Genomic DNA, 114097 nt, shown 5'->3' on the forward strand with positions numbered 1-114097 from the left:
TTCACACTGAACCGACGCTTTCCACAGGTTCGTCCACAGAACCGTGGGTAGTCGTGCCGGGTCACCGCGCCACTCGCTCGACGAGTGGTCCACTATCGTCCACAGTTGTCCACAGGTGTGGATAATCGTGTGGATATGTCGGCGACCATTGGACGCAGTCGTTGCGCGCCCCCGTGCGGAACCTGCGTTGTTGCAGGTCAACGCCGCGCAATGACCGCTGAAGGACATTCTGGACGTCAGGGGAGGACGAGGTTCTGTGGAGGAAGACCCGAACGCTCTGTCACGAGTGTGGCCGATCGTCGTCTCCGAGCTCACCTCCGCGGACCGTGAGGAGGGCGCGCCGGCCATGCCGGGGCTGCCGCTGAGCCGGCAGCAACGCGCCTGGCTGCTGCTCGCCAAGCCGATCACCCTCGCCGGGGGCTTCGCCCTGCTGTCCGCGCCGTCGAGCTTCGCGCGCGACGCGATCGAGCGCGTCCTGCGCCAGCCCATCTCTGACGCCCTCGAACGCCACCTGGGCGACCCGGTAGAGATCGCCGTCCGCATCGACACCGCGCTCGACGACGACCCGGCCGACCGGCCGCGCGAGGATCCGCCGCGCCCCGCCCCGGACGTCCCCGCACCATCGGACGGTGCAGGGATGTGGGCCGCCAATCCCGCCGAACCCCATTACGCCGACACCGCCACGCTGCTGCAGGGGCGCCGCGACGAGCTCTCCGCCGAGGCGGAAGAAGACCTGATCGCGGAGGAGCAGGAAGCGCGCGAAAGCCTGGACCGCACCTGGCCGTCACACTTCAACACGCCGGCCCCGGAGGCCGCCGGCAGCGCGAGCGAGGCGGGACTCAACCCCAAGTACACCTTCGACACGTTCGTCACCGGGCCGTCGAATCGCTTCTCCCACGCGGCCGCCGTCGCCATCGCGGAGGCGCCGGCCCGCGCGTATAACCCGCTGTTCATCTGGGGCGAGTCCGGCCTGGGCAAGACGCATCTGCTGCACGCGGCCGGTCACTACGCCAAACGTCTCTTCCCCGGCCTGCGCGTGCGTTACGTGTCCACCGAGGAGTTCACGAACGACTTCATCAACAGCATCCGCGACGATCGCAAGGTGGCCTTCAAACGGCGCTACCGCGAGACGGACGTGCTGCTGGTGGACGACATCCAGTTCATCGAGAACAAAGAGGGCATCCAGGAGGAGTTCTTCTACACCTTCGAGGCCCTGCACAACGCCAACAAGCAGATCGTCATCACCTCGGATCGGCCGCCCAAGCAGATGGCGACCCTCGAAGACCGGCTCCGCACCCGCTTCGAGTGGGGCCTGATCGCCGACGTGCAGCCGCCGGACCTCGAGACGCGCATCGCCATCCTGTCCAAGAAGGCGCAGATGGACTCCATCGAGGTGCCCGACGACGTCCTCGACCTGATCGCCGGCCGCATCGAGCGCAACATCCGCGAACTCGAGGGCGCCCTGATCCGGGTGACCGCGTTCGCGTCGCTCAACAAGCAGCCGCTCGATCTGCGCCTGGCCGAGGTGGTGCTGCGCGACCTCGCCCCGGAGACCGCCACGGTGGAGATCACCGCAGCCACGATCATGGCGGTGACGGCCGAGTACTTCGACACCACGATCGACGAGCTGTGCGGGCCGCGCAGGGCCCGTCAGATCGCCTCCGCCCGCCAGATCGCGCTGTACCTGTGCCGGGAGCTCACGGACCTGTCGCTGCCGAAGATCGGACAGGCCTTCGGCCGCGACCACACCACCGTCATGTACGCGGAGAAGAAGATCCGCGGGGAGATGGCCGAGCGACGCAAGGTCTACGACCAGGTCCAGGAGCTCACGGCGCGCATCAAGCAGCGGTCCAAGCTCTGAGCGCCGTCGCGGGCTCCTCCCTGGCCGACGTGGCGGCCCCGCCGGTGATCCGCGCCCTCCGCGGGCATCGTCGCGCCGCCGTCCGCAGTGAATCGGGGTGCGCGTGTGACTCCGGTGACGAGTTTGCACACCTGTGGACAACTATGGGGATAACCCGTCGCATCTGGGGACAACATGGGGACGAAGGTGGAACAACTTTCCGCCGTCCACAGCCGACCCCACCGGTCCACAACCCCGTCCACCGCCCGGTGCACATCCGCAAACCCGCCGCCACCAGCAGATCCATATGGTTGTGCACAGGATCCACAGGACCTACTACTACTGCTGAAATCTCTTCTCAAGGGGAAACTACAAAACAGCCTGTGTGGAAAGCCGCTCCTGTGGACCCCTCGACGCTGCGTCGGCGGAACCGGATCCCGCGCTTTACGGCGCGCCCCCGACGACCTACGGTGGAGATCCCGGACCGGCTCTCGGCCTCAGCGCCGTCGGCTAATCTGGGGTCCGAGACCAGGTGTGCCTGGCGCACGTCCGGGGGGCCGAGCCTCTCGCACGCGGCCTCCGCCGCCGGGGCTCACCGTCGGCGTTATCGCGGCACCGAACGCACCATTGAGCTCGACCACAGAACGATCACTGCACGTCACCGGCGGTGGCCGAAATACACACCGCGCTCGACGCGCGGGTACCGTCGGCCACGGCCGCCACACTGGAAGGATTCCCGGGTCTGATGGAGCTAGCCGGCATGAAATTCCGGGTCACCCGAGATGACTTCCAGGACGCGGTCACCTGGGTCGCACGCAGCCTCCCCGCACGGCCCACCGTGCCGGTCCTACGTGGCATCCTGATCGAGGCCACCGAGCAGGGCGTGACCGTCTCCGGGTACGACTACGAGACTTCCGCGCGCATGCAGGTGCCGGCCGAGGTGCCCGAGCCCGGCACGGTTCTCGTGTCCGGCCGACTGTTGGCGGACATCACCAAAGCCTTGCCGAACAAGCCGGTGGACGTGGCGTTCGACGGTACGCACCTCACCATCGTGGCAGGTCGCGCCACGTTCTCCCTGCCGATCATCCCCGTCGAGGACTACCCGCAGCTGCCCACGCCGCCGGCCCCGACCGGCGCCGTCCCGGCCGAGGAGTTCGCGCTGGCGGTCGGCCAGGTCGCGGTCGCGGCGGGTAAAGACGACACCCTGCCGATGCTCACGGGCATCCGCGTGGAGATCGAGGGTGGCAAGGTCGTCATGGCCGCCACCGACCGCTTCCGGCTCGCGGTGCGCGAGTTCGAGTGGAAGCCAGCCACCGCCGACCTGGAGGCCTCCGTTCTGGTGCCGGCCCGCACCCTGGCCGAGGCGGCGAAGACGATGACCTCGTCGGCCTCCGCCGACATCGAGATCGAGATGGGCGACGGCAGCGCGGTGGGCGCGGAGGGCATGCTCGGGGTCACCTCGGGCGCCCGCCAGACGACGGCGCGGCTGCTCGACGCGGAGTTCCCGAAGTTCCGCCAGTTGCTTCCCGCGACGCACACCGCGGTGGCGTCGGTGGAGGTCGCGCCGCTGACCGAGGCGATCAAGCGCGTCGCCCTGGTGGCCGAGCGCGGCGCGCAGGTGCGCCTGCAATTCTCGGAGGACGGGCTCGTGCTCGCGGCCGGCGGAGACGACTCCAGCAGTGCCGAAGAGTCCCTGCCCGCCGAGTTCGCCGGCGAGCCGCTCACCATCGCATTCAATCCCGGGTACCTGCAGGAGGGGCTCGGGGCGCTGGGCACCGAACACGTGCACATGGGATTCACGAGCCCCAGCCGGCCCGCGGTGCTGTGCCCCGCCGCCGAGGAGCTGCCCCAGGCCGACGACTCCGGCGCATTCCCCGCATCGACCGGCAGCTACACCTACCTGCTGATGCCTGTGCGCCTGCCAGGCTGACCGCGGCGGTGTTCCTCCGTCACCTGCGGCTGCAGGACTTCCGATCGTGGGAGTCGCTCGACCTCGACCTCGAACCCGGCGTCACCGTCTTCGTCGGCGCCAACGGCCGGGGAAAGACGAACATCCTCGAGGCCGTCGGTTACCTGGCAACGCTGTCGTCGCACCGCGTGTCGTCGGACCAGCCGCTCATCCGGTCCGGTGCCGAATCCGCACTGATCGCGGCTACCGCCATCAACGACGGGCGCGAGCTCACATTGGATCTCACCATCCACGCGGGCCGCGCCAACAAGGCGCGGCTGCGGCAGAGTCCGATGCGCCGCACCCGCGAGATACTCGGCGTGGTCCAGTCGGTGCTCTTCGCGCCCGAGGACCTGGCGCTCGTACGGGGCGACCCCGGCGAGCGGCGTCGGTTCCTGGACGAGCTGATGACAGTGCGCCGACCCAGGCTGGCCGGCGTGCGGTCCGACTATGACAAGGTGCTGCGCCAACGGTCGGCGCTGCTGAAGTCCGCGGGCCCCGCCATGCGCGACGGCGGGCGCGGATCCGACGGTGCGAGCGCGCTGGCGACACTCGAGGTGTGGGACGGCCACCTGGCCGCCTACGGAGCGGAGATCATCGCCGCCCGAATGGCATTGGTGGGTGAGCTGGCGCCGCATCTCGCCGGGTCGTACGCGTCGATCGCCCCCGAATCGCAGGCGGCATCGCTGGCCTACCGTTGCAGTCTCGCGGAGGACTTGCCGCCCGATCCGCCGTCGTCCGCGTCGCCGTCCGATACGGTGGCGGGCCTGGAGAAGGCCATGCATGCGGCGTTGTCGCGGGTGCGCTCCCGCGAGATCGCGCGGGGCGTGTGCCTGGTGGGTCCGCACCGCGACGACCTCGCGCTCCGATTGGGCGAGCACCCCGTGAAAGGCTATGCGAGCCACGGAGAATCGTGGTCCTTCGCGCTGGCGATGCGCCTGGCGGCGTTCGAGCTTCTGCGACACGACGGCACCGAGCCGATCCTCGTCCTCGACGACGTGTTCGCCGAGCTCGATCGGCGGCGGCGAAGCGCCCTCGCCCACGTGGCGGGGCAGACCGAGCAGGTGCTGGTGACGGCGGCGGTGCCCGAGGACGTGCCCCAGGAGCTGCGGGGGCGGCAGTACGTCGTCTCGATCCGGGACCGCGGCGACCTCGGACGGGTGTCGACCATTGCGGCGGCGCCGTGCGCGAGCAGTGACGGCGACGTCGGTGCAGACGGATCGCCAAGACCGGGCGACGCGGAGGTGACCGGCGATGGCGGCTGAACCCGGAGAGGGCGGGGACGCTCCCGCCGGCGGCGGCGACGGGGCTCCGCGTGGCGCGGACCTTGCGCGGCGCGCGCTGGAAGAGGCGCGCGCGCGGGCTGCGGCGCAGGGCAAGTCGGTGGGTAAGGGCATGGCCTCGCCGCAACGGCGACAACAGCGACGTCCGTCGCGTCGCCGCTGGTCGGGCCCCGCCGACGACCCCCGTGACCCGCAAACCCTGGGGACGCTCGCCGCTTCGCTGGCCCGGCGCCGGGGATGGAACCGCCACGTGGCCGAGGGACGGGTGCTCGGGTGCTGGGACGAGGTCGTCGGGGAGGAGATCGCCGACCACGCTGCCCCGTCGTCGCTCCACGACGGGGTCCTGCACGTGACGGCGGAGTCGACGGCGTGGGCGACGCAGCTCAGGATGGTGCAGAGCCAGATCCTCGCGAAGATCGCCCGCGCGGTGGGCGACGGCGTGGTGACCAAGCTCGAGATCCGCGGCCCCAGCGCGCCGAGCTGGCGCCACGGCCCCCGGCACGTGAGCGGGCGCGGACCACGGGACACCTACGGCTGACCGGATGGACGGCATCGCTGTGAGCCGTCGTGCGGGCCGGCCGCGTACGGTGCCTGGCGTTGTCACGATGAGTCAGGCGGTGTCCGGCCTCGTCGTCCGTCGAGTTCGTGCCGCAGTGGCGCCTCCAGGCGTGTGTGAGTGGCCTCCCAGGGCGTCCGAGGAAGTAGACTGGTGTGGAAATGGTGCCGCCATGTCCACCACCCTCAGCCGGGCGCCCCGCGCGGGTGGTGGACACGCGTGTGCGGCTCGACCAGAAGGAGTGCTAGCGACCAGTGGCTGCCAACGACTCAGACCAGGCGTCATCCAACGGTTCGGTGGGCGATTACAACGCCTCCTCCATCACCATCCTCGAGGGGCTCGAGGCGGTCCGGAAGCGTCCGGGCATGTACATCGGCTCCACGGGTGAGCGCGGGCTGCACCACCTGGTGTGGGAGGTGGTCGACAACTCCGTCGACGAGGCGATGGCCGGCTATGCGTCCACGGTCGGCGTGACGCTCCTCGCCGACGGCGGCGTCGAGGTGACGGACGACGGTCGCGGCATCCCGGTGGACATGCACGCCAGCGGCGAACCGACCGTGCAGGTCGTGCTCACCCAGCTGCACGCGGGCGGCAAGTTCGATTCGGACTCGTACGCGGTCTCCGGCGGCCTGCACGGCGTGGGCGTGTCCGTGGTCAACGCGCTGTCCACCGTGCTCGAGGTGGAGATCGATTACGACGGCTTCCACTGGGATCAGCGGTACATCAAGTCGGTCCCCGGCCAGCTCAACAAGGGCGAGGCCACTTCGCGCACCGGCACCACCGTGCGGTACTGGGCGGACCCGGACATCTTCGAGACGACGGTCTACGACTTCGAGACGGTCTCGCGGCGGCTGCAGGAGATGGCGTTCCTGAACAAGGGGCTCACCATTGTCCTCGTCGACGAGCGGGTGGCCGATGAGGAGATCACCGACGAGGTGGTCGGCGACGTCGCCGAGGCGCCCAAGAACGCCGCCGAGGAGGCGGAGGAGGCCGAGGAGAAGGCGGCCGCGCCCAAGGTCAAGCGCCGCGTCTTCCACTACCCGGGCGGGCTGGTCGACTACGTCAAGCACATCAACCGCACCAAGCAGTCCATCCACCAGTCGGTGCTGGACTTCACCGCCGCCGGTGACGGGCACGAGCTCGAGGTGGCCATGCAGTGGAACTCCGGCTACTCGGAGTCGGTGCACACGTTCGCCAACACCATCAACACGGCCGAGGGCGGCACGCACGAGGAGGGGTTCCGCTCGGCGCTGACCTCCACGGTCAACCGCTACGCCAAGGACCACAAGCTGCTCAAGGACAAGGACCCCAAGCTCTCCGGCGACGACATCCGCGAGGGCTTGGCCGCGGTGATCTCGGTGAAGGTGACCGAGCCGCAGTTCGAGGGGCAGACCAAGACCAAACTGGGCAACACCGAGGTGCGCTCGTTCGTGCAGAAGGCATGCAACGAGCACCTGGAGTACTGGTTCGAGTCCAACCCTGCCGAGGCGAAGGTCATCGTCAACAAGGCCGTGTCGTCGGCGCAGGCCCGCATGGCCGCGCGCAAGGCCCGTGAGCTGGTGCGGCGCAAGACGGCGACGGACATCGGCGGGCTTCCCGGAAAGCTGGCGGACTGCCGTTCCAAGGACCCCAGCAAGTGCGAGGTCTACATCGTGGAGGGCGACTCGGCCGGCGGTTCGGCCAAGTCGGGGCGCGACTCGATGTACCAGGCGATCCTCCCGCTGCGCGGCAAGATCATCAACGTGGAGAAGGCGCGGATCGACCGCGTGCTCAAGAACGCCGAGGTGCAGACCATCATCACGGCGCTGGGCACCGGCATCCACGACGAGTTCGACATCGCCAAGCTCCGCTACCACAAGATCGTGCTCATGGCGGACGCCGATGTGGACGGCCAGCACATCTCCACGCTGCTGATGACGCTGCTGTTCCGGTTCATGCGGCCACTCATCGAGCACGGGCACGTGTACCTGGCGCAGCCGCCGTTGTACAAGCTCAAGTGGCAGCGCGGCGCCGAGCCGGACTTCGCCTACTCGGACCGCGAGCGCGACGGTCTGCTGGAGGCGGGCCTGGCGGCCGGCAAGAAGATCAACAAGGACGACGGCATCCAGCGCTACAAGGGCCTCGGCGAGATGGATGCCAAGGAACTGTGGGAGACGACGATGGACCCGGAGGTGCGGGTGCTCCGTCAGGTCACCCTCGACGACGCGGCCGCCGCCGACGAGCTGTTCAGCATCCTCATGGGGGAGGACGTGGAGGCGCGGCGCAGCTTCATCACCCGCAACGCCAAGGACGTCCGGTTCCTGGACGTGTAGCGGGCGGATCCCACACCGCGGCCCCGGTGCGCCAGCAGGACGCGTGCCGGGGCTGTGGTGTCTCCCGGACTTTGAGTCGTCACGTGACGATCAGGCCCCGGGTCCCTGAGGCACCCGGGGCCCGATCCTGGGGAAGTGCTCGGTCAGCTGGCGGACAGCGATCCGAGCGAGCCGAACAGGTCCAGCGAGCCCAGCAGTCCGCCGCCGGCCTGCTCGAAGGTCAGAGTGCCGTCGTTGTCGGAGACGGTGAAGGTCTGCGCCGGGCCGACCTTGCCGTTGGCACCGTTGAAGCAGGCGGAGACGATCGAGTAGTCGCCTTCGTCGAGATCCGCGGCGGTGAGGGTGCCAGAGTCCTCGGTCGTGGTCGCATTCGTGTCCAGCTGGAGGACGTCGGCATCGTCGACGACGTTGTCCGTCTTCTCGACCGTGTTGCTACCGGGGTATCCCGAACCCATCGCGATCATGAGCTTGAGATCATGCTCGCTGACGCCGTCGAGCACAATGGATTCCACGACGTATGCGCGGCACGTCACGTCGGTGCCGTCCTCGCCGCCGCTCTGGGTCAGCGTGATCGTGTTCGTCGCGCCGTCGTCGCTCACGTCGGTGGTGACCGCGCCGGTGACTCCCTCGTAGGCGCCGCCCCCGAGGCTGCCGAGCACGTCGAGGCTGCCGAGCACGTCGAGGCTGCCGAGCGAGCCGCCTCCCAGTGAGCCGAGGTCGATCGCGGATGCGGCACCCGCGGCGGGGATGGCGAGGGCGACGGCGGCGGCGAGTGCGGCGCCGGAGCCGGCGATGCGGCGGATCTTCTGGGACATGGGTGATCTCCGTTCAGTAGAGCTGACCGGCTGGGGCCCCGTGGCATCGTCGTGCACTTTGACACTACGGACGGGCCATTGTGACCGGTCACACTTCGTAGTTTCCATCCGAACGTAAACTAAAGATCATGATCTTTCGCAATCCGATGACGGAAGTGCATCCGATTGGATCACATCAGTTTGTCGGGTGTCACAGGCCCCGAGGGTGGGTCGGCAAGGCGAGAGTCCGGGGCGGCCACCCCGTCCATCGGTAGCCACGATCACGCGAAACGACGTCTCGCGCATAGGGTGGCAGCCATGACAGTGTGGAAAACCTCGTCCATCGGTGCCCATGACTTCGCGAGCCCCGTCACCGACCGTTGGCTGGAGGACTACGTGGCGGGCGAGGTGTTCGAGTACGGCTCGATCACCGTGACCGAGGCTGACATTCTGGAGTTCGCGCAACGCTACGATCCGCAATCCATCCACATCGACGAGGACGTGGCGCGCGAGGGGCCGTTCGGCGGGCTCATCGCCAGCGGGTGGCAGACGGCGTCGGTGTTCATGCGGATGTTCGCGGACAACTTCCTCACCGCGGTGGGCAGCCTGTCGTCGCCGGGTATCGACGAGCTGCGCTGGACCGCGCCGGTGCGCCCGGGTGACGCACTGCGGATCCGAGTCACGGTGGACGAATCGCGCCGTTCCCGGTCGAAGCCGGACCGGGGGATCATCCGCACCACCGGTGAGATGTTCAACCAGGACGGCACGGTGGTGCTCACGCTCCGAGCGATGAACCTCATCGCCGCGCGCTCGTCGTGAGGGGCCGGCGGTGTTTCACGTGAAACCGTTTCACGTGAAACACCGCCCGGTTCCGTGCGGGGCGGCGCCTGGCTAGTGAGACTCGCGTCACTGCGCCGCGGTGCGCGACGCACAATGTGGCGAAGCGTGGCCGCAGGGGCCGCGTCGTCATCATGCAAGGGGGTTCCCCGATGGAACGCACGCACGTGGTCTCCGCCGTCGACGGCCTGCAGCTGCAGGTCTATCACTGGTCGGCGGAGAACCCGAGGGCCACCGTCCAGCTGGCGCACGGGCTTGCCGAGCACGCCCAGCGCTACGACCGGCTCGCCCGCGCCCTCGTCGCCGCCGGCTACGACGTGTGGGCGCACGATCACCGCGGACACGGGGCGTCGGTCAACGCCGCGGTGCCGCACGGCGGCTTCGGCGACGCCGGATGGGCCGGCCTTGTGGCAGACCTGGTTCAGGTCAGCGGCGTTGTCGCCGAGGCGGTCCCCGGGGCGCCCCACTTCCTCGTCGGGCACTCGATGGGTTCGTTCGCGTCGCAGTTCGTGCTGCTGGACCGTTCCGCCGACTACACGGGCGTCGCGCTGAGCGGAACGACGGCTCTCGACATCGCCGCGGCCGCGATGCCGGAACCGGGTTCGGAGGCCGCGGAGAACGCGAACCTCGACGCCTACAACGAGGGATTCGAAGGCGACACGGGCTACGAGTGGCTTAGCCGCGACGCCGAGGAGGTGGCGAAGTACGTCGCCGATCCGCTGTGCGGGTTCGACGTGCAGCCCGACCTGCTGCCGAGCATCTTCGGGGCCAGCGCACCGACAGGGGACCCGGAGGCGCTGTCGACGATCAGTCCTGACGTCGCAATCCTCGTCTTCAGCGGCGAAGACGATCCGCTTGCCGGCCAGGGCTACATGCCGACGACGGTGGCGGACCGTTACCGCGCCGCCGGGGTGAAGGACGTGGAGCTGGAGATCTATCCGGGTGCGCGGCACGAGATCTTCAACGAGACCAACCGCGACGAGGTGACCGAACGCCTGATCAGCTGGCTTGACGCACGGGTGTGAGGGATCCGGAGGTGTGAGGGCCGCGGTGGGCGGTGGATGTCCGCCGCGGCGCGGTCGCGGTCGACGCGGCCTCGTGCATCAGGTGCACGATGATCCGGGCCAGTGCAGGATCCGGTCCGATGGGCTGTGCGATGACGTCGGCCCCGGATGCGGCGATCTGCGACCAGAAGTGCCCTTCGGCGAGGACATACGGCGCGACGGCGATGCGCCGCGCACCTTCCGATCGCATCCGGTTCACGGTCGGCACGATACCGGAAGGTCCGTCGACGCATGATGTGGTGCGGACCGGGGCGCCCAACGCATCGGACAACAAGCGGCCGGCGTGGAGGACGTCAGCGCGGGCCCGGGGATCGGACGATCCGACCGCGGTCATCAGCACGGAGTCCATCGAGCGCAATCCGGCTGCACGAAGCCGCGCTGCCTGCACCGCGGCGATGGCCGGGTGGGGCCCGATCCCACGGGTGAGTCGGCAGCGACGCTCCGGTGACCGGGTAGCGAAGACTTGCGCAGGTAGGTCGACGTGCACGTGGTATCCGGAGGCCAGGAACGCGGGAACCACCACGACGTCCCCGGCGGGCGTCGTGGAGAGGCTCTCCGCGACGGTCGGTGCGGCGACGTCCGCGAACGCGAGCCGCACCGGTACCTCGACTTCGTGCGATACAAGACGGGCGAGACGTCTGAGGGCTGCGGTGCCACGTGCATCCCGGGTGCCGTGCGCCGCGATGACGAGCCCGGCGACGCTCATATGCCCGGGGAGTCGGCCCCGGCCGGGCCGACGTGGATCACTCCGTCCTCGACCCGGACCGGGTGCACGGGGAGGGTGAGCCCGGGAACGTTCAGGCACCGGCCGTCTGTCAGCGAGTACACCTCTTTGAGCAGAGGGGACGCCACGGTCGCTTCGCCGCCGCGGTCGCCGACGATCCCGCGTGACATGACGGCGGCTCCCGCGGACGGATCGATGTTGCCGACGGCGTGCAGGCTGCCATCGGTCAGGAGGAACAGAGCGGCCTGCCGGCCTCCGCGCAACAGCACGGCGACCCCGCGTCCGGGCAACAGCCGGTGCATCGCGCACGCCGGGGTCCAGCCGCCGGCGTCGCGGTGCGTGCTGGGGTGGCACGCGGGACGACGGGCCGGCGCGGCCGCGTCCGGGACCGGCGCGGGCGAGACCGAAACGGGGCTTCGGTCCGGCGAGTCCAGCACCGCAGTTGTGGAAGGGGACGTCGTTCGGGTGTTCATCGTCTGCTCCCTATGTCCATGGAGGTGTGCCTGCTACGCGTTGTGCCGTGGCACCCACGCTATGGATCCGCCGTTTCGGCCCGGTTACGTGCGCGTTGGATCGTGGTAAGCAATCCGGTCGTCCACGCCGGATGATTCACGCGTTCGCAGCGGGGAACTCCGGCATCCCCACGAGCACCGGCACTTTGCGCGGTCCCGAATCGTCGAACGCGACGGTGGGATCCGGCTCCGCGGGAGCGTTGACGAAGGACACGAACCGCTCCAGGGTCTCCGGGTCGTCGAGCACGGCGGCCCACTCGTCGCGGTACCCCGCCACATGCGACTCCATGGCGTCATCGAGTTCGGCGGCGATCCCGAAGGAGTCCTCGCACACGACCTGCCGCACGTGGTCGAGGCCGCCGTCGATCTCCTCGAGCCACCGTGCGGTGCGCTGGAGTCGGTCGGCGGTGCGGATATAGAACATGAGGAACCGGTCGATGCAGCGGACCAGCGCGTCGTCGTCGAGTCGGCCCGCGAGTTGTCGCGCATGCGTCGGGGTCTGCCCGCCATTGCCGCCCACGTACAGGTTCCAACCGGTCTCGGTGGCGATGACGCCCACGTCCTTCGACCGTGCCTCCGCGCATTCGCGGGCGCACCCGGACACGCCCAGCTTGAGCTTGTGCGGCGACCGCAGCCCCCGGTAGCGCAGCTCCAGGCGCACGGCCATCGACAGGGAATCCTGCACGCCGTACCGGCACCACGAAGACCCCACACAGCTTTTGGCGGTGCGCAGCGACTTGCCGTACGCGTGCCCCGACTCCATGCCGGCGTCCACCAGTCGACGCCAGATCTGCGGCAGCTGCTCCACCCGGGCGCCGAAAAGGTCGATGCGCTGGCCGCCCGTGACCTTGGTGTACAGGCCGAAATCGCGGGCGACCTCACCGATGATGATCAGCTGGTCGGGTGTGCACTCGCCGCCGGGCATGCGGGGGACGACGGAGTACGTGCCGTTCTTCTGCAAGTTCGCGAGGAAGTGGTCGTTGGTGTCCTGCAGTGCCGCCTGCTCGGCGTCGAGGATGTGGTCGGACGACGTGGAGGCGAGGATCGATGCGACGACGGGCTTGCAGATCTCACATCCGATACCGCGTCCGTGCTGTGCGATGAGGGCGGAGAATGTGCGCGTGCGGGTGGCGCGGACTATCTCGAAGAGCTCGGCGCGCGACTGGTCGAAGTGTTCGCACAGGGCCTTCGACAGTGTCACCCCGGACGAGGCCAACAGCTGCTTGACCGCCGGCAGGCAGCCGCCGCAGGTGGACCCGGCCCGGGTGCGATCGGTAACGGTGGACAGGTCGCAGGCGCCGTCCGCGATGGCCGAGCAGATGCTCGCCTTGGTCACCGCGTTGCAGGAACAGATCTCGGCGTCGTCCGGCAGCGATCCGGCACCGACGGTGGCTCCGGCAGGCGAGATCAGCGCGGCCGGATCACCGGGGATCGGTGACCCGACGAGCGGGCGCAGCGTCGTGTACGCCGTCGCGTCACCCACGAGGATGCCGCCGAGCAGCGTTGATGCGTCGTCGGAGACGACGAGCTTGGCGTAGGTGCGCTTCGCCGCGTCCGAGAGCACCACCTCCAGCGCTCCGTCGTCGGCGGCGTGGATGTCGCCGAAGCTCGCCACGTCTACCCCCAACAGCTTGAGCTTGGTCGACGTGTCCGCGCCCGGGAACTCGCCGTCGCCGCCGAGCAGGCGGTCCGCGACCGCGTCGGCCATCGCGTAGCCGGGTGCGACGAGCCCGTAGCAGGTTCCCTCGACAGCGGCGCATTCGCCGACGGCGTAGACGTCGGGGACGCTGGTCCGCATGGCGCGGTCGGTCGCGATGCCACCGCGCGGCGCGAGCGCGAGCCCGGCGTCGCCCGCCACGGCGTCCCGGGGCCGGATCCCCGTCGCGAACACCACCACGGCTGCGTCGAGAACAGTTTCGCCGGTCAGGTGCACCGCGAGCCCGTCGCCGGCGGGTGCGATGGCGTCGGTGCGGCTGCCGGGATGCACGTGCAGGCCGAGATCGGTGACGAGGCGGCCGAGCAGCGCGCCGCCGCCCGCGTCCACTTGCGCGGACAGCAGCCTGTCGTTGTGCTCGACGATGTGCGGGATGAGCCCGAGCGAGCGTAGGGCATCGGCGGCCTCGAGTCCGAGCAGGCCCCCGCCCACGACCACCGCGCGCTCACCGTCGCGGCCCTCGACGGCGGCACGGATGGCGTCGAGGTCTCCGATGGTGCGGTAGACGAAGCAGCCGGGAAGGTCGGCGCCGGGGACCGGTGGGCGGAAGGCGTACGACCCGGTGGCGAACACCAGCGCGTCGTACGGGTGGGTCGCCCCGGAGGCGGAGACCACCGTGTGCGCCGCCACGTCCACGGCGGTGGCGCCGTCACCGACGCGCAGCTCGACGAGGGGGTCGCCGGCGAAGTCGTTGCCGTCGAGGGCCAACGCGTTCGGTTCCCATCCGCCGACGTAGGCGGACAGGCCGACGCGGTCGTAGGCGGCCCAGGGCTCCTCGCAAAGCACCGTCACCGACCAGCGGTCCGCCTCATCGCGCTGCCGCAGGTTCTGCACCAGGCGGTGTCCCACCATCCCGTGACCGATGACGACCAATGACTGCGCGCTCATGCCGCGTCTCCCTTCGCTCCAGTGCGGTCGTCTCGGTCCGCACCGCTGTCGTGGATTCCACTCTGTCCATGCATGTTCCAGCCCTCGCATAGCGTTCCGACGACACCGCGGCAGCCGCCGCAACCGGTGCCGGCCCGGGTGGCGCGTGCGACCGCCTCGTCGGACCGGGCGCCGTTCCGCCACGCCTCGGCGATCCGGCCGCGGGTCACCGAGTTGCAGCGGCACACCACCGACTCGGGACCTGCGTCCGTCCCGGCCGTCTCGACGCCCGGGGGTGCGTGGCCGATCAGCAGCGACATCCGGTCCTGTGGCACCGGTCCGTTCGAGTCGAATAGTTGCGTGAAAGCGCCGGCCACGCCGGGATTGCCGAGCGAGAGCGCTCCGACGAGCCGACCCGCGCGGACGACCGCCTTGGCGTAGCGTCCGCGCGCCGGGTCGGCGAGGGTGAGCACCTCGTGCCCCTGGTCATGGCCGCCGACGTCGACGCGGCCCATGGCGACGAGGTCGATGTCATGCGCCTTGAGCCGCGTGACCTGCGTGCTGCCGGAGTAGACGGTGTCCCGTGCACCGCAGAGCCGTGCGGCGAGCACCGCGGTCTGTTCCCATGCGGGCTGCACCAGCCCGTAGACCACGCCGTCGTGCTCGCAGCAGTCGCCCGCGGCCCACACGTGCGGGGCGCTGGTGCGCAGGGTGTCGTCGACGACGATCCCGTCCGCCGCGGTGATACCCGCGGAGCGTGCGAGCTCCGTGCGGGGGACGGTCCCTGCGGCGAGGATCAGCAGGTCGGTGGCGACGCGCGTGCCGTCGTCGAGCAGCAGTGCGTGGCCGGCACGATCGTCGCCGCGAACGAACTCGGCCGCGCGCCGGCCGACCACCAGCTCGGCACCGAGCCCGCGCACGATGCGGGCGAGTACGGCGCCGCCGTCCCTGTCGAGCTGGCGGTCCATCGGATAGTCCTGCGGGTGCACCAGTGTCACCGCGGCACCGCGCATCAGCACGCCGCGGGCCGCCTCGAGTCCCAGCAGTCCCGCCCCGACGATGACGACCCGCGCGCCGGGGTGCGCTGCGGCCGCGATGGCCGCGCAGTCGTCCAAGGTCCGGAACGTCGTCACGCCGCGCGCCGGCGTGCCGTCGTCGCGATAGGCGCCGTCGATACGTGGGAGGTTCGGTGCGCTTCCCGTCGTCAGGACCAACTCGTCGTACTCCACCGGCGGGTGCCCGCCGTCCAGCGTGAGTGATCGCGCCGCGACATCGATGCCCGTGGCCCGCACGCCGGTGCGGACGGTGACGCCGTCGCCGGGCCGCCACCCGCCCGAACGCATGCGTGTCTGTGCGGGACCGATGCCTCCGGAGAGGACGTTCGAGAGCAGGACGCGATTGTAGGCGGGATGCGGCTCGTCGCCGATGACGGTGATCCTGACCCGCGCGCCGGAAGGGTCGAGCGCCCGAAGCTGCTCGACAAGCCGGGTACCGGCCATCCCGTTGCCCACGACGACCACCCGCCGTGGATCCGGACCGCTTCGGGGGGAGGATTCTGGGCGGATCACAGGGCCTCCAATCGCACGGCGCACACCTTGAACTCCGGCATCCGGCTGGTCGGATCGAGCAGCGGGTTGGTCAGCAGGTTCGCGCGGGCGCGCCCGGGGAAGTGGAAGGGGACGAACACCGTGTCGGGGCGCATCGCCTCGTCCACCCGGACACGGGCCGTCATCGTGCCGCGGCGACCCACCACCCGTGCCAACGCGCCGTCGTGGACGCTGCTGCGTTCCGCGGTGTCGGGGTGCACCTGCACGAATGCCTCGGGGGCGACGTCCACGAGTTCCGCGATGCGGCGGGTCTGGGCGCCGGATTGGTACTGCGTGAGGATGCGGCCGGTGGTCGCGAACAGCGGGTGGTCGTCGTCGGTGGCCTCCCCGGGGCCGCGGTGGTCCACGCCGGCGAAGCGGGCCCGCCCGTCAGGCGTGGCGAACCGGTCGAGGAACAGTCGGGGCGTGCCCGGGTGGTTCTCGGCGGGGCACGGCCAGTGCAACGCTTCGCCGCGGTCGAGGCGCTCGTAGCTGATGCCCGCGTAGTCGGCCGCGCCCCCGGCCGACGCGCGGCGGAGCTCTTCGAACACCGCCCGCGGTGTGGCGGGAAACCTGCTTGGCGGGTGGCCGAGCCGCTGCGCGAGGTCCGACAACACCTGCAGTTCGCTGCGCGCGCCCGGAGGCGGGGATACCGCCCGGCGGCGGAACAACACCCGGCCCTCGAGGCTCGTCGTGGTGCCGTCCTCCTCCGCCCACTGCAGCACCGGCAGCACCACGTCGGCCATCGCCGCGGTCTCCGAGAGCACGAAGTCGCTCACCACGAGCAGATCCAGCGAGCGCAGGCGCTCGACGACGTGCGCGGAGTGCGGAGCCGACACTGCCGGGTTGGCGCCGTGCACCAGTAGCGCCCGAACTCCGCCGTCCGGTCCGGTGCCGTCCATACCGGCCCGGTCGAACAACTCGTAGGCCGACGCGCCCCCGTCCGGCAGAGACGCCTCCGGCACGTCCCACACGCGTGCAATGTGTTCGCGGTCGAGGGCGTCGGACAGGTTCCGGTACCCGGGGAGCTGATCGGCCTTCTGGCCGTGCTCACGGCCGCCCTGCCCGTTGCCCTGTCCGGTGACGGTGCCGTAGCCGCAGCCACGTCTGCCGGGCAGCCCCATCGCCAGCGCGAGGTCGATGACGGCGGAGACCGTGTCGGTGCCGTGCGCGTGCTGTTCGGCCCCGCGCCCGGTGAGGATGTAGGCGCCGGTGCCGGCGTCGCGGGAGCCGGCGAGGGTCCGTACCGCCCGGCGCAGCGCGTCGGCGGACACGCCGGTCACCGACTCGACGCGGTGCGGCCACCACCTGCCGGCAGCGGCCCAGGCGGCGTCGAAACCACGGGTGCGCCCGTCGATGAACTCCTGGTCGGCGTATCCCTCGGTGACGGCGATGTGGAGCATGCCCAACGCCACGGCCGTGTCGGTGCCGGGTGCGACGGGGAGGTGCACGCCCCCGGATTGCTCTGCCAGCTCGGCGGTGGGGGTCCGGCGCGGGTCGACGACGATGAGGCCGCCGTCCTCGGCCGCGCAGCGCAAGTGCCCCAGCAGCGGTGGCATGGTCTCGGCGATGTTGGCGCCGGCGAGCATGATCGCCCGCGCGCCCGTGAGGTCCGACACAGGGAACGGCAGTCCCCGGTCGACGCCGAATGCGCGCCTGGCCGCTGCCGCCGCCGACGACATGCAGAAACGGCCGTTGTAGTCGATGTTCGCGGTTCCCACGGCGACGCGGGCGAACTTTCCCAGCATGTAGGCCTTCTCGTTGGTCAGCCCGCCGCTGCCGTAGACGGCGACCGCGTTCCGGCCGTGGCGCCGCCGGGTGCGCCTGATCCCGTCGGCGACGGCGTCGAGCGCGCGGTTCCACGTGGCCGGTCGCAACGCTCCGGCGCCGTCGCGCACCAGCGGCGTGATGAGCCTGTCGGGGTGCGTCAGCAGCTCTGCACTCGTCCAGCCCTTCTGGCAGAGCCCGCCGCGGTTGGTGGGGAAGTCGCGGGCCGTGACAGTGGCGCGGTTCCGTGCGTCGCCCGAGACCGTCATCGCGCACTGGAGTCCGCAGTACGGACAGTGCGTGGCGGTCATGCCCCGGCCTCCAAACGTTCCGGGAAGTTGTGGAACATGTTGGGCGAGAACGGATTCGAAGTGGACATCGTGGGTCCTCCCGGCTGGTGGCAGGACCTCAAACTAACGGTCGGGTGTTGCGGGACCGCTGCTCCGATGTGAACGCGCCGTTACGGTCATCGCCTGCGTGTTACGTCCGATCGACGGCGGCCGCGACGCCGGCGCGGTGACCGTGACCGGGGGAGTCGCCGATCCGTCGGCCGTTCGGCCCGCACGCCCGCCGCAGGGGACGTGCCGGATCGCCCACTACCAGCGTGGACGGGCACGCGCCTATAGACTTGAACGGTTGCGCCGGGTTCACGCGTGCCGCGGGACGGCACGGCACGACACGACACGGACCGGGCTGGACAGAAGAGGAGCCAATGACCGACACCACGCTGCCGCCGGAGGGTTCGCACGACCGGGTCGAGCCGGTGGACATTCAGCAGGAGATGCAGCGCAGCTACATCGACTACGCCATGAGTGTCATCGTCGGGCGCGCGCTGCCCGAGGTGCGCGACGGTCTGAAACCAGTCCACCGCCGTGTGCTCTACGCGATGTACGAGTCCGGATTCCGGCCGGACCGCAGCTACGTGAAGTCGGCACGCTCGGTCGCCGAGACGATGGGGCATTACCACCCGCACGGCGACTCTGCCATCTACGACACGCTGGTGCGGATGGCCCAGCCGTGGTCGCTGCGGTATCCGCTGGTGGACGGGCAGGGCAACTTCGGCTCCCCGGGCAACGACCCGGCAGCCGCCATGAGGTATTGCGTCACCGCGGACGCGCGCGTGCGGGTCGCAACGGGTGCGACGGTGCGGATCGGCGACATCGTCCCCGGGGCACGCCCGCACAGCGACACGCCATTGCGGGATCTCAAGGTCCTCGACCGCCACGGTGATCCGGTGGCCGCGGACATGCTTTTCCATTCCGGCGATCACGAAACGCTGACCGTCACCACGGCCGAGGGGTACACGCTCTCGGGCACGACGAATCACCCGGTGCTGTGTCTGGTCGATGTCGCCGGGGTGCCGACGCTGCTGTGGAAGCTCTTCTCCGAGATTCGCCGCGGCGACCACGTCGTCATCCAGCGCACGCCGGCGCAGGAATTCGGGCCGGGCGACTGGCGCGAAACCGCCGCGGCGCTGCGGGCAGCCCAAGCGGCGGACATCAACATCGTCCCAGAGTTCGTGTGGCGCGCCGGACCCTCCACCAAGCGGACGTTCCTCGAAGCGCTGTTCACCGGTGACGGCTCCTGCTCGGAGCTCCCGCGCAACACGGTGCAGATCTCCTACTCGACGTACAGCGACCGGCTGGCCCGTGAGGTGCAGCAACTGCTCCTCGAGTTCGGCGTGATCAGCAAGCGCTACCGGCATGCCACCGGCGAGTACAAGGTGGCCGTCACCAACCGCCGTGATGCGGAGCTTTTCGCGCGGCACATCGGCTTCGGCGGCGACAAGCAGACCAAGCTGCGGGCGATCCTCGATGCGGCGGAGCAGGACAGCCCCGCCGCCACGTCCCGGTCGCTGAGCCACGATCACGTCCCGGGGCTTGGTCGGTTCCTCCGTGAGCACGGCGCCGTCGACCGGCGCAATAGTGACTGGTTGCGCCGGCACAACGTCGACCGCATCGCGCGGTGGGAACACCGGCGTGACGAGATCGAATCGCACATCACGGAGCCGGACGCCCTGGCCATCGCGCGTGACCTCACCGACGGCCGCTTCTACTTCGCCGAGGTCACGGATGTCGCGGACAACGGCGTGCAGCCCGTGTACAGCCTCCGCGTGGATTCCGACGATCACGCGTTCCTCACCAACGGTTTCGTCAGCCACAACACCGAAGCCCGGTTGACCCCGCTGGCGATGGAGATGCTCCGCGAGATCGACGAGGAGACCGTCGACCTCATCCCCAACTACGACGGCAAGACCATGGAGCCCACGGTCCTGCCCAGCCGGTTCCCCAATCTGCTGGCCAACGGCTCCGGCGGCATCGCGGTGGGCATGGCCACCAACATCCCGCCGCACAACCTGCGCGAGCTGGCCGAGGCGGTGTTCTGGTGCCTCGACAACCCGGACGCGGACGAGGAGACCACGCTCGCCGCGATGATGGAACGGGTCAAGGGGCCCGACTTCCCGACGTCGGGACTCATCACCGGCACGCAGGGCATCGAGGACGCCTACCGAACGGGCCGCGGATCGATCAAGATGCGCGGCGTGGTGGAGATCGAAGAGGAGCCCAAGGGCCCCACGATGATCGTCATCACCGAGCTGCCCTACCAGGTGAACCCGGACAACCTCATCGGCTCCATCGCCGAGCAGGTGCGGGACGGCAAGATCGCCGGCATCTCCAAGATCGAAGACCACACCAACGACCGCATCGGCATGCGCATCGTGGTGACCCTCAAGCGTGACGCCGTCGCCCGCGTGGTGCTCAACAACCTGTACAAGCACAGTCAGCTGCAGACGAGCTTCGGCGCCAACATGCTCTCGATCGTCGACGGCGTGCCGCGCACCCTGCGCCTGGACCAGATGATCCGGCTGTACGTCGCGCACCAGCTCGAGGTCATCGTTCGGCGCACCCGGTACCGCCTGCGCAAGGCGGAGGAGCGGGCCCACATCCTGCGCGGACTGGTCAAGGCGCTCGACGCGCTGGACGAGGTCATCGCGCTGATCCGCGCATCCCAGACGGTCGACATCGCGCGTGCCGGCCTGATCGAACTCCTCGACATCGACGAGATCCAGGCCGACGCGATCCTCGCGATGCAGCTGCGCCGCCTGGCCGCGCTGGAACGGCAGAAGATCGTCGACGACCTGGCGGAGATCGAACGCGAGATCGCCGACCTCAAGGACATCCTCGAGCGGCCGGACCGTCAGCGGCAGATCGTCAAGGACGAGCTGGGCGAGATCGTCGACAAGCACGGCGACGACCGCCGCACACGGATCGTGCCCGCCGACGGCGACGTGAGCGCGGAGGACTTGATCGCCCGCGAGGACGTGGTGGTCACCATCACCGAGACCGGCTACGCCAAGCGCACCAAGACCGACCTCTACCGCTCGCAGAAGCGCGGCGGCAAGGGCGTACGCGGCGCCGACCTCAAGCAGGACGACATCGTCGCCCACTTTTTCGTGTGCTCCACGCACGACTGGATCCTGTTCTTCACGACGAAGGGCCGCGTCTACCGGCTCAAGGCGTACGAACTGCCGGAGACTTCGCGTACCGCGCGCGGCCAGCACGTGGCCAACCTGCTGTCGTTCCAGCCGGAGGAGCGGATCGCCCAGGTCATCCAGATCAAGACCTACGAGGACCAGCCCTACCTGGTGCTGGCCACGAGCGGCGGGCTGGTGAAGAAGTCGCGCCTGAGCGACTTCGACTCCAACCGGAGCGGCGGGCTGGTGGCGATCAACCTGCGCGGCGAGGACGAGGTGGTGGGCGCACGCCTCGTCTCCTCGGAGGACGAGCTGCTGCTGGTGTCCAAGAAGGGCCAGTCCATCCGGTTCTCTGCGGCCGACGACGTGCTGCGCCCGATGGGCCGGGCCACCTCCGGCGTCCAGGGCATGCGGTTCAACGACGACGATGCGCTGCTGTCGATGACCGCCGTCAGCCGCGGGACGTTCCTGCTGGTGGCCACCTCCGGCGGCTACGCGAAGCGCACCGCCATCGAGGACTACACGGCGCAGGGCCGCGGCGGCAAGGGCGTGCTCACCATCCAGCACGACCCCAAACGCGGCGACCTGGTGGGCGCGCTGATGGTGGATCTCGACGACGAGGTGTACGCGATCACCTCGAGCGGCGGCGTCATCCGCACCCTCGCCAAGCAGGTCCGCAAGGCCGGTCGGCAGACCAAGGGCGTACGCCTGATGAACCTGGGCGACGGCGACACGCTCCTGGCGATTGCACGCAACGCCGATGAGCCCGAAGATGTTGTGCAGGACGCCACCGGAAACGACGCACCCGAGGAGTCGTAAGTGAGCCCTGACAAGACGCCGGCCTCCCGCACCGGCTCGGGCGGCAAGCCCGAGCAGCCCCGGACTGCCACGACGGACCCCGGGCAGGGGCAGGATCCGGCGCAGCGGGTGCGGGCCGAGGAGGCCCAGCGCATGCGGGAGCGCGTGCACCAGCGTGAGGTGTCCGAGGAGCAGCAGAATCCGGAGCCGGGCACGGGCTCAGCCGATGCATCGTCGTCCGCCGGGCGGTCGTCGGGCACGCCGGCGGAGCCGCGGCCGGACGCGCGGGGCACCGATTCCGCAGCCCCGCGCAAAGGTCGGACGATCGCGTCGGCCAGCGCGAGCGTGCCACGGCGCACGGAACAGCAGGCGGCCAAGCGCCCCATCATCTCCGGCACCGCCGCGGCGAAGCTGCTCGGCACGGAGACCGGGACGGGTTCGGGGGCCGAGGGCGCAGGCCCGAAGAAGGCCACCGCTGCGGCCGCCGCGGGTACGACGAGCGGTGGGGCGGGGTCCGCGACCAAGCCCGGGGGCGGGATCGACGGGCCCACGAGCCACATCGACCGGTCGAGCCTGGCGGCGACGGAGATGCCCGACCTGGGGAAGGTGCGGCACCCCGCGCCGGCGGAGACGAAGCTCGAGCCGGAGCCGCATCAGCGCACCGCCGTCACAGTCGGCAAACGGCGGGGGCGCGGCCCCCTGCGCGCGTCCATGCAGCTGCGGTCCATCGACCCCTGGTCGGCCCTCAAGGTGTCCCTGGTGGTCTCGGTGGCGCTGTTCCTGGTGTGGATGGTGGCGGTGGCCATCATCTACGTCGTGCTCGACGGCATGGGCGTGTGGGACCGGCTCAACTCCGGTGTGTCCGACATCATCTCCACCGAAGAGTCGAGCTCGGCGCTTGTCGGGCCAGGACAGGTCTTCGGCGTGGCGGCGATCCTCGGGATCATCAACATCGTGCTGATGACCGCGCTGAGCACGCTGGGTGCCTTCATCTACAACATGTCGTCCGAGATGGTCGGCGGTGTCGAAGTGACGCTCGCCGACCGGGACTGAATGAATGGACGACCTGCACGATCACCGGTCTCGGGCGCCCGATTTTGGATCGGGCGGAGGCGTACGGTAGTGTCTGGATTCGTTCGAGGGCCTATAGCTCAGGCGGTTAGAGCGCTTCGCTGATAACGAAGAGGTCGGAGGTTCAAGTCCTCCTAGGCCCACCCTCGGCGCCGACGAAGGGACACCGGTCGTGCGGTTTCTCCTCCCCGCCGGTGCTGTGGTCGCAGCCGTCGTCGGCTACCTCGTCTTCCTCCGCGATCGACAGGAAACCTGGCACCGGCTGTAGACTGTGCCGGACCGCATCGCGGCACACCCTCGGGGACTTAGCTCAGTTGGTAGAGCGGTAGCTTTGCAAGCTTCAGGTCAGGGGTTCGATTCCCCTAGTCTCCACCAGAAGGTCATTGTTCACACCGTCGTCGGGGCCTGATCGACGGCGGCGGCCAGGCGCTCCACACGCCGTTGCAGCGGAAACCGGCTGCGGGAGGCAGCCGGCGGCGAAGCCGAGCGGCAACAGGCCCAGCACGGACCGGGAGCTTCCGACGACCGGCTGGGCCGCCGCGCGCATCGCGTCGTCATCGATTCCGCCGAGGAAGACCGTGCCGAGACCGAGCGCGGCCGCGCACAGGTGGACATTCTGGACGACCGCGCCGGCCTCGATCCAGCAATACCGCGCGCCGCGTCCGCGTCCCTGGGCTTGAAAGGCGCGGCCCGCCGCATCGAGGTCCGCCGCCAGCAGGAGCAGCGCCGGGGACTCTGCGGCCCACGCGGCGTCGAGCGTGGCCCGCGCCAGCGCATGTCGATGGTCCCTCTGCGTGACGGGGATCATCGAGGATTCGGCGGCGTGGAACAGGTACGCGCCGCTCTGCAGCCCGTCGATGCCTCCCACTGCGACGAAGACGTCCACCGGGTAGTGCGCGTGCGCGGAGGGGTACCGGCGACTCCCGTCCGGGCGCTCGCCGACGGCACCGTCGAGGAGGCGGATGAGCTGTGCCGCGGGTAGTGGCTCGGCGGACAACGGCTTGGTCGAGGTTCGTGCGGCGAGCACCGCTTCCCACTTTCGCCCGTCAGGATGTTCGTCGTCGTGCAGATGGGCCGTGGTGGTTCCGTCCATCGACGGCTGTTCCCGGGCGCGGCCCCGTTTCACGTGAAACCGCCTCGCGCCGCCGTATTGTCGGGAACTGCGAAGAACAGTGCCGACGTGTGGGGGATTGCGGTGATCATCCCGTGGGACCGGGGGAGTCCGTGCCGTGCGTAGTGCGGCGGATGCTCGCGCGCACGGCGTCCGGGTCCGCGGACGACACCAGCAGGCGGGACCATGCCGAGTCCTCGAGGGTGATGACCACGCCGGTGGTCCTGTAGACGGCGACGAAGTCCTTCTCGCCCCCGTATCGCCAGGTGCCGAGCGCGATCACCCGCGGCAGTCCGGTCCCGGGGGCGCGGAGTCCGCGCAGTTCCCCCCACATGAGATCGGACGGCTCTACCGATGTCACGCAGCGCAGCGGAACCCGCGGGGAGCGGTGGAAGGCCCCGGCGACTTCGATCGGGGAGAGTCGCACCACCAGGTCCTCGCCGTCCACCGTCAGATGCGCCATACCGCAGTTCTACCACCGGAGACGGGCGGCGAGCAGGTCTCACGATTCCGGAGCCCGGACCGGCACGCCGTGGTGTCCGGTCCGATACTGTCGTGCGAAGTGGGCAAGGGAGTCCCCGATGTAGCCCCACAGCGCCGGGGGCGGCGCCGGCGGAACGGAGAGACGCGGATGGGTAGCGTGAGCGGCAAGGTCGCGGTGGTCACCGGTGCGGCGTCGGGTATCGGGCGCGAGCTGGCGCTGGAACTGGCGCGCCGGGGCGCGAAACTCGCATTGGCCGACGTGGACGATCGGGGGCTCGCGCAGACGGAGGGGCGGGTGCGGGCGCTCGGCGCCGAGGCGTCCGGCTCGCACCTGGACGTGAGCAGCCGCGACGACGTCGCCACCTTCGCCGGCGACGTGGTCGACCGGTTCGGCGTGGTGCACCAGATCTACAACAACGCCGGCATCTCCGGAGGCAGCCACTCGATCCTCGACTCCGACTATGCCGTGTTCGACCGCGTCCTCGGCATCAACCTGTGGGGGGTCATCCACGGCACCAAGGCGTTCCTGCCGCACCTCATCGCATCGGGCGACGGCCACGTCATCAACATCTCGAGCCTCAACGGGATCATGGCGCAGCCGGAGCTGGGTCCGTACTGCACGGCGAAGTTCGGTGTTCGTGGCTTCACCGAGACGTTGCGCGCGGAGATGCTCGCCGATCACCGGCCCGTCGCCGTCACCGTGGTGCACCCGGGCGGTGTGAAGACGAACATCGCGTCCGCGGCCCTCGCGCAGGCCGAGGCGCGCGGCGAGGAGCCGACGGACCGCGACCGGGTCCGTGTGCGCACCTACAACGACAAGCTGCTGAAGCTGCCGGCCGACAAGGCCGCGCGCACCATCATCGACGGCGTGGAGGCTGGCCGCGCGCGCGTTCTGGTCGGCAACGACGCCAAGGCGCTCGACCTGCTCGTGCGCGCGGCGCCCCGGTTCTACACCGGCCTCATCGCCAAGTACACGGAGAAGATCTTCGGCTGAGGCGACCCGTGCGGGCGGGATCAGGACGTCGGGTCGATCCGCACGCAGCAGTAGCCGTCGTGCGGCTCGAGTCGCGCATGGCACCCCTCGCAGCGTGCGCCCTCGATCGCGCCGCCGATGAGATCCAGGTTCATTCCGCAGACCATCGCGGTGTGGTCCCGGACCAGGGAGTGGAACGGGCAGTTGGCCAGCACGATCGTCCCGTCCTCGAGCCGCGGCTCGTAGCCGTGCTTGCGGAGCACCGCCATGAGGTCGGCGACGGTCGCGCCCGAACCGGCGCCGATCTCGCGGCCCAACGCGGCCGCGCCGCGTGACAGGCAGGTCAGCGCGGAGTCGCCGGTGCGCTCCGACTCCGCCACCGCGTCGGCGAGGAGTTTCCCGGCCATTTCGTAGGCGCGCGCCGGAATCTGCACGGCGATCTGACGTTGTGCACGGTGATAGAACTTCGACGGCCGGCCCGCCCCCGGCCCTCTGCGTCCGCCCCGCCGGGCGAAGCTGATCTCCAACAGCCCGACCTCGGCGAGTTTGTCCAGGTGGAATGCCGCCGTCTTCCGTGGAATCCCGAGCGCGTTCGCGGCCTCGTCACGGCCGATCGGAACCGCGGAATCGCAGATCAGGTTGTACAGACGCCCGCGGGTGGGTTCGTCGAGCGCCGAGACCGCCGCGACATCTGCAGTCCCGTCGCCGGGCCCGCCACGCTTGTGCATGGATTCCATATCCCCAGTGTAAAACCAAGGCGGCTTGGTACAACCTTCACATCTATCACCAATGAGTGTAGGTTTTAGAACGTAGGCGGTGACGCGAAGCACCCTTCCGAGCGAGGTCCCATGACGGTTTCATCTCTTGTCGACGTCGGCGTACAGCCGGACGACCCCCGATACGGGCGGCGACTGCGCGCGGCGCGTGCACGCCCCGCGATCGACGGCGACGCGGCCGGTCGCGCCGTGGCCGACCTGCTGCGCGCCCTGGGCCGCGACCCCGAGGACGAGCATCTGTGCGACACGCCCCGCCGGGTGGCGGACGCCTACCGGGAACTGCTGACTCCGCGGGAGTTCGACCTCACCACCTTCCCCAACGACTCGGGCTACGACGAGCTGGTTCTGGCGCGCGACATCCCCATGACCTCCCTGTGTGAGCACCACATGCTGCCGTTCAGCGGGGTGGCGCACGTCGGCTACCTGCCCGGCGTGCGCATCCTCGGGCTGTCCAAGCTGGCCCGCGTCGTCGAGCTGTTCGCCCGCGACCTGCAGGTGCAGGAGCGGTTGACCATGCAGGTGGCCGACTGGCTGGGCGAGAACCTGGCGCCGCGGGGGATCGGCGTCGTCATCGAGGCCGAGCACATGTGCATGTCCATCCGTGGCGTCCACGCCGCCGGCACCCGTACCACCACGTCGGCGATGCGCGGACTGTTGCGTGAGGACGGCGCGGCCCGCCGTGAGTTCCTCGGCCTCATCCGCCATTGAATCCTCGACCGCACATCGACACTGGAGTCCGCCATGAGTGAGCAGATCATCCCCACCGAGAACGCGCTGCAGGCGAAGCAGCCGGTGAGCGCGGCACTCACGGGACCGTACGGGCACCCGTTCCACCCGATCCTGGTGACGATCCCCATCGGCGCCTGGGTGGCGTCGCTGGTGTTCGACATCGGATCGTTCATCGTCGGCGACCCGGACTTCCTCAACAAGGGCGCCGCCTGGCTCATCGCGGTGGGGGTGCTCGGCGCGCTCGCCGCGGCCACGGTCGGCTTCCTCGACCTGCTCGCCATCCCCACGGGGACGAAGGCGTTCCGCACCGGGCTCACGCACATGTCGCTGATGCTCGCGGTCACCGTCGGGTTCGCCCTGGACTTCTGGTGGCGCACGGCCTCCGGGCTCGACGGCACCGTCGGCACGGGCCCGCTGGTGCTCACCATCGTCTGCCTGATCGTGCTCGTGGCCGCCGGCGCGCTGGGCGGAAAGCTCGCCTACCGCTACGGCGTCCGCGTGGTCGACGAGCGCACGCAGGCCGACGGCTTCCGCCGCTGACCCACGGGCGCCCGAATGTTGGGCGCCGCGCACACACGACTTCCCCGCGGCGGCAGCGCCGCCCGCCGAATCCCTACCGAAGGAGCATTGTCATGGAGATCGCCGCACTCGTCCTCTGGGTCATCACGGCCATCGGCGGGTTCATCCTGCTGGCCAAATGGATCGCCGGCGGCGGCGCGAAGCCCGATGGCGGCAGCCGCCTGCCCGCACCGGTCGTGTTCGCCCACTTCCTGCTGGCCGCGGCGGGGCTGGTCCTGTGGATCATCTACGTCGTCATCGACGCCGACGCGCTGGCGTGGGTGTCGTTCGCGCTGTTGGTCGTCATCGCGCTCGCCGGCTTCGCCATGGTGGCGCGCTGGCTCCCCGTCTACCAGGGCACCGCGTCCGGCGCCGACGCAGCGCCGGAGAAGAGCTTCCCCGTCGCCGTCGTGGGCCTGCACGGCGTGCTCGCGGTCGCGACGGTGGTGACGGTGCTGCTCTCCGCCCTCGAGATCGGCTGACCGGCGCGCGGGCTGAGCCGACCCCTGAGCGGTCCATCTTGGCATCTCATGCCAATGGAGGTGATCCACGTGGCGACGAGGAACGTGGTCCTGACTCAGCGCCAGCACGAGTGGGTCGACTCGCTCGTGAAGCCCGGGCGTTACCAGAATGCGAGTGAGGTTCTGCGCGAAGGCTTTCGACTCGTGGAGCGGGAGGAAGGCGAAGAGGCCGCCAGAGTGGCCGTCCTGCGTCGCGCCGCGGAGGAGGGCTGGTCCGACCTGGCATCGGGACGATACGACGACGTCGATGACCGGTCTCTCGACCACTTCGTCGGGCAACTCGGCGTCCGTGCGGCCGGGGCGTCATCGCCGGACTGATGCCCGGGTATCGACTCACCCACGCCGCCCAGGACGACATCATCTCGATCCTCGCCTGGTCGCATGAGCGATTCGGCGAGGAGGCGCGCAAACGCTACGAGGCCGTCATCGCCACGGCCTTCCGAGACGCTGCCGCCCCCGGTGCCGGAATCGGGCGGAGGGACCGGCCCGAGCTGGGAGAGGGCGTTTCCTCCTGGCACCTGATGCAGAGTCGCACCCGGCCTCCGGGTGGAACCGTCCACCGTCCGCGTCACTTCCTGATCTGCCGGGAGGACCGCGGGGTGCTCGTCGTCGGTCGGGTTCTGCACGACGCCATGGAGTTGCGTCGGCGCCTCGATTCCCGGCGGCCGTGGGGGGAGACGTCCACGGCCGAACCTCCGGCAAGAGCCCCGGCGTACGCGCGAAACGTCGGATGCGTGCGCCGACGACTCCGACCGGTGCCCGTATCGTCGGAGACGCACCCTGCGCGTCACCCCGGAAAACGGCCGGTGACCTTCCATGCGGTGCGCCCATCGACCGTGCGGACGTGATGAAGGAGCGGGTATGACCAGGTGGCTGATGCTCGTCGGCGCCATCGCGGCCGAGGTGCTCGGCACCATGTCGCTGCGCGCGGCCACCGACCACGCCGCGTGGTACGCAGTGGTCGTCGCCGGGTATGTCACCGCCTTCGCGCTGTTGTCGTGGCTGCTGCGTTCGGGGCTGCCGATCGGCGTCGTCTACGGCATCTGGGGCGCCAGCGGCGTCGCCCTCACGGCCGTGCTCGCCACCGTGATCTTCGGCGAGACGCTCAGCGCCGTGGCGATCGCCGGCATCGCGTTGATCATCGTCGGGGTGGTGCTGGTCGAGACCGGGTCTCCCGGCTCCGACCGCGACGCGACCGAGGGGGTGCGGTGATGGCCGGGATGTGGCTGGCCGCCGCGATCGCCGCCGAACTATTCGCCACTTTGTCGCTGCGCGCCTCCCGCGGATTGGAGAAGAAGGCGTGGCTGCTGCCGGTGGTGCTCGGCTACGTGCTCGCGTTCGGGTTCCTCGGCGGCGCGCTCGAGGCCGGCATGCCGATCGGCGTGGCCTACGGCATCTGGACGGCCGCCGGCATCGCGATGGTGGCTCTGCTGGCCCGGGCGATCTGGGGCGACCCGCTCACCAGACGCATGCTCGTCGGCATCGGGGTGATCGTCGCGGGCGTCGTGCTCGTCGAGATCGGCTGACGAGGCCGGCGCCCTCCGCCGAAAAGTGCGTGACAGCACTGTCCGCGCAGGTCGTGACATGTACCACGAAGTAGGCCGGATCGGTGGGGACGCGGGACACCCGCCGCGGAGAACGCCGCGCACACCGTTATCGTGATACCGACAGGTACAGCAACCTTCGCGCCTGCAGCACCCGCCGGGCCGCGGGCGTGCAGACCGCAGAGGGACGACGCGCAGGGGTCAGATGGTGAGTTCGGAATCCTTCACCCTGCTCGAGACGTCCGTACCACGCCGCCGCATCCTGGGCGTCGTTCTCATCGCGTTGGTCATCGGGTTCGTGGCGGTGACGGTGTTGCAGTACAACAAGGCGTTCTCGACGTATACGAGTATTTATCTGGTCACCGATAGTGCGGGCAATGCGTTGCCTGAGCGTGCGGATGTGAAGGCGCGGGGGGTGATCATGGGCACGGTCGGGTCGACGCAGGCGCACGGGGACAAGGTGGTGCTGCGGCTGGATCTGGATCCGGCGTTGGCGGAGCAGGTGCCGCCGTCGGCGACGGCGCGGTTGTTGCCGAAGACGTTGTTCGGTGAGCGGTATGTGGCGTTGCAGATTCCGAAGGGCGCCGAGGGGCATGTGTCGGAGGGGGACACGATCTATCAGGATGCGTCGGGCAATGCGGTGGAGATCGGGCACATGCTCGATACGGTGTTGCCGATTCTGCGGGCGGTGCCGCCGCAGGATCTGTCGGTGACGTTGACGGCGATCAATCACATGCTCGAGGGGCAGGGGGAGGCGATCGGGCGGGGGATCGAGCAGCTCGATGAGATCACCGATCAGGTCGTGGACCGGTTGCCGGATGTGAAGGCGGATATCCGGGGGATCGCGGAGTTCGCGCGGACGTATCAGTCGGCGGCGCCGGATCTGGTGAATGCGCTCGATAATCTGCGGACGACGAACACGACCGTGGTGCAGATGCAGGATCGGATCCATGATCTTCTTCTGGCGGGGGCGGATACGGCGCGGGCGTCGTCGGATCTGATCGATCGGACGCGGGGGGATTTCGTGGCGGTGTCGGCGCAGTCGGTGCGGCCGTTGGAGGTTTTCGCGGACGCGTCGCCGGCGTTCGGCTGCACCTTCGACGAGATGGCCAAGCTGCACGACCGGGCGAAGGGGGTCGTCGGCGCCGGCACCGAGAACCCGGGCATCCGCGTGACGCTCGAGCTGGTGAACCCGCGCGGCCGCTACCTGCCCGAGCAGGACGAACCGCGCTGGTTGGATGACCGCACGCCCCGCTGCTACCCGGTGGTGCCCGGGCAGAACTTCCCGGTGCCCGTCGACGGACAACTCAACGACGGGTCGTATCAGCCGCCGGTGATCAATACGGGCGGGGCGCCGACGCTGTATCCGCCGGATCCGATGTATGCGGCCGAGCCGGAGTCGCAGTACCGGGGTTCGCAGTCGGAGCAGGAGGCGCTGGCGCAGGTGTATGCGGCGGCGTCGGGTGCGGACGCGGCGTCGATTCCGGGGTGGACGACGGTGATCGGGGCGCCGTCGCTGCGCGGCAACGAGGTGGTGTTCCGGTAGCGGCCGCGCGTCACGGTGGGGAGTCGGCGCCCACGGCCTCTTCCATGGAGCCGATCCCGCTGTATCCGGGCGCACCGTCGTCGTGCAGGCGGATGCTCCCGTCCTGCACGGCCTCTTCGATGCTCGCGCACAACGCGTAGCAGCTGAGGGTGCCCGCCGCGGAGCGTTCGCCGGCCGCACGGGCCACCTGGAACCACTTGCACCGTTCGACGGCATCGCCGTGCCACTGGACGGCGGTGTGCTGGCTGTTGCGCTTGTGCACGCCCACCCGCGCTCCACACTCTGCGCAGGTGACCGGCTGCATCGACGTCACGCGTAGCCTCCCTGGTCCTGCGCTCAGTGTGCGGATTCTGCCTCGCGCCGGGCGAGGTTCTCGGCGATCTGGGCACGCCAGGCTTCGTTGGCCTTGGTCGGGTCCATCTCGAATTCGAAGCGGTCTGTCATGTCGTCGGTGATGTCCGCCCGGTCCACGTAGAACTGCTCGTACCAGCGGCGCAGCTGGTAGATGGGACCGTCCTCCTCGCACAGCAGCGGGTTGTTGATGCGGGCCTTGCTGCGCCAGATGGCGACGTCCTGCTCGAAGCCGCGGGTGATGAAGCCGACGTTCGATGCCGTGATCGCCTCCGCCTGGCCTTCCGGGATGTCGGGGGTCTTGCGGACGGTGGCCCCGTACTGCAGGACGAACTTCCCTGGCGTGACGGGGTAGTGGCAGTTGATGAGCTTGGTCTCCACGTCGTAGCCCGTGTAGTGATAGCACAACTCGTCGATCATGAACGAGGGCCCGTAGTAGGACGCCACCGACGAATTGCCCTGGGACACCTTGGCGCGGTCCACCCCCGGCGGGAGCATGTCTTCGCGGCCCTCGCCGTTCATGTACTGCGTGGCGGTGACGCCCTCGAAGACGTTCTTGAAGTACGTGGGGAGCGAGAAGTGGATGTAGAAGAAGTGGGCGAAGTCGACGACGTTATCGACGATCTCGCGGCAGTTGGTGTCGATGGTGATCGTCTTCCACTGCCACTCGGTCCACTCGTCGTCGCCGGTGCGGATGACGGGGATGTACTCCTCCGGCGTGCCGCCCTCCGGGTCGTTCCACACGAACAGCAGGTCGTCCTGTTCCATGGTGGGCCAGGCCTGGGTGCGGGCGCGCATGGGCACGCGCTTGGCATAGGGGATCTCCTTGCACTTGCCGTCGCCGCCCCAGCGCCAGTCGTGGAAAGGACACGCGATCTCGTCGCCCTTGATCGTGCCCTGCGACAGGTCGCCCCCCATGTGCCGACAGTACGAGTCCAGCACGTTGAGCTCGCCCTGGGTGTCCTGCCAGACGACGAGCTTGCCGCCGAAGGCCTCGATCGAATGGGGCTTGCCGTCGCGGAAGTCCTTGGCCAGGCCCAGGCAGTGCCAGCCGCGGGCGAACCGCTCGGGCGGCGCGCCCTTGTCGATCATGCGAGCTCCTGCCGCACCGTCCGTCGAGGGCGTCATTGCACGTGTCCTTCCCGCCGTCACCGAGACCGCACTGTGTTCTACACCACAGTAGGCCCAGAAACGCGACGAAGGCACGGAACCCGCCGCGCGGTCCCGCCGTGCGGGACGGGAGTGGCCTCCGGATCACCCGCCGGCGATCGCGGCGACGATGAGGAACGGCTCGGCGCCGCCGGCGACGGCGTCCGGCAGGCGGGTCTCGGGCGGGTCGAAGGAGAAGTCCTGTTCGCAGGCGAAGTAGCGCACGTAGGGGCGGCGCGCGCCTTCGCCGTGGTCGCGGATTGCGCCGCGCAGCACCGGATAGGCCTCCTCGACCGCGTCGAGCACGGATCCGATCGTCACCGGCTCCGCCGCGGGCAGCGTCAGTTCGCCGTCCACGTCGGCGAGCACGCACAGGTGCCCGGGCAGCACCACCCGCACCCGGGCGTCGCGGGCGGGACGGGCGTCTGCGGCGTGCGGGTTCACGGCAGCGTCTGCACCTCCACGGACAGCACCGCGGGCAGGTCGCGGACCACCGCCTCCCACGTGTCGCCGGAGTCGCGTGAGGCGTACACCTGGCCGCCGGTGGTGCCGAAGTAGACGCCGCACGAGTCGAGGGAGTCCACGGCCATCGCGTCACGCAGCACGTTGACGTAGCAGTCCCGCTGCGGCAGACCGGCGGTGAGCGGTTCCCATTCGGTGCCGCCGGTGCGTGAACGGTACACGCGCAGCCGACCTTCGGGCGGCACGTGGAACTCGTCGCTGGTGATCGGCACGACGTACACCGTCTCCGGCTCGTGCGCGTGCACCTGCACGGGGAAGCCGAAGTCCGTCGGCAGGTCGCCGCTGATCTCGTACCAGTTCTCGCCCGCGTCGTCGGTGCGCATGACATCCCAGTGCTTCTGCATGAACAGCGTGGACGGGCGGGACGGGTGCATGGCGATCCGGTGCACGCAGTGCCCGATCTCGGCGTCCTGATCAGGAAGGTGCCCGGAGTGCAGCCCCCGATTGACCGGCCTCCACGTCGTGCCGCCGTCGTCGGTGCGGAACACGCCCGCCGCCGAGATCGCCACGAACATGCGCTGCGGGTCCGCCGGGTCGAGGACGATGGTGTGCAGCCCCAGGCCGCCGGCGCCCGGCATCCAGTCCTCGCCGCGGCAGTCGCGCAAGCCGCGGGATTCCCGCCAGGTGGCGCCGCCGTCGGCCGAGCTGAACAGCGCCGCATCCTCCACCCCGGCCCACACGAAGTCCGGGTCGGTGGGAGACGGTTCGAAGTGCCACACGCGGGTGAAATCCCACGGCCGCGGCGTTCCGTCGTACCACTGGTGGTCGCCGACCGCTCCCGCGTAGGCGAATTCGTTGCCCACCGGTGCCCACGTGGCGCCGCCGTCGTCGGAGCGCTGGACCTGCTGCCCGAACCATCCGGTGGACTGGGAGGCCCAGAGCCGGTCCGGATGCGCGGGCGAGCCGGTCACATGGTAGATCTCCCAGCCGGAGAACAGCGGTCCGTCGACCCGCCAGTCTGTGCGCGCGCCATCGGCGGAGAGGATGAACGCGCCCTTGCGCGTGCCTACGAGAACTCGGACGCTGCTCATGGAGGGCCTCCGCCCCATCGGGACCGTCGTCGAGGATGCGAACCATGGTACCGCCTCGGCTCCGTGCGGGAATGCTAGTTCCCGCACGCCACGTCGCAGCGCCCACTCGGATTGGTGGTAACCCGTCGTCGGTAACTGATAACGGCCCCATATGTCAGGTAGATCCACTGCGGGCGCCGCAGGCGCGTGCCTCTGTCCGCGGCGCCCGATCCGGAGAACTGCTTATACGAGCATCTTGTCGCGTAGCTGTGTCAGAGTTTGCGAGTCGAGTCCGAGCACATCGTGGGCGAACTTGTCCCAGCCGCCGTAGGTGTTGTGCACCGCATCGAGGACGGGCTTGATCTGGCTGGGGCGTTGTTCCATCAGCGGCTTGACCAGCGAGATGTCCACGCCCTTGCCCTCGAGGTACTTGTAGGTCTTCTCGTTGTGCTCACGGTTGTACGTGTTCGACGCGACGAAGTCGTCGATGATCGCCTCGTCGGACACGCCAAGAATGCCGAGAAGCAGCGCGCTCATCATGCCGGTGCGATCCTTACCGGACGTGCAGTGGTACATCAGTGCACCGTCAGAGTTCGCGATCAACTCCAGCGTCTTGCCGTAGGCGGCCATGGCCTTGGGCGAGTTGAGCTGGTCGACAAAGCCTTCATCCCCGATCTGACGGGCCTTGCCGTCGCCGAGCATGTCCTGCATCACCTGCTGGTTTCCGGTCTTCAGGGCTTTCTGGATTGCGTTCGAGAGCGCCTCGGTGTTCTTGTCGAGCACCGGAAGATTCACGTACTTCGTCGACGCGGGCAGTTGGTCCTGGCCGTTCTTGGCGATCTCCGATTTTCCGCGGTAGTCGACGACTGTGGCCACATCAGCGGCCGCGAGGGCCGCGTCGTCCTCGTCGGTGAGTTCGGTCAGCGAGTCCGCCCGGAACACCTTTCCCCACGCCGTGGTGTGTCCGTCCTTCGTCGTGAAGCCCCCCATGTCCCGCACGTTGTGCGCCCCTTGCAGGAAGAACTGGCGTGTCGAGGCGATGTCACCAGTGCCGTCGCCGGTGCTGGCCTCGAAGTACCAGCGGTCGATCGGGTCGAGCCCATCTACCGTCGCCGCCCCGTCGCCGGTAGCGACTTCACGGCCGTTCTCCGACGGGTCGGTCACCGACGTCGAAGCGAACACTGTCGCCTCGCCTGCCCCGTCCCAGGACAGCGTGTAGGCACCGGCATCGCCCCTATCAACGCTCAGGTGCGACACCTGCCCGGAGCTGGAGGCGTCGTCTGTGTCGGTGCTGGAGGATCCGCACGCTGTCAGGGCCAGCATCGACGCCAGGCCCACCGCCGCTACGCTTGTCCACCCTCGGTCACGCATATGGTCGGCCCCTCTCCATCGGTTATGCGCAGAGCATCACCTACATCGCCACTGGTGATCTATCCCACTCTCGGTGGGTGGAAGGCGGCGGCACGGTGTGGATGCCGCCGTACCTACCGGGGGTAGCTGCGATGATGATGCCGCCCACCTTTCCGTGGCGGGATGGTGCTGGCGTAGTCCGAAGTCGTCGATAGATGAGGTGGGCGCTGTGGCGTCGGTGCATGAGGTGATCGAGGCGTTCCGGCAGGCGCCGTCGAACTCGGAGCGCGGCACCCTGTTCGAGCAGCTCATGATTCGCTACCTCCAACTCGACCCCACCTTGTCGCAGCAGTATGACCAGGTGTGGCGGTGGGCCGACTGGCCGGGCCGGGACGGCAAGCCCGACACCGGCATCGACCTCGTGGCCCGCGAACGCGACACCGGCGAATACACCGCGATCCAGTGCAAGTTCTACGAACCCACCCACACCCTCGCCAAGGCCGATATCGACAGCTTCTTCACCGCGTCGGGCAAGAAGCCGTTTACGAACCGGGTCATCATCTCGACCACCGACAAGTGGGGCCCGCACGCCGAGGAAGCCCTCGACGATCAGATGATCCCCGTGCAGCGCATCGGGCTCGCCGAGATCGCCGAGGCGCCCATCGACTGGGACATCGCCTGGCCGGCCGGCAACCTCGAAATCGACCTCGCCCCCGCCGTCAAACACAGCCCCCGCAAGCACCAGCAAGAGGCGATCGGCGCCGTCTTCCGCGGCTTTGATGCGGGCAACGACCGGGGCAAGCTGATCATGGCCTGCGGCACCGGCAAAACCTTCACGGCACTCAAGATCGCCGAACGTACCGCCGCCGAGGCGGGCGGGTCGGCGCGGATCCTGTTCGCCGTCCCCTCGATCTCGCTTCTCTCGCAGACACTGCGCGAGTGGACCGCCCAGACCACTCTCGACATGCGGGCGTTCGCCGTCTGCTCGGACACCAAGGTCTCCCGTGCCGCCGAGGATATTGCCGCCCACGACGTCGCCGTGCCGGTCACCACCGACCCGGCCCGCCTGGCCGCCGAGATGGGCCACCGGAAACGCGCCAAGGGCCTGACGGTGGTGTTCACCACCTACCAGTCCCTGCCCGTCATCGCGGGCGCCCAGCAGGCCGGGGTGGATCCGTTCGACCTGGTCATCTGCGACGAGGCGCACCGCACCACCGGCGTCACCCTCGCCGGCGCGGACGAGTCGCATTTCGTGCGTATCCACGACGACGATTACATCCGCGCCGCTCGGCGGCTGTATATGACGGCGACGCCGCGTATCTACGACGAATCGGTGCGGGCGAAGGCCGATGAGCATGCCGCCGAGATCACCTCCATGGACGACGACGCCGTCTACGGGCCCGAGTTGCACCGCCTGTCGTTCGGTGACGCGGTCGAACGGGGCCTGCTCACCGACTACAAGGTTCTCGTGCTCACCGTCGACGAGGACATGGTCGCCGCCCCCTTGCAGGCGCAGATGTCCGCCGGGTTCGGCGAGCTGCGCCTCGACGACGCCTCCAAGATCGTGGGCTGCTGGAACGGCCTGGCGAAACGGGCCGGCACCGCCCCCGGCGGCGAGGGTTTCGCCCCGGGGGAGCCGCCGATGCGGCGGGCGGTCGCGTTCGCCGAGAACATCAAAGCCTCCAAGCTCCTCGCGAGTGTCTTCCCCGCGGTGGTGGACGGCTACCGCGACATGCTCGAAGCCTCCCGAGATGATGGCAACCCCGTCGACACCACCAATCTGGATTTGGCGTGCGAGGTGCGGCACGTCGACGGCACGTTCAACGCCCTCGAGCGCGGCCGCGAGCTCGCGTGGCTCAAAGCACCGGTGCCGGCGGGGGAGTGCCGGATCTTGTCGAACGCCCGCTGCCTTTCGGAGGGCGTGGATGTGCCGGCCTTGGATGCGGTGTTGTTCCTGCACCCGCGTAACTCGGTGGTCGACGTTGTGCAGTCCGTGGGTCGGGTGATGCGCAAGGCCGAGGGCAAGGACTACGGCTACATCATCTTGCCGGTCGCCGTGCCCGCGGGCGTGGCGCCGGAGAAGGCCCTGGCCGATAACCAGCGGTTCAAGGTGGTCTGGCAGGTGCTCAACGCGCTGCGTGCCCACGACGACCGGTTCAACGCGATCGTCAACTCCATCGCCCTCAACACCACCACCGATGCCGGCGCGGATACAGGGCGGGGGACGGAGGCGATCCTCGGCGGGCACATCGGCCCCACCGCCAATGTGAATCCGGCGTCGACCGGCGGGGAGACCGAATCCGTCGAGCCCGGCGAGGGTGTGGACCCGTACGCCACCGATCCGGCCGCCGCGGACCGGGAGCTCGCGAAGCAGATGGCCCTGTTTTCACTGTCGCAGTGGCAGGAGGCGATCTACGCGAGGATCGTCACCAAGGTCGGCACCCGCACCTACTGGGAGGACTGGGCCGGCGATGTCGCCGACATCGCCAATGCGCTGATCAGCCGTATCCGGGCGGTCGTCGCCGACGCCGATCAGACGATCGCCGACGGGTTCGACCGGTTCGTCACGGGCCTGCGGGACAACCTCAACGATTCGATCAGCGACGACGATGCGGTCTCGATGCTTGCGCAGCATCTGATCACCAAGCCGGTGTTCGACGCACTGTTCGCCGGGCACGAGTTCGCCGACCACAACCCCGTCTCGATCACCATGCAGGCCATGGTCGACCTGCTCGGCGCCGCCGGGCTGGAAGCCGAGACCGCCCGCCTCGAGGGGTTCTACGCATCCGTGCGCACCCGAGCGAGCGAGGTGACTACGGCAGAGGGCAAGCAGGCCGTGATCGCCGAGCTGTACGAGAAGTTCTTCAAACTCGGCTTCGCCAAACAAGCTGACGCGCTGGGCATCGTGTACACGCCGGTGCAGATCGTGGACTTCATCCTGCGGGCCGCGGACCAGGCATCCCGTGACGCGTTCGGCCGGGGCATCACCGACGCCGGTGTGCATGTGCTCGACCCGTTCACCGGCACCGGCACGTTCCTGACCCGCCTGCTGCAATCCGGGCTAATCAACCCGAAGGATCTGGCCCGCAAGTACGCCTCAGAGTTGCATGCGAACGAGATCATGCTGCTCGCCTACTACATCGCCGCGGTGAACATCGAGACCACCTTCCACGCCCTCCCCGACGCAGATGCCGGTGGGTATCGGCCGTTCGAGGGGATCGTGCTGGCCGATACGTTCCAGATCACCGAGGACGGCGACAGCCTCGACGATGTGATGTTCCCGCAGAACAACGAACGCATCGTCCGTCAGTTGGGGGTGCCGATCAACATCATCGTCGGCAACCCACCGTGGTCCAATGGCCAGGACAGCGCGAACGATCTCAACGCGAACATCGCCTACCCCACCCTCGATGCGCGGATCGCCGATACCTACGTCAATCGGTCGACGGCGACGAACAAGAACAGCCTGTACGACTCGTATCTGCGGGCGTTCCGGTGGGCGACCGACCGGATCGGCGACGCGGGCGTCGTCGCCTTCGTCAGCAATGGTGGCTGGGTCGACGGCAACACTGCTGACGGCATCCGCCTGTCCCTCGCCGACGAATACGCGCGGATCTACGTCTACAATCTTCGCGGCAACCAGCGCACCGCCGGCGAGCTCTCCCGCAAAGAGGGCGGCAAGGTATTCGGCGCAGGCAGCCGCAACACCGTCGCCATCTTCATCGGCGTCAAGAACCCCGTGCACACCGGGTCGTGTGAGGTGTTCTACCACGACATCGGCGACTACCTGTCCCGCGACGACAAGCTCGACCGCGTCGACAAAGCCACCCTGACCGGCCTGGACTGGGCCACCGTCACCCCCAACCAGCATGGCGACTGGCTCGGCCAACGTGACGACACCTTCGCCACGTGGCCGGCCATCGGTGACAAGAAGGCTAAACCAGGGCAAGTGGTCGTGTTCTCCACCTTCTCCGCCGGGTTGCAGACCAACCGTGATGCTTGGGTATACGACTACTCACTGTCGAAGCTGCAGCACAACATCGAGACGCTGACCAGCAACTACAACAAGCAGATCCCCCGGTTCGGGGAGTATCGGGCTGCACACTCACTCGCACGGGCTAAAGAATCTGACGTCACTGCCTATCTGACCAAGAATCCAGACGGAGCGGACGCAACAAAGATCAAATGGTCTCGCAGCCTGCGCCAGCACCTCGCACGTAGAACGTCTCTCAGCTTCATCAACGAACACGTCACGACCAGTCTCTACCGTCCGTTCCAGAAGCAGCACGCGTACTTCGACCGACACCTCAACCATGAACGCGGTGCGCTTCCGTCGATGTTCCCGACCCCCCACCACACCAACACCGGCTTCTACGTCGTCGGCGCAGGTTCCGATAAGCCGTTCTCCGTGCTGATGACCGATGTTCTCCCGGACCTCGCGCTGTGGGGTTCCAGCAGCGGTCAGTTCTTCCCGCGTTGGACCTACGAGAAGGCCGCCGCCGTGGACGGCCACCTGGACCTCGCCGCTGGAGACGGTGTGGTGGACGCGTGGGGGTATCGGCGGGTCGACAACATCACCGACGCCATCCAGACCCTCTACGTCGAGGCGCTGGGTGGCCCGGTGTCGAAGGACGAGATCTTCGACTATGTCTACGGGCTCCTGCACGACCCCGCCTACCGGCAGGCCTACGCGGTGGACCTGCGCAAGATGCTCCCGCATATCCCCACCCCCGAGACACGGTCACGGTTCGACCGGCTGGCGAATGCGGGCCGGCGGCTCGCCGAGCTGCACATCGGCTACGAGCACGTCGAACCGTATCCGGTCGACGTCAAGCTCAAGGCGGGTGCCGATCCGGCCGACCGGGAGACGTGGCGCGTGACGAAGATGAAGTGGGCCAAGACCACCGACCCCGCCACGGGCAAGAAGGTCGACGACCACACGGCGATCGTCTACAACCCGAAGGCCACCATCGCGGGGATCCCGGAAGACGCGGAGCGCTACCTGCTCGGCTCCCGGTCCGCATTGGGCTGGATCCTGGATCGCTACCAGGTCAAGACGGACAAAGCCTCCGGGATCGTCAACGACCCCAACGCCTGGTGCGATGAGCACGAGGATCCCCGCTACATCGTCGAACTCATCGCCAAGGTGACGACGGTGGCGGTGGAGACGACGCGCATCGTCGAGACCCTCGCTCAGGAGCGGTGAGCAGCAGCGACGGCTGATGATACAGGTAGGTGCGGATGATAGGGAGATTGTTGATCGAGCATCACGGCTCCCATGTAGACGCTTCAGCGGAGGAACGTCAGTGTTTATACCCCAGATCGTGGAATGGGTATCAGCCATGGCCAGCGCAGCAGGTGATCATGGCCCAGCACGTCATCTTCACTAAACATCGAGGCCAGACAGACAGGTGAAAGAATTTCAGTTGACCCAAGCTTTGTCGAACAGCACGATCGTGTCGAGACTGGGCTTGATACCGTGAACCTGCTTGTTCCACGCGATTAACGTCGCTACCGACCCCCAAGCCAGGAACGGTACCTTCTCGTTGACTGCGGTCTGGAGATCAGCGAGTGCGGCACGAGTGGCGTCGTCGGTAGGCGCCGTTTTTATTCTCTCCAACAGAGCATCTACCTGCGGGTCCTTGAATCCGAGGGCGTTGGAGGGTGAGGAGCTGGAAAGGTTGCCGAATAGGCGACTGTATGTCGCCTGATCAGCCAGACTGGGACCACCTCTGCTGAGGTCGTAGTCCCTGTCAATGAACTGGCGGCGTGTAAGGTCTGCGGTGTTACTTACGTAGTCAACTTCGACTTCAAATCCGACGGACTGTAGCTGCGCCTGGACAGATAATGCCTGAGCACGCGCTTCTGGGTCATCTGTAGTGACGTACAGTAGTTTCCCGTCATAGCCGTCGGCCTTTGCTGCGTTAAGCAACTCCGTTGCCTTCGTAGTATTGACCGAGATCGGTTCGACTTCGTTATGCCATCTTGACCACGGCATAAAAATCGCAGTCCCCGGAAGGCCAGTACCATTGCTGACCCGTTGATCGATTTGTACGGGATCGATGGCATAGGCCATCGCTTTGCGTACTCGAACGTCCGCACCGGGGTGGCCCTCGCTGCTGTTGATCAGGCCGGCGCGGCCGATGCTGTGAACATCTTGGAACCCTGTGATGCCATTGGTGATAGCCTCGTTGACTACCTCAGGGGCTCGAAAGTACGCCATGTTGATATCGCCGGATCTCAGAGACTCGAGCTTCGCGCGGTCGCCCTGGACTGCGACGAAGCGCAGTTCAGACAGGTTAGGGGCCCCGCCCCAGTAGTTTTTCCGGGGCTTCAGTGACAGCGTATCCGAAGGTGCGAAGTGATCGACGACGAACGGTCCTGCGCCGATGGGGGTGAACGTATTTCCGTCCACCGAGCTTGGTGCGACAATGATTCCGGGGCCCGTCGCCAGCATGGACCAAAACTTCGCCCACGGCTCCGAGAGCGTGAAAACAACGGTCTTGTCGTCTGGTGTGGCGATGTCGGCGACGCTCGAGCTGAACAGCTGTGAGTTAAGTCCGGACTCGGACACATAGCGGTCCATGCTCCAGACCACGGCGGCAGAGTTCAGCGGTGTCCCGTCACTGAAGGTGACATTGTCCCGCAACTCCACCGTCCAGGTCTTCAGATCGTCACTAACGGTGACGTCCTTGGCAAGTTGCGGAACGTAAGAGTCTGCGTCGTAGTCCCAGCGGACTAACACGTCATAGATCGCGATAAGCTCGGACGCGCCACTGGAACCTGTGGGGTAGGTGACGGTAGGGTCAAGGCTTGTCACAGGTGCGAGGGTAGAGAAGCGAATCGTTCCACCCTGTGCCGGGGACCCGGGGTCGGGCTGATCTCCCACGAAGCCGATCTTAGTGCTTACGCCGGTATCGTCGGCTACATGATTTCTGTCTTCATCGCCGCCGCTGACACAAGAGGTCAAAAGTCCGCATGTCAGTAACGCGGCTGCGGCAACGCTTAGTCCGTTCTTCAGTGAAATCAACATTACTCCTTGTTTGAATTTGTATAGGATCCTGTGGATGTAAGAAAGCAGTATTGGTATATAGGTCACAACAGGGGTGACATTAGTCAGGATTCTGACGACGAATGCCAGGTTAAGGCGCCATGTATTGCCCTCCATTGATGTCTAGTGTCGCCCCCGTGACCATTCGGGCTAGGTCGGACACAAAGAACAACACGGATTTAGCGCATTCATCGTCCGGTGGTATCAATCCTAACGGAATGTTGCGAATGAAATCGTCTATAATGTCCTGCTCTGTACGCCCCTCGTCCTTCGCGCGCGTTCGCACAAGACGCTGGATTGAGGCACCCCAAAGGACCCCCATTCGGGTATGGTTAACTCGAATGTTGTATTGAGCAAACTCAGCGGCCATATGCCGTGTGAGCCCTCCAAGTGCCGCCTTCGCGACGGCATAATTAGCCTCGCCACTGCCCGGCCAAACAGTAGAGATGGTGCCGACGTTGACGATGGCGCCATCCTGCTGAGCCTTCATCGTCGGCAGAACGGCAAGGGACATGCGTAGCGCGCCGAAACAAGTTACGTCCATCACTGGGGGCCACGAGGCAAGATCAGCCTGCTCGATCTGGCGGGAACGAGTGCGAGAGCGAGCACTATTCACGAGGCCGTCTATCCGCCCGAATGCCTCCACGGTGGCTGCGGCGAGACGCCGACACTGGTAATCGTCTGAAACATCAGTGGGAACCGCGATCGCGTCGTGCCCAGCAATATGGAGTTCCTCTACCAGCTCGCTAATGAAACCTTCCGATCGCGCTGAAACCGCCACCGATGCACCTTGCTCAGCAGCGATTCGGCAGAGCTTGGACCCCATGCCAGGGCCCACGCCGGTAACTATTAAAACTTTATCTTGGAGAAACATCAGGAAAACACCTCCTCTGTGAGAAACGTCCGGGTAGCGCCAGCCAGGTGCGCAACCCGCATATCCATTTCACCACGTTCAGCAGTGAAGACCTCGAGGCCTAGTACCAATTCAGCGTCTACTGCCCACAGCTCCCGTACTAGCTCAGCAACAGGAGCGTCTCCTTGGCCGGGTGCAAGCCGGCCCGTCATCGGCACGTATTCGTCTGTGGCCGATGGCGTTCTGCGGCCGCTAATCTGTACCTCGAAAACTTGGCCTGTTTCCAGCGCGGAGAGTTCGGAGCTAGTGCCACCAACGCGGATGTGGTGCCAAGTATCAAACATAACCCCCACTGCTGACGAGTCTGCTTCTTCCATCAAACGGAGGACTGTTTCCAGGTCAGGGATCCCGGTTCCGGGTATGAATTCCAGGCTACATCGAACTCCCGCGTGTTCCACACGACTTGCAATCTCGCTGACCGCTTCGGACATCTGATCAAAGCCTACTGTGGGATCCCCACGATAATGAGCCACGTTCAAGGTTCGAGCACCGAGCTGCACCGCAGCTTCGAGGCAGGCGTCTAGTTCGGCGACGTCGTTTCCGAACTCCTCAGAGTGGGGGGAACCGGGCAAATATCCCAGGAGAGCATCGATGACACCGACTGTCACTCCGGTCGCTGCCAGTCGCTCGAGCCAGTCTTCCGCTTCCCGGGCATGAATGTAGTGTCCCGGCCTGACTGAGATCTCTGGGAAGCCATGTCTCGATGCCAGTGCTGCAAGCTCAACTAGCCCGGCCTCTGGTACGGAGCCCCAGCACAGGGACGTTCTATCCAGTCGTTTCGGCAGCTGCGGCATCGCGATACTCTCCAACTAGGCGAGATAACGTAATGGTCAGGATTAGTCAGCGAACGACGTTGCAGTAGTAGCGATTCCATCCACTGGGACACTTATTGAAGCCGAATGGAAGCGCCGGTTTGCCGCGCCGGCGGCAGATCGTGTCGGCGACAAGGTGCGTAGGCCGCGAAGCGGGTCCTGTGGTGGTCGGGGAATGAGTCAAGAACCGTCATCCGTGCACCACAGGACCCGCCAACATGTTCTGGTCCCTATCGACTCGCCCGTCCCCGATCTATGTACTCGCATCCTCGGAAGAGCCAAAAACCTCAGTACTTTACGGAACTCAGAAAGTTCAATATAGACTCGTTCACCTCAGCTGGCTTCTCCATCTGGACGAAATGACCCGCGTCCTCGATCAGTCGAATGTCTCTCAGATCCGTGACCAGTTTTGGCATTGACTCCAGGGACCCGCTGAACATCTTGACCACCGGTTCCAGGGTTCCGGCGATGAACGTAGCGGGCACATCAATCGTTGCACCCGCAAGATGTTCATTTTGCCGCCACACAAGATCCATTGCCCTGTACCAATTTAGTCCGCCGGTGAAACCGGTGCGGCTGTACTCGCGCACGAAAACAGAGAAATCATCACTAGTCATCCACCCCCATGGAAGCTCTGGCGCCTCCGGAAGTACATCCAAGTATCCGTTTCCTTCTGCTGGGTAGTCGTAGCAAGTAAACCAACGATCAGCATCAGACAAGGCCCAGTATATACGTGCGAGAAAATCAGCTGGTGCCGCATTGAGCTCGCGGTCCGCCGGGCCATAGTGCTGAAAGTAGTCCATATGGTAGAAATGGTCCTTGCTTACTTCCGCATAGGTTTCGCTGGGCGGTTTCGTTACGCGTTCTATCATCGGCACGCTGAGAACTACCACCCCCGCGACACGCTCCGGTGCCCACTGTGGCAAGTCCCAGACGAGGTTTGCCCCAAAGTCGTGTCCGACGAAGACCGCTCGCTCGATCTCGAGTACGTCGAGGAGGCCAGTCATATCTGCGACAGTGGTCTTACGATCATAGTCGGCGGGGTCGGGCGGCGCATCGGTTCCGCCAATTCCTCGCATGTCTGGCGCAATGGCTCGGTAGCCAGCGGCAGCAAGTGCCGCGACCTGGTGTCGCCAGCAATAAGCGAGGCCTGGAAATCCGTGACACAGTACGACAGCAGGTCCTTCCCCTTGATCGGCTATGGCCATGTCAATCCCGTTGGCGTGAACCGTTTTCATCTGCATGACGTGATGCTCCATTTCTGCGAGTTGTAACATGAGTTGATGGTCGAGAGTCCCTGGCGTTTCCTGTATAGTATGTGGAAGTCTATCCGTTTCTGATGGTTTGACTAAAGCGGAGCTACGGAAGTGAAATAGCTAGAGGCAGGTTGAGTATCTATTGCACCGCTGCTTCGAGGCAGGCGTCTAGTTCGGCGACGTCGTTTCCGAACTCCTCAGAGTGGGGGGAACCGGGCAAATATCCCAGGAGAGCATCGATGACACCGACTGTCACTCCGGTCGCTGCCAGTCGCTCGAGCCAGTCTTCCGCTTCCCGGTCATGAATGTAGTGTCCCGGCCTGACTGAGATCTCTGGGAAGCCATGTCTCGATGCCAGTGCTGCAAGCTCAACTAGCCCCTCCTCTGGTACGGAGCCCCAGCACAGGGACGTTCTATCCAGTCGTTTCGGCAGCTGCGGCATCGCGATACTCTCCAACTAGGCGAGATAACGTCATGGTCAGGATTAGTCAGCGAACGACGTTGCAGTAGTAGCGATTCCATCCACTGGGACACTTATTGAAGCCGAATCGAAGCGTGGTAGCTGCCGAGGGTCTCGGTTAGTGCTACAGGAGTGCCTGGTCTTCCTGTGTGACGACGTCGTCGCCGTCGAAGCCCGGCATGCCCACGGCGATCACGTCGGCATCCATGGTGCCGTAGCAACGCGCGGGTTCTGGCCCCGTCGCCGAGTTCTCGGCGGGCGCCTACCAGAACCGCTGATACTCCGCGGTGAACACGTCGCGTGCGCGTGTAGTGGCCAGGTTGTTTGACCCGCGAACTGCGCCCGCCTTGAGCTTGAGGACTTTCAGGTAGCGAGTCAGTTGGAGGTATTCGCTGCTCTTGTGCAGTGAGTGAGTGTGCTGGACGATGATCTGACCGGCGGCGATGCCGGCGTCCGGGCCATGGGCCTCGGTCGTGTCGGTGCCGGCCGGTGTACGGCGCTGGCACCAGGTGATAGAGCTGGCGTACGCAGACGCGCGCTTTCGCGTCGACCCGGCACGAGAGCCGCGTGTCCGCGGCGGAGCACAGGGGCAAGGTGCCGGCGGCGGAAGCGGCTGGCACGGTTAGCAGACCTTGCCAGGAGTGATCCCGTGGAATCTCTGGTGGCTATGCCTGACTACTGCGCTGCGGACAGATGATCGGTGATGAGTCCGATCAAGTTATACGTATCGAAAAGTCGGTCACCGCGTATATCTCATCGGAAACGATCGCTCCAAGTCGGCAAGTTGGCCGGCCCAGCGAGAGTCAGCAGGATGACTCGAAAATCTAAAGGTTCACGAGACACCAACCCGAGGGGCGGCCGCCGCGGACGATGTCGTTTTCAGAAGTCGGCTGCACGGATGTCAGAAGTGCTCTGCACACGCCCTGTCGTCGCCGCCTCCTCGTCGAGAATCGCCAGGGTGCGTTCGAGTATCTCGTCGGCCCGTGTGCCGATGTCGTCGATGAGCGCGTCGAGTGCGGCCAGGCGGGTGTGATCACGGCGCCGTGCGGCGATGCCGCGGTCGTAATACGCGCCGAGCCGTACCGGCTCGGCGATAGCGGTCTCGGTGGCCGGGCGCGGCCTGTCCTGGGCCGGCTCGCGCGGGGGTGGTGCGTGGCCGGGCGCGGTGCCGGTCAGGTGGGCGCGGACGATCATCCCGATCGAGGCGGCCATAAGAGGTTGCGGGGCGAGCGGCAGGTAGCCCCACCTGTCGATGCGGGTGAACACCGGTGCGACCGAGTAGCGCAGGTTCGCGGCCACGTCGGGCAGTGCGGCGCGGTCAAGCCGGTCGGCCAGGGCGCGGGTGCTCGGGTGGGTGTCGACGAACTCGAGCACCGCGGCCCACCGGTGTACGGCTGCCGCACCGTCGTCCGGCAACGTCACGGACAGTCCTGCAGTGGTCACGGCCGAATCGCCGCAGGTGAGCGCGGTCAGGTCGCGGCGGCGTAACCCGGCGATGGCGGTGAACGTCATGCCGGCGGCGGCCAGGGTCAGGAGCGCCGCGTCGCGGCGGCCGAACAGCCCGCGGGGCCAGCCCGATGCCGGCAGCGCCGCCACGACGGCGTCGACTCTATCCCGCATGCGGGCCAGGCGCGCGGCCCGGCGAGCGTCCAGGGTTTCGCGAATGGGTTCGGACCTGCCCGAGGCGGGCAGGCCACAGAGCGTGTGGGCGTGGTTGATCGCTGACATGCGGCGGCGCTGGGTCGCCGGGGTTGCCGGGTGCTCGGCGATGAACTCGGCAAGCGTCGCGGGTGCGGCTGGCAGGGCGGGTGTGTCGGTCGCGGCGCACCAGTCGGTGAACAGGGCCCAGTCGTGCCGGTAGCGGCCGGGCATGCGCAACGAGCTTGATGCCTGGTCGCCGCCGGCTTCGACGGCCTCGCCGGCGGTGGTCATAGTCCGAGGGTGGTCACGGCGTTGCCGATCAGCGGGGCGTGTTCGCGGGCATAGACCTCGAGCATGGCGGGGCTGGCGTGGCCGGTTTGCCGCATGATCGCGTGCGCATCCGCCCCGGCCCGGAAGGCTTGGGTGACGAACCCCGCCCGCAGCGAATGCCCGCCGAGGCGAGCGACGAACCCGTCGTCATAACCGGCGGCCGCGGCGCGCCGCCGGATCATCTTGTGCACCGCCGCCCCCGACAACGCCGTGGTACTGATATGCCCGGCGCCGCGGATCGGGCGGAACACCGGGGCGCCCGGGTCCGGGATACTCGGCCAGCGGCCGTGGCACACGTGCGTATCAGGCTCGTCGGGGCTGCGCAGGAGCCGGATGATGGCGGGCCGCCCGCCGGTATCCGAAGTAGCGATGACGTGCAGCCACCGCACATACGCGCACGGGCCGCACGAGCCCGGCTCGGCCCCGTAGGGCACGGCCCGAGTAGCGCCGGTACCGTCCTGGTCGGTTTTCGACCGGCCGATCCGTAGGTGCAGCCCGTCGGTCCTGTGCCCGGTGACGTCGCCGACCGTGAGGGCGACGAGTTCGCTGCGCCGCAGGGCCGCAGCAAAGCCGAGAAGGAGCAGCGCCGCGTCGCGGCGGGCGTACACCCGCTTCGCCCACGTGTCGGATTGGGCGTCCATCGCGGCCAGGATCGTGGTGATGTCGCCGGTCAGCAGCGGGGCGACCTGGCGCACGGGCCGTTCGCCGGCGGACGCGCACGCCCGGCGGATACCGGCGAGGGTGGCGGCCACCAGCGGTGCCGAGGCCGGATTGACGTGCCCGGCGTGGTGATGATGACGTCCGATCGCCGCGGCCCAGCGGGCGAGCGTGGACGGGGCATAGACGCGTTGCCCGCTGGAGGTACGGGTCGCGGCCGCGTCGGTCATGTACGCGGCGATAATCGCCGGCGCCGCGGGCAGCGGCGTGTGCCCGCGGGCGGCGCACCAGCACGTGAAGCGGCGCCAGTCCGCGGCGTAGGCACGGCGCGTGTTCGGGGCGGCCGCGGCGTGTACCGCGTCGGCGATCCGGGCAGCATCGACCGCGGGCAGCGGCCGAGTACCAGCGCTGCTAGAAGCGCGGTCGTCGCCGGGGCGGAGGGCAGGTGGACCGTACACGGCGCTCATGCTAGTTGCGGCCACCGACAATCTGAGCCGGTCACCGCTTGTTAGGGGCAGTCGCCTGCCTACGCGCAGCGAATGACGTCCGAGCTGGGAGTTCACCGAATCGGGTGCGATAAGGCCAGTTATCGTGCCTCGCCCCGCACAGATGCGCAGTGACCACCCGGAGGCGCCGGCGCGGGCCCCGCCCGGGGGCCGGTGTACGACGTGTCGCTTTCGCCGTTGCGTGTCACTTCGATGTCACTCCGGCGTGTTTCCCCAGGGCAATCGGGTCAGCCCTGGGGAGAGGGTGGGGACGTCCGAGGGGCACGGCGCGCGTGTGGGGATCCGCAGGTCATGCGGGCGCCCGGTGGACACGACCGGCCGGAACCGGCACGGACGGCGTCTGGGAGATGGCACCGGGGACCGGCATTGGCAATGCGTGCTGCCGTTCGCCTCGTGTTGTAGGCGGAGGGTGATCAGGGGCGGCTGGTGGGGGACGGGCTTCGGCCGGGGGTGAGGCGTTATCGGTGTCGGCTGCGCCGGTGGTGGTGGAGGTCGTGGAGTGTGGAGTACACGTGTGGGCCGATCGTGTAGGCCCAGAACAGCAGGGTGCAGGCGGCCGCCGCGTCCGCGAGGATCGTGGCGGCGGGCAGTGAGAGCCTGCCTGCGTGGCTTGCGCCGAGCGCATAGACGCCCATGGAAAAAGTCGGTGGCCAGGGTGGTATGCCGCGCTGGCCACGGGTCGTGTGCAGGTGGTGCACGCTTGCCGCCAGTACGGGGATCAGGAGTGCGGACCCGATCGCCCACAGCACCACTACAGCCGCGGCGGCGATGGGCATGGTGGTGTGGTCGGCGGCCTGTGGCGCCGTGCGGCCGATCGCTGCGGCGGCGAGCCCGGCGCAGCCGGCGCCGACCCACCAGGACACGCGGGGGGTTCCGGGCTTCGGTATGCCGACGCGGCGCAGATGGGCCGCGGCGATGACGAGCATCGTGAGGTATCCGAATACCCCGAGCGTGCAGGCCGCCAGCGGTAGCCAGGGGTGGGAGGGCAGGATGCTCGCTGTTGCGATGGCCCCGGCCAGCAGTGCGGCCGGGGCGAGGAACCATGTGCCGTCGAATGCGGGCATCCGCGAGCCGCTGCCTGCGTACCGCATCGTCAGCGATCCGAACAGTGCCAGGGTGGAGAGCCATCCCGGCAGAAAGGCGCTCCACGCGCCGATGTGCGCCAGGGTGCCGGGCTGTTCGGCGAGTCCGGTGGCGACGACCATGAGGCCGATCGGCACGGTGAAGGCGCCGGGCGATGGCCTGCGCGTGAGCGCGGTGAGCGGCACCCCTCGCATCCGGCCGGCTATCGGGATCAGCAGTGCCTGCGTGGCCGCCAGCGCGAGCAGCGGGAGCCGCAGTGACGACAGCCCGATCAGCGGTGTGAGCTGCGAGGCGGCACCGGTGGCCATGACCGCGCCATACGGCATGACCGACGCGGGCGGCGGATGCACCTTCACACCGGAAGATTCTGCCCGAAGCGGGCAATGGTCAGCCGCCGGCACCACAGATCAGATGTCACCCGATCCTGCCGCGGCCCCCAGACCTGCATTTGAGCATCTAGGGAACACCCACCGCACAGACCTGTTACGAAACGCGCGAGCACCCATCGGAGCGTGACGTTGGGGTCTAGACCGAGCTTTGGCGGAACGGCGTCAGTCGAGGAGTCCGAGATAGGTACGTCGCGCCTTCATCGCATGGATGACTTCGGCGGTGCCGTCGTCGTAGTGCAACACGACCAGCTCGAGAACGCGGGTGTGGGTGTCGAATCCGAGGACGAGGACTCGCTGGGGATGCTCGTCGTCGAGGGGGCCGGTGAGAAGCGGGGTGTCTGAGGCTGCACGGATGTCGCCATCGGTGATGCCGTGCTTGTACGCGGATCGGCGAATGATCACGAGGCGTCGGCCCACTGGGCCAGCGCCTGCCGGATCGCCTCGGAGCGATTCAGATGTTCCCGCTTGGCGCGGGACATCACGGCCTGCAGTTCCGCATCGGTCATGCGCACGGGCACGACCTGCGCCGCACCTTCCGCCCGTGCGGGTCGGCCCATGCGTTTTTTCAGCCACTGTGGGTCGTAGCCGGCCTCGGCCTCGCCGACCCACTGGTCGATCTGCTGCTCGGAGACATCACGTCCCTGGATCTTCCGCTCCATACCCACAATCGTAATACGAAACCATAGGGCTGGGTAGAGCATGCTGCGCTTGCGTCGGTCTGGCGTACACGCACCGCGCAGGGCTGTTACGAAACGGCTGACCGCCCATGGGAACGTGACGTTGCGGCCTAGGGCAACATCTGAAGTGGGCAGCGATGCTCTCGAAGCGCGTGAGCCAGCACGCGAAGGACAAGTGAAACTACGGTTCACGGTCGGGGTTGTTTTGCGTCTCCCGGCTGAGATAAGCGCATCAGCCAGAGCCCTCGAGCAAGCATGACGAGCCCGAGCCCGAGTCCCCAGCCCAGCTCGGAGAGCGCCACTCCCACACCGGCTTGCCCGGTGACATCACCGCTGGCGTCGATGCTGAAGATCGTCGCGAATCCGGCCGCGGTCCCCGCAGCCGCAGCCAGCCCACCTGATAGCGGCCAGCGCGACAGGTATGCGACGAGGAAACATGCACCGACGACGGTGATACCGCATGCGAGTACCTGCCAGGTCGGAAACTCATTCGGCGCCGGCAACCCGGGGCCGAAGACCTCACCGTGACAGTCCGCCGACCAGCTCAGCCAAACGATGCAGGATGCAGCGCCGAGAATCCCCGCTACCATCCCGGTCAGCCACAGGCCGAGCGAACGCGCCCTGCCTGCCGAGCAGGGTTCTATCCGCCGCCGCTCCCAGCGTCGTACGAGCCAGATGACCCCCGCGGCCAACACAGTCGGCACGACAACCAAGAACAGCACCATGGACAGGAACCGCGTTCCCGAGAAGTAACCAGCGACAACCGTCACCTCTGCATCCTCTCCCAAAGGAGGGTCCCCGCACGTCTTGAAGCGATCCGCTGGTCCCGGTCGTCCGTATATCTAGGACCTTCCCTAGATGCACAGACCTGCATTTGAGCATCTAGGGAACACCTACTGCACAGATCTGTTATGAAACGCTCGACCACCCATTGAACCGCCCCGGCATGTCCGGAGACTCGGATTGTTGGGAGAGTGGGAGTCATGCCAGGGAACACGACACGCCGGGGGGATTCACGCCCGTCCGTAGGGATTGGTGAGATCAGCTGGCGAGCCAGTCGAGAGTTTGTCCGTGTCCGCCGGCGTAGGCCAGGGGCGTGCTGTCGAGGGTGACGACGAACTGCCCGCGGGTCTCGGAGACAGATTTCGGGAGCCGGGTGGTCACGGGCTCGATGACGACAGCACCTTCGTTGCTCACCCAATGACAGGGCAACTCCCGGACTGTGTGCTCGAAGGTGCGTCGTGCGGCGGGGTCTATGTAGTTGAGGACGGCGCTACCGAAAACAACAACGGTCGTGCCGGGCGGTGCTGCGCAGACAAGGTCTGTAATCGTGTCGGTCAGGTCCCCGGTGGTCACGCGCGGCGGCTCGTTGCGCGCGATCTTGGCGGCAGAGCGTAATCGCCGGAGACGTTCGTCTTGTCCGGGCCACACAAGCGCTTCGAGCCAGCGCATGTCGTCGTCGCTATGCGGGTCCAGCGGGTTCACATCGACCCCGGCGCGGTAGGCCACCTCCGGGAGCGCCGTGGGCAGCGGTGCGTTGCCTGAGACGGTGCACGGCAGCACGACCGGGGATCGGCCCGTCTGCGGGTCGATCTCCCGCACCGCACCCTTCTGACCCGTCATGGTGTAGCGGTAACTGAATCGGTCCGGGAACAAGCACAGCCCCGCCGAAGCACCGACCTCGATCAGCGACAATGGCTCTTGCAACGATGCGAGTATCGGCAACAACACCGCGGCGCGACCGCACTCGTTGGTCTGGGTGCTGCGGGTGCGGGCCATCGCGCCCACAGCTTCCCAGTGCGTGAGCAGCCACGCTCTGAACTCCGGAAACGACGATTCGGGAACACCGAGATAGCGGGCAGCGCCGAGCACGAGATTCGGCTGCCGCTTCGCCAGAGGTAGCTGATCGATCAGCCCGATCAACGCCGGATCATCGGCGATGCCGCGGCACCATTGCTCATAGACGGGTGAGTTGCCGTGTGCCTCGTACTCGGCGAACAACCGGTACCTGCGAGCGGTATCCATGACCAGATCATGCTCCGCCGGCGTCAGCGACACCATGCACGATGGCGCGCATCGTCACCGGAACCCGTCGCCAGCGCGGAACATTGGGCAGCAGAGACAGACTGCAGTTTCGCTGTTCGACCTCTCCCAGGACGGGTAACCATCCGCTCGCAAGGCTGAATCAACTACCACAGGCAAACCGCTCGGGCTCATGCCCCGCAGCCACGGGCCCCCGAGCGCTCGCTCCTCATGGAACACTGACGATTATGTCTCCGGAACGCGACGAGCGCCGTCACGCGGCCGCTGAAGATCTGGCAGACGCCGGCGGCCACGATGCGCCGATCCGGATTGTGCGCTACAGGGACGACTGGCCGCGTCAGTTCGTCGCAGAAGCAGAACGACTACGCCCGTTCGTGCCCGACCTTGTCTTCCACCACATCGGATCGACCGCCGTGCCCGGGCTTGCGGCAAAGCCAGTGATCGACCTGATGGCGTTCGCCGAGAAGCCGGACATGCTAGTGGAAGAGATCATCGCGGCCGGGTACCAGTACCCCCGCGCCTACAATGCTGTGCTCGGTGCACGGCGATGGTTCTGCCGGCCATCGGCAGCCGTGCGCACACATCACCTCCACCTCGTGGCAGACCGCGACGAGCTGGACCGCAACCTCCACATCCGTGACGTGCTCCGTACGCGGGAAGACCTCGCTGATGAATACGCGGCGTTGAAGCGCGACCTGGCACGATCGGCGAACGCTGACCGGGAAGGCTACACAGCCGGTAAGACTGCTTTCATCGGACGCATCGGGAACCTGACTTTGTAAGCAGGTGGGGACATTCAACGCTCGATCTACGGAAGTCTGTCGGCGCGCTCGTGCAGTTCAATACACCCGAACCAGTGGGCATCTAGAACGATCCCTACATACACACATCTGAACGTGTGCATCTAGGCCACACCCCAGATGCACAGTCCGGCGTGAGCGAACCCAAGTGTACCTAGGGCCGCGACCGAGATAGATGCACACTTCCGCCCGGGGCCAGACATGACGGGTCAGGAAGAGCCACGGCGCCGACCCTGCCGATCACGGTAGGGCCGGCGTCGTCTGTTTCGACCCCGGCCGCTTCTCTCGACCGGGGCATGGACAATAACAGAACGTGAGTTCGATAGACGCCGGCCGCCGGAAATGATCGTTTCTGGGCGGCGAGGTGGCCAGCCCGGCGAGAACGGGCGAGATGACTCATAAATCTAAAGGTTCACGAGACACCAAGCCGAGGGGGTGGCCGCCGCGGACGACCTGGGCGGCAACGGGCCGGAGACTGTCTTGTGAACGCGTACCGCCGACATGCGTCTCAGTCGTGATGCTCCCTGGGGGTTGTCGAGGCGTACGGGCCGGCATGAGGCTCCTCGGGTACACGCGGGTCACCACGGGGTGGGTTGCGGCGGGCTGCGTGGTGCGTGATCGTGCTGGTGGCGGCGAGGTTGGCCGTGTGCGGCCATCTTGCTAGAGTTGTGGTGTAGCCACCCCATCGCGGTGGGGTTGGAAGTGAGCCGCAGGATTACTCGCCGGACGACGAGGCCTGCGGCTCGCGTCGTCTCTTCGGTCACACGTGGTGGAGCTCGACGGCGTTGCCGAGCGCGGCGAGGTAGTCGGCGTTGCCGACACGGGACTGCACGACGGCGCCGCAGACGATGTCGGCGACCGCCAATGCTGGCTCTGCCCGTCCGATCGCGTGATCGATCCGCAGGCCTGCGGAAACGACCTTTTGGGCACGGAACTTCTGCAACAGGTCGGTGTCGCTGCGGTCGAGTTGGCCGCGGGACTCGAAGGTGATCTGGCTGCACGGCATGTTGGCGAGGTTCGGCAAGAGGTACTCGAGGCACTTGCGGCGGTGGCGCCGATCGGCGGCGCCGGACTCGCTGCGGACGACGACGAACCCGGCCACCGGCAGGGTGGCGACGGCGTCGATCAGGTCCTGGCGGCGGGCATCGCTGCTGCCATGCCAGTGCACCTTCTTCTCGCCGGGAAGACGCAGCTCGCTCATCGCCGCGCGCAGCGCGGGTATGTCGTCTGCTTCGCAGAGCGCCGCCGCGATGAGGTAGGTGCCGGGGTCACGGTCTGGCTGCGAGCCGCTCTCATCGGCCCACGCGGTGAGCACTACCGGTCGTGCTCTGTGGCCGCGGGGGGAGCATCAGCGGGTGGGGCAGCGTGGCGGCGTCCGCGGTTGCCGATGATCTCGGTGCCCGCGTCGAGATCGATGCACAGGACGTCGTCGTCCATGCGGGCCGGGTACCGGCGCGAGATCGTCGTATCGATGTCGTAGAACGCGGTGAACGCCGAACCGGCCACCATCACCGGACCGGTGCCGGCGCTGCGGCCAGCTCCGCGTACCGCGTAGCCGTGCGGCACGTCGTCGCCGACGCCGCGGATGCCGACGATGCCGCCCTCGCGGTCGTAGAGTAGTTCCACGCACTCGGGGGCGTCCATGAGCGTGTAGGCGGCGCGGTTGATCGAAATGACGCCGCGTTTCTGGATGCTCACCGACGGTGCCCGCCGCAGGGACGTGTTGCGCTTGTCGAACACCTCGAATGCCATCTGCCACCTCCAGAAGGTGATGCTATCGCAGTCGCATGCACCGGTACCTATACGGCATCAACAGACGTCTAAGGCGGACGACGTGCGCGTGCTTGCAGAGCAGGAGATACCGGTCTGCAGATATGCATCGCTCCCATCGCCTCCAACGCGCACAAGACGTCATATAGCGATACTTATCGCCCTTCATGTGCTATAGAATTAGTGACAGATTATGTGACAGTGCCGAGCGCTCTGGCGCACTTGGCGAGGACTGTCACGTGAACGGTCGTATAAGTGACAGTGGGTGGAAGGGGAGTGGTCGGCGGTGTGGGTGGGCTATGCGCGGGTGTCGAAGGACGACGGATCGCAGTCGACCGCTCTGCAACGCGACGCACTCCTCGAGGCCGGCGTCGACGAGCGGGTGATCTACGAGGACCGGGCGTCGGGAGCGAAGGCCGACCGGCCCCTGTTGGAAGCGTGCCTGCGCTCGCTGCGCGAAGGCGACACCCTGGTGGTGTGGAAGCTCGACCGGCTCGGCCGGAGTCTGCGGCATCTGGTGACGATCGTCGAGGACCTCACCGACAGGGGAGTGGGCATCAAGGTGCTCAGCGGGCAGGGTGCGGCGATCGACACCACCACGGCATCGGGCAAGCTCGTGTTCGGGATCTTCGCGGCGCTCGCGGAGTTCGAACGCGAACTCATCTCCGAGCGCACCAAGGCGGGGTTGGCGTCGGCGAGGGCCCGGGGGCGTCGGGGTGGCCGCCCGTACAAGATGACGCCGGCGAAGCTGCGTCTGGCGATGGCGGCGATGGCGGATAGGGACACGCATGTCGGGGCGTTGTGTGTGGAGCTCGACATCACCCGGCAGACGCTCTACCGGCACGTGTCACCTACAGGGGAGCTGCGCGAAGATGGGCGCAAACTCCTGGCGGAGCGGCCCGCGGTGGCCGCGCCACGCTCGGGTGCGTCGGCCCGCCCCGACAGCGACGGCGCCACGCCGCATGCTGAGCAGGCCGGCCCGGTGGCCCGCCGGTCAGACCATGCCGGGGAAGTGCCCGTGGTCACAGCGCGGGTGCAGCCCGGGGCGAAAGGCGACGATGGCGCCGCCGGGACGGCGGATGAGTTAGCGTGTCCAGGATGTGGGTATCGGCCGACCCGGCCGCGTGATCTCATCCCGCACCGTGAGGACCTGGCCACGGTGTGGCTGCACGTCGACGGCGACCTGGTGTCCGAGGGGCGGCATTGCGCCCGTTGCCAGCCCCACGACCGGGTCCGCGCGATTACGTGCAGCCGGTGCGGTGACGGGCCGCTGCTGACCGGGACAGGTGGCGGCGGAGTGCTGCCTGCGGCGGCGGCCGACTGGCTGCGCCACCACGGGTGGACGACGACGCCGGAGCTGATCTGCGATGACCATGCTTGATCGTCCTGCCGAACCCGACAGTGGCCGCGAGCGCGGGGTGTTGTCGGCAGTCAGTTGCAGGCGGTGCCCGTGGTCCCAGGCGACTGCACCGTCGGGCGTTGCAGAGCTTGCGGCCCTGCGCCGCCGCTACGGTTTCCGGGTCGATGGCAGCCTCTCGCCGCAGGACGCTGATTAGGCCGGTCGGCTCCAACACCGCCAACGTCACCTGTTCGTGCACCAGACCCAAGTGGCGTGCCCGTGTCGCGTGCCGAATTGTGACGATGGCCAGGTCTTACTCGGCGTCGGCTTCCGTGGTGGCGACAGGGCGCTGACTCAATTCGCTATCCAGGCGGAGCAACCCGGGACCGTCGTCACCGGTCAACTTGAGCTGACCGATGATTTCGCTGATCGTCGATTCTTCTTCGATTTGCTCGGAGAGGAACCAGCTCAACAGCGGACGGGAATCGAAGTCGTGGCACTGTTCGGCGGCTTGGACCAGCTCTCGTATTGCCGCAGATACCTTCTGTTCGTGGTCGAGGGCCGAGGTGAAGCACTCCAACGCGGTACCGGCAACTACCTGCGGCGCCGAGACGGTACCGATCTTCGGGTGGTTGCCGCGGTCAGCGAGGTGATCGATGAACTTATTGGCGTGCACGATCTCCTCGTCGGCCTGGTGCCGCAGCCATGCGGCCATGCCGGGGAGATCACGCAGATCCATCTCGATCGCGAGTTGCCGGTACACCATGGATGCCTCGAATTCCAGAAGGATTTGCCGATTGAAGGCGTCTTCGAGTTCTCTACCAAGCATCATGACCCCACTCTAACCAGCCAGGGCAGGGCCAGGCCGTGCCTGCCTGTGCCCAGAGCCAGCCGCTCAGGCTACGTGACCTGCGCGGTCACCTGATCGTGCAGCAGTGCCCACAAAGGGACAGCGTTGACCAATCCCCTGATCCCGAGACGGCGTTGTGTGGGGGCCGGCGACGGCGAGCGTGGCGGCTTTGCGCTGATGGCCCGGCACCTCGAAGCCTGCGCGCTCGATGACGCTGCCGTAGCACCGTGGGGCCGGCGCCGTGGGTATCACTGAGTCGGATATGGGCGCCCCTGGTTCCCGACATCTTGGCCGCAGGATCGCCGTGGAGCATCATCGGTGCTGCCGACGGGAAACTCGGCGGCACCGACAGGAGGTTCGTGCTGAATGGGGCAGACGGCTCTGAACGTACTGATAGCGATCGTGGTGGCGATCGTGTCGATCGCCATGATCATCGCGGTGGCGCGGCGGGTGATCGGCATCCACGTGGGACTGACCCGGTCGGCGCTTGCCGCGGTGGTGGCGCTCGGTACGGAGCTGGGCTTCGAGTCGCAGGTCGTCTGGAAACAGGATGCGAACAACCTGGCGTTCGTACCGCTGCAGGTCGGCATCATCGTGCTGGTGGCACTGCTGTTCCTCGTCCTTGCCGAGGTGCTAGTGCCCCAAGGCAGCCTCGCCCGGCCGGACCATATCGTCCGCGCCGCCCAGCGGCACTGGGTCACCGCCCGCCGCGGGTGGCAGTTGACCCGGATCATGATCCGGCATGGGCTACCGGCGATGGCGAGGGGAGAAGGCGCTCCGTTCGGAGGGACGGAGTTCCAGCGCCGGGAACGCGCCCGCGAGTTGCGCGGCGCACTCGAAGAGGCGGGCGCGTCGTTCGTCAAGTTCGGCCAGATGCTGTCGACTCGCGCGGATCTTCTGCCCGATGAGTTCCTCGAGGAACTGTCCCACCTGCAACAGCGTGTCGCGCCGGTCCCGTGGGAGGACGTGGCCGAGGTGGTGCGGCATGAACTCAAGGACGAACCCGATGGTGTCTTCGCGGAGATCGAACGCACCCCGTTAGCGTCCGCATCGATAGGCCAGGTCCACCGAGCCAGGCTGCGCACCGGCCAGAGCGTGGCCGTGAAGGTGCAAAGGCCCGGCATCCGGGTGACGGTGGAGCGTGACCTCGAACTCGCGCTCAGAACCGCGCGAAGGTTGGAGGGTTCCACCGTATGGGGACGCTCGCTCGGCGTTGCCGCGATCGTTGAGGGCTTCGCCGAGGCCCTCCGTGAGGAACTCGATTACCGCGTGGAAGCCCGCAACCTGATCGCGCTACGCACAGTGGTCGGGCGGCACGGTGCGACGCCGCCGATGGTCGTGCCCGCCGCACACCCGGACTATTCGAGTGAGCGCGTGCTGACGATGGACTTCGTCCCCGGACAGACGCTCGCGTCGGCCGGTGTCATCGAGGCGATGAGCGGTGCCCAACGCGCGGAGTTGTCCCGGGCCCTGTTCGACTCGTTTCTGCGGCAGGTGACCGTCGACGGCGTGTTCCACGCCGATCCGCACCCGGGCAATATCGTCCTGACCGACGACGGCACGGTCGCGCTGATCGACTGCGGCTCGGTCGGGCGCATCGATTCCCGACTCCGGTCCGAGCTGGAACAGTTCATGCTTGCCGTCGAGCGCGGCGACCCCGATATGGTGTGCGACGCGCTGTTCGGGTTGGTCATACGGCCCGAATACGTCGACGAGGACGGCCTGCGCCGCACCATCGGCCGGTTCATGGCACTGTACTTGTCGGCCGGCAGCGAACCCGGTGCCGCCATGTTCGCCGAGCTGGTGCGGGTCGTGGCCGAGTACGGGCTGACCGTCCCGGCGGAGATCGCGGCGGCATTCCGTGCCATCGGCACGATGGAAGGCACCCTCGCCCTGCTCGACCCGGGATTCGACGTGCTGGCGGAGTCGCGCGAATTCGCCTCCCGCCAGTTCTCTGCGCGGATGACCCCGCAGTCGCTCCGCGACGCGGCGATCGACGAGCTCCTCGCGGTGCTCCCGACGCTGCGCCGCGTGCCCCGGCATCTTGACCGCGTCGCCTCCTCTCTCGAGGCGGGACGGCTAAAGGCGAACATCAGCCTCTTCTCCGACGATCGCGACAGAAATTTGATCACTGGCCTCGTGAACCAGGTGTTGCTGGCATTCCTCGGCGGCATCGCAGGCATCATGGCGGCTGTTCTGCTGGCGAACCCCGGCGGTCCGCAGGTGAGCGACACGCTCACGTTGTATGAAATTTTCGGCTACAACCTGATCGCGATCAGCGGAATACTGTTCCTGCGAGTGCTTTTCGTCATATTCGCGAAGAAGCGAAGATAATCGCCACGCCACCCAGGCCGGCGCCGCGTGTCCATCGCAGTACCGTCTGCAGCACACTATCGACCACTGCATGGCGTCGAAGCAAGGGACCGCGGTCAGCGTGGCCCTGCCGCCGGCGCGGCCGGAAATCGACTGGTGCACCCCTTTGGTTGCCTCGCCCGCCCGCCATATCACCACGGCGCCTGCGGCCGCCGTGTGTACGACTACCGTCCGGGAAAATATCACCTCACGCAGAGGCTGACCGGCCGGCCCCGGTCCGGCACTTTCCGCCGCCATCACGGTGGCCACGTGGTTATCGGCCGAGATCAACGACGCCGTGCTCGCGCCCCTCGGTCAGCTGCTGTGGGTTGCTATGAGTGCCTGCATTCTGGGCGGGCCCGAGTCATACTTCCAGTTCCTGATCCGAAATACGCAGTGCAGCGGTGCGGCGCGCTCGTCGATCAGTGGGGCCTTGGTCGTGTGGCAGCTTCTTCGGGCGAGCCGATTCCGGCGAACCCGTGGCCGTCCTCATCGTCGGGTACCGGCAGCCGCCCGTCGGCGACCGCCTGGTCGATACTGGCTTGCAGCGAACGGCAACTGTGCCCGCCGCCGCTGCGTTCTGCGGCCGCCGCTGCGATTTGAAACCACGCGCACGCTTGGTCGGATCCTCCGCGCCACTGCACCGAGGTGTGCCGGTGGCTGAGTTTGCACACCAGTACCTCGTTGCCGCAATCTCTGCAGGTGACTGGGTGCATGTGCATACCGCGTCCTGGGAAAAGTGTGCGCCGGCCACCGGCCCGGCCGGCGCTCAGTGTGCGGATTCGGCCTCGCGCCGGGCGAGGTTCTCGGCGATCTGGGCGCGCCAGGCTTCGTTGGCCTTGGTCGGGTCCATCTCGAATTCGAAGCGGTCTGTCATGTCGTCGGTGATGTCCGCCCGGTCCACGTAGAACTGCTCGTACCAGCGACGCAGCTGGTAGATGGGACCGTCCTCCTCGCACAGCAGCGGATTGTTGATGCGGGCCTTGCTGCGCCAGATGGCGACGTCCTGCTCGAAGCCGCGGGTGATGAAGCCGACGTTCGATGCCGTGATCGCCTCCGCCTGGCCTTCCGGGATGTCGGGGGTCTTGCGGACGGTGGCCCCGTACTGCAGGACGAACTTCCCTGGCGTGACGGGGTAGTGGCAGTTGATGAGCTTGGTCTCCACGTCGTAGCCCGTGTAGTGATAGCACAACTCGTCGATCATGAACGAGGGCCCGTAGTAGGACGCCACCGACGAATTGCCCTGGGACACCTTGGCGCGGTCCACCCCCGGCGGGAGCATGTCTTCGCGGCCCTCGCCGTTCATGTACTGCGTGGCGGTGACGCCCTCGAAGACGTTCTTGAAGTACGTGGGGAGCGAGAAGTGGATGTAGAAGAAGTGGGCGAAGTCGACGACGTTATCGACGATCTCGCGGCAGTTGGTGTCGATGGTGATCGTCTTCCACTGCCACTCGGTCCACTCGTCGTCGCCGGTGCGGATGACGGGGATGTACTCCTCCGGCGTGCCGCCCTCCGGGTCGTTCCACACGAACAGCAGGTCGTCCTGTTCCATGGTGGGCCAGGCCTGGGTGCGGGCGCGCATGGGCACGCGCTTGGCATAGGGGATCTCCTTGCACTTGCCGTCGCCGCCCCAGCGCCAGTCGTGGAAAGGACACGCGATCTCGTCGCCCTTGATCGTGCCCTGCGACAGGTCGCCCCCCATGTGCCGACAGTACGAGTCCAGCACGTTGAGCTCGCCCTGGGTGTCCTGCCAGACGACGAGCTTGCCGCCGAAGGCCTCGATCGAATGGGGCTTGCCGTCGCGGAAGTCCTTGGCCAGGCCCAGGCAGTGCCAGCCGCGGGCGAACCGCTCGGGGGCGGCAGCGTTGTCGATGAGGCGGGCGGAGTCGGCGCTGTCGGAGATTACACTCATAGGGATCGTCCTTCCCGGCGAGGGTGATCGTGCGTCCCCTGCCGAATCTAAAACCGGTGTCGTAGAGACGCAATGAACGTTCTCAGGCACCAGGACGGGCCTGTCCCAGAAGGCCTGCTGCGTCATGGCCTGTCGGCTGCTGTGCATGTCCACGTGGCCGCCGTTGGCGCGGAGTGGCCCGTGCCAGGCTGGGCCGGCGCCGAGCCGCAGCACCGCACCGCATAGAACACAGATCGGCCAGTCGCGGTTGCCCACCGCCATCGGCTGCGGGCGGCGATGACCTCGACAGCCGCAGCGGCCGTGCGGAAGCGCCACAGCCACGCCCGCCCAGGACAGGCCAGGCCAGCGACGCCAGGGAATCGGGACCGAAAAGCGCCGTCATCGATTGGCAACGTTAATCTCGGTCCGCCGTGGCCATGACACCCCAGCCTGTACCGGAGCTGGCAGCGCGCATACGTGTACGGCGGCGTGGTAGACCGTCATGTCGGCGCGCAGCGCCCCCCTTTGACGCCGCCGCGGCGGCCTTCGAGAGAGGAAACACACTATGCCCACCGACTATGATGCGCCGCGACGCAGCGAGGAAGGCGCCGGTGGCGAAGGTGCTGGCGAGGATGTCGGCGGGCCGCTTGCCCGCCGGCCGCAGTCGTCGTCTGGGGACCTCGACGACGGGACCATGGTCGAATCGTACGAGTTGCCCGGCGCGGACCTGTCGGGCGAGGAGTTCTCGGCCACGGTCGTCCCCCGGCAGGACGGCGAGTTCGTCTGTGTGGGCTGTTTTCTCGTGCAGCACCGGTCCCGGGCCGGGCAGGTCAACGACGATGGCACAATGCTGTGCACCGACTGCGCCGGATAAGCCAGCCCCGCGGCGGGGTGCCCCGCGGCCCGTCGGGCCCGACAGAATGGCAGTGATACGACATCCCCGCAGGCCACCCGGGTCCTGCGCATCCGCGCCGCCATCACCTGTGTGCCCGGCATCGCTCGGGGCATGCACTTGACGTTGGAGTGGAATAGCAATGACACCTACGCGCACCGTGAAGGCGATCGCGCTGCTGGCCCGCCGTCCGGAGTGGACGCGGGACCAGTTCATCGTGCACTACGAGAATGTGCACGTGCCGTTGGTGCGCCGCGCGTTCCCGCAGATCCGCCGGTACCGCCGCAACTTCGTCGACTCGGGCACAATGTTGCCCCCGGGAGGGCAGGGGCCGGGTTTCGATGTGCTCACCGAGATGTGGTTCGACTCGCGCGCCGACTATGACGCGATGCTCGCCGCCCATGCCGACCCGGCGGTGGGCGGCCCGGTAGCCGAGGACGCGGTCCGGTTCATCGACATGGACAAGACCATCCAGTTCCTCGTCGACCTCCGCGGCGATACCGATACCCCCGTGTGAATCGTCACGCGTGTGCTGCCGGGCAGGGCCACGCGCTCTGAAACCGGATGCACTGGGGAAACCGTGTCGCCGACCGTGTCCAGGGGGAACATCACAGCGGCACCACGGCGCGGACACTGGGCGGCCGACGCAGGAGGTCGATCCTGCGGCAGGCCGCCTCGGCGACCGTGTCACGGTGCCGCTGTGACCCGTCGCCGCGCGTGCCACGACCGGCCTCACCGCTTCCGGCTGCGGCCGGTACCGTCACTACCGTGGGGGTCGGGCCGCCCCATTCGGCCCGACCCCCACCCGCCACCGCTGGGCAGGGGCGGGCCTTGTCACCGGCGTCGTCGCGAATGCGGGTGTAGTAGCGCACCGCTTCGTAGCGGGCATCGGTCAGATAGGGCGGACACGGTCGGTTGCCGCGTTCGTACAGGCCCCAGACGTGAGCTGGATGCCGCGGCCCGATCGCACTCGATTCCAGCGATGCGCCCGTGCGCATCGGCTGATTCGCAGACCCGACAGGAGAGGCCCGGCGGTGCAGGCGCGGCGGTCGGCGCGGATGCCGGCACCGTCGATGTCGGTGCCCTCGCGGCGTGCTGCCCTACTGCGATCCGGCGGCGCAGCCAGGCGAGGGTGTCAGGCTGGCCGATCGCCAGTCTCCGGCCGACGACGGGCGATGTCGGGCCGAATCCTGTGGTGTTGCCCGGAATGCCGTGGTCGATAGGGTGCGGACATAGGATGCGGTGACGTCCTTTTCCGGCGATCGGCGCCGGTACAGGGGTAAGGAGAGTGGTTATGGGTTCGATCGGTGACTACATCGTCGATATCAATAAGGTGCTGTTCGGCTCGATCCAGGGGTCGCTCGGTGCGGCCGGGTCGGACGAGCTGGGAGCATCGATTTATAAGGCCGCCCAGGACTTCTACCATGGGATCGGGCTCGACAGCCTGCGCGGCTAAGCATTGCCCGACGGCGGAGAGGGGCCGGCACATCGGGGTGCCTGCCCCTCTCCGCGTCCTCCGGGGGGGGTGGCCACGGGGGCGGCCACGGCGGATCGCACGGGTGGGCGTTCGAGCCGGGGTTGTCGATGCCGCCGGGGACAGTCCCATCCGCTGCGTGTGTACGGCCTGTGCGGCAAAAGGATCGACGTCGCCGTGGGCGACGCGGCCGACGACGACTTCTGGGCGCGGCTGGTGCGTTCGGACACGGTGCGCATCGTGGTGTTGGCCATGCGCGCCCGGCACACCGACATCGACGCGTTGGACAGTTTGCGCAGCGCTGGCTACGGGGATGTGACGGTCGCCGCGGTGGCCTCGTATCGGGCGAACGTCGAGGAACTCGGAGCACTCGGGTTCGACAGGGTCGTCCGCCTGTATGACGGCGCCGGCGAGACCCTCGCCGGCCAGGCCGTAATCGCCGTACGTCCGGGGGAGCCCGTCTGAACACCAGCGTTGCGGTGCCGCACAGGTACGTGGGGGGTTCCCGGGCCGCGGGACTCGGCGCTTGCGTGGCTGGTCAGCCGGGGGCTTGTGGCCGGTGCACGTCGCGTTGGTATCCGCCCGGGGTCTGTCCGACGAGCGTGGTAAACGCGGCGATGAACACGCTCGGACTCGACCAGCCGCAGCGGAACGCCACATCGAGCACCGGGGTTCCTTCCGCGAGCATCACCAGCGCGTGGTGGATGCGCAGCTGCGTGCGCCACTGGCGATAGCCCATGCCGGTCTCCGCGTGGAACAACCGGCTGAGCGTGCGTGCCGACGCGCCGACCCGGCGCCCCACCTCGTCGAGTCCGACCGGTGCTGACAAGTCGTCTTCGACGATGCGGGCTGCCGCCCGCAACCTGTCGTCGCGCGGTTCGGGCAGGTGCAATGGCTGTTCCGGCGCGGCGAGGGCGTCTTCGACGATCACGGCGCGCAGCAGCGTCCGCATCGACGCCGCCCGGTCGCTGCCGTCGGTGAGCGCGAGCAACGCCTCCCGTACCAGCGGCGTGACGACCAGCACCTTCGGCTGCGGCGCCAACGAGGACGCCGCCTGCCCGGTGAGGAACACGATCCGCATGTCGGTCGCCCCGTGCGCACGGTGCTCGTGGTCGTAACCGGCCGGGATCCACACCGCACGGTTCGGCGGCGCGATCCACAGGCCCGCCGCGGTGACCAGCGACAGCACCCCCGACGCCGGATACACCACGTGCCCGTGGCGGTGGCGGTGTGCAGGGGTGCGTTCGTCGTGGCCGAGCAGATGGTTCTGCTCCGGCCGCAACACGTCGTGGCGGGAAATCATCATCGAGTGTCACTATAACGGTCGAATGCCGACCGGGATGCTGCCTACCGTCGTCGTGTACCCACTGGCCGCACCCCTGTGAGGAGCGCATGTCCACCACCGAGCAGATCGACATTCCCGGCACCGACCCCGCCATGCTGCGGCCGGGCGGCGGTGGGCCGGCCGGCGTACGCGGTTCCCGCCGGCGGGCCGGCGCGGCAGTGCGCCGCCCGGCCGCCGCCGCGGTCCTCGGTACCGGGTTGATCCTGATCGGCCTGAACCTGCGCATCGGTGTCGCGGCGGTCGGCCCCGTGCTCGCCGACATCCGCGCGAGCCTGGGCCTGTCGGCGAGCGTGGCCAGCCTGCTCACGACCATCCCGGTCGTCGCGTTCGGCGTCTTCGCCTTCGGCACCCCGGGCCTGTCGCGGCGGATCGGGATGCACCGGCTGCTGGGGCTGACGATGCTCGCCCTGGCTGCGGGGATCGTGCTGCGCCTGCATTCGAGCCTGGCGGCCCTGTTCGCCGGCACGATCCTCATCGGCGCGGCGATCGCCATCGGCAACGTGCTCATGCCGGCCGCGATCAAACAGGACTTCGCCCACCGCACCGGGCTGATGATGGGCCTGTACTCGACCGCGCTGTTCGTCGGCGCCGCCCTCGCCTCCGGGCTGACCGCGCCGATCCTGCCCGCCGTCGGCGGCCAGTGGCGGGCCGCGCTCGCGGTATGGGCGATCCCTGCGGTACTGGCGCTGCTGGTCTGGATCCCGCAGCTGCGCCGCACACCCGAACGCGCACGCACCACCCCGACCCTCGCCGACGGCCCGGACGCGCCCGGCGAACCGCCGATGCGGGCGCTGCTCACCGACCCCACCGCGATCGCGGTCACCGCGCTGATGGGACTGCAGTCGATGGGCTACTACGCCATGCTCACCTGGGTGCCGTCGATCCTGCAGGATGACGGCATGGACGCGACCAGCGCGGGCTGGATGCTGTCGTATTCGGCGTTCCCCGGCATCGCCGCCGCACTGTTCACCCCGGCCCTGGCCCGGCGCATGCGCCCGGCCTGGCTGCCGGTGCTGGCGTCGGTGGTGCTGACCGCGCTGGCCTACACGGGCCTGGCCTGCGCCCCGGCCACCGGCACCTACGTGTGGATGACGCTGCTCGGCCTCGGTCAGGGCGCCGCGATCAGCCTGTCGCTGACTTACATCGTGTGGCGCTCCCCGGACACCCACCACACCGGGCACGTGTCCACGATGGCCCAGGGCTTCGGCTACCTGTTCGCCGGCGCCGGCCCGCTCGCGATGGGCGCCGTGCACACGGCCACCGGCGGATGGGCCGTCCCCTTGCTCGTGCTCGGACTCCTGCTCGCCTTGCAGCTCGCGGCCGGCGCCATCGCCAGCCGCGACGTCCACGTGCGCGCACGGAGCCGGTAAACCGACACGCCGGCCCCGGCCGACGCGAGATGGATGCTGGACGCCCAGCCGGTCGCCGAATCGAAAAAAGGGGGTGTGGGGAACCTCGAGGTGGTGCGGCGCCCACGTGTGGGCAGTTCAGGAGGACTCGGGGAACGCCGACCAGGCATTTGTTGGGGGGCGAGGATGCAGGTGGCCGGCATCGATCGGGCACGGGGTGTGGCCACGGTCCCACAGAGTGGCACCTGCCCATGCCGTGTAGGCATGGGCAGGTGCGGTTTCGAGGCCTACTGGTGGCGCGCACTCCCTCGCATGGTGGTGCCATGAGGAGAAGTGATGTGGAGGCCGACCCCGATCGGTATGCGCGAGACGTTCGCGATTCGGTGGCGGGCGGGCACGGCGCGGCCGATCGTGGTGTGGCCGTGTTCGGGCGGCGCGCCGCCGCCGCCGGCGCCGCGGTGGTCCCGGGGCTGGCGGTTGTGGCGGCCGCGACCGGGGTCGCGATGCTGATCGGCAGGTTCATCCCGACCGTGAGCCCGCTGTTGATCGCGATCGTGCTCGGGGCGATAGGCGCGAATGTGGTGTCGTTGCCGCGCCGGATCGAACCGGGCTTGACGTTCTCGGCCAAACGGCTGCTGCGTGTCGGTGTCGCGCTGCTCGGTCTGCAGCTGGTGGTCGGCGACGTCCTGGCACTCGGGTGGGGCGTGATCGCGGTGATCGTCGCGGTCGTGGCCCTGGGCATCGTCGCCACGATGTGGGTCGGCGCGCTGCTCGGGCTCACCTGGACGCAGCGGCTGCTGATCGCGTGCGGGTTCTCGATCTGTGGGGCCGCCGCGGTCGCGGCGGTGGACGGTGTGGTCGATTCCTCTGAGGAGGAGACGATCACCGCGATCGCGTTGGTCGTGATCTTCGGGACCGTGATGATCCTGGCGATCCCGCTGCTCACCGACCTGTTCGGCTTGTCCGATGAGCAGGGCGGGCTGTGGGCGGGCGCGTCGATCCACGAGGTCGCGCAGGTTGTCGCCGCCGGCGGGGCGGTCGGCGGTGGGGCGCTGGTGATTGCGACGGTCGTCAAGCTCGGGCGGGTGTTGATGCTCGCGCCGGTGCTGACGGTGCTGGGCCTGGTCCAGCGCCGCCGCATGGCCGCCGGGCGGGCGGCCGGCGCCGCGGGGGCCAAGCGTCCGGCTCTGGTGCCGTTGTTCGTGGCCGTGTTCATCGCGTTCGTGGCGCTCCGTTCGACCGGGATAGTCCCGGAGTCCGCGCTAGCGGTGGCGGAGGTGTGCGAGACCGTGTTGTTGACCGCGGCGATGTTCGCGTTGGGCACCGGGGTGCGGATCGCGACGATGAAGAAGGTGGGGCCGAAGCCGTTCGTGTTGGCGTTGGCGTCCACCGTCTGGGTGGCGGCGATCGGGTACGTCGGCGTCCTGCTGGTCAACTAAGACGCGGGACACCTGCGGGCGGGTGCGGTGGTCCCACGTGTCGCCGGCCTGCTGCGCGAGCATGCGCCGCCGCACGAGCCCCCGGCCGTGCTTTTCGGGGCCGGGGCCGCCGATCGTTGTCGATCGCGGGTATTCAGTACGCTTCATAAATGTCGTACCCCCTGGGTACAGTGCTTCACGCCACGAGTTGCGGACTCCGCGACCGGGCGAGGGCCGCCGCTCGTGGGCGTCACGACACATCCGGCGCTGCGCGTGCAAGGCGCGCAGCGCATTTGTTCCACAGAAAGAGGTTGTACCGCGTATGCGTACCTTCCGTACTTCCCTGCTCGCCGGCGCCGGCGCCGGCGCCGGCGCCGTGGCACTGGCCGGGGGCATCATCGCCCCGGGGATCGCCTCGGCCGCCGACGGCGGGACGACCGACTCGATCAGCCCGGACAGCCGGGTGACTGTGTCCGCGACCGGCAACGACGACTGCACGGTCGACTTCACGCTGAAAGCCACCGATAGCGACACCGCGAACTGGGTGGCCGATTACCGCGTCGACGGGGAAGACCCCACGATCGAGAGCACCGGCGACGCGTTCTTCAACGTCTACCACCCGGTGGTCACCAACCAGAAAGACGCGGCCGAGGCGCTCAACGGCCTCGAAGACCACGACTACAACGTCGGCGTGAACACCCAGCAGGTAGATCTGAGCAGCTACGGCCCGGGGGAGCACACGGTCACGTTCAAGCTCTACCGCGGCCCGAGCGCCGGCAACTGGGGCGACGAGGAGAAGCAGACCGGTGAGATCACGGTCACCTGCGCGGACGACCAGGAGGACGGCACCGGCAGCCTCGGATCGCTCGACGTGTTCGGCAGCCTCGGCAGCATCGCGGGCATCTTCGAGTCCTGATCTGATCGAGAGCGCCGTGCCCCGTCGCCGCTGGCGGCTACAGGAGACAAGCACGCGGCGCCACCGCGCCGTCACGGCCCGCCCGCCCACGTTATGCACGTGAGCGGGCGGGCCGTCGCTTGTGCCCCGGGACGAAGGCTCTGTGGATGATGTCGTGACCGGTCGACCCGTCCGCCATTTCAGTATCGGCGAAAGCCGGTCGTTCGGCCGGGCAGGCGGATGCGAACCACGCCGAGAAGCTCGGCGTGCCGTAGCAGCGGCGCGAGATCGGGCAACGTCGTGACGACGAACGCGTCAAACACGCACGTGGGCTACCCGGCCATCACCCCGAGACAACTCGCCACGTCGCCGCTTGACGGCAATACGAGCATCCACCCTGCCGGACTCAACGTTGACCCGTCGGCCGACGGGTCAACTCCGAGTTCCGCTCGGTGCCGACAAGGCGAAAGAACGCAGTATCGACAGTTGCGGCACTCAGGGGCTCCGACGCCGCGGGCGGGGTTGTTCTGCTGGTCAGCTGCCGCCGAACAGCAGATCGCCCAGCGGGGCGAGGACAGCGTTGATGATGTTGATGCTCGTATCGGAGAGGCTGGTGGCAGCAGTGGGATCGTTTTGCAGTGAGCCCATGGACGAGCTCCTTCCTCGATGCGGTGCGCCAGTGCCGAGCAGCGGGCGCTGACAGCGACGATACGGGGACGGGGCTCTGCTGGCTGCCTGTCTCCGGTTGGCGGTATCCCGCGAGGTGGCGGAGTGCGGGACGAGCGCCTGCAGGGGCGTCACCGGCAGTCGGCCCGGGTATGCCGCGCTGGTATCGGCCTGGTCGAACGCGATGCGGATGCGCCGTTGCAGCTCGCGCTCGGCGGCTCATTGCATATTCGCACGCGTGACCACGCTGATACGCAACGTCCAGGAGTTCGCGTCGAGCGCGTTGACGCCGTGCGGTTCCGGGGCGGAGCAGGCCGGATTTGGTTGGCTCTTCGGTTGCGGCCTTGTGGCGGTCTCCAGCGCGACGCGGCTGTATGGCCAGGGCGGCCGGCTCGGTTTACCCTGATGCGCATGTCGTGTGCTGTGTGCTGCGGAAAGCCGGTCTGGTGAGTGCCGTGTGGCCCGTGGTGGTCGGTATCGATGGTGCGCACCAGGCTGATCATGCCGTCCGGTGGGCGGTGCGATATTCGGCGCGCCGCGGCGTACCGGTACGGATCGTGGTGGCGGCGCCGCCGCGACCGGCCGCACGGGTCATGGACCGGCTCCCGGGACGGCTTTTTCGCCGACTCAACGTCGACGGCGACGCAGTCGCCGCCCGCGCGCTGCGTATCGCCGCCGAAGCCGCACCGACGGCGCCGGTGACTGCCGAGGTGGCCGCCGGGACGGTCGTGAAGACGCTGGTCGAAGTGTCGAAGTCGGCGCACACGCTCGTGCTCGACGGGCAGGGCCGCGGACGCATGGGACGCGCCGTGGTCGGCTCGCTCGGCACGACGATCGCCCGGCTGGCCGATTGCCCGGTCGCGGTCGTGCGGACACCCGGCGGCGAGCCCGGCGCTGGGGCAGCGGCCGGCCCGGTGGTCGTCGGGGTCGATGGCACCGCGTCGGGAATACCGGCGCTCGATACCGGGTTCGCCGAGGCCGCCGCGACCGGGGCGCATCTGGTCGCCGTGCACACCTGGGGCCATGCGGGGGCGACCTACTTTTCGGCGCGGGATGCGGCGCGGTGGCAGGGTGAAGCCAGCGCCGAACAGGCGGTGTTGTCCGAGCGGCTCGCCGGATACAGCGCCGACTTCCCGGATGTCGTGGTGCAGAAGGTGGTCACCACCGGGCGGGCGGCCGAGACGTTGGCCGCGTGGGCGCCGACCGCCCAGTTGGTCGTCCTCGGCTCGCGCCGCGGCGGTGGCCGCACCGGCATGGCGTCGGGGTCCACGGTGGTCGCCGTGTTGCGCGCGGCCCGGTGCCCGGTGATGATCGCCCGCTGACGACCTGCCCGGCCGCAGCAGCCGGCCTGAGGTTCTAACGGTCGCCGTCCCGGGCGTCATCGGGCGGCGGCGAGGTGCGCGTCCTGGGCCGGTGCAGCGGCGCCGTCGGGGTCTCGACGGCACCGCGCGCATCCGCGGCCTCGCTGCTGCCTGTGTCTTCAGCATCCGTGCAGGTCGCCGAAACTTCGGCGCCGCTGTCCGCGCGGGTATCACTTCCAGCGGGTGCGTCGGGGGGCGTGTCTTGCCGAGTATCAGTTGTGGTTGTGGTGGTGTCCGGTCGCGGCTCGGGGCTGTCCGCCTCGTCCGGGGCAGTCAGCCGCGTAGTGACCTCCACGTTGTGGGCCTGGGTTTCGCGGCGCGTGTAGGCGCTGTAGGCGCGTACGTCGGCGCGGGTGGTGGCCTGGGCGGACAGGCTCGACAGGCCCCGCGGCCAGAGCCGGTCGCTGCGGACGACGTTGATCTCCGCGCAGACCATGGTGATCTGGGCGAGCAGGTAGAACCAGAACAAGAGCCCGATCACCACGGCGAACGTGCCGTAGGTGCCGGTGGCGCCTTGGACTTTGTGGTTGACCAGGCTGGTGCCGATCTTCTGCAGCGCGAACCACGCCAGTGCCGCCGCCGCCGCCCCGGGGGCGGCGTCCCGGAAACCGACCGGGGCGACGGTGAGCCGCCGGAACAGGTAGGTGAACACGGTGAAGTTCATCGCCAGCCCGAGTGCCGCGGCGAGCGTGGCGCCGGCGGCGCCGATACGGAGCCCGTACGATGCGGTGCCCGAGACCACGCCCTGTAAAAAGGTGGTGGCGATCAGTCCGCCGCCGCCCACGGCGACCAGTTCGATGCTGCGCACGATGCGCGGGACGAAGCCCGGCCAGGAGGTGCGCGGCACCGCGTAGATGGTGTTGAACGCCGTCTGCGCGGTCTGCGCGACCCCGAGTCCCGACCAGAGCGCAAGCGCCAGGCCGGTGATCAGTGCCAGCGGGTTGCCGGTCAGCGGGCGTACCGCGCTGTGTTCGCCGAGGAGCGGGAACTCGCCGAGCGCCGAGGAGAACACCGTGTCCTGCAATTCCGGCGAGCCCGCGAGCACGTAGCCGAGGATCGTGGTCAACGCCAGCAGCAGCGGAAAGATCGAGAAGAACGCGTAGTAGGCGGTCAATGCGGCGAGGTTTCCGGCCTGGTCGTCGCCGAATTTCTTGATGACCGCGAAGCTGAACCCCGCCCACGGGTGCGCCCGCTGAAAGCGGTCGACCCGGTCGATCAGCCGGGTACGTGCGCTCACCGGGGGCCACCCGCCGCCGCGGTGTGGTGCGGCCCAGCGGCCACGGCGCCGCCGCCGCCGGGCGATACACCGGATGCTGCCCTCATGTGCGCGGCCCCTTCGTGTGACCCGGACGGACACTGCTGTTACCGGTGAGACTGTCACCAGGCGGCGGGCCGGGCAATGCGGACACGCCGGATGCGGGCACCGACCACGCGACTGTGCGCTGCGTGAACCGCAGATCAGCGCCGGCCCGCGAGCACCCGAGTCTGGCGTGTTGCTCGGTGGAGCCGCCGGGAGTGTGCCAGTGTCGACACGCAAGGATCTGTGCCCGCGGACGACGACGGTCCATGGCGCGTGGGACGTGTAGAAAGGCGGCTGCCGTGCCCCGCCCTGGACACAGTGCCCGCGGCGGAGACGGTCCCGGATCGGCCGGGCGACACCATCACACACGATCGGAGATACTCGAAATGAACTCCTCGGCTCAGCACAAGGCGCAGGACCTCAAAGACAGCGCACTCGAGCAGGCCCACGCGGCGCAGGACACCGCAGGGCATCTCGCCGCCCGTGCCCGTGACGCCGCCACCGACGAGCACGGCACACTCAAATCCGCTGTCCCCTCCGGCGGCGTGCTGATCGTGGTCCTCGCGGCGTTGTGCGCTGTGGCGGTCGTCCTGCGGGCGCGGCGGCGCTGACCAGCGCCGGTCCGGGCAGTGGCGACGGGTGGGTGGCCGGCCGTAATCGCCGGGGCGATCGTCGGCGGCCTGGCCGCGCATGTCATCGTCACGAGAATCCGACGAAGCCGCCCCCGTCCACGACATGCCAATGCCCCTGTGATCGCCGGCTGACGGGGGCTCTTGTCCCGCGCCACGTCCGTGACGGTCGGTGTCGTGCTCAGTCAGCGACGCTGCCGGTCACGGGGCCGGGGACTATGTTCGCAGCGGCGGCCGTGGTCGTCGGCGCGGGATGGTTGTCATGCCACGACCGGGCCGAAGTGGGTGGGCACGTCGTTTCGTTACTGGGACGTCCGCAGCGGAATGTCCTTGCTGACAGCGGCCGGCGGGTCGCCGTCCTCGGCGGGGCCGGCAAACATGGTGGCGAGGTGCTGCTTGATCTGCGCGGTGCTCAGGTGCGCGCCGGTTCGTGACGGGGTGTGTTGAGTGGCCATGGGCTGCCTTTCGTTGCTGTCCGGGGGCGGGTTTACACGGGGGTGGGGTCGTCGTTGTCGTCGTGGCGGCGTCGGCGGCGCCGGTATACGGCGGCTTCCTCGTCGGTGGTCTCGGGTTCGAGTGGGTCGTTGTGCCACCGGTAGCGGATCGCGACCATCAGTGCGCCGCCGGCGGCCAGGCCCACGATGGCCGCGGTACCCCACGGCCATGCGGCGGCGCCGTCGGGCCGGCCGAGCATCACCAGCCATACCCCGCCGGCGGCGATGCCCAGCAGGAGCAGCGTCCAGGCGGCGAGTCCGGGGAAGTTCTGGCGCACGTGCGGTGTCCTTTCGTTGTGGTGTCCCGTCAGGTTAGCCGGGGACCGTGCGGCCTGGCGGTCTAGCGGACCGGGCGGGTCTGGCCGCGGCGGCGGCCGGTGTGCAGGTGGATGCGGGTCGGCGGCGCAGTGTCGCCGAACATGTCGGCCAGTTCCGCACGGGTGCGGGCAGCGGCGCGGGCTGCTGCGGGCAGATCCGCCGGCGCGGCGAGGTGTGCGGCGATATCGATGGTGAGCGTGCCGCGGTCCCGGCGGATCCGGGCGTGGGCGGCGCCGATGGCGGGGTCGGCTGCCAGGGCGGCGGCGGCGCCGTCGGCAAGGATGCGCACGCTTGCAGTCAACCGGCCCTCCGGCCCGGTGCCGGGCAGCCGGACCGTCGTCCGGCGGGGTACGGGGATGTGGCCGAGCAGCCAGCGCAGCGCGAGCAGGCCGATCAGCACCCCGCCGATACCCGCGGCCCACGGCCACCACGACCGCCCGGTGACATCGGTGATGGCGTCGATCGAAACGCGGTCGGGCAGCCAATCGGTCCACCGGGGCGGCCAGCGCGTCGCCCAGCCGATGAGCACGAGCCCCCCGGCGATCGCGCCGAGCCCGACGACCGCGGTGGCGATGCGGTCCCATGCCGCCATCAGCCTGCTCATCGGTGCACCTTGTCGGGGTGCACGGCGGCGTCGATACGGACCTGGCCTGCGATCGGGGCGAGCCGGTCGGTGAGGGCGTCGGTGATCTGCGTGCGCACGGCGGCGGTGTCGGCGTCGACGGTCCGCGCGGTGACTGTGATCTTCTTGCGCGTCGCAGTCGCAGCGGCGCCGGTGACCGCGGGCACTGCGCGGGCGATGTCGCCGGCCAGCCGGGCGGCGTCGACGGGCCGCAACCACACGCGGCGGCCGTTGCGCGGCTGGCAGTATCGACACCGGCGTCGGTGTCGTCACTGCCGACGCGGTCGGTGTCGGGTTCGGCGCGGGTGTCGGCGCACGTGTATACGGCGATGGCGGTACGGCGGCGGGGTTTGACCGCGATGACGAGCAGCCACACCCCGCACGCTGCGGCGGCGGCGCCGACGACGCCCCACCACGGCTGCGGGCGGGCGCCGTCGGCGGCATCGGCGAGCGTGCCGAGCCAGGACGGTGGCGGACGCCCACCCGGCGTGCACGATCGCGTTCTTTGTACCGCGGCGATGGCGGCGGCGAGCACGAGCAGTGCCCCGATGATCCGGCGGGGGCGGCCGCCGCGGCGGCCACGGGGGGCCGCGGCGGCGTGCCGCGGGCGCGGCCGTGGTCGGAGGCGGGGGACGCGGTCATGACACCTCCTCGTGTCGGCGCCGCCGGCGGGCAGTATCTGCGCTATGGCGATGTCGACGCCGTCGACGGCGAGTCCGGTGAGCGTCGTCAGATCGCGGGCGACGGCGTCGCGTACCGCGGCAGCCGCCGGCCCGGCGGGGGTGGGCCAGGTCAGCGCGATGCGCACATCGGCGTGCACGTGCCCGGCCACGATGGTCGCATCGATGCGCGGCAGCCCGCGGCCGGTGAATCGTCCGGCCGTGCTCGCGTGCGGGAGGACCCCGTCGACGCCGGTGGCGGCGCGGGCGGCGATCACGGCGACGACCTTGTCGCGGATCTCCAGGCTGCCGCGCTCGCCGGCACTTGTTGCGGCGAGCGGGACAGGGCCGGGCGGGCCGTGCTCAGCCACGGCCCCGACCACGGGTGAGGGCGCTCAGGTCCAAGTCACCGTCGAAGTGTGCGCCGATGATCCCGCCGAGTGCGCCGAGGACGATAGCGAGCAGAAATGCCCACCACCCGCCGGTGGCGGCGGCGATCGCTAAGAGCAGGCCTGCGATCAGGCCGATGGTCGACAGTTTCATGGTGTCCTCCTGATGGCGCCCCGGCCGGTGGGCGGCCGGGACTTACAACTGCGCGAAGCGCCTACTGCCGGGCCAACCGCGGGGCAGTCGCGCCCGCCCTGTGCGGATGCCGCGGCGCACCCGGGCCGTAGCGGCAGTGCGCCGCCGGTGCGCCGCCGCGGCCCGGGGACGTGTGGCGGCCGCCGGGGCGGGGACACCGTAGGCGGCACCGCGTGGTGGGGCCGTGGTCGGCGGCCATGGCCGCCGCGAACGCGTCGGCGTCGCCGCCGTGGTCGGGGTGCAGCGCGCGGGCGAGGCGCCGGCGTTCGGCGCGCCGGGCGCGGGCCTGGTCGTCATCTCGCATGGTCCCATTGTTCCGCCTTCCGCCACGGTGGCGCGCGGTATCGCCGGCTAGGGCATGTCGGTGGGCGCTTCGAGGTCCTCGACGATCACGTCGACAGGGGCGGCCGCCAGCGGTGTCACCGCGTCGCGTACCGCGTCGGCCACCGCGCACACGTCGCTGTAATAGGCGGCGATGATGTGGACCTCGACCCGTCCCTCGTCGTCGAGGCGCACCCCGGGGACGCGCCGGCCCGGAAGATAGGTGGCGACCTCGTTGAAAGCGCCGCCGTCGAGTCCGACCACCCCGGGCACCGCGTGGGCCGCAGCGGCGATCCGGTCGGCCAGCTCCCCGGTGACCTCGGTCATCGCGGGCCTCATTCGACCCGGGTCGACTGCTCGCCGTCGCCGTCGTCCCCGTCGTCCTCGTCGAGGTGTACGTCGTGCACGGTGATGTTGACTTCCGTGACCTCGAGGCCGGTCATGCGTTCCACCGAGGCGATGACGTTGCGGCGCACACCGGACGCGAGATCGGCGATCGCCACGCCGTATTCGACGACGAGGTCGATATCGATGGCGGTCTGGCGTTCCCCGACCTCCACCGAGACGCCCTGGGACAGGCTGGCGCGCCCGCCCGGGATGCGCTGCCGCAATTGGCCCACCGCCCGCGACGCGCCGCCGCCGAGGTCGTAGACGCCCGACACCTCGCGGGTGGCGGTGCCGGCGATCTTCGAGACCACCACGTCGGCGATCGAGGTGCGCCCGTGCTCGCTGGCCAGCGCGGAGTCCGCGGTACGCGTCACCGCGCCGCCCACACGCCCGCCGTCGCCACCGGGCCGAGTCCCGGCTGCCGATGTTGTGGTTTCTTCCTTCTCACTCATCGCAGGGCCCTTCCTGTGTGTCGGTCGGCCGGCCGGGCAAGGAACCCGTTCCGGCCGTGGTCAGCCTGTGCGCCGGCCGTGGCACGTGCGAATGCCGGTGGGTTCCCCGGCGCCGCGGAAACGAAACACATGGTGTTCAGTGTTCGCCGGTGATCTTGTCGGCGATCTCGTTGGCCTTGTCCTTGGCCTTCTCGACGCCTTTCTTCACCCCCGAGGACGCCTGGTCGCCCTTGCCTTCGTTTTTGAGGTCGTCATCGCCGGTGGCGGCGCCGGCCGCTTCCTTGCCGCGGCCCTTGAGCTCTTCGGCCTTGTTGGTGAACTTGTCCTGCACTCCCATGGTTTCCTCCTGATTGATGACGTGGATGCTGCGGGGCGTAGACGGCTCGCCGTCGGCCTCGTCGTGGGCCGTGGCGCGTCCCGCGGGCCATGAGAACGACGCTACGCGCCTATTCGTGGGTATCGCTTCACCCCTAGGGGTGATTTGTGTGGGGGTAGTGTGGTCGGTGTGAGTGGTATTCGGGTGGCGTTGGTCGATGATTACGAGGTCGTGGTCCGCGGGCTGGCGGTGATGCTGCGGACCTACCGGGACCGGGTGGAGATCGTCGAGTTAGACGCGAACACCCGTGTCGGCGGCCGTGTGGACATCGCCTTGTACGACTCGTTCGCCAACCCGCAGGGCGACCGCAGCCAGGTGCGCGCGCTGGCGGCCAATCCGCTGGTGGGCAAGGTGGCGGTGTATTCGTGGAATCTCGATGCGCTGCTTGTCGAGTCGGCGTTCGCGAACGGGGCCAGCGGATATCTGGCCAAGTCCCTTCCCGCACGGCAGTTGGTCGCCGCCCTCGAGGAGGTCCACCGGGGTGTGCGGCAGGTTCATGCCGGTGTGCCGGGCACGAAGGTGGTCGTCGGCGACTGGCCGGGCCGCGAGGAAGGGCTGACGCAACGCGAAGCCGAGGTCCTCGCGCTGATCACCCAGGGGCTGAGCAATAGTGCGATCGCCGAGTGTGCGCACCTGTCGATCAACTCGGTCAAGACCTATATCCGCAACTGTTACCGGCGGATTGGGGTGACCAGCCGTGCGCAGGCCGTGCTCTGGGGCGTCGAGCACGGCTTCCGCCCCGACCGCGCGCGCGTTGCCCACCCGCCGCAAGGCCCCGGCGCGCAGCAGTAGGTCTGGCTTCGGTGCCTCCTTCCGGCCGCGCCGGCCGGGCCGTCGCACTCGAGTGGCCGTCACGGTCGGACTTGCGCATTTCTCACGCATAAAGAGGGCATTTGACCGGTATGTTTCAGTCGGTTTAGATAGACGGACCGGCGAGTCGTCGATTGCGGACGGGCCGCCGGGGTCGGGAGGTTCTGTCTATGCCGCAACGTGGAAACGAGAAGTGATGGATCTGAAGAAAATCGCCGCAGCAAGCTTCGCCGGCCTGGCCTCGGTGACCCTGGCGGTCGGCGCCGTGGGCACCGCCGGCGCAGCCGGTAGCCTGGCGGGCCTGGGCAGCTCGGGCGCTTTGGGCAGTGCAGGTGCGCCGGGCACGAGCTGCGGCACCACCGTGGTCACCCCCGACACCCCGGGCCTGTGGTCGACTCCGGGCGACGAACACGGACCCGGATTCGCCGAGGTCGAGGGCGCGCCGCTGGGCACGGGCGCGCTGACCCTGGAGAACAACGCGCAGGGCACGTCGTTCTACCGGACGGTCGGGACGCCGCTGGCGGACCTCGTCGACGATTCCGGGACGCTGACGGACATTGCCTACGACTACACCGCGACGAACGAGGCCACACCGGCCGCGTCCAACACCCCGGCGCTGCAGCTGCGGGTCACCGGTGCCAGCACGGTGGACGAATCCGGCGTGCATTTCGCCACGATCGTGTGGACCCCCGAACCGTCCGAGGGGGAGTGGACGACCGCTACCCCCGGAGATAGCGATCAGTTCTGGGTCACCCGCGACATCGTCGACGATGCGGGAGAGGTGGTGCTCGCACGCGGCGCGAAGACGACCCTGGCACAGATCGTCGAGCTGAACCCCGACGCCACCCTCGAGCAGATTGGGATCCAGCAGACCAAGGAAAACCAGTCCACGGATGTGGCGGTCGACAACTTCGTCTTCGGCTGCGAGGTCACCGACTTCGAGCCGACCGGCGCAGACGCCGGCGGATCGCTGGCCGGATTGTTCGGCAGCCTCGGCTCGCTCGGCGACTGACACCCGGTAGTTCGCCTTTTTGGACACGGCGTTCGATCGGCTCCCGGCACACTGATTCGTAGGGGCCGATCGAGCACGGCCACCCGCATGCGTATGCGTGGACACGCCGGCCGGCACCGCCCAGCGTGTCGGCGGCGTCGGCGCACTGGTGGCCGGGGCGATACAGCAACAGGTCAGGTCGGGTGTCAGGGGGATGCGGCGGTGTCTCCGAGCCTGTCCACGCCCCAGCTGCGGTGGATATAGCCGGTCACCGTGTCGATTTCGGCGCGGGTCACCGACGCGGGCTCGCCTTGCTCGAGAACGTCGAAATGGTAGATGTAGAGCCGCGAGGCGAACTGTTCGAAGCTCAATGAGCCCTCGCCGAAGCGTTCTCCGTGTCCGGCGGTGCTGACCACGACGCCGTCGCCCCAGTCTTGGCCGCTGTCGTTGTTGGGGTTGTAGAAATACACGCGCATCACCGCGTCCGGGTCGAGCGCGACGCGCAGGATGGTGATCGCGTGCCAGCCGATGAAGCGGGCGGCGCTGTCGGTGACCGCGACGCCCGCCGGTTGCGGGTGGATCACCGGCTGGTTGCCGTTGTGCAGTGGGTGGTAGCTGCCGTAGAAGTGCCGGAGAAAATCTTCCAGGCCGGTGATCCGGCCTGTCGGCACGTCGACGTTGATGCGGAAGCCGCGCCCGGACCACCAGCCGTGGAACTCGGGGTTGACCCACCGGTGCGGATCGCCGCCGCGATCCGCGCACCGGCGGATCATCTCCGCGTAGATGCGGTCGAGGTGCGGCACCACCAGCAGTGACACCGCGTCGAGGTCCACGGGGAGCGCGGCCGCGACCCCGGCGGCGCTGTCCTGTGAGGATAGCGGCCGTCCTTCGAAGTGCATGACGATCTCGTCGTCGCGGGCTGCCCAGGTGATGGTTTGCAGCAGGTAGTCCGGGTCGTTGTACGCCCACATCGACAGCGCGCGCGCCGATTGGCAGGTGGGGTTGTCGCCCTGGCCGATTCCCAGGGGTTGGCCGAGTACCGACAGCGTCCCTGCGAGCAGCCGTGTGCCCGCGTCGAGCCCGGTGCCGTAGGCGGCTTCGAGTCGGGCGCGTGCCTGGGGACACAGGGTGAGGGAAAGCTGCCGCCACAGCGCCGGGGCGACCGGCGACTGGAACAGGATGCCCCGTTCGAGCAGGAGCGCCAGGCCGTAGAGGCATTGGGCGGTCTCCGGGTGTACGGCCGCGTCGATCAGGGCGCCGACCAGTTCGTGGTAGCACAGCAGGCTTTCGCGTCCCGTGCTCGACAGGCCCAGCGCGTCGCCGAGCAGCAGCCGGCCATTGTCACGGATGAACCGGACCAGCACCGCGTGATAGGGCGAGACCAGCCCGGTGTCGTGCATCGAGCGGGCGAATCCGCTTGCCTCGAACGCGAGCGCTCCGTCGTCCATCGACGCGAGACGCTGGCGGTACACGGCGACGCCCGGATCTTCACGGCAGGCGTCGGTGGTGCCGTACAGGCTGCTGATCAGCCGGTCCGCCCCGATGCCGCCGCTGCCCAGGTCGATCTGCGGGTCGGCGCGCGCCGCGGCGATCTCGGTGATGGTCGCGGTGACGTGTTCGACCTGGATGGGGCGTTGACGCAGGATCCGCCAGATCTCCTCGACCAGCTCGTCGAGCACGCCGGCGTAGCCGATCTCGCCGGCGATGTGCCGCAACACGCTGCGCGTGACCTGTGCGAGTGTGCCCTGGCGGGCGCGCTGCGCCTCGGTGGGTGCGGTGAATAGCAGCGACGAGTTCACCGCGAGGACCTGCGCAAGATGTTGGTGTGCCTGCGCGGCGGTCACCGCCGGATGCGTATAGGTGCCTGCGGCCACTGCGGCCAGGCGAAGGTCGCTGGTCAGCTCCAACACCACGATGTCGCTGTTCGCATCGCGCAGCGAGCCGCGGCTCAGCGCGGGTAGGAGCTGGTGCGGCTGGTCCCAGTCGGTGCCGGCGAAGATGCCCGACGCGTCGATCTCGGCGGCGCGGGCCTGGATCTGGGCCGGCCCGCCCTCCTCGCGTAGCGCCAGGCGCAGCCCGTCGAGGACGCGGCGCGTTTGGGTGGTGGTGGCCAGGCCGCCGGCGCGCGTGAGCTGCTCGGTGGCGGAGGAAAGTCCGGCAAGCCGCTTGCCCAGCATGGTGGCCTGCGGGCGGTCGTCACTGTCCACCGGTGCCCCGTCCTGTCGTTATCGAATGCCGTGTGCGCGACCGGCCCCGCCGTGCGTGCCGCGGCGGATGGTGCGTGCTGCTAGATGTAGAAGTCGAGGTCTTCTTGCTGCCGCAGCACCTCGCGCATCGTGTACGGGTCGTCACCGAAGAAGTACACCAGACCCCAATGCGTGCCGAACGCGGTGCGCTTGGTGACCGTCTCCGCGAGCGGGGCTGTGAGCTCGTGCGATTCGAAGTACGCATGGTCCTCGGTGTCCTCGGGCAGCTGCAGACGGCTGACCACCCGCAGCCGCGGGTACACGCCGAAGCACCCGGCATACCCGTTGGCGTCGACGATCTCGCGGGGGAAGAATCCGGCGATCTCGTCGGCGGTGGTCTTCGGGTCGAACGCCATAACGAGCGCCTGGTATCCGTTGAAGCCGTAGACGCGCTCGAGGAGCTCGAACACCTTGAACCCGGGCGGCCGGTAGGCCACCTCCCCGAAATACATCTCGCCGTCGCTGGTCACGAAGTATTCGGGGTGCACGAAGCCGAAATCGATGTCGAAGGTCTTGATGAGCTTCTCGACCTGCGCGGTGATCTGGGGCCGGTACCGCTCAAGATCCGGGGAGGCGGGCACGAACACCGAGTACCCCAGGGTCACGTATTCGGAGATGTTGAGGAAGGCGATCTTGCCGTCGTGGATCCATGCCTCGACGGCGAACTCCCAGCCGTCGAGGTGCGATTCCATGAGCACGGGGAATTCTTCGTCGGGGATCGTGTCCACCTCGTCGGGGGTGCGGATCACGCGGTGTCCCAGGCAGCCGGCCTTGTCGAACGCTTTCAGATGGATCGGGTCGCTGGGGTCGCCGTCGAGTTTGAGCAGCGTCTGGTTCACCCTCTTGAGGAAGCGGACGACGTCGTCGCGTTCGTGGGCTTCTTCGAAGATGCCGACCCGGATGCCGCCGAGTTGCGCGCGGCGCTTCATCAGCGCCTTATCGCGCAGCAGCAACGCCTGGCCGAACAGGCGTGGTTTGTCCATGAGCACGGCGTTGATCGCGCCGGCCCACTCGACGGTCTCCTCGAACAACGGGATCGCCACGTCCACGCCCAGGTCCTCGAGGGTGTGGGCGATCTCCATGGAGCGGTCGTTGAGCCGTTCGAAGTTCCATGGCACGTACGGGATGCCGTGCTCTGCGCAATAGTCCTGCGCCCACTCGGGTGCGACGATCACGTAGCGCCGGTCGAATCGGTCGACCGCTTCGACGGCGCCGGGCGCCCATCCGAGCAGCGCCACATAGCCCTTGTCCGGGTTCCGGCGCTCCGGATGCGGGTCGACAGCGGTGTGCGCGGGCCGGCTGCGGGCCGGCGCCGGGTCGGCGGACGATTCGGGGTGGGTCTGTGTCGTGGGATTGTGCATGCGCCGCCACCTCCGAGTGTGCTGGGAAACGATCATGCACCGGGCGGGGGCCGGCACGTCTTTCACGGTACGCACGCTTGGCCGCCCGCCGGGGCGCTCCGGTCCCCGCCGCTTCGCGCAGAGGCGCCGCGTCCGCGTGCAAGCCGATTCGCTGTCGGCCCATCCACGGCGCGCGCCGCTGCGAATGCCTCGTATACGGCCGGGCGGGAAGACGTCTCGCCGCGCCGCCCTAGGAGGTTAATTCCGATGCGTACCACCACAGCCGCACTGGGCCTGCTCGCCCCCGCCGCCGCACTCGCACTGCCTTTGACCGTGGGCATGGCGGCGACGGCGTCGGCCGACACGCCCACCATGTACCAGGCGATCCTCAATCCCCTCAACGACTCCGGGGCGGCCGGACAGTTCATGATGAAAGTCGACGGGGACCAGGCGCAGATCTCCGAGCACGTGTGGGGCCTGGCGCCCACCTTCCAAGGCGGCGCTTACCCGCACGTGCAGCACATCCACATCGGCGGGCAGGGCACCTGCCCGGCCCCGAGCGCCGACGCCAACGGCGACGGGATCGTCGACACCGCCGAAGGCAAAGACGCCTACGGCGCGGTGAACACGACGCTGAGCACCACCGGCGACACCAGCGCGAAGGCGGCGACCGACGTCACGACCGCCCCGGGCGGCGGCGAGTTCGAGTACTCGCGCACGATCACCTTGTCCCCGGAGACGTTGAGCGCACTGCAGGACGGCACCGCGGTCGTGGTCGTCCACGGCCTCGACCCGGCGGGCCTGTCCGAGCAGGCCGCAAACGCGAAGTCCAATCTTGCACCGGAGCTGCCGCTGGCCGCGACCGCCCCGGCCGTGTGCGGGGCGGTCACCGCCTCGCAGATGAGCGCGATGCCCTCCGGCGGCGTCGACACCGGCGGCGGGGCGAGCGCCGGCATCGAGGATGCGTGGGTGTTCGGGATCGGCGGCGCATCCCTGCTGGCCGCCGGCGGAGCACTGGCGGTGACCAGGCGCCGCGGCGCCGCGGACGCGCCGCGGAAGTAGCCCCGCCATGCGCCACGTCACGCAGTCCCAGGCCGGCCGCCGCCGGCGCGTGTGCGCGCTGGTGGCCGCTGTCGTGCTCGCCGTAGGCGGGATCGCGGCGATCGTCATCGGGCTGCGGCTGCAACAGTCGCCGCCGCAGCCCCCGCGGCCGCGGCGGCGGCGCAGCCGGCGCCACCGCCGGGGCCCTCGGCGGACGGCGCGGGAGCCGGTCCGGCACCTGCTGCCGGGCCGGTGCTGCCGCATTCCGTACCGACCCGGATCGATATCCCGGCGATCGACGTGCACCACACGCTGATCACACTCGGTCAGAACCCCGACGGCTCCGTGCAGGTGCCCTCACTCGACGACGTGGCCGTGCCCGGCTGGGCCCGGTTCTCCCCGACTCCCGGCGAGCAGGGCCCGGCGGTGATCGTCGGGCACGTCGACTCGGCCGAACAGGGCAAAGGCGTGTTCTTCCGCCTCGGCGACCTGCGCCCCGGTGACATGTTCACTGTCGGCCGCGCCGACGGCACGGTCGCCGAGTTCACGATCACCGGGGTCGACCGGTATGCCAAGGACGCGTTCCCCACCCTTGCGGTCTACGGCAACACCCGCCGGGCCGAGGCACGTTTGATCACCTGCGGCGGCAGCTTCGACCCCGACACCGGCAACTACACCGACAACATCGTCGCCTACGCGCGGCTGACCGGATCGCACCCAGTACCGGCGCCGTGACGGCGTGTCGGCGCGCCGTGCGCTGGTCCAGCGCCGATAACACATAACACACGGTGGTCCTGTGAGCGTCTGCCGTGCGGCGACCTCATTGATGTGGACGCCGGTGCCGCACATGGATCGGCAGTTTCCGGGATAGCCGCGCCGGCCGCGCCCTATACTCGCCGGTGCCGGGGTGAGTGCAAGCCCCCTGCCGGCGCCCGCTGCGGTGGGAGGCCCGCGCCGGTGACAGCGCCAGCAGTACACACACGCAGCGGGACGTAGCAACACGGTGGCCCTGCACCAGGCGCCGGGATCGGAGCGGCATGAAAATCGACAAGACCGGTCACGATATCGAACCCACCACCACCGACGCCGGGATACCGGTGGAAAGCGACGAGCATTCCCTGACCGTGGGGCCGGACGGCCCCATCGTCGTGCACGACGCCTACCTGATCGAGCAGATGGCGCAGTTCAACCGCGAGCGGGTGCCGGAGAGGCAGCCGCATGCCAAGGGCGGCGGGGCGTTCGGGCATTTCCAGGTGACCGAGGACGTCTCCGCCTACACCAAGGCGGACGTCTTCCAGCCGGGCCGGCGCACCGAGATGCTGGCGCGGTTCTCCACCGTGGCCGGCGAGCGAGGAAGCCCGGACACGTGGCGGGATCCGCGCGGGTTCGCCCTCAAGTTCTACACCGAGCAGGGCAACTACGACATGGTCGGCAACAACACGCCCGTGTTCTTCATGCGCGACCCGATGAAGTTCCAGCACTTCATCCGCTCGCAGAAGCGTCGGGCGGACACGAACCTGCGCGACCACGACATGCAGTGGGACTTCTGGACGCTCTCGCCGGAGTCGGCCCACCAGGTCACCTGGCTGATGGGCGACCGGGGCATCCCGAAGACGTGGCGGCACATGAACGGCTATTCCAGCCACACGTACATGTGGGTCAACGCGGACGGCGAGCGGTTCTGGGTCAAGTACCACTTCAAGACCGACCAGGGCATCGAGTGCCTCACGCAGGAGGAGGCGGACAGGCTCGCCGGCGCCGACGGCGACTTCCACACGCGCGATCTGTACCGCGCGATCGAGCGCGGCGAGCACCCCAGCTGGACGCTGTACATGCAGATCATGCCGTTCGGCGACGCCGCCGGTTACCGGTTCAACCCGTTCGACCTGACCAAGGTGTGGCCGCACAGCGACTATCCGCTGGTCAAGGTGGGCACGATGACCCTGGACGAGAACCCGGCGGACTACCACGCGCAGATCGAGCAGGCGGCATTCGAGCCGAACAACATGGTGCCGGGCATCGGCCCCAGCCCCGACCGGATGCTGCTCGGCAGGGTGTTCGCCTACGCCGACGCGCACCGCGCCCGCATCGGGGCCAACTATCGGCAGCTGCCGGTGAACCACCCGAAGAACGCGCCCGTGCACTCGTACTCCAAGGACGGCGCGATGCGCTACTACAACGCGTCCGACCCGGTGTACGCGCCGAACTCCAAGGGCGGTCCCGCTGCGGACACGGCGCGCTTCGGCGAGCCTGCAGCGTGGCCCGCCGACGGTGAGCTGACCCGCACGGCGGCGTCCCTGCACGCCGAGGACGACGACTTCGGCCAGGCGGGCACGCTCGTCCGCGAGGTGATGGACGACGCCGCCCGCGAGCGGCTGGTGTCGAACATCGCGGGGCATCTGCTCGACGACGTCTCGGAGCCGGTGCTGCAGAGGGCGTTCGAGTACTGGCGCAATGTGGACGCCGGCCTGGGCGAGCGCGTGGAGGCGGCGGTGCGCGGCGGGCGCTGATCGGCCGGGATTGCTCCCGGCTGATCCGGTGCACGGCCATTGAGCGTCGGACCGGCGTGTGGAGGCGGGCCGACGCATGCGCGGCGTTGTCGAAGGGCGCGAGGTGGGCGAGTCTGTGGTGCGCTGTGCGGCCGGGCGCGAACCGCGGCGCGCATGTAGCCGGTCCCCGGCCGTATGCGGCGCGGCCCGTCGGGCGAAACCTGTGCGCGGTAACCGGTCAGTCGCCGGTGCTGCGGACCGTGCCGTCGCGGGCGTCGATCTGGACCTCCCAGTCGCCGGATCCGCCGGGTTTGGTGATGTCGAACTCGTACTGCGGGCCGCTGGATTTGCCTTCCAGTTTCCATTTGTTGATCGGCCCCGCGTGCACGTCGCGGGCGGTGTCCATCGCCTGTTGCAAGGGGATGACCTGCTCGAGGCCGATCGCGTTTTTGCGCCGCTCGCTGCCGACCTTGTCCTGGTCGAAGTCGTCGGTTTTGCTGCTCAGCTCGGCGCCGGTCTCGGCGTCGAGCTCGATCGTCTGCTTCTGCGTATCCGAGAGGATCTCGACCTTGTATCCGTAGCGGCCCGCATCGCTGGGCTCCAACTCGATCTTGCTGACGTCCCCGGCGTACTTGTCTCGCGCGGCCGCGACGGCGTCTTGCCAGCTGACAGGGAAGGTCTGCGTATAGAGATCGACCGTGCCGGCCTGGCCGGCGCCGTCGGTGGTGGTGCCGGCCGCCGCGCTAGTAGCGGACGGCGCCGACGCGGCGCCGGTGGTGTCGCTGGCGGCCGGTTCCGCGGGGTCGTTGCCGCATGCCGCCAGCACGCACACGGCGCCGAGCGCCGCGATCAACGGAGTTCTGCCTGCCATGGAGCGCTTCGTGCTGGGCTGCATGACGAGAGGCTACCCGCCAGACCGGGCCGTATGCCCGGTCTGGCGGTGCGCATCTGGGGCGCGGCGACGCCCGTCCCCCGTGCGGGCCAGTGGACGTTCGCCAGGATGCGGGTGTTTCAGGGGCCGGCGGTCGCGTCGCGGCTGCCGGGCGCAGCGCTGCGCGCGCGGTCGGGGCGGAAGCCGTGTTCGACGCCCCAGAGCACGGCCTGCGCACGGCTGGTCACCCCGATCCGCCGGTAACAGTTGCGGATGTAGGTCTTGACCGAGTTGATCGACAGGTGCGCACACTCGGCGATCGCACTATTGCTCAGCCCCTGGGTGATCAGCGCGAGGACCTCGGCTTCGCGTTGCGTGAGCCCTTCCTCGCGGCCCGGCCAGTCTCCGACGACCACCTTCGTGCCCGGCACACCGGCATGAACCTGCCGCACACCCCGGTGGACCTCCTCGAGGGCGGCGACCAACTGCCGTGCGGGAAGGGACTTGGCCAGATATCCGCTGGCCCCGTTCGCGAACGCCGACTCGACAAGCAGCGCATCGAGATTCCACGAATACACCGCCACCTTGTCCACCAGCGGATTGGCCGCCAGCGCGCGCACCTGGCTGCGGTCGCCCTGCGGGTTGGCGAACGAGTCGTACAAGGCGATGTCCACACGGCCGCCGACACGGGTGTTCGCGTCCAACTCGACGATCTCCACCCGGTCCCGGTAGGTCCGCAGCATCACCGCCAGCCCGCGCACCACGACCTCGTAGTCGTCGATCAACGCCACCCGCATGATGCCCACACCACTACTGTACGAGTATTGAATACACCCCTAAGGGTGAGCTGCCGGGCGGCGTGGGGGCGTAGATTCAGATCACACCAGGTTTCCCACCGGAGGCAGGGAGGTCGACATGCTCGCAGTCGTGGGACTTCTTCTGGTCGTGTGGATCGTTTTCATTGTGCTCGGCGCGCTTGTTCACGGCCTCTTGTGGCTGTTGATCGTCGGCATCGTGCTGATGATCGTCACCGGCGCCGTTGGATACCTCAAACGCGGCGACCTCGGCGGCCCGCGACGATAGAACAAGGAGCATCCGCGTGATTACTCTTGGCGTTATTCTGCTGATCATCGGACTGGTGATCAAGATCCCCATTCTGTGGAGCATCGGTATCGCAGCATTGGTGATCGGCCTGATACTCGTGTTGGCCGGCGCGGTGGGACACGCCGTCGGCGGCCGCCGACACTGGTACTGACCGTGACCGGGCCGCCGTGGGCGGCCTGCCGCCGGCTGTGCGCAGCGGGGGCGACCTCGTCGATGTCATGGCCGGTCACGCACGGCCCGGGAGACAGACGGCGCAGCGCTCGCGCAGCGCCGAGGTTGCCGTAAAGACCATCGAAGGACACGTAGGAGGAAGCACAATGGGCGTACACGACAAGTTCGAGAACAAAGCCGAGGAACTCAAGGGCCGCGCCAAGGAATCCGCCGGCGCCGCGACCGGCGACGAGGACCTCAAAAACGAGGGCCAGGCCGATCAGGGCTCTTCTGCGATGAAAAAGGGCGCCGAGAAGATCAAGGACACTGCCAACAAGGCAGCCGACAAGATCACCGGGAAAGACTGATCCCACGGGGCGCAGGAGATGTCCTGGTCATGCGACGAGGGCGTCTGCCGCGCCAGGCCTGCGCTGCGGGCAGACGACGCGCCATGACCGCGCTGCCCCGGCTCGGTCGACCTGCCGGAAGGAGAAGATCATGTTCACGATCGCAGTGCACAGCACCCGGACACCGGTCCTCGTCGTCGTCGGCGGCGACCTCGATGCGCAGACCGCGTGTGCACTGCGCCGTCGACTACAGACGCTTCCCGCCCGCGACACGGTCGTCGACCTTTCCGCCCTGGGGTTCTGCGGCGCCGCCGGCATCGAGGTGCTGCGTGATCACGGCGCACGACTCGGCGGCAACGGCGTCGCGCTGGAGCTGACAGGCACCTCACCGGCGCTGCGGGGAATTCTGCACCGGCTGGGTCTCGACGAGACGCTGCCCTGCGCGCACGCCGCGGAGGCGCTCGTGGGACCCGCGATGCCATCACACTGACACGACACCCGCCGACACAAACAATGACGGCGCAGACCCGACGGTTCTGGGCTCGGCCTATCGGACCGCGGACGGATGCAGACGGGGCGGGGAATGCCCCGCGCGAGCGGGCGCGGGAAACGCCGTGCCCTGCGGGCCGGCGTCCGCACGAGCATCGTATGCCGGAATGTCAGCGCCGAGCACAGCCCAGACTCGCGGCCGTGCCGATTCGGGGGAGAGCCGGCCCCGGCCCCGGCCCCGGGCCTGGGCCTGGGCCTGGTCGGAGTGTGGGGCACCGCGTGCTATTGGTAGCTGATCATCAGCGGCTGCGGCCGGTGGGCCATGGTCTGTTCCGCGGTGAGCACCGGCGTGTCGATGTGCAGGAAGTTCTTCCACCCCATGGGCATGGCCTCGGGCACCGCTCCGACGATCGCGTGCCACGTGTCCTCTTTGACGCCGGGCGGGCCTTGGCCGTCCATGTGCACGAGGGTCTGCACGTGCGGCCACGACACCCGGAGCGTGTCTTCGCCGCGGACCATCTGTGTCTGGAACTGGTGGACCACCAGCAGCGTCTGCGGCTCGTTATCGCCGGTGAGCCCGTCGAGCCAGGCGCCGACCGCGTTGATCTCGGCTGATGTGACGTGGCCGATCTGCTGGAGCGGCGCCTGGCCGGGCTGCAGTTTCCATTCGGGGTCGATCGCCAGGCCCACGTTCGGCGCGCGCAGCAGCTCGGCGTACCGGCGGGCCTGATCGAGCAGATCGGCCCGCCCGGGCTGCAGATCGAGCACCACGTACACGCCCGCGGCGCGGGCCTTGTCGACCCACTCGTGCAGCTGCTGCGGATCCATCGGGGCGCTGAAATCGCCGTCCGGCCCGGGTGCGTCTTGGGCGAGTGTGGCGATGATTTCCAGTGCCGGTACCACCGGGACGTCGCTGAGCGGCGCGTACCGGGCTGCCAGGTCCTGGACCCGGGCGATCGACGCGTCCGGGCCCTGCTCGCCGAGCGCGCCGAGGCTCGGGGCGCCCGGATGCCCGTACAGGGCGACCAGTCGGCGTCCCGGGAAAAACTGTGTGCCGCCGCCGGGCAGCTCCGGTGCGGCCGTGGGCCTGCCCGGCGGATCGGCGGCGACCGGCGGGGCCTGCGGCGCAGCCGCGGAGCCGGGGGTTCGAGCGGGCCCGGTATTCCGGCTCTTCAACTTTTAGAGTGCGTTGATGCGTTCTGCGAGTTGGCCGGAGTGCAGCAGTGACCGCAAGATGTAGTGGTCGAGGTTGCGGAAGCCCTGGGCGATGCCGCGGAGATGTTCCAGGCGGCCGTTGACGGCCTCGACGGGCCCGTTGGAGACGCCGGTGTCGAAATACGCCAGGATCTCCTTGCGGCGGGCCCACAGGCTGCGGCCGAGCTGGGCGAGCTCGTCCAGACCCGGGGGCAGGCCCTTGTGGATGCGTTTGAGGACCATGAACATCAGTATCTTGCCGTCGCGGCGTTGCGGATGCTCGTAGGCGGCGATCATCTGCTGATACACCTGGTGGGTGATCTCGACCGCGACATGGTCGTCATGGCTGGTCAGCGACTCGGCCAGCAGGTCCTTCTGCGTGTCGGTGAGCAGCTCGACGCGGGTGTGCAGGATCCGGCGGATCTTATAGAGAGGATCGTCTTTGCGGCCGCGGTGCCCGCACGTGGCCTGCTGGATGCGGGTACGGCATCGATCGAGCTTCTCGCCAGCCAACTGCACGACGTGGAACGGGTCCATCACGATCCGCGCCCGCGGCAGTTCCTCGCCGGTGGCGGTGCGGTAGCCGGCGAACCCGTCCATCGCCACCACCGTGATCCTGTCACGAAACGCCTGGCCGCGGCTGATCATCCAGTCTTGAAGTACTTTCTTGGACCGGCCGGCGATCATGTCCAGCAGCCGTGCCGGTCCGGTGCCGTCCACGGCCGGAGTCAGATCGATCAGGACCGTCACCCAACTCGAATCACCCTGCCCGCGCACATGTTTCCATTTGTGCTCGTCGACGCCGAGGTGCCGTACGCCGTCGAGATGGCCGCCGTCGTAGACCATGGTCCGGGCGGCGTCGACGGCGATCTGGTTGACGGTCTTCCAGGCGATGCCCAGGTTGGCGGCGACCGCGGCGACGCTCATCTTGTCGATCGCGATGCGCTGCAGGATCCACCGCTCGGTCCGGGTCGTGACCACCGACCGCGGCGACGCGATACCGGTGATGTCCGCACGGAAGATCGACCGCGGGCACCCCGCGGTCAGGCACACGAAGCGCGGCACGGCGACGTGCAGCTCGACCGGATGCCCGGCAGCCGGGGTGTCGGTGAGGACCCTTTCGGCATGATCGCGTAGTTGACCTGGGATTCGGCACTCGGGGCACCGCGGGTCGGGGCCGATGACGCTGCACCAGATGTGCGTGCGGTCCTCGCTGTCGGCGGCTGCTCCGGTGATCGTGACGCCGAGTTCGACGGTTCGGCAGATCGTGTCGGCGACGGTGTCAGTACAGTGCAAGGCGGGTCCTGTGGTGGTCGATGGGGAGCTTCGCAACTCTCATCTTCACACCGCAGGACCCGCCTACATGTTGTGGTCCCCACTCACCTCACTGGACACCCGTCCACGCACTCTGCATTCCGTAGAGCCGGTATTCCCGGCGCCGGTCTCGCCTGCTGGGGCGCAGCCCGCCGCGAACACGAGGGCGAGCAGCACGAGTACGACTACGGCGGGTACGGGCATGCGCGACGACGCGGCGTGTTGACGGGTACGCACACTGGTGCGGCCGGCATGGGGGCGTCGCGGGCCCTCAGCGCTGTCCACCGGGCCAGCGTACCGACCGAATGGGCGGCCTCCGCCGACACGCCGCGGCAGCGTCTGGCCGATTTGGCCTGCGGCGCCGGGTTGGGCCCCTGGCCTCCGTACGGGGCGGGCCCAAAAGAGTGCTAGCTCATCTGCAGCACGTCGTTCAGTAGTGCGCTGCCCGCACCGCGGCGCGTACGCCCGGCCGACAAATGAATCGGTTGTGCGGGGCACAGCCGACGCGGGCCCGCCTGATGGTGAGGGAGCAATCCACGCGTGCGGCAGCCGCGCTTGCTGCTGCCATCGTTTCCATCGATATGCGGGCCAGGCCGAGCGGTCAGCGTGCGGTGCCGCCGGGTTGGTCGGTGCCTTCAGGCTGTTGAGGTACGGCGTCCACGAGGTCGTCATGCGTAGCGAATGTGCGATCGGGCAGCGCTTCCAAGGCCTCAAGGGTTGTCAAGTCCCGAGTTTGGTGGAGGCTGATCGGTTGTTCAGTTAGGTTGTCGCCGCGGCGGGTTGCGTCGTGTTCTCGCGCTTCCAGTAGGCGGCTTCGTACTCGGCCGGCGGGACGTAGCCGAGCTCGCTGTGCAGGCGATCGTTGTTGTACCAGGACACCCATTCGGCGGTGGCGTACTCGACGTCCTCGGCGCATTGCCAGCGGTATCGGTGGATCAGTTCGTGCTTGTACAGCGAGTTCAGCGCTTCGGCCATCGCGTTGTCGTACGCATCCCCGCGGGAACCCACGGAAGTCACCGCACGGGCTTCGGCGAGGTGCTCGGTGTAGCGGATAGCCCGGTACTGCACTCCGCGGTCCGAGTGATGGACGAGACCAACGACGCTGTGCCCGTATCGTTTCCGGTTCCATAGTGCCATCGCGAGCGCATCGATCGCGAGGTCGGCGAACATGCGCGTCGAGGACTGCCAGCCGACGATCATGCGCGAGAACACGTCCAGGACGAACGCGACGTACACCCAGCCGGCCGCGGTGCGGACGTAGGTGATGTCCTATGCCGACCTCGGGACTATGCCGATCATCCGGGTGAGGGGGCAGGTCAGCCGGATGCTGGGAGTTGAAAGGTCGGCATAGTCAGGTCGTCGGGGCGACGCTTCAGGCACAGGTTGCCTGGAGGTGAGGTCAATGACGCAGAGATCTGCGACGGCGCGGCCGTATGCGGACCGGGTTCCGCGGATACCGGTGGGGCCCTTGGCATCGACAGTGCTGGAGGAGTGCCGACGGTGGCTGGTGGCACAGGGGTATTCGCCGGGCTCATCGACCCCGGTGGTGAACCTGCTGGCACGCCTGAGCGTGTGGATGCAGGAGGTCGGTGCCGGGATCGACGACATCGACGAGGAGCTGCTGGACCGGTTCGTCGTCCGGGAACGATCTCGGGTGGTCGTGTGCACCACGGTGAAGTGCTCCTGGAACACGATGCGCAAGTTCTTGACCGCTGCCGGGTACCTGGCCCCGGCCCCGGGCGAGGTTGACCCGGTCACGCCGGCGCAGGTCGCGGTCACGACATGGTGCTCGTGGATGCGGTACGAGTGCGAGCTGAGCGAGCAGACCATCAATGCTCGTCGCCGTTACGCTGGCGGGCTGCTGGAGGCGATCACCGGAGCCGACGGCAGCCTGGACTGGGACAGGCTCGACACCGACGTGGTCAATGATTACGTCGCCGGGCGTGGTCGCCCCTACGGTCAGGCGGCGCGTGTTCATATCGTCGGCGCGGTCCGCAGCCTGCTGCGTTGGGCGTTGAGCACCGGCCGTCTCGATCGGGATATCAACGCCGGGATCCTGCAGCCTGCCTCGACCGGGCGCGGGTTGCCGAAAGGAGTGAGCAGCGAGCAGGTCGGTGCCCTGCTGGCCGTGTGCGATCCTGCCACGCCGATCGGGGCCAGGGACCGCGCGGTCATCACCGTCCTGGTCCGCCTGGGCCTGCGCGCCGGTGAAGTCGCCCGCCTGCGGCTGGAGGATATCGACTGGGCCAACGGGACACTGAAGGTCACCGGTAAGGGCCGTGAGCACGCGCTGCCGATCCCTTGCGACGTCGGTCAGGCGCTGACGGTCTGGCTTCGGGTGCGCCCGGCCGCCCTGGACCGGGCGGTGTTCGTGCGGATGCGGGCACCACGGAAGATGATGACGACCCAGGGGCTCTCCGGGATCGTCGCCCGGCTGTCCGGCCTGGCGGGGATCGACCCCATCTACGCTCATCGGCTGCGGCACACCGCGGCGATGGACGTCCTGGCCGCCGGCGGGACCCTGACCGAGGCCAGGGAACTCCTCGGCCACGCCTACACGGTCACCACGATGTCCTACGCGAAGGTCGACCTGGTCTCGCTGCGCGAGCTGGCCGTCCCGTTCGGGCAGGTGCCCCGATGACGACTCTTCGCCAGCACCTGGGCCGGTACCTGGCGCTGCGCCGCGATCTGGGCTTCCAGCTCGACGACGTCGAACGTCAGGTCGGACTGTTCTGCACCTGGCTCGAAGCTCGTGGCCAGGTGGACACCTTCACCATCGAGGACGCGGTGACCTGGGCCCGGGCCAACCCCGAAGCGCATCCGTCGTGGTGGGCCACCCAGCTGTCGCTGGTGCGCCGCTTCGCGGCCCACCTGCACGCCAACGGTGTCGACGTGCCGGTCATCCCCTCCGGGCTGCTGCCGGCCCGCAAGCCGCGGGCGGTGCCCTTCATCTACAGCCAGGACGACGTCGACGCCCTCCTTGTCGCCTGCGAGGCCGAGTTCACCGACGAACGGATCGCGGCCACCGTGCGCACCGTCATCGGGCTGCTGGCGTGCACAGGCCTGCGGATCGGCGAGGCGCTGGCCCTGGGCGTCGACGACGTCGACCTCGACAACCACGTCCTGGTCGTCCAGGCCGGCAAGTCTGCCCAGCGGCTCGTGCCCGTGCACCCCTCGACCATCACAGCGTTAGAGGACTACCTGGCCCTGCCGGCCCGGGTGGCCACGAATCCCGACCCCCACGGCCCGGTCTTCGTGACCGCCAAGGGCACCGGGTACGTCTACGTTTCCTTTTACGCCCTGTTCAAACGAGCCCGCGAGGCTGCCGGCCTCCTCCCACGCGGCAGGGCCCGCCCCCGCCTGCACGACCTGAGGCACACCTTCGCCACGGCCCACATGACCGCGGCCTACGCCCACGGCCACGATCCCGAGCGGGTCCTGTCCCTGCTGGCGACCTGGCTCGGGCACTCCGACGCCGCGCACACCTACTGGTACCTGACCTCGACGGCGGACCTGATGGCCCTGGCCGCCGGCCGACTCGAACCCGCCGACGAGAGCGAAACCTCATGACCGCCCTGGCTACCAGCCTGCAGACCTACTTCACCACCTTCGCCCGCACCCAGCGTGACCTGTCGGCGAACACGATCAGCTCCTACCGCGACACCTGGCGGATGCTGCTAAAGCACCTGAGTACCACGCTAGGAACCCCGGTCGACGCCCTCGACCTGGAGGACCTGACCGCGGCCAACGTCACCGCCTTCCTGGAGCACCTGCAGCACGAGCGCGGCAACAACGCAAAGACCCGTAACACCCGTCTGACCGCGATCCGCTCGGTCCTGGCCCGTGCCCTGCCCGACCATCCCGAGCACGCCGCGACCATCACCCAGGTGCTTGCAATCCCACCACGGCGCACCACCAGGCCCGTCATCGAGTTCCTCACCCCCGCCGAGACCCAGGCCCTGCTCAACGCGCCCGACCAGCAGACCTGGACCGGGCATCGCGACCACGCGCTGCTCCTCATGGCTGTGCAGACCGGACTTCGCGTCAGCGAGATCACCTCGCTGACCTACGACGACATCCACCTCGGCTCCGGACCCCACATCGCCTGCACCGGCAAGGGACGACGCCAGCGCATCACTCCGCTGACGAAGACGACAGTGACCACGATGACGAACTACCTCACCGAGCGCAGGTCCCGACTCGGGAACGCGCTGTTCTGCGGACCGCACGGACAACAACTGTCCCGCGACGCCCTCGAGCGCCGCCTGGCCCGACACGTCAGCACCGCCACGACCACCTGCCCCAGCATCGGCGCCAAGCACGTCACCATGCACACCCTGCGACACACCGCAGCGATGAACCTCCTCGCCGCAGGCGTCGACGTCTCCGTCATCGCGCTCTGGCTCGGCCACGCCGACACCCACAGCACCGCCGCCTACCTGCACGCCGACATGGCCACCAAACAAGCCGCCCTCGACCGGACCCGACCACCAGACGTCACCCCCGGCACCTACCAGCCCGCCCCCGACCTCCTGGCCTGGCTCACCGCCCTATGACTATGCCGACCTTTCAACTCCCAGCGTCCGGCTGGCCTGCCCCCTCACCCGGATGATCGGCATAGTCCCGAGGTCGGCATAGGACATCTAATGCCGACGTCGGCATTAGATGTCGGCGACCCACAGCTCGTTCAGACCGTCTGCGGTGAACTCGCGCTCGACTCGGTCGTCGGGGCGGTCGGTCTCCGGCGCGAGGCGTGGCCTGTGCGGGAACTTGCCGCGCACGACACCGCGTATCCCGAGGTCGCGGCAGAGCCGTTCCACGGTGCACTGGGCGACTTTGGTGCCGCGTCGGCGCAGTTCGGCGTGGATCTTGCGGATGCCGTACACCTGCTTGGAGTCGTTGTAGATCTCCATGATCAGCTCTGTGAGCTCGCCGTCCCGTACGGCGCGGGCCGAGGGCGTGCGCTGCTTGGCGGCGTAGTAGGTCGAGGGGGCGATCGGGCAGCCGTGCTCGGTGAGCACTCTGCAGATCGGCTCGATTCCCCACTCGTGCTTGTGGTCGTCGATGAACGCGACGATCACCGATGTGGGCGGTCGAGCTCCGCCGCGAAGAAAGCCGATGCGGACTTCAGGATGTCGTTGGCGCGGCGCAACTCCCGGTTCTCCTGCTCGAGTTGGCGGATCCGTTCCAGGTCGGACACCGTGGCCAGGCCGGGAAGGTCGGCCTGGCCGGACTCGACTTGTTTGACCCAGTTGCGCAGGGCTTCAGGATGCACGCCGAGTTGTTCGGCGATCCGCCGGATCGCGCCGGTGCGCGTCTCGGGGTCCTTGCGGGCCTCGACGGTCATGCGGGTGGCGCGGTCGCGGAGCTCGGCGGGGTACTTCGATGGGCGGGGCATGGAGGAGCGGTCCTTCCGTGTTAACTACCCTCCATCAAACCCGAGACGGTTCATGCTGTCCGATCTGTGCGGGGTTGGTCACGCTAATCGGCATTAGCGCACACACCCTCGCAACCCCGCCGGTGAGCACGGTTTCCGCCCGCGACGGCGGTACGGGCCGGCCTCATCGGGGCAACGCCGCAGCGTCACGTGACGTTGCAGGACTGGCGGGGGTCAGTGCGCACGGAGGCGTAGTCGGGTGACCGCGCGTTGAAAGGCGGCCGCGTGCCGGCCGATCGCGTTCTGCTCGGTGCGGCGCGGGTCTATGTCATCACCGGTGCCGTCATCGCGGCGCCGCAGCCACATCGCGTAGTTCTCGATGTCGCGGCCGAACTTGGACGGGTACACGATGCCGTGGGCAAGCGACCCGTCGTCGAGCACCTGGCCGCGCAGCCACCCGGCGACGGTCGTGGTGAGCAGGCGGGCCGCGGCACCATCGGCGGTCAGGTGCGACAGCTGGAGCTCGTCGATCCCGTGCTCGTCGGCCAGGGTGCTGCGCAGCTGCTTGTCGAGAACGCCGATACTGTCCGACGCGGTGACGTCGACGAACCAGCCGACGGTAGGCAGCTCGAACTCGTAGATGGCGCGGATCTCCCGCCAGTGCTTCGACACCGAGCGTGCCGCCATACCGCCATGCGCGGGCAGCTCGTTGGCGATCTGTTCGTGCAGGAACAGATCGTCGTCGGCGGTGACGTCGTCGAAGACGTCGGACATCGTGATCGGGGACGTCTGATCCGGTTCGATGTAGGAGAGGACCTCGAGCAGAGCGCCCTGCCCGGTGCTGCCCGCGTAGATGGTGCGTCCGAGGGTGTCCCAGCGGCTCCACTCATCCCGGGGGACCGCTGTAGTTGCCCGCTCCGGTATCGGCCGCAGTGGCGGGTCGAACGGTCCGCGCCCCGTCCTGGCGACGCGGTACACGGTCCGGCCAGCGCTGGCCGCCAGTACGAGGCCTGTCCGGGCGCAGATGCGCGGCGCTGTCGGCGCCGGATCGGGGGTGGGCACGTGCGCGCGGCCTCCTCCTACTCGCTACATGCGGACGAATAGGAGTATAGGAATCCCGCGCTTGCAGCGTGTCAGGCGTAGTAGTCGTCGTTGACGAACGCGCCCGCTGCTGCGTACACGGATTTGGCGTCGTTGCTGCGGATGAGGTCCGCCGGGGTGGCCCCGTCGAAGCGCGGGTTCGCCGAGATCAGCCAGGATCGGGCGACGTACTCGTCGTCGGCGTCGGCGATCGCAGTGAACACGGTGTGCGCCAGCTTAATGCGCTGCACCTTGGCGTCGGCGGGTTCCGCATGCCCCCGCTCGGTGGGAGGCGTGGCCCACTTCCGCGGCATCGACCGGCTCCGCGAACCGGCCATGTAGGCGACCAGCGTCGGCCCCAGGCGGTCGAGGAGGTACTGGACGACCTCGTGGATCGGCATCCTGGTCGTATCGGTGTGGTGACGGGTCAGGGTGTCTGTCATCGCCGTTACCTCCTGTTCCGGTCGTCAACAGCAGCGCGTCACCTGGGATTACGCACTGCGTGTGCCGAATAGTGCACTTATTATGTACGTCCGAATGTACGCCAGAATGCACGAGTATGCAGTGGTGACGGTCACTTTCCGCGCGCCCCGTCGGGTGTCCCCGCCTGCGGCGCCCGCAGGGGCGGGCCGGGCCCGGCGTCGGCCCCCCGCTGGGCAGCCGAATGCGATGGCCATGGAACGTAGCGCTCAAGCGCGCTCAGACGTGGCTGCGGGCTCATCCGTTCGCGGCGAAGGTGCGTGCGGCGGCGAGGATGCGCTGACCTGTTTCCTGGGAGTCGTCGGCACGCAGCAACAGCGCGGGGGATTGATCGTCGAGGAGCGGGTTCAGTCCTTGCATCCACGCTTGGGCGATGGCCGGGGACTCGGCGTCGGCGATCATGGCTGCAACTTGGTAGGCCAGACGCAGCCGGGGCAGCACAACCGGGTTACGGATCTCGCGGCTTCCCTCGGCCCACTCGTGGACCGCCCGCGTCTCACGGACGCCGGCGATCACGGCGACGAGCCGCACCCCGAGCAGGCCTCGTAGTTGGGCGACCAACACCGACGGCTCGGCGCGGACAGCGTCATCGTACGCGCGCTGGTCAGGGCGGGCTGGTGCTTGGGGTGTCATCATGCTGCCTCCAACACCCAGTATCCCCCGCATGATTGCACATAGCAATCACAACGCAATCCCGTGCCTCTGTCATGGTTGTCGACATTCATCACCGCACCGAGAACCTCCTATGCGCTGGAAGAGAGTGGCGCAACTCGACAGAGCGCCGCACTGCCGCCCGGGCCTCCGCAAAAGGGATCGATGCTGACGTAGACGGATTGACTGCGTCGGTGTGCGTGGGACTGTATCGCCACAGGTGGATCGTGGTTCGGGTTCGTCTGCGGTGCCTGCCCGGCCGGGTCCGGTTATCGCCGGACCCTGTTGAGTAGGGTCCGGCGGTGATTGCCGCGCATGTTGCCTCTGCCGAACGCGGTGCGGGGGTGTGCTTCCGCCTCGAGGACCTATCGCCGAGTACGCGATCGCCGGAGTCAACTGGTACGCCAAAAACGCGTTCCCTGCCCTCGCGGTCTGCAGCAACACCCGCCGGGCCGAGGCGCGTTCGATCACCTGCGGCGGCAGCCTCAACTCGGGCGGTGACAGACGGGCTCATTCGTCCGGAGGTTCGGTCTCGGTGACACCGGTCCCCGGGGCGTCCGGGTCTTCGATGGTGCCGACCTTGGCCACATAGCGGGCCTCCTTCTCGGTGGCGACGGTGGGGGTCGCACCCGGAAGGCGCCGATTCGCCGATTCCGGCGTGAAGTACACGGACACGGCGCCCACGATTCCTGCTGCGATGAGGATGTACGCGGGTACCAGAGTGTTCCCCGTCAATGAGATGAGACCGGACGCGATGAGCGGGGTCGTGCCGCCGAAGGCCGACACGGAGATGTTGTAGGCGATCGCGAGTGCCCCGTAGCGCACGCTCGTCGGGAACAGTGCGGGCAGGACGGACGGCTCGGTGCTGTTGAGGCAGAGCAACATCAACCCGACCAGCAGGACACCGACGAATACGATGAAGTAGCCGGCGTCCGCGCCCATCAGCGCCACCGCCGGCACCGACACGACGATGAGCAGGCCGCAGCCTGTCCACATGATCGGCTTCCGGCCGAATCTGTCGGACAAGCGGGCGACGAACACCACGACCAGTGCGAGGATCAACAGCACGACGGTGACGATGACCAACGCGTCCGTCTGCGGCACGCCGACGATGTCGCTGAGGTAGGTGGGCAGGTACCCGCTGAGCATGTAGTTGGTGACGTTGAACGTCAGCACCAGGCCGATGCACACCAGAACCTGCGGCCATTGGTCGATGATGGTTCTGCGCAGTTGGTGCGCTGCGCCCTTCTCGCTGACGCGCTCATCGGCCTTGAGACCCTCGTAGGCGGGCGTCTCTTCCAAGCGCAGCCGCATGTAGAGCGCGATGAGCCCCATCGGTGCGCCGATCAGGAACGGGATCCGCCAACCCCAGGACTGCATGGCGCTGTCGGAGAGTCCGGCTGTCAATCCGGTGACCAGCACGGCACCGACGACATAGCCGGTCAGCGTGCCCGTAGGGAGGAACCCGCCCATCATGCCGCGCTTGCGGTCAGGCGCGTGCTCGTCCACGTAGGTCATCGCGCCGACGTACTCGCCGCCGGTGGAGAACCCCTGCAGCAGACGGGTGATCAGCAGCAGGATCACCGCCCAGACGCCGACGCCGCCCCAGAACCCATGATCGGAGTAGCCGGGCAGCAGTCCGGTTGTGGTCGTGGCGATGGCCATGATCGTGATCGTCAGTGTGAGCACGCGTTTGCGGCCGATTCGATCACCGAGCGGCCCCAACACGGCTCCGCCCAGCGGACGCACCACGAACGATGCCGCCAGAATTCCGAAGGTGCCGACGATGTTCGCCGCGCCGGAGCCATTGCCGGGAAAGAATACGGTGGCGATGACAGTCGCAAGGTACGCGTAGACGCCGAAGTCGTACCACTCCATGAAGTTGCCGACTGCCGTGCCGGTGATGGATCGGCGCATATTGCGCGGAGCGCTGACCGTGATCTGGGATAGCCGCCACCTGCGGCGGCGTCTGCGGGGCGGCGCGTCGCGGGACTTATCGCCCCTGTCGGCCATTCTTTCAGCCTACTCCGGGAACGCACGCCTCCTGGGGCAGTGTTGAGCATGTGGCCGACGATCTGCTCGCCAGTCGCGCCACGCCGGCGCAGGCGCGCGAGCGCCTGAAGGCGATCGACACGTCGGATGCGGACCGCACCATCGAGGGCCCCGAGTACTGGGCGTGCTTCCACGGTGTGGAGGACGACCATCCCGCACGCTTCTCGCCGAACTCCGGCGCCCGCCTGGCCCGGGTCGTCGGCGAGTTCGGCGTGGACGTGTATCGCGATCTGCTCCACTGCGCGTTCGGCGGGTCCAAGCACCGAGCCGATCGCGAGCGGGCGCGGGGACGCGCCGCGCAGGAGATGCGGATGATCGCGGAGCTCAAGCTCTTGCCGGATGATGTCGTCTGCCGGCCTGTAGAGCCGGCGTCCGACGAACAGATCGAGGCGTGGTTCGGCTGGCCACAGTAGAAGGTGCCGATGCCGTGGAGACGACCGGCGCAACGACGACGCGGGTGCAAGCGCTCGTCGCCGATCTCACCGAGGATCTGCTCTTCGCCGTGTCACGCGGGAGCAAGGAGTTGGTCCACAGCGACCTGCTGGCGTGGTTCGCGGCCCATCGGCGCGGGTCGGCGTCGGCCGATGCGGCGAGGACAGGTTTGATGCCCGGCAGTAGCCGGGCCGGGTGGTGGTCGTCGAGTGGGGTTTCGTCGATGCCTTCCGCGGCGAGCTGCGCGGTGACTATGTCGGCGAGTGCGCGGGGCATCGCCGCAGCGTTCCGGGTCAATGAGGCCAAGTCCATGGTGATGCTCGGCGCGCCACTGAACGCGTTCTGGGCCGGGGCGTCACCAGGGTGCCCACCACTGTTCGCCGCCAGGTCACCCGCGCCCGGAACAGTGTGCGGTCGTGACCGATTCCGTGACCTCGTCTCTCATGACCTCCCTCTTCGCGACCGCTGTCCGCCCTCCGCGCCGCCGCGATGCCCGCCGTTCTCTGGGCGCCGCCGCCCTGATCACGAGCGCGCTCATCGCCCTCACCGGGTGCAGCGCCACCGGGGCCGCAGAACCCGCTGACCCCTCGTCGTCCCCCGCGTCCAGTCCGGCGGCGGCGCTCATCGACACCTACGACCTTTCCGGCGCGCAGTTCTCGCCCGCGGTCGCCCGGGCGCTGCCGGACGGCACCCCGTTCGGCGGCATCTCCGGTCTCGAACCCCTCGGCGATGACCGCTACCTGGGGATCTCCGACGACCGCGCCGACAAGGGTCCGGCCCGCGTCTACCGATTGGCCCTGCCGCGTACGCCCGATGGCGGCACGGGCCTCGCGCAGGTCACCGGCATGATCCTGCTCACCGACGAGCACGGGCGCGGTTTCGCGCCGGGTTCGGTGGACCCGGAGTCGATCCGGGCGATGCCCGACGGGACCCTCCTGTGGACGTCGGAGGGCGACGCCGAGGCGGGGATCGCACCGGAGATCACCGTCGCCGCCGAAGACGGCAGGGCGCTGCGCCGTTTCGCCATTCCGGGGTACCAGCGCCCGGCCGACGACGGCGCCCGCGGGGTGCGCCCCAACAAGGCCTACGAGGGGCTCACCCTCTTCGACGGCGGGGCCCGCGCGGCCGTGCTAGCCGAGGGCCCGCTGGCGCAGGATCCGAACGCGCCCGGCGCGTCGCGCACCCGGCTGACCGTCTACGACGTGGCGTCGGGTGCCGCGGCCGCCGAGTACGCCTACCCCCTCGATGCCCCGCCGGACGGCACCGACGAGCGCGGCGCCACCGAGATCCTCGCCACCGGCGACGGTCGTTTCCTCGTGCTGGAGCGCAGCTGGATCAAGGGGCAGGGCACGGTCGGAAAGCTGTACCTGGTCGACACTGCCGGCGCCGATGACGTGCTGGGCGCCGCGGTCCTCACCGGGAGCGAGACTCCCGTCCACAAGACGCTCCTGCTGGACTTCTCGCCGAACGGCGAGAACGTCGACAACATCGAATCGCTGGCGTGGGCGCCGGACCAGGCGGACGGCCGGCAAACGCTGCTGGTGGGGTCCGACGACAACTTCAACACCGGCGAACAGCGCAGCCTCATCCACACCGTCGTCGTCGCGTTGCCCGAGTAGCGGTCGCCGCAATCTCGTCGGCCCCGGCGCGAATTCGGGGTGCCGAGGTTGACCTGGGTGCAAACCAGGGCAAGCATGGAGACTGTGCAGCGGGATGGACGGCCCGCGGGCGGGGCCTTCCGGTACCACTGCCGAACTCGGACGACCAGCGGCCGTCGACAGCCGAGCGCGGACGGCCGGCATGACCGGGAGGAGCCGCGATGAGTTCCGACAAGCCCACCACCACCGACGCCGGGATACCGGTGGAAAGCGACGAGCATTCCTTGACTGTGGGGCCGGACGGCCCCATCGTCCTGCACGACGCCTACCTGATCGAGCAGATGGCGCAGTTCAACCGCGAGCGGGTGCCGGAGAGGCAGCCGCATGCCAAGGGCGGCGGGGCGTTCGGGCATTTCCAGGTGACCGAGGACGTCTCCGCCTACACCAAGGCGGACGTCTTCCAGCCGGGCCGGCGCACCGAGATGCTGGCGCGGTTCTCCACCGTGGCCGGCGAGCGAGGAAGCCCGGACACGTGGCGGGATCCGCGCGGGTTCGCCCTCAAGTTCTACACCGAGCAGGGCAACTACGACATGGTCGGCAACAACACGCCCGTGTTCTTCATGCGCGACCCGATGAAGTTCCAGCACTTCATCCGCTCGCAGAAGCGTCGGGCGGACACGAACCTGCGCGACCACGACATGCAGTGGGACTTCTGGACGCTCTCGCCGGAGTCGGCCCACCAGGTCACCTGGCTGATGGGCGACCGGGGCATCCCGAAGACGTGGCGGCACATGAACGGCTATTCCAGCCACACGTACATGTGGGTCAACGCGGACGGCGAGCGGTTCTGGGTCAAGTACCACTTCAAGACCGACCAGGGCATCGAGTGCCTCACGCAGGAGGAGGCGGACAGGCTCGCCGGCGCCGACGGCGACTTCCACACGCGCGATCTGTACCGCGCGATCGAGCGCGGCGAGCACCCCAGCTGGACGCTGTACATGCAGATCATGCCGTTCGGCGACGCCGCCGGTTACCGGTTCAACCCGTTCGACCTGACCAAGGTGTGGCCGCACAGCGACTATCCGCTGGTCAAGGTGGGCACGATGACCCTGGACGAGAACCCGGCGGACTACCACGCGCAGATCGAGCAGGCGGCATTCGAGCCGAACAACATGGTGCCGGGCATCGGCCCCAGCCCCGACCGGATGCTGCTCGGCAGGGTGTTCGCCTACGCCGACGCGCACCGCGCCCGCATCGGGGCCAACTATCGGCAGCTGCCGGTGAACCACCCGAAGAACGCGCCCGTGCACTCGTACTCCAAGGACGGCGCGATGCGCTACTACAACGCGTCCGACCCGGTGTACGCGCCGAACTCCAAGGGCGGTCCCGCTGCGGACACGGCGCGCTTCGGCGAGCCTGCAGCGTGGCCCGCCGACGGTGAGCTGACCCGCACGGCGGCGTCCCTGCACGCCGAGGACGACGACTTCGGCCAGGCGGGCACGCTCGTCCGCGAGGTGATGGACGACGCCGCCCGCGAGCGGCTGGTGTCGAACATCGCGGGGCATCTGCTCGACGACGTCTCGGAGCCGGTGCTGCAGAGGGCGTTCGAGTACTGGCGCAATGTGGACGCCGGCCTGGGCGAGCGCGTGGAGGCGGCGGTGCGCGGCGGGCGCTGACGAGGGACGGACGCCGGCCGGTCAGGCCCGGCGCGTCCGCGCGCGGTGCCGATCGACGTACCGTGCGCGCGCCTCGGCGTCGAGCGCCACGTCGATGCCGGTGAACGCCATCGCCAGGGCCCCGTCCACGGCGGTGTCGTCCGCGGCGGGCGACACCGCATCGTCGGCGAACCCCGCCGTGTGCGGATGGCTTGCGGCGCCGCGGATCGCGATCATCGGGTGGATGCCGGGGAGAGCGCGGGTGACGTCGCCCATGTCGGTGGATCCGACGGTGCGGGTGCCGCGTGCGCCGGGCACACGGCCGAGGGCGGCGGCGTTGGCCGCGTAGTACCCGGCGAGCGTGGGGTCGGGCTCGAGCGCGGCGTAGGGCGGTTGCGTCTGCTCGATGGCGACCTGCGCGCCGGTCGCGAGGGCACCGGCCTCGAAGCATGCGGTGACGCGGCGGCGGAGCTCGCCGAGGGTGTCCGTCGTCGCGGCGCGCACCTCGCATTCGACGACGGTGTGCGCCGGGATGATGTTGGTGGCCTCGCCGCCGTCGCGCACGTACAGCCCGACCCGGCAGTCCGCGGTGAGCTGCTGGCGCAGCAGTCCGACGGCCACCTGGGCGACCACGGCGGCATCGGCGGCGTTGACCGCCTCGTGGGGTGCGGCGGACGCGTGCGCCGGCCTGCCGGTGTAGGTGACGGCGAAGCGGGCGACGGCGGGGGTCGCGACGTCGGCCGGGTGCACCTCGAACGCCTCCGGATGCACCATCATCGCCACTGACACCCTGTCGAACACGCCGCGTTCGAGCAGCCGGATCTTGCCTCCGCCCTGTTCCTCGGCCGGAGTGCCGATGACGACGACGCGGACACCCGCCTCGTCGGCGACGGCGGCGAGCCCCAGCGCGGCGCCGACTGATGCGGCGGCGATGAGGTTGTGCCCGCAGGCATGGCCCAGCCCCGGTAGCGCGTCGTACTCGGCGCACAGGCCTACGGCGAGGTCGCCGTCGCCGTAGGTCGCGACGAACGCCGTGTCGAGGCCGCCGGCGCCGCGCTCGACGGCGAAACCTTCGGCTTCCAGCAGTTCCGTGGTGAGCTCCGACGCCGTGTGCTCTTCGAAAGCGAGCTCCGGGGCGGCGTGGATCGCGCGGCTCAGTGCGATGAGGCGGCCGCGCGCTGCGTCGATGCGGTCCCGTGCGCGGGCCGTGAGGGCGGCCTGGTCTTGGGTCGATGTCACGGGCGCCATTGTCTCCCCTTTCCCGCCGCCGCTCCGTCAGCCGCCGTGGCGGGGCGCCGGGTGTGGTGTGACGGCGGCGCGGACACCGGGCGCCGCGATGAGCAGGGCGCCGAGGGCGATGAGCGCATACGGCCACCACGCGCGCTCGTCGACGGTGGGCGCGGCGGATGCCGGGGCGGCGGACGTCGACGTGGAGGCCGCGGAGGACAGCGCCCCCGTCGCGGCCTTGACGTTGTCGGAGATACCGCTGACCATGTTGCCCACCGGCTTGACGCCCTCGGTGAGCTGTCCGGTCCCGGCGATCAGCGCCTGCCCGCCGTCGTCGAGCAGCACCAGACCGTCGTACAACTGCTGCGCGCCGCCGGAGGCCTGGGCCATGCCGGCCACGAACTGGGCGTTCGGATCGTTGAGTTCATAGGCGAGCTGCCGCGCCCCGTCCTGCAACTGGTCGAGCCGTGCCATCGTCTGGGGTCCCAGGCCCTCCTCGTTCACCGTGTCTACGAGGGCGCGCAAGTCGCCGGCGGCGCCCTGGGTCACCGGTCCGGGTTGCGCTCCGAGGGTGTCGGCCAGTGTCGAGAGCCGCGCGGTGATCGTGCCCTGCATGCCGGCGAACGTGGTGAGGCGCTCGACCACCTCGTCCACGCCGCCGCTGATCTGCGCGGCACCGTCACCGAGTTGGTCGACCCCGCCGTCGAGCTGCTCCAGCCCCGCCGACAGCTGACCGCCGCCCTCGCGGGCCTGGGTCAGCCCGTCGGCCAGCTGGTGGGCGCCGTCGTCGAGCTGCCGGCTGCCGTCGGTGAGCTGCTCCACCCCGTTGTCGAGGAACGACAACGGCAGGTTGGCCTGCCGCAGGCTGCTGCGCGCATCGCCGACCCCGCCCGGCGGCTGCGGCTGCTGCTGCGGGGCGCTTGCGTGCACCACGGGATCCTCGTTGTAGGCGACGGCAGCCCCGGTGCCGACGCAGACGAGCCCGGCGAGCAGCACCGCGGAGGGGATCAAGTGGAAACGCATGACGACGAAGATACGCACCCAGGGTGAAAACAACCTGAGTGACTGCTGTCGCACGGCGGTGGCGGCGGGTGGGAGTCGCGCTTGCTCGGCTCGGGTGAGCTTGATCATCGGCGTGCCGGTGGCCGGGGGTGTGGCCGGTCTTCGTCACGTACCGTTGCGCTCCGGACAGTGACGACCGGGCCTGCGTCGAGCACCGTTCATCCGGACGCCGACAGCGAGGTGCAGGAAGTGCCGATGCCCGAATCCCCGTATCCACGCATCACCCGCAGGAGCCTTCTCCGCGGGGCCGGCGGGCTCGTGGGCATCGCCGCCGTCGGCTCGGTGCTCGCCGGCTGTGGGCAGGAGTCTTCGCCCGTCGCAGGGGAAGGCGCCGGGGGAGGCGATGGCGGCGGAGGCAGGGGTGGCGATGCGCGACGTGCCCTGCCGGTTCCGCCGCTGCTGGATCCGCGCATCGTCGACGGAGTCTCCGTCTTCTCCCTCGTGGCGATGGCCGGGTCCAGCGAGATCCGTCCCGGCGTGCCGACGCCGACGTGGGGCTACAACGGGTCGATGCTGGGCCCGACCCTCCGGGCGCGCCGCGGTGACCGCGTGCGGGTGGAGGTGCGCAACAGCCTGCCGGAGATGACGACGACGCACTGGCACGGCATGCATCTGCCCGCGAAGATGGACGGCGGCCCGCACCAGCCGATCGCCCCCGGTGGCACGTGGAGCCCGGAGTGGCGGGTCGATCAGCAGGCGGCGACGCTCTGGTACCACCCGCACCCGCACGGGGTCACCGGAAAGCATGTGTATCGCGGGCTCGCCGGTCTGTTCCTCGTCGACGACGCCGACGCCGACGCCCTGGACCTGCCCCGGGACTACGGCGTCGACGACATACCGCTGATCGTGCAGGACCGCAGGTTCCACGACGACGGCACGCTCGACGAGACCGACCTGCCGGACATGGGGCTGCTCGGTGATACGCCCGTCGTCAACGGCATCACAGACGCGCACTTCGCCGCGACGACGAGGCGGGTCCGGTTCCGCATCCTCAACGGCGCGACGATGCGCGTTTTCAATCTGTGTTTGTCCGACGGGCGCCCCTTCGCGATCATCGGCTCCGACGGCGGCCTGCTCGACACGCCCAGGACCGTCGAGAACGTCTACGTCAGCCCCGGCGAACGCGTCGAGATCGTCGTCGACCTGGCCGCAGACGACGAGGTCACGCTGCGGAACGAGCGCTTCGCCGACAACTTGGAGGTGGATGACAGCGACGCGCCGGACTTCGGGCTGGACGACGAGTTCGATCTGCTCACGATCTCCGGTCCCGGCGCGGGCGAGGCCCCCGGCGCGCTGCCGGCCGAACTCGGCACCACGCTCGGCGCGTTTCCGGACACCCGCGGCGCGCGCCGGCGGAGCTTCGATATGGAGTGGTTCCAGATCAACGGCAAACGCATGGACATCAGCCGGGTCGACGAGGTGATCGACCACCCCGGCTGGGAGGTGTGGACGGTGTCCAACAAGGACAACTGGATCCACAACTTCCACGTCCACGACACCCGGTTCCGGGTGCTGTCCCTGGACAGGACGTCGACCACGCCGATGACCGACGGGTGGAAGGACACCATCCTGCTGGCGCCCGGGGCGGTGGCCACGCTGGCCGTCCGGTTCACCGACCACACGTCCGCCCGCTGGCCGTACATGTATCACTGCCACATGCTGTTTCACGAGGACCAGGGCATGATGGGGCAGTTCGTCGTCGTCGAGCCGGGCGGGACGCCCGACCCGGCGATTGGCAGCGGCCTCGAGCATGGGGGCGAGCACACCGCGACGACGCAGGACGACGGCGGCCACGGGGATCGCGGCGGGCACGGGGAGCACGGAGGACACTGAGCCGGACGGGGCGGCCCGGGACGTAGCGCCGGCGATACGGCTGCCTTCACCCGATCGCGCGAGCCGCACCCTCCCAGTAGGGTCGTCGGAGCTCACGCTTGAGCACCTTGCCGCTGGGATTGCGCGGGAGGGCGTCGAGGAAATCGACCGAGGTGGGGCACTTGTAATGCGCAAGCCGGTCGCGGCAGAAGGCGATCAGGTCGTCGGCGGCGATCGGAGTGTCTCCCGTCCGCACGGCCACCGCCTTGACCGTCTCGCCCCATCGGTCGTCCGGCACCCCGATGACGGCGACGTCGTTGATGGCGGAGTGCTCCATCAGCACGTTCTCCACCTCGACCGGATAGATGTTCTCGCCGCCCGAGACGATCATGTCCTTCGCCCGGTCGCACAGGAACAGGTAGCCGTCGGCGTCGAGGTATCCGATGTCGCCGGTGCGGAACCAGCCGTCGGGACGGAGCACGGCGGCGAGCTCGCCGGGGCGGTTCCGGTATCCGCTGAGCAGCATCCGGCTGCGCGTCCACACCTCGCCGACGCCGCCGGTGGGCAACTCCTCGCCGGTCACAGGGTCGAACACGCCCATCCGGACCACCGGTGTGGCGCGGCCCGCGGAACCGAGGCGCAGACCGCCGCGCCGGTGATCTGCGGCGTCGAGGAAGGTGATCGGCCCGCACGTTTCGGTCATCCCGTAGGACTGCACGAGATCGCAGTCGAACACCTCCTGGGCGTCGGCGACGATCGTGGGCGACATGGGCGATCCGCCGTAGATGAGCGTGCGCAGCCCGGGATACGCGCGCTCGCGCGCGGACGGATGCTGGACCAAGGCCTGGACCACGGCGGGGACGGTGAGTGCGTGGTCGACGGCCCCGCTGGCGAACGTCTCCAACACGCGGCCGGGATCGATGTCGAGCACGTGGTGGGACCCCGCGCCCACGGCGAGGCAGTAGAACACCCATCCGGTCCCGGACAGGTGGAAGTTCGGTGCGGGGATCATGACGACGTCGCCCGGCACGATGTCCCACGGCTGCGGCGCCGCGAGATTGACGCTGATCGCGCGGTTCGACAGTTCCACGCCTTTCGGCCGCCCCGATGTGCCGGAGGTGTAGATCATCAAGGCGATGTCCTCGGGGTCCGGCTCGGGGAAGGTGTGCAGCGGGGTGAGACCGGCCAGCCAGCGTTCGTAGTCATACGGGTCCTCGCCGGGCACCACCAGGCGGGGGCGGCCGTCGACCGGTGCGGGGTGGCCGAGCAGCGGCAGGAAATCGGCCTCCGCCACGATGGCGTGCACCCCGGAGTCGTCGACGATCTCCCGCCGCCTCACGACGGCTGAGCCGCCAGTTCAATGGCACGGCGCAGGCGCGGATCAGCGACGCGGCCGTCATCACCTCGCCCCAGAGGACGGTGTTCCTGCCGACGAAGCCGAAGACCGGCTGCGGCGCGGGGGCATCGGTGTCCGGCCCGATCAACTCGCGGAATCCGGCGGCCAGTGCGCTGCTGCGCCGCAGCCACTGAGCGAAGGTGCGCGAGCAGACGCCCTCGACGGCAATGCCGGGGGAGTCGGGTAGCTCGGTGGCCCAATGCTGCAGCATCGCTCCCAACGAACGCTGGTGGGCGGGGCCGTACGGATGCGTGGGCGGGTGTTCCATGAATGCTCCTGTCGCGCGGAACGAGATGGGGTGGAGAACGTCAAATCTGCTCGCGAAGAGCAGATTTGACGACCTTGCCCAGCGTGTTGCGGGGCAGCGCTTCGACCGGCACGAATGTGCGGGGGCACTTGAAGCCGGCGAGCCGCTCGCGGCAATGCCGCGTGAGGTCGGCGGTGCTCGGAGCCGTGCCGGCGGGGACGAAGAAGGCGACGGGCGTCTCGCCCCAGCGCGGGTGCGGCGCGCCCACGACGGCGGCCTCGGCGACAGCGGGGTGGGCGAGCAGCACGCGTTCGATCTCGGCGGGGTAGATGTTCTCTCCGCCGCTGACGATCATGTCTTTGACCCGGCCGACGATGTGCACGAAGCCGTCGGCGTCGATCGAGGCGAGGTCGCCGGTGCGGTACCAGCCGTCGGCGGTGAACGCGGCGGCCGTCTCCTCGGGGGAACGCCAGTATCCGTCGATGAGGCATTCGCCGCGAGCCTGCAGTTCGCCGTTGCACCCCGGCGGCAGGGCCGTGCCCAGCGGGTCGACCACACGGACATCCCACCCCGGCGACGGCCGCCCGGCCGAGGAGATCCGGCCGCTCGCGGGCACATGGTCCTCCGGGCGCAGCGTGGTGAGGAACCCCTGCAGCTCGGTGCTGCCGTAGATCTGCCGGAATCGGCTGCACAGCACCCGCAGAGCCCGTTCGAGCAGGGACGAGTCGATGGGCGCCGAGCCGTATTGGACCTCGCGCAGGCTGGACAGGTCGGCGCCGGCGCGCGGGCCCTCCATCGCCCCGGTGAGCGCGTCGATGAGGGCCGGTGCCGCGGTGAAGAACTCGATCCTGTCGCGCTCGATCGCGTCGATGGCGCCGTCGACGTCGAAGCCGTCGTGGATGTACAGGGTGCCGCCGGTGAGGAAGCACTGCATCGCCTGGGCGAATCCGGCCAGGTGGAACAGCGGCATCATCACCAGATGGCGGCTGCCGCGCTGTTGGTCGCCGATGTCGAGGGCGAACGCCGCGAGGCTGCGGATCAGCGAGCCGTGGTCCAGTGGGATGAGCTTGGGATGACCCGTCGTGCCGCTGGTGTGCATGAGAAAGGCGGTCCGATCGGAGCGCAGTGCTCCCGTGCCGTAGGGGTCGGTGTCGAACGAGCCCGGCATCGCTGCGGCCGGCGCGGTCGGCACTGTGTGCGCAGCCCATCCGGGGGCGGTGGCCCCGGACAGAACGCGCACGCGCGCCGGGCGGTCGGCCACGAGGTGCAGGCACCGGTCGTCGGTGAAGATGCCGACCGACTGCGCCGCGTCCAGCAGTTCGTTCACCTCGCGGGCGGTCAGCCGCCAGTTGAGCAGTAACGGGAGCGCGCCGATGCGCGCGAGGCCCAGCGTCTGCACCAGGTGATCGGCGCTGTTGTGTGCGAGGATCGCCACGACATCACCGTCGCGGACGCCGCGGGTGTGCCACGCGGCGGCCGCCGCGTCGATGCGGCCGCGCAGTGCGCGGTAGTCCAGTCGGGTGCGCCCGTCGTCGAGGGCCAGGGCGTCGCCGTCGGATCCGGCGCGCCAGTCGATGATGTGCAGCCAGGTGTGCATGGTCTCCTCACGTCGTGGGCAGGTCGCCGGGCGCGGCGAGGGTCCCGAGCACCGCGGTGGCCGCGGCGATCGCCGGCGACACCAGGTGCGTGCGCGCCCCGTCGCCCTGGCGACCCTCGAAGTTGCGGTTGGTCGTGGACGCCGAGCGGTGGCCGGGCCCCAACGCGTCGGGGTTCATCGCGGTGCACATCGAGCAGCCGGATTCGCGCCAGGAGAAGCCGGCTGCCCGGAACACCGCGTCGAGGCCCTCGGCCTCGGCGGCCGCCGCCACAGCGTGGGAGCCGGGCACCACGAGCGCCGTCACCGAGGGCGATGCCGTGCGCCCGCGCAGCACCGCGGCCGCGGCGCGCAGGTCGTCGAGCCTGCCGTTGGTGCACGAGCCGATGAACACCGTGTCCACGGCGATCTCCCGCATCGGGATTCCGGGTCGCAGGTCCATGTATTCGATCGCATGCCGCGCGGCTTCTCGCATGTCCGGGTCCGGGAAGTCCTCCGGTGCCGGTACCGCGCCGTCGAGACCGATGCTCTGTGCGGGCGTGGTGCCCCAGGTGACGATGGGCGTGATCGCCGAGGCGTCGATCGTGATGGAGCGGTCGAACATCGCACCGTCGTCGCTGCGCAATCCGCGCCAGTAGGCACGCGCCGCGTCCCACTCCGCACCCCGCGGCGCGTGCGGACGTCCGCGCAGATAGTCGAGCGTGACGGCATCGGGTGCGATCATCCCCGCCCGCGCCCCGCACTCGATCGTCATGTTGCACAGCGTCATCCGCTGCTCCATCGTCAGTGCGGCGATGGCGGGTCCGCGGTATTCGACCACGTGCCCGGCGCCGCCGTTCGTCCCCACCGCGGCGATCACGTGCAGTGCGAGGTCCTTGGCCGTCACGCCGGGTGCGAGCCCGCCGTCCACCCGCACC

General features: G+C 68.6%; 107 protein-coding genes, 2 tRNA genes, 1 pseudogene and 1 other annotated feature (1 of these 111 cut by a window edge). Of the genes and pseudogenes, 50 read left to right on the forward strand and 60 right to left on the reverse strand.

Annotated elements, in window-relative coordinates:
- The first annotated feature begins 256 nt into the window (after nt 1-256).
- The 5 genes from dnaA (at nt 257) to gyrB (ending at nt 7939) form a co-directional block, all read left to right on the forward strand.
- Nucleotides 257-1861: a chromosomal replication initiator protein DnaA gene (gene dnaA, locus H4F70_RS00005; protein ID WP_182358527.1), complete on the forward strand. Its 1605-nt coding sequence runs from the start codon at nt 257-259 to the stop codon at nt 1859-1861.
- Between the two features lie 724 nt (nt 1862-2585).
- Nucleotides 2586-3770: a DNA polymerase III subunit beta gene (gene dnaN / locus H4F70_RS00010; RefSeq protein WP_182358528.1), complete on the forward strand. Its 1185-nt coding sequence runs from the start codon at nt 2586-2588 to the stop codon at nt 3768-3770.
- An 8-nt stretch (nt 3771-3778) separates the two neighbouring features.
- Nucleotides 3779-5053, forward strand: a complete 1275-nt coding sequence (recF, locus tag H4F70_RS00015) for a DNA replication/repair protein RecF (RefSeq protein WP_182358529.1) — start codon at nt 3779-3781, stop codon at nt 5051-5053.
- Entirely contained in the window at nt 5043-5609 is a 567-nt protein-coding gene (locus H4F70_RS00020; RefSeq protein WP_182358530.1) for a DUF721 family protein, read from the forward strand. Before recF ends, H4F70_RS00020 begins: the two co-directional genes overlap by 11 nt.
- Nucleotides 5610-5881: 272 nt before the next feature.
- On the forward strand, nt 5882-7939 hold the full coding sequence (gyrB, locus tag H4F70_RS00025; protein WP_182358531.1) for a DNA topoisomerase (ATP-hydrolyzing) subunit B: 2058 nt from the start codon (nt 5882-5884) through the stop codon (nt 7937-7939).
- Between the two features lie 143 nt (nt 7940-8082).
- Here the strand turns inward: gyrB and H4F70_RS00030 are convergent, their stop codons facing one another.
- Nucleotides 8083-8754, reverse strand: a complete 672-nt coding sequence (locus H4F70_RS00030; protein ID WP_182358532.1) for a hypothetical protein — start codon at nt 8752-8754, stop codon at nt 8083-8085.
- 297 nt (nt 8755-9051) lie between these two features.
- Here H4F70_RS00030 and H4F70_RS00035 point away from each other — a divergent pair, with 297 nt between their 5' ends.
- Together H4F70_RS00035 and H4F70_RS00040 are read left to right on the forward strand one after the other, a co-directional pair.
- Entirely contained in the window at nt 9052-9552 is a 501-nt protein-coding gene (locus H4F70_RS00035; protein WP_182358533.1) for a MaoC family dehydratase, read from the forward strand.
- Nucleotides 9553-9722: 170 nt separating this feature from the next.
- A complete protein-coding gene (locus H4F70_RS00040) occupies nt 9723-10595 on the forward strand; it encodes an alpha/beta hydrolase (protein ID WP_182358534.1) in 873 nt (290 codons plus the stop codon).
- On the opposite strand, the gene H4F70_RS00045 is transcribed toward H4F70_RS00040, so the two are convergent.
- From H4F70_RS00045 to H4F70_RS00065, 5 genes are all read right to left on the reverse strand, one after another.
- Entirely contained in the window at nt 10570-11340 is a 771-nt protein-coding gene (locus tag H4F70_RS00045) for a sirohydrochlorin chelatase (RefSeq protein ID WP_182358535.1), read from the reverse strand. The two genes, H4F70_RS00040 and H4F70_RS00045, sit on opposite strands and share 26 nt — an antisense overlap.
- A complete protein-coding gene (gene nirD, locus H4F70_RS00050) occupies nt 11337-11831 on the reverse strand; it encodes a nitrite reductase small subunit NirD (RefSeq protein WP_182358536.1) in 495 nt (164 codons plus the stop codon). The genes H4F70_RS00045 and nirD overlap by 4 nt, the downstream gene beginning before the upstream one ends.
- A 136-nt stretch (nt 11832-11967) precedes the next feature.
- Nucleotides 11968-14472, reverse strand: a complete 2505-nt coding sequence (gene nirB / locus H4F70_RS00055; RefSeq protein WP_182358537.1) for a nitrite reductase large subunit NirB — start codon at nt 14470-14472, stop codon at nt 11968-11970.
- A complete protein-coding gene (locus H4F70_RS00060; protein WP_235681250.1) occupies nt 14469-15962 on the reverse strand; it encodes an FAD-dependent oxidoreductase in 1494 nt (497 codons plus the stop codon). Before H4F70_RS00060 ends, nirB begins: the two co-directional genes overlap by 4 nt.
- A 53-nt stretch (nt 15963-16015) precedes the next feature.
- Nucleotides 16016-18115 (reverse strand): molybdopterin oxidoreductase family protein, encoded by a 2100-nt coding sequence (locus H4F70_RS00065; RefSeq protein WP_220471743.1) that lies wholly within the window; start codon nt 18113-18115, stop codon nt 16016-16018.
- A 401-nt stretch (nt 18116-18516) separates the two neighbouring features.
- On the opposite strand from H4F70_RS00065, the gene gyrA reads away from it, so the two are divergent.
- From gyrA to H4F70_RS00085, 4 genes are all read left to right on the forward strand, one after another.
- Entirely contained in the window at nt 18517-22098 is a 3582-nt protein-coding gene (gene gyrA / locus H4F70_RS00070) for an intein-containing DNA gyrase subunit A (protein WP_182358538.1), read from the forward strand.
- Nucleotides 22099-23130, forward strand: a complete 1032-nt coding sequence (locus tag H4F70_RS20140) for a DUF3566 domain-containing protein (protein ID WP_235681251.1) — start codon at nt 22099-22101, stop codon at nt 23128-23130. It abuts the gene before it with no gap.
- Between the two features lie 87 nt (nt 23131-23217).
- Nucleotides 23218-23291 (forward strand) — tRNA-Ile (locus H4F70_RS00080).
- 156 nt (nt 23292-23447) lie between these two features.
- Nucleotides 23448-23523: transfer RNA gene (locus tag H4F70_RS00085), tRNA-Ala, on the forward strand.
- Here H4F70_RS00085 and H4F70_RS00090 read toward each other — a convergent pair.
- Nucleotides 23489-24241 (reverse strand): SagB/ThcOx family dehydrogenase, encoded by a 753-nt coding sequence (locus H4F70_RS00090; RefSeq protein WP_182358539.1) that lies wholly within the window; start codon nt 24239-24241, stop codon nt 23489-23491. The two genes, H4F70_RS00085 and H4F70_RS00090, sit on opposite strands and share 35 nt — an antisense overlap.
- A 106-nt stretch (nt 24242-24347) precedes the next feature.
- Entirely contained in the window at nt 24348-24722 is a 375-nt protein-coding gene (locus tag H4F70_RS00095; protein WP_182358540.1) for a hypothetical protein, read from the reverse strand.
- Between the two features lie 168 nt (nt 24723-24890).
- Between H4F70_RS00095 and H4F70_RS00100 the strand changes: the two genes are divergently transcribed.
- A complete protein-coding gene (locus tag H4F70_RS00100; RefSeq protein ID WP_182358541.1) occupies nt 24891-25736 on the forward strand; it encodes an SDR family NAD(P)-dependent oxidoreductase in 846 nt (281 codons plus the stop codon).
- Between the two features lie 20 nt (nt 25737-25756).
- Here H4F70_RS00100 and H4F70_RS00105 read toward each other — a convergent pair whose 3' ends face one another.
- Nucleotides 25757-26452, reverse strand: coding sequence for a helix-turn-helix transcriptional regulator (locus tag H4F70_RS00105; protein WP_182358542.1), 696 nt, complete (start codon nt 26450-26452; stop codon nt 25757-25759).
- A 111-nt stretch (nt 26453-26563) separates the two neighbouring features.
- On the opposite strand from H4F70_RS00105, the gene folE reads away from it, so the two are divergent.
- The 8 genes from folE (at nt 26564) to H4F70_RS00145 (ending at nt 31389) form a co-directional block, all read left to right on the forward strand.
- Nucleotides 26564-27199 carry a GTP cyclohydrolase I FolE gene (folE, locus tag H4F70_RS00110; protein ID WP_182358543.1) on the forward strand — a complete coding sequence of 212 codons (636 nt, stop codon included), beginning with the start codon at nt 26564-26566 and terminating at the stop codon, nt 27197-27199.
- 33 nt (nt 27200-27232) lie between these two features.
- Nucleotides 27233-27760: a DUF2231 domain-containing protein gene (locus H4F70_RS00115; protein ID WP_182358544.1), complete on the forward strand. Its 528-nt coding sequence runs from the start codon at nt 27233-27235 to the stop codon at nt 27758-27760.
- A gap of 92 nt (nt 27761-27852) precedes the next feature.
- Nucleotides 27853-28260 (forward strand): hypothetical protein, encoded by a 408-nt coding sequence (locus tag H4F70_RS00120; protein ID WP_182358545.1) that lies wholly within the window; start codon nt 27853-27855, stop codon nt 28258-28260.
- Nucleotides 28261-28329: 69 nt separating this feature from the next.
- Nucleotides 28330-28617, forward strand: coding sequence for a type II toxin-antitoxin system ParD family antitoxin (locus tag H4F70_RS00125; protein ID WP_182358546.1), 288 nt, complete (start codon nt 28330-28332; stop codon nt 28615-28617).
- Nucleotides 28617-29147, forward strand: a complete 531-nt coding sequence (locus H4F70_RS21020; RefSeq protein ID WP_182358547.1) for a type II toxin-antitoxin system RelE/ParE family toxin — start codon at nt 28617-28619, stop codon at nt 29145-29147. The genes H4F70_RS00125 and H4F70_RS21020 overlap by 1 nt, the downstream gene beginning before the upstream one ends.
- A 13-nt stretch (nt 29148-29160) precedes the next feature.
- The gene (locus H4F70_RS00135) at nt 29161-29511 is read left to right on the forward strand and encodes a DMT family transporter (RefSeq protein WP_182348313.1); all 351 of its coding nucleotides are present in this window, start codon (nt 29161-29163) and stop codon (nt 29509-29511) included.
- The gene (locus tag H4F70_RS00140) at nt 29511-29825 is read left to right on the forward strand and encodes a DMT family transporter (RefSeq protein WP_182358548.1); all 315 of its coding nucleotides are present in this window, start codon (nt 29511-29513) and stop codon (nt 29823-29825) included. The genes H4F70_RS00135 and H4F70_RS00140 overlap by 1 nt, the downstream gene beginning before the upstream one ends.
- 223 nt (nt 29826-30048) lie before the next feature.
- Entirely contained in the window at nt 30049-31389 is a 1341-nt protein-coding gene (locus H4F70_RS00145) for an MCE family protein (protein WP_182358549.1), read from the forward strand.
- A 10-nt stretch (nt 31390-31399) separates the two neighbouring features.
- On the opposite strand, the gene H4F70_RS00150 is transcribed toward H4F70_RS00145, so the two are convergent.
- The 5 genes from H4F70_RS00150 to H4F70_RS00170 all read right to left on the reverse strand — a co-directional run bounded on the left by H4F70_RS00150 (nt 31400) and on the right by H4F70_RS00170 (nt 35759).
- The gene (locus H4F70_RS00150; protein ID WP_182358550.1) at nt 31400-31702 is read right to left on the reverse strand and encodes a hypothetical protein; all 303 of its coding nucleotides are present in this window, start codon (nt 31700-31702) and stop codon (nt 31400-31402) included.
- A gap of 23 nt (nt 31703-31725) precedes the next feature.
- Entirely contained in the window at nt 31726-32868 is a 1143-nt protein-coding gene (locus tag H4F70_RS00155) for a 3-ketosteroid-9-alpha-monooxygenase, oxygenase component (RefSeq protein WP_182358551.1), read from the reverse strand.
- Between the two features lie 126 nt (nt 32869-32994).
- Nucleotides 32995-33333, reverse strand: coding sequence for a MoaD/ThiS family protein (locus H4F70_RS00160; protein WP_220471744.1), 339 nt, complete (start codon nt 33331-33333; stop codon nt 32995-32997).
- Nucleotides 33330-34442 (reverse strand): WD40/YVTN/BNR-like repeat-containing protein, encoded by a 1113-nt coding sequence (locus tag H4F70_RS00165; protein ID WP_182358552.1) that lies wholly within the window; start codon nt 34440-34442, stop codon nt 33330-33332. Before H4F70_RS00165 ends, H4F70_RS00160 begins: the two co-directional genes overlap by 4 nt.
- 222 nt (nt 34443-34664) lie before the next feature.
- Nucleotides 34665-35759, reverse strand: coding sequence for a tyrosine-protein phosphatase (locus tag H4F70_RS00170; protein ID WP_182358553.1), 1095 nt, complete (start codon nt 35757-35759; stop codon nt 34665-34667).
- Between the two features lie 241 nt (nt 35760-36000).
- Here H4F70_RS00170 and H4F70_RS00175 point away from each other — a divergent pair, with 241 nt between their 5' ends.
- On the forward strand, nt 36001-40977 hold the full coding sequence (locus H4F70_RS00175; protein ID WP_182358554.1) for a DEAD/DEAH box helicase: 4977 nt from the start codon (nt 36001-36003) through the stop codon (nt 40975-40977).
- Between the two features lie 216 nt (nt 40978-41193).
- Here the strand turns inward: H4F70_RS00175 and H4F70_RS00180 are convergent, their stop codons facing one another.
- The 11 genes from H4F70_RS00180 to H4F70_RS00230 form a co-directional block, all read right to left on the reverse strand.
- A complete protein-coding gene (locus H4F70_RS00180) occupies nt 41194-42804 on the reverse strand; it encodes an ABC transporter substrate-binding protein (protein WP_182358555.1) in 1611 nt (536 codons plus the stop codon).
- 109 nt (nt 42805-42913) lie between these two features.
- On the reverse strand, nt 42914-43696 hold the full coding sequence (locus H4F70_RS00185) for an SDR family oxidoreductase (RefSeq protein ID WP_182358556.1): 783 nt from the start codon (nt 43694-43696) through the stop codon (nt 42914-42916).
- Nucleotides 43696-44544 carry a sugar phosphate isomerase/epimerase family protein gene (locus tag H4F70_RS00190; protein ID WP_182358557.1) on the reverse strand — a complete coding sequence of 283 codons (849 nt, stop codon included), beginning with the start codon at nt 44542-44544 and terminating at the stop codon, nt 43696-43698. The genes H4F70_RS00185 and H4F70_RS00190 overlap by 1 nt, the downstream gene beginning before the upstream one ends.
- A 290-nt stretch (nt 44545-44834) precedes the next feature.
- The gene (locus H4F70_RS00195; RefSeq protein ID WP_372497642.1) at nt 44835-45824 is read right to left on the reverse strand and encodes an alpha/beta fold hydrolase; all 990 of its coding nucleotides are present in this window, start codon (nt 45822-45824) and stop codon (nt 44835-44837) included.
- A gap of 1318 nt (nt 45825-47142) precedes the next feature.
- Nucleotides 47143-48195, reverse strand: coding sequence for a hypothetical protein (locus H4F70_RS00200; RefSeq protein WP_182358558.1), 1053 nt, complete (start codon nt 48193-48195; stop codon nt 47143-47145).
- The gene (locus H4F70_RS00205) at nt 48192-49358 is read right to left on the reverse strand and encodes a tyrosine-type recombinase/integrase (RefSeq protein WP_182358559.1); all 1167 of its coding nucleotides are present in this window, start codon (nt 49356-49358) and stop codon (nt 48192-48194) included. Before H4F70_RS00205 ends, H4F70_RS00200 begins: the two co-directional genes overlap by 4 nt.
- A 497-nt stretch (nt 49359-49855) precedes the next feature.
- Nucleotides 49856-50836, reverse strand: coding sequence for a hypothetical protein (locus H4F70_RS00210; protein ID WP_182358560.1), 981 nt, complete (start codon nt 50834-50836; stop codon nt 49856-49858).
- Between the two features lie 195 nt (nt 50837-51031).
- A complete protein-coding gene (locus H4F70_RS00215) occupies nt 51032-51271 on the reverse strand; it encodes a hypothetical protein (protein ID WP_235681253.1) in 240 nt (79 codons plus the stop codon).
- The gene (locus H4F70_RS00220) at nt 51268-51528 is read right to left on the reverse strand and encodes a ribbon-helix-helix protein, CopG family (RefSeq protein WP_182358562.1); all 261 of its coding nucleotides are present in this window, start codon (nt 51526-51528) and stop codon (nt 51268-51270) included. The genes H4F70_RS00215 and H4F70_RS00220 overlap by 4 nt, the downstream gene beginning before the upstream one ends.
- A gap of 206 nt (nt 51529-51734) precedes the next feature.
- Nucleotides 51735-52316, reverse strand: a complete 582-nt coding sequence (locus H4F70_RS00225; protein WP_235681254.1) for a hypothetical protein — start codon at nt 52314-52316, stop codon at nt 51735-51737.
- Nucleotides 52317-52587: 271 nt separating this feature from the next.
- Complete coding sequence (locus H4F70_RS00230) at nt 52588-53607, reverse strand: DUF2332 domain-containing protein (RefSeq protein ID WP_235681255.1); 1020 nt, start codon at nt 53605-53607, stop codon at nt 52588-52590.
- A gap of 209 nt (nt 53608-53816) precedes the next feature.
- Between H4F70_RS00230 and H4F70_RS00235 the strand changes: the two genes are divergently transcribed.
- The gene (locus H4F70_RS00235; protein WP_182358563.1) at nt 53817-54371 is read left to right on the forward strand and encodes a GrpB family protein; all 555 of its coding nucleotides are present in this window, start codon (nt 53817-53819) and stop codon (nt 54369-54371) included.
- Nucleotides 54372-55149: 778 nt separating this feature from the next.
- Here H4F70_RS00235 and H4F70_RS00240 read toward each other — a convergent pair.
- Together H4F70_RS00240 and H4F70_RS00245 are read right to left on the reverse strand one after the other, a co-directional pair.
- A complete protein-coding gene (locus tag H4F70_RS00240) occupies nt 55150-55704 on the reverse strand; it encodes a hypothetical protein (RefSeq protein ID WP_182358564.1) in 555 nt (184 codons plus the stop codon).
- A complete protein-coding gene (locus H4F70_RS00245) occupies nt 55704-56141 on the reverse strand; it encodes a hypothetical protein (RefSeq protein ID WP_182358565.1) in 438 nt (145 codons plus the stop codon). Before H4F70_RS00245 ends, H4F70_RS00240 begins: the two co-directional genes overlap by 1 nt.
- 283 nt (nt 56142-56424) lie before the next feature.
- On the opposite strand from H4F70_RS00245, the gene H4F70_RS21245 reads away from it, so the two are divergent.
- Nucleotides 56425-57540 (forward strand): recombinase family protein, encoded by a 1116-nt coding sequence (locus H4F70_RS21245; protein WP_443735775.1) that lies wholly within the window; start codon nt 56425-56427, stop codon nt 57538-57540.
- A 271-nt stretch (nt 57541-57811) separates the two neighbouring features.
- On the opposite strand, the gene H4F70_RS00255 is transcribed toward H4F70_RS21245, so the two are convergent.
- The gene (locus H4F70_RS00255; protein WP_182358566.1) at nt 57812-58330 is read right to left on the reverse strand and encodes a ferritin; all 519 of its coding nucleotides are present in this window, start codon (nt 58328-58330) and stop codon (nt 57812-57814) included.
- A gap of 384 nt (nt 58331-58714) precedes the next feature.
- On the opposite strand from H4F70_RS00255, the gene H4F70_RS00260 reads away from it, so the two are divergent.
- Nucleotides 58715-60682 carry an ABC1 kinase family protein gene (locus H4F70_RS00260; RefSeq protein ID WP_182358567.1) on the forward strand — a complete coding sequence of 656 codons (1968 nt, stop codon included), beginning with the start codon at nt 58715-58717 and terminating at the stop codon, nt 60680-60682.
- A 787-nt stretch (nt 60683-61469) separates the two neighbouring features.
- Here the strand turns inward: H4F70_RS00260 and H4F70_RS00265 are convergent.
- Complete coding sequence (locus tag H4F70_RS00265; RefSeq protein WP_182358568.1) at nt 61470-62612, reverse strand: 3-ketosteroid-9-alpha-monooxygenase, oxygenase component; 1143 nt, start codon at nt 62610-62612, stop codon at nt 61470-61472.
- A 544-nt stretch (nt 62613-63156) separates the two neighbouring features.
- Here H4F70_RS00265 and H4F70_RS00270 point away from each other — a divergent pair.
- Together H4F70_RS00270 and H4F70_RS00275 are read left to right on the forward strand one after the other, a co-directional pair.
- Nucleotides 63157-63465, forward strand: a complete 309-nt coding sequence (locus H4F70_RS00270) for a DUF4193 family protein (RefSeq protein WP_182358569.1) — start codon at nt 63157-63159, stop codon at nt 63463-63465.
- Nucleotides 63466-63625: 160 nt separating this feature from the next.
- A complete protein-coding gene (locus H4F70_RS00275) occupies nt 63626-64000 on the forward strand; it encodes an EthD domain-containing protein (protein ID WP_182358570.1) in 375 nt (124 codons plus the stop codon).
- A gap of 91 nt (nt 64001-64091) precedes the next feature.
- On the opposite strand, the gene H4F70_RS00280 is transcribed toward H4F70_RS00275, so the two are convergent.
- Nucleotides 64092-64481 (reverse strand): hypothetical protein, encoded by a 390-nt coding sequence (locus H4F70_RS00280; RefSeq protein ID WP_182358571.1) that lies wholly within the window; start codon nt 64479-64481, stop codon nt 64092-64094.
- Nucleotides 64482-64777: 296 nt separating this feature from the next.
- Between H4F70_RS00280 and H4F70_RS00285 the strand changes: the two genes are divergently transcribed.
- Together H4F70_RS00285 and H4F70_RS00290 are read left to right on the forward strand one after the other, a co-directional pair.
- Nucleotides 64778-64939, forward strand: a complete 162-nt coding sequence (locus tag H4F70_RS00285) for a hypothetical protein (RefSeq protein WP_182358572.1) — start codon at nt 64778-64780, stop codon at nt 64937-64939.
- Nucleotides 64940-65134: 195 nt separating this feature from the next.
- On the forward strand, nt 65135-65422 hold the full coding sequence (locus H4F70_RS00290; protein WP_182358573.1) for a hypothetical protein: 288 nt from the start codon (nt 65135-65137) through the stop codon (nt 65420-65422).
- 73 nt (nt 65423-65495) lie between these two features.
- Here H4F70_RS00290 and H4F70_RS00295 read toward each other — a convergent pair whose 3' ends face one another.
- On the reverse strand, nt 65496-66263 hold the full coding sequence (locus tag H4F70_RS00295) for an AraC family transcriptional regulator (RefSeq protein ID WP_182358574.1): 768 nt from the start codon (nt 66261-66263) through the stop codon (nt 65496-65498).
- A gap of 86 nt (nt 66264-66349) precedes the next feature.
- On the opposite strand from H4F70_RS00295, the gene H4F70_RS00300 reads away from it, so the two are divergent.
- From H4F70_RS00300 to H4F70_RS00310, 3 genes are all read left to right on the forward strand, one after another.
- Complete coding sequence (locus H4F70_RS00300; RefSeq protein WP_220471745.1) at nt 66350-67672, forward strand: CynX/NimT family MFS transporter; 1323 nt, start codon at nt 66350-66352, stop codon at nt 67670-67672.
- A gap of 302 nt (nt 67673-67974) precedes the next feature.
- Entirely contained in the window at nt 67975-69090 is a 1116-nt protein-coding gene (locus tag H4F70_RS00305) for a YeiH family protein (protein WP_182358575.1), read from the forward strand.
- A 301-nt stretch (nt 69091-69391) separates the two neighbouring features.
- Nucleotides 69392-69985 (forward strand): hypothetical protein, encoded by a 594-nt coding sequence (locus tag H4F70_RS00310; protein WP_182358576.1) that lies wholly within the window; start codon nt 69392-69394, stop codon nt 69983-69985.
- Nucleotides 69986-70164: 179 nt separating this feature from the next.
- On the opposite strand, the gene H4F70_RS20760 is transcribed toward H4F70_RS00310, so the two are convergent.
- Entirely contained in the window at nt 70165-70287 is a 123-nt protein-coding gene (locus H4F70_RS20760) for a hypothetical protein (RefSeq protein WP_268968346.1), read from the reverse strand.
- 687 nt (nt 70288-70974) lie between these two features.
- On the opposite strand from H4F70_RS20760, the gene H4F70_RS00315 reads away from it, so the two are divergent.
- Entirely contained in the window at nt 70975-71952 is a 978-nt protein-coding gene (locus H4F70_RS00315) for a universal stress protein (RefSeq protein ID WP_182358577.1), read from the forward strand.
- Between the two features lie 34 nt (nt 71953-71986).
- On the opposite strand, the gene H4F70_RS00320 is transcribed toward H4F70_RS00315, so the two are convergent.
- Nucleotides 71987-73228: a YihY/virulence factor BrkB family protein gene (locus H4F70_RS00320; RefSeq protein ID WP_182358578.1), complete on the reverse strand. Its 1242-nt coding sequence runs from the start codon at nt 73226-73228 to the stop codon at nt 71987-71989.
- Between the two features lie 449 nt (nt 73229-73677).
- On the opposite strand from H4F70_RS00320, the gene H4F70_RS00325 reads away from it, so the two are divergent.
- Nucleotides 73678-73902: a hypothetical protein gene (locus tag H4F70_RS00325; RefSeq protein ID WP_182358579.1), complete on the forward strand. Its 225-nt coding sequence runs from the start codon at nt 73678-73680 to the stop codon at nt 73900-73902.
- A gap of 320 nt (nt 73903-74222) precedes the next feature.
- Here the strand turns inward: H4F70_RS00325 and H4F70_RS00330 are convergent, their stop codons facing one another.
- The 6 genes and pseudogenes from H4F70_RS00330 to H4F70_RS00355 all read right to left on the reverse strand — a co-directional run bounded on the left by H4F70_RS00330 (nt 74223) and on the right by H4F70_RS00355 (nt 76556).
- The gene (locus H4F70_RS00330) at nt 74223-74375 is read right to left on the reverse strand and encodes a hypothetical protein (RefSeq protein WP_182358580.1); all 153 of its coding nucleotides are present in this window, start codon (nt 74373-74375) and stop codon (nt 74223-74225) included.
- 32 nt (nt 74376-74407) lie between these two features.
- Nucleotides 74408-74692 (reverse strand): hypothetical protein, encoded by a 285-nt coding sequence (locus tag H4F70_RS00335; protein WP_182360572.1) that lies wholly within the window; start codon nt 74690-74692, stop codon nt 74408-74410.
- Nucleotides 74693-74754: 62 nt separating this feature from the next.
- On the reverse strand, nt 74755-75336 hold the full coding sequence (locus tag H4F70_RS00340) for an Asp23/Gls24 family envelope stress response protein (protein ID WP_182358581.1): 582 nt from the start codon (nt 75334-75336) through the stop codon (nt 74755-74757).
- Nucleotides 75333-75575, reverse strand: coding sequence for a DUF6286 domain-containing protein (locus tag H4F70_RS00345; RefSeq protein WP_182358582.1), 243 nt, complete (start codon nt 75573-75575; stop codon nt 75333-75335). The genes H4F70_RS00340 and H4F70_RS00345 overlap by 4 nt, the downstream gene beginning before the upstream one ends.
- A gap of 515 nt (nt 75576-76090) precedes the next feature.
- Nucleotides 76091-76396 (reverse strand): annotated as a pseudogene (locus H4F70_RS21025) (Asp23/Gls24 family envelope stress response protein); the annotation flags it as partial.
- Nucleotides 76377-76556 carry a DUF2273 domain-containing protein gene (locus H4F70_RS00355; protein WP_182358583.1) on the reverse strand — a complete coding sequence of 60 codons (180 nt, stop codon included), beginning with the start codon at nt 76554-76556 and terminating at the stop codon, nt 76377-76379. The gene H4F70_RS00355 and the pseudogene H4F70_RS21025, both read right to left, overlap by 20 nt.
- 223 nt (nt 76557-76779) lie before the next feature.
- Here H4F70_RS00355 and H4F70_RS00360 point away from each other — a divergent pair, with 223 nt between their 5' ends.
- Nucleotides 76780-76950: a hypothetical protein gene (locus tag H4F70_RS00360; protein WP_182358584.1), complete on the forward strand. Its 171-nt coding sequence runs from the start codon at nt 76780-76782 to the stop codon at nt 76948-76950.
- On the opposite strand, the gene H4F70_RS00365 is transcribed toward H4F70_RS00360, so the two are convergent.
- The 3 genes from H4F70_RS00365 to H4F70_RS00375 form a co-directional block, all read right to left on the reverse strand.
- Nucleotides 76947-77243: an Asp23/Gls24 family envelope stress response protein gene (locus H4F70_RS00365; RefSeq protein WP_182358585.1), complete on the reverse strand. Its 297-nt coding sequence runs from the start codon at nt 77241-77243 to the stop codon at nt 76947-76949. The genes H4F70_RS00360 and H4F70_RS00365 overlap by 4 nt on opposite strands.
- Before the next feature lie 8 nt (nt 77244-77251).
- A complete protein-coding gene (locus H4F70_RS00370; protein WP_182358586.1) occupies nt 77252-77755 on the reverse strand; it encodes an Asp23/Gls24 family envelope stress response protein in 504 nt (167 codons plus the stop codon).
- A gap of 136 nt (nt 77756-77891) precedes the next feature.
- Nucleotides 77892-78092 (reverse strand): CsbD family protein, encoded by a 201-nt coding sequence (locus tag H4F70_RS00375; RefSeq protein WP_182358587.1) that lies wholly within the window; start codon nt 78090-78092, stop codon nt 77892-77894.
- A gap of 168 nt (nt 78093-78260) precedes the next feature.
- Between H4F70_RS00375 and H4F70_RS00380 the strand changes: the two genes are divergently transcribed.
- Together H4F70_RS00380 and H4F70_RS00385 are read left to right on the forward strand one after the other, a co-directional pair.
- Nucleotides 78261-78923 (forward strand): response regulator transcription factor, encoded by a 663-nt coding sequence (locus H4F70_RS00380; RefSeq protein WP_235681257.1) that lies wholly within the window; start codon nt 78261-78263, stop codon nt 78921-78923.
- Nucleotides 78924-79137: 214 nt separating this feature from the next.
- A complete protein-coding gene (locus H4F70_RS00385) occupies nt 79138-79953 on the forward strand; it encodes a hypothetical protein (RefSeq protein ID WP_182358588.1) in 816 nt (271 codons plus the stop codon).
- A 185-nt stretch (nt 79954-80138) separates the two neighbouring features.
- On the opposite strand, the gene H4F70_RS00390 is transcribed toward H4F70_RS00385, so the two are convergent.
- Together H4F70_RS00390 and H4F70_RS00395 are read right to left on the reverse strand one after the other, a co-directional pair.
- Nucleotides 80139-82109 carry a hypothetical protein gene (locus H4F70_RS00390; RefSeq protein ID WP_182360057.1) on the reverse strand — a complete coding sequence of 657 codons (1971 nt, stop codon included), beginning with the start codon at nt 82107-82109 and terminating at the stop codon, nt 80139-80141.
- A gap of 110 nt (nt 82110-82219) precedes the next feature.
- Entirely contained in the window at nt 82220-83296 is a 1077-nt protein-coding gene (locus tag H4F70_RS00395; RefSeq protein ID WP_235681615.1) for an ATP-grasp domain-containing protein, read from the reverse strand.
- Between the two features lie 489 nt (nt 83297-83785).
- Here H4F70_RS00395 and H4F70_RS00400 point away from each other — a divergent pair, with 489 nt between their 5' ends.
- The 3 genes from H4F70_RS00400 (at nt 83786) to H4F70_RS00410 (ending at nt 87069) form a co-directional block, all read left to right on the forward strand.
- Nucleotides 83786-84580 carry a hypothetical protein gene (locus H4F70_RS00400; RefSeq protein WP_220471746.1) on the forward strand — a complete coding sequence of 265 codons (795 nt, stop codon included), beginning with the start codon at nt 83786-83788 and terminating at the stop codon, nt 84578-84580.
- Between the two features lie 231 nt (nt 84581-84811).
- On the forward strand, nt 84812-85294 hold the full coding sequence (locus H4F70_RS00405) for a class F sortase (protein ID WP_220471747.1): 483 nt from the start codon (nt 84812-84814) through the stop codon (nt 85292-85294).
- A gap of 302 nt (nt 85295-85596) precedes the next feature.
- Nucleotides 85597-87069: a catalase gene (locus H4F70_RS00410; protein ID WP_182358589.1), complete on the forward strand. Its 1473-nt coding sequence runs from the start codon at nt 85597-85599 to the stop codon at nt 87067-87069.
- A gap of 217 nt (nt 87070-87286) precedes the next feature.
- Here H4F70_RS00410 and H4F70_RS00415 read toward each other — a convergent pair whose 3' ends face one another.
- Nucleotides 87287-87901, reverse strand: coding sequence for a PepSY domain-containing protein (locus H4F70_RS00415; RefSeq protein ID WP_182358590.1), 615 nt, complete (start codon nt 87899-87901; stop codon nt 87287-87289).
- A gap of 158 nt (nt 87902-88059) precedes the next feature.
- The gene (locus H4F70_RS00420) at nt 88060-88716 is read right to left on the reverse strand and encodes a response regulator transcription factor (protein ID WP_182360060.1); all 657 of its coding nucleotides are present in this window, start codon (nt 88714-88716) and stop codon (nt 88060-88062) included.
- A 118-nt stretch (nt 88717-88834) separates the two neighbouring features.
- Between H4F70_RS00420 and H4F70_RS00425 the strand changes: the two genes are divergently transcribed.
- The 4 genes from H4F70_RS00425 to H4F70_RS00440 all read left to right on the forward strand — a co-directional run bounded on the left by H4F70_RS00425 (nt 88835) and on the right by H4F70_RS00440 (nt 90010).
- Nucleotides 88835-89002 (forward strand): hypothetical protein, encoded by a 168-nt coding sequence (locus tag H4F70_RS00425; protein ID WP_182358591.1) that lies wholly within the window; start codon nt 88835-88837, stop codon nt 89000-89002.
- Between the two features lie 16 nt (nt 89003-89018).
- Nucleotides 89019-89174: a DUF6131 family protein gene (locus tag H4F70_RS00430; protein ID WP_182358592.1), complete on the forward strand. Its 156-nt coding sequence runs from the start codon at nt 89019-89021 to the stop codon at nt 89172-89174.
- 166 nt (nt 89175-89340) lie between these two features.
- Nucleotides 89341-89541, forward strand: a complete 201-nt coding sequence (locus H4F70_RS00435) for a CsbD family protein (protein WP_182358593.1) — start codon at nt 89341-89343, stop codon at nt 89539-89541.
- A gap of 130 nt (nt 89542-89671) precedes the next feature.
- Nucleotides 89672-90010: an STAS domain-containing protein gene (locus H4F70_RS00440; RefSeq protein WP_182358594.1), complete on the forward strand. Its 339-nt coding sequence runs from the start codon at nt 89672-89674 to the stop codon at nt 90008-90010.
- Nucleotides 90011-90291: 281 nt separating this feature from the next.
- Here H4F70_RS00440 and H4F70_RS00445 read toward each other — a convergent pair whose 3' ends face one another.
- The 3 genes from H4F70_RS00445 to H4F70_RS00455 all read right to left on the reverse strand — a co-directional run bounded on the left by H4F70_RS00445 (nt 90292) and on the right by H4F70_RS00455 (nt 93783).
- Nucleotides 90292-91185, reverse strand: a complete 894-nt coding sequence (locus H4F70_RS00445) for a hypothetical protein (RefSeq protein WP_182358595.1) — start codon at nt 91183-91185, stop codon at nt 90292-90294.
- Nucleotides 91186-91188: 3 nt separating this feature from the next.
- Complete coding sequence (locus H4F70_RS00450; protein WP_182358596.1) at nt 91189-92499, reverse strand: ISL3 family transposase; 1311 nt, start codon at nt 92497-92499, stop codon at nt 91189-91191.
- 777 nt (nt 92500-93276) lie between these two features.
- Nucleotides 93277-93783: an IS3 family transposase gene (locus H4F70_RS00455; RefSeq protein ID WP_372497577.1), complete on the reverse strand. Its 507-nt coding sequence runs from the start codon at nt 93781-93783 to the stop codon at nt 93277-93279.
- A gap of 136 nt (nt 93784-93919) precedes the next feature.
- Between H4F70_RS00455 and H4F70_RS00460 the strand changes: the two genes are divergently transcribed.
- Genes H4F70_RS00460 through H4F70_RS00470 form a run of 3 tightly spaced genes read left to right on the forward strand, consistent with a single transcriptional unit; the run spans nt 93920 to nt 97073 of the window.
- The gene (locus H4F70_RS00460; protein ID WP_182358598.1) at nt 93920-95158 is read left to right on the forward strand and encodes a tyrosine-type recombinase/integrase; all 1239 of its coding nucleotides are present in this window, start codon (nt 93920-93922) and stop codon (nt 95156-95158) included.
- Complete coding sequence (locus tag H4F70_RS00465; RefSeq protein ID WP_182358599.1) at nt 95155-96087, forward strand: tyrosine-type recombinase/integrase; 933 nt, start codon at nt 95155-95157, stop codon at nt 96085-96087. Before H4F70_RS00460 ends, H4F70_RS00465 begins: the two co-directional genes overlap by 4 nt.
- Nucleotides 96084-97073 (forward strand): tyrosine-type recombinase/integrase, encoded by a 990-nt coding sequence (locus tag H4F70_RS00470; RefSeq protein WP_182358600.1) that lies wholly within the window; start codon nt 96084-96086, stop codon nt 97071-97073. Before H4F70_RS00465 ends, H4F70_RS00470 begins: the two co-directional genes overlap by 4 nt.
- A 105-nt stretch (nt 97074-97178) precedes the next feature.
- On the opposite strand, the gene H4F70_RS00475 is transcribed toward H4F70_RS00470, so the two are convergent.
- From H4F70_RS00475 to H4F70_RS00500, 6 genes are all read right to left on the reverse strand, one after another.
- Nucleotides 97179-97598, reverse strand: a complete 420-nt coding sequence (locus tag H4F70_RS00475) for an IS3 family transposase (protein WP_182358601.1) — start codon at nt 97596-97598, stop codon at nt 97179-97181.
- Nucleotides 97506-97634, reverse strand: a sequence feature (AL1L pseudoknot). Its footprint overlaps the gene before it by 93 nt.
- On the reverse strand, nt 97595-97915 hold the full coding sequence (locus H4F70_RS00480) for a transposase (protein WP_182358602.1): 321 nt from the start codon (nt 97913-97915) through the stop codon (nt 97595-97597). It overlaps the preceding feature by 40 nt. Before H4F70_RS00480 ends, H4F70_RS00475 begins: the two co-directional genes overlap by 4 nt.
- Nucleotides 97916-98128: 213 nt before the next feature.
- Complete coding sequence (locus H4F70_RS00485) at nt 98129-98956, reverse strand: RES domain-containing protein (protein WP_235681258.1); 828 nt, start codon at nt 98954-98956, stop codon at nt 98129-98131.
- Nucleotides 98957-99027: 71 nt separating this feature from the next.
- Nucleotides 99028-99417 (reverse strand): antitoxin Xre/MbcA/ParS toxin-binding domain-containing protein, encoded by a 390-nt coding sequence (locus H4F70_RS00490; protein ID WP_182358603.1) that lies wholly within the window; start codon nt 99415-99417, stop codon nt 99028-99030.
- A 274-nt stretch (nt 99418-99691) separates the two neighbouring features.
- Nucleotides 99692-100090, reverse strand: coding sequence for a hypothetical protein (locus H4F70_RS00495; RefSeq protein WP_372497647.1), 399 nt, complete (start codon nt 100088-100090; stop codon nt 99692-99694).
- Between the two features lie 525 nt (nt 100091-100615).
- Entirely contained in the window at nt 100616-102022 is a 1407-nt protein-coding gene (locus H4F70_RS00500; protein WP_182360063.1) for an MFS transporter, read from the reverse strand.
- A gap of 146 nt (nt 102023-102168) precedes the next feature.
- On the opposite strand from H4F70_RS00500, the gene H4F70_RS00505 reads away from it, so the two are divergent.
- The 3 genes from H4F70_RS00505 (at nt 102169) to H4F70_RS00515 (ending at nt 105863) form a co-directional block, all read left to right on the forward strand.
- Entirely contained in the window at nt 102169-102570 is a 402-nt protein-coding gene (locus H4F70_RS00505) for a hypothetical protein (protein ID WP_182358604.1), read from the forward strand.
- A 435-nt stretch (nt 102571-103005) separates the two neighbouring features.
- The gene (locus H4F70_RS00510; RefSeq protein ID WP_182358605.1) at nt 103006-104208 is read left to right on the forward strand and encodes an esterase-like activity of phytase family protein; all 1203 of its coding nucleotides are present in this window, start codon (nt 103006-103008) and stop codon (nt 104206-104208) included.
- Nucleotides 104209-104408: 200 nt separating this feature from the next.
- The gene (locus tag H4F70_RS00515; RefSeq protein ID WP_182358606.1) at nt 104409-105863 is read left to right on the forward strand and encodes a catalase; all 1455 of its coding nucleotides are present in this window, start codon (nt 104409-104411) and stop codon (nt 105861-105863) included.
- Between the two features lie 21 nt (nt 105864-105884).
- On the opposite strand, the gene H4F70_RS00520 is transcribed toward H4F70_RS00515, so the two are convergent.
- Both H4F70_RS00520 and H4F70_RS00525 read right to left on the reverse strand, forming a co-directional pair.
- The gene (locus H4F70_RS00520) at nt 105885-107090 is read right to left on the reverse strand and encodes an amidohydrolase (protein WP_182358607.1); all 1206 of its coding nucleotides are present in this window, start codon (nt 107088-107090) and stop codon (nt 105885-105887) included.
- Between the two features lie 27 nt (nt 107091-107117).
- Nucleotides 107118-108092, reverse strand: coding sequence for a hypothetical protein (locus tag H4F70_RS00525; RefSeq protein WP_182358608.1), 975 nt, complete (start codon nt 108090-108092; stop codon nt 107118-107120).
- A gap of 234 nt (nt 108093-108326) precedes the next feature.
- On the opposite strand from H4F70_RS00525, the gene H4F70_RS00530 reads away from it, so the two are divergent.
- A complete protein-coding gene (locus tag H4F70_RS00530; RefSeq protein ID WP_182360064.1) occupies nt 108327-109964 on the forward strand; it encodes a multicopper oxidase family protein in 1638 nt (545 codons plus the stop codon).
- 46 nt (nt 109965-110010) lie between these two features.
- Here the strand turns inward: H4F70_RS00530 and H4F70_RS00535 are convergent, their stop codons facing one another.
- From H4F70_RS00535 to leuC, 3 genes are all read right to left on the reverse strand, one after another.
- Complete coding sequence (locus H4F70_RS00535; RefSeq protein ID WP_182358609.1) at nt 110011-111282, reverse strand: AMP-binding protein; 1272 nt, start codon at nt 111280-111282, stop codon at nt 110011-110013.
- A 365-nt stretch (nt 111283-111647) separates the two neighbouring features.
- A complete protein-coding gene (locus H4F70_RS00540) occupies nt 111648-113183 on the reverse strand; it encodes a class I adenylate-forming enzyme family protein (RefSeq protein ID WP_182358610.1) in 1536 nt (511 codons plus the stop codon).
- Nucleotides 113184-113190: 7 nt separating this feature from the next.
- A protein-coding gene (leuC, locus tag H4F70_RS00545; RefSeq protein ID WP_443735776.1) for a 3-isopropylmalate dehydratase large subunit crosses the window boundary here: on the reverse strand, nt 113191-114097 show its 3' portion. The gene runs 524 nt beyond the window's last position; the window shows 907 of its 1431 coding nt (coding positions 525-1431); the start codon falls outside the window, past its right edge; its stop codon occupies nt 113191-113193.

Origin of the sequence: Tomitella gaofuii (genome assembly GCF_014126825.1) — a bacterium.
In the GTDB taxonomy this organism is placed as follows: Bacteria; Actinomycetota; Actinomycetes; order Mycobacteriales; family Mycobacteriaceae; genus Tomitella; species Tomitella gaofuii.

What these genes read in the sequence shown, in the direction of transcription:
- H4F70_RS00165 (WP_182358552.1), bottom strand. Translation starts at nt 34,442, where the DNA reads ATGAGCAGCGTCCGAGTTCTCGTAGGCACGCGCAAGGGCGCGTTCATC.
- H4F70_RS00370 (WP_182358586.1), bottom strand. Translation starts at nt 77,755, where the DNA reads ATGAGTGAGAAGGAAGAAACCACAACATCGGCAGCCGGGACTCGGCCC.
- H4F70_RS00530 (WP_182360064.1), top strand. Translation starts at nt 108,327, where the DNA reads ATGCCCGAATCCCCGTATCCACGCATCACCCGCAGGAGCCTTCTCCGC.
- H4F70_RS00270 (WP_182358569.1), top strand. Translation starts at nt 63,157, where the DNA reads ATGCCCACCGACTATGATGCGCCGCGACGCAGCGAGGAAGGCGCCGGT.
- H4F70_RS00035 (WP_182358533.1), top strand. Translation starts at nt 9,052, where the DNA reads ATGACAGTGTGGAAAACCTCGTCCATCGGTGCCCATGACTTCGCGAGC.
- H4F70_RS00200 (WP_182358558.1), bottom strand. Translation starts at nt 48,195, where the DNA reads ATGACCACCGCCGGCGAGGCCGTCGAAGCCGGCGGCGACCAGGCATCA.
- H4F70_RS00065 (WP_220471743.1), bottom strand. Translation starts at nt 18,115, where the DNA reads ATGACCGCCACGCACTGTCCGTACTGCGGACTCCAGTGCGCGATGACG.
- folE (WP_182358543.1), top strand. Translation starts at nt 26,564, where the DNA reads ATGACGGTTTCATCTCTTGTCGACGTCGGCGTACAGCCGGACGACCCC.
- H4F70_RS00045 (WP_182358535.1), bottom strand. Translation starts at nt 11,340, where the DNA reads ATGAGCGTCGCCGGGCTCGTCATCGCGGCGCACGGCACCCGGGATGCA.
- nirD (WP_182358536.1), bottom strand. Translation starts at nt 11,831, where the DNA reads ATGAACACCCGAACGACGTCCCCTTCCACAACTGCGGTGCTGGACTCG.
- H4F70_RS00330 (WP_182358580.1), bottom strand. Translation starts at nt 74,375, where the DNA reads ATGGCCACTCAACACACCCCGTCACGAACCGGCGCGCACCTGAGCACC.
- H4F70_RS00480 (WP_182358602.1), bottom strand. Translation starts at nt 97,915, where the DNA reads ATGCCCCGCCCATCGAAGTACCCCGCCGAGCTCCGCGACCGCGCCACC.
- H4F70_RS00435 (WP_182358593.1), top strand. Translation starts at nt 89,341, where the DNA reads ATGGGCGTACACGACAAGTTCGAGAACAAAGCCGAGGAACTCAAGGGC.
- H4F70_RS00520 (WP_182358607.1), bottom strand. Translation starts at nt 107,090, where the DNA reads ATGGCGCCCGTGACATCGACCCAAGACCAGGCCGCCCTCACGGCCCGC.
- H4F70_RS00135 (WP_182348313.1), top strand. Translation starts at nt 29,161, where the DNA reads ATGACCAGGTGGCTGATGCTCGTCGGCGCCATCGCGGCCGAGGTGCTC.
- H4F70_RS00500 (WP_182360063.1), bottom strand. Translation starts at nt 102,022, where the DNA reads ATGCGCCGATCCATCACCGGCACGGCAGTCGGCAACTTCATGGAGTGG.
- H4F70_RS00440 (WP_182358594.1), top strand. Translation starts at nt 89,672, where the DNA reads ATGTTCACGATCGCAGTGCACAGCACCCGGACACCGGTCCTCGTCGTC.
- H4F70_RS00460 (WP_182358598.1), top strand. Translation starts at nt 93,920, where the DNA reads ATGACGCAGAGATCTGCGACGGCGCGGCCGTATGCGGACCGGGTTCCG.
- H4F70_RS00420 (WP_182360060.1), bottom strand. Translation starts at nt 88,716, where the DNA reads ATGCGGGTGGCGTTGATCGACGACTACGAGGTCGTGGTGCGCGGGCTG.
- H4F70_RS00495 (WP_372497647.1), bottom strand. Translation starts at nt 100,090, where the DNA reads ATGATGACACCCCAAGCACCAGCCCGCCCTGACCAGCGCGCGTACGAT.
- H4F70_RS00355 (WP_182358583.1), bottom strand. Translation starts at nt 76,556, where the DNA reads ATGAAACTGTCGACCATCGGCCTGATCGCAGGCCTGCTCTTAGCGATC.
- H4F70_RS00195 (WP_372497642.1), bottom strand. Translation starts at nt 45,824, where the DNA reads ATGTTACAACTCGCAGAAATGGAGCATCACGTCATGCAGATGAAAACG.
- H4F70_RS00340 (WP_182358581.1), bottom strand. Translation starts at nt 75,336, where the DNA reads ATGAGCAGGCTGATGGCGGCATGGGACCGCATCGCCACCGCGGTCGTC.
- H4F70_RS00040 (WP_182358534.1), top strand. Translation starts at nt 9,723, where the DNA reads ATGGAACGCACGCACGTGGTCTCCGCCGTCGACGGCCTGCAGCTGCAG.
- H4F70_RS00140 (WP_182358548.1), top strand. Translation starts at nt 29,511, where the DNA reads ATGGCCGGGATGTGGCTGGCCGCCGCGATCGCCGCCGAACTATTCGCC.
- H4F70_RS00030 (WP_182358532.1), bottom strand. Translation starts at nt 8,754, where the DNA reads ATGTCCCAGAAGATCCGCCGCATCGCCGGCTCCGGCGCCGCACTCGCC.
- H4F70_RS00470 (WP_182358600.1), top strand. Translation starts at nt 96,084, where the DNA reads ATGACCGCCCTGGCTACCAGCCTGCAGACCTACTTCACCACCTTCGCC.
- H4F70_RS00265 (WP_182358568.1), bottom strand. Translation starts at nt 62,612, where the DNA reads ATGAGTGTAATCTCCGACAGCGCCGACTCCGCCCGCCTCATCGACAAC.
- H4F70_RS00120 (WP_182358545.1), top strand. Translation starts at nt 27,853, where the DNA reads ATGGAGATCGCCGCACTCGTCCTCTGGGTCATCACGGCCATCGGCGGG.
- H4F70_RS00400 (WP_220471746.1), top strand. Translation starts at nt 83,786, where the DNA reads ATGCGTACCACCACAGCCGCACTGGGCCTGCTCGCCCCCGCCGCCGCA.
- H4F70_RS00145 (WP_182358549.1), top strand. Translation starts at nt 30,049, where the DNA reads ATGGTGAGTTCGGAATCCTTCACCCTGCTCGAGACGTCCGTACCACGC.
- H4F70_RS00235 (WP_182358563.1), top strand. Translation starts at nt 53,817, where the DNA reads ATGTCTCCGGAACGCGACGAGCGCCGTCACGCGGCCGCTGAAGATCTG.
- H4F70_RS00115 (WP_182358544.1), top strand. Translation starts at nt 27,233, where the DNA reads ATGAGTGAGCAGATCATCCCCACCGAGAACGCGCTGCAGGCGAAGCAG.
- H4F70_RS00305 (WP_182358575.1), top strand. Translation starts at nt 67,975, where the DNA reads ATGAGGAGAAGTGATGTGGAGGCCGACCCCGATCGGTATGCGCGAGAC.
- H4F70_RS00245 (WP_182358565.1), bottom strand. Translation starts at nt 56,141, where the DNA reads ATGGCATTCGAGGTGTTCGACAAGCGCAACACGTCCCTGCGGCGGGCA.
- nirB (WP_182358537.1), bottom strand. Translation starts at nt 14,472, where the DNA reads ATGAGCGCGCAGTCATTGGTCGTCATCGGTCACGGGATGGTGGGACAC.
- H4F70_RS00090 (WP_182358539.1), bottom strand. Translation starts at nt 24,241, where the DNA reads ATGGACGGAACCACCACGGCCCATCTGCACGACGACGAACATCCTGAC.
- H4F70_RS00515 (WP_182358606.1), top strand. Translation starts at nt 104,409, where the DNA reads ATGAGTTCCGACAAGCCCACCACCACCGACGCCGGGATACCGGTGGAA.
- H4F70_RS00385 (WP_182358588.1), top strand. Translation starts at nt 79,138, where the DNA reads ATGGATCTGAAGAAAATCGCCGCAGCAAGCTTCGCCGGCCTGGCCTCG.
- H4F70_RS00325 (WP_182358579.1), top strand. Translation starts at nt 73,678, where the DNA reads ATGAACTCCTCGGCTCAGCACAAGGCGCAGGACCTCAAAGACAGCGCA.
- H4F70_RS00255 (WP_182358566.1), bottom strand. Translation starts at nt 58,330, where the DNA reads ATGATGCTTGGTAGAGAACTCGAAGACGCCTTCAATCGGCAAATCCTT.
- H4F70_RS00230 (WP_235681255.1), bottom strand. Translation starts at nt 53,607, where the DNA reads ATGGTGTCGCTGACGCCGGCGGAGCATGATCTGGTCATGGATACCGCT.
- H4F70_RS00275 (WP_182358570.1), top strand. Translation starts at nt 63,626, where the DNA reads ATGACACCTACGCGCACCGTGAAGGCGATCGCGCTGCTGGCCCGCCGT.
- dnaN (WP_182358528.1), top strand. Translation starts at nt 2,586, where the DNA reads ATGGAGCTAGCCGGCATGAAATTCCGGGTCACCCGAGATGACTTCCAG.
- H4F70_RS21020 (WP_182358547.1), top strand. Translation starts at nt 28,617, where the DNA reads ATGCCCGGGTATCGACTCACCCACGCCGCCCAGGACGACATCATCTCG.
- H4F70_RS00185 (WP_182358556.1), bottom strand. Translation starts at nt 43,696, where the DNA reads ATGTTTCTCCAAGATAAAGTTTTAATAGTTACCGGCGTGGGCCCTGGC.
- H4F70_RS00095 (WP_182358540.1), bottom strand. Translation starts at nt 24,722, where the DNA reads ATGGCGCATCTGACGGTGGACGGCGAGGACCTGGTGGTGCGACTCTCC.
- H4F70_RS00280 (WP_182358571.1), bottom strand. Translation starts at nt 64,481, where the DNA reads ATGCGCACGGGCGCATCGCTGGAATCGAGTGCGATCGGGCCGCGGCAT.
- H4F70_RS00540 (WP_182358610.1), bottom strand. Translation starts at nt 113,183, where the DNA reads ATGCACACCTGGCTGCACATCATCGACTGGCGCGCCGGATCCGACGGC.
- H4F70_RS00490 (WP_182358603.1), bottom strand. Translation starts at nt 99,417, where the DNA reads ATGACAGACACCCTGACCCGTCACCACACCGATACGACCAGGATGCCG.
- H4F70_RS00205 (WP_182358559.1), bottom strand. Translation starts at nt 49,358, where the DNA reads ATGAGCGCCGTGTACGGTCCACCTGCCCTCCGCCCCGGCGACGACCGC.
- H4F70_RS00425 (WP_182358591.1), top strand. Translation starts at nt 88,835, where the DNA reads ATGCTCGCAGTCGTGGGACTTCTTCTGGTCGTGTGGATCGTTTTCATT.
- H4F70_RS00260 (WP_182358567.1), top strand. Translation starts at nt 58,715, where the DNA reads ATGGGGCAGACGGCTCTGAACGTACTGATAGCGATCGTGGTGGCGATC.
- H4F70_RS00105 (WP_182358542.1), bottom strand. Translation starts at nt 26,452, where the DNA reads ATGGAATCCATGCACAAGCGTGGCGGGCCCGGCGACGGGACTGCAGAT.
- H4F70_RS00410 (WP_182358589.1), top strand. Translation starts at nt 85,597, where the DNA reads ATGAAAATCGACAAGACCGGTCACGATATCGAACCCACCACCACCGAC.
- H4F70_RS00525 (WP_182358608.1), bottom strand. Translation starts at nt 108,092, where the DNA reads ATGCGTTTCCACTTGATCCCCTCCGCGGTGCTGCTCGCCGGGCTCGTC.
- H4F70_RS00390 (WP_182360057.1), bottom strand. Translation starts at nt 82,109, where the DNA reads ATGCTGGGCAAGCGGCTTGCCGGACTTTCCTCCGCCACCGAGCAGCTC.
- H4F70_RS00220 (WP_182358562.1), bottom strand. Translation starts at nt 51,528, where the DNA reads ATGGAGCGGAAGATCCAGGGACGTGATGTCTCCGAGCAGCAGATCGAC.
- H4F70_RS00285 (WP_182358572.1), top strand. Translation starts at nt 64,778, where the DNA reads ATGGGTTCGATCGGTGACTACATCGTCGATATCAATAAGGTGCTGTTC.
- H4F70_RS00155 (WP_182358551.1), bottom strand. Translation starts at nt 32,868, where the DNA reads ATGACGCCCTCGACGGACGGTGCGGCAGGAGCTCGCATGATCGACAAG.
- H4F70_RS00465 (WP_182358599.1), top strand. Translation starts at nt 95,155, where the DNA reads ATGACGACTCTTCGCCAGCACCTGGGCCGGTACCTGGCGCTGCGCCGC.
- H4F70_RS00375 (WP_182358587.1), bottom strand. Translation starts at nt 78,092, where the DNA reads ATGGGAGTGCAGGACAAGTTCACCAACAAGGCCGAAGAGCTCAAGGGC.
- H4F70_RS00100 (WP_182358541.1), top strand. Translation starts at nt 24,891, where the DNA reads ATGGGTAGCGTGAGCGGCAAGGTCGCGGTGGTCACCGGTGCGGCGTCG.
- H4F70_RS00365 (WP_182358585.1), bottom strand. Translation starts at nt 77,243, where the DNA reads ATGACCGAGGTCACCGGGGAGCTGGCCGACCGGATCGCCGCTGCGGCC.
- gyrA (WP_182358538.1), top strand. Translation starts at nt 18,517, where the DNA reads ATGACCGACACCACGCTGCCGCCGGAGGGTTCGCACGACCGGGTCGAG.
- H4F70_RS00020 (WP_182358530.1), top strand. Translation starts at nt 5,043, where the DNA reads ATGGCGGCTGAACCCGGAGAGGGCGGGGACGCTCCCGCCGGCGGCGGC.
- H4F70_RS00310 (WP_182358576.1), top strand. Translation starts at nt 69,392, where the DNA reads ATGCGTACCTTCCGTACTTCCCTGCTCGCCGGCGCCGGCGCCGGCGCC.
- H4F70_RS00300 (WP_220471745.1), top strand. Translation starts at nt 66,350, where the DNA reads ATGTCCACCACCGAGCAGATCGACATTCCCGGCACCGACCCCGCCATG.
- H4F70_RS00180 (WP_182358555.1), bottom strand. Translation starts at nt 42,804, where the DNA reads ATGTTGATTTCACTGAAGAACGGACTAAGCGTTGCCGCAGCCGCGTTA.
- H4F70_RS00295 (WP_182358574.1), bottom strand. Translation starts at nt 66,263, where the DNA reads ATGATGATTTCCCGCCACGACGTGTTGCGGCCGGAGCAGAACCATCTG.